This is a genomic window from Segatella copri, assembly GCF_051861805.1.
GTDB lineage: Bacteria > Bacteroidota > Bacteroidia > Bacteroidales > Bacteroidaceae > Prevotella > Prevotella copri_M.
In genome coordinates this window covers 2,950,515-3,065,857 of sequence record NZ_CP146520.1, presented here as the reverse complement: position 1 = coordinate 3,065,857, position 115,343 = coordinate 2,950,515, and the positions used below count along the sequence as shown (strand labels likewise).

Annotated in this window: 87 protein-coding genes, 1 tRNA gene and 1 other RNA gene (2 of these 89 cut by a window edge); 51 read left to right on the top strand and 38 right to left on the bottom strand. The window is 48.0% G+C overall.

Annotated features, from left to right (window positions below; genetic code table 11):
• The 3 genes from V8Z93_RS12140 to V8Z93_RS12130 form a co-directional block, all read right to left on the bottom strand.
• Positions 1 to 528: the 5' portion of an NAD(P)H-dependent glycerol-3-phosphate dehydrogenase gene (locus tag V8Z93_RS12140; protein WP_203039386.1), read on the bottom strand. It extends 471 nt beyond the left edge of the window; the window shows 528 of its 999 coding nt (coding positions 1-528); it begins with the start codon at positions 526 to 528; its stop codon lies off the left edge, out of view.
• A gap of 124 nt (positions 529 to 652) precedes the next feature.
• Entirely contained in the window at positions 653 to 2,383 is a 1,731-nt protein-coding gene (gene lysS / locus V8Z93_RS12135; protein ID WP_439431645.1) for a lysine--tRNA ligase, read from the bottom strand.
• Between the two features lie 107 nt (positions 2,384 to 2,490).
• Positions 2,491 to 4,773, bottom strand: coding sequence for an alpha-N-acetylglucosaminidase (locus V8Z93_RS12130; protein WP_439431644.1), 2,283 nt, complete (start codon positions 4,771 to 4,773; stop codon positions 2,491 to 2,493).
• A 214-nt stretch (positions 4,774 to 4,987) separates the two neighbouring features.
• On the opposite strand from V8Z93_RS12130, the gene V8Z93_RS12125 reads away from it, so the two are divergent.
• From V8Z93_RS12125 to menB, 4 genes are read left to right on the top strand one after another with little or no spacing between them, the layout of a single operon-like run.
• Positions 4,988 to 5,452 carry a PaaI family thioesterase gene (locus V8Z93_RS12125; RefSeq protein WP_203039294.1) on the top strand — a complete coding sequence of 155 codons (465 nt, stop codon included), beginning with the start codon at positions 4,988 to 4,990 and terminating at the stop codon, positions 5,450 to 5,452.
• A 3-nt stretch (positions 5,453 to 5,455) separates the two neighbouring features.
• The gene (locus V8Z93_RS12120; RefSeq protein ID WP_439431643.1) at positions 5,456 to 6,502 is read left to right on the top strand and encodes an isochorismate synthase; all 1,047 of its coding nucleotides are present in this window, start codon (positions 5,456 to 5,458) and stop codon (positions 6,500 to 6,502) included.
• Between the two features lie 31 nt (positions 6,503 to 6,533).
• Positions 6,534 to 8,294 carry a 2-succinyl-5-enolpyruvyl-6-hydroxy-3-cyclohexene-1-carboxylic-acid synthase gene (menD, locus tag V8Z93_RS12115; RefSeq protein WP_439431642.1) on the top strand — a complete coding sequence of 587 codons (1,761 nt, stop codon included), beginning with the start codon at positions 6,534 to 6,536 and terminating at the stop codon, positions 8,292 to 8,294.
• On the top strand, positions 8,291 to 9,112 hold the full coding sequence (menB, locus tag V8Z93_RS12110) for a 1,4-dihydroxy-2-naphthoyl-CoA synthase (protein WP_089545278.1): 822 nt from the start codon (positions 8,291 to 8,293) through the stop codon (positions 9,110 to 9,112). The genes menD and menB overlap by 4 nt, the downstream gene beginning before the upstream one ends.
• A 205-nt stretch (positions 9,113 to 9,317) precedes the next feature.
• On the opposite strand, the gene queF is transcribed toward menB, so the two are convergent.
• The 3 genes from queF to V8Z93_RS12095 form a co-directional block, all read right to left on the bottom strand.
• Positions 9,318 to 9,773 (bottom strand): preQ(1) synthase, encoded by a 456-nt coding sequence (gene queF / locus V8Z93_RS12105; RefSeq protein ID WP_117661520.1) that lies wholly within the window; start codon positions 9,771 to 9,773, stop codon positions 9,318 to 9,320.
• 67 nt (positions 9,774 to 9,840) lie between these two features.
• A complete protein-coding gene (locus tag V8Z93_RS12100; RefSeq protein WP_439431641.1) occupies positions 9,841 to 10,530 on the bottom strand; it encodes a queuosine precursor transporter in 690 nt (229 codons plus the stop codon).
• 476 nt (positions 10,531 to 11,006) lie between these two features.
• A complete protein-coding gene (locus V8Z93_RS12095) occupies positions 11,007 to 13,253 on the bottom strand; it encodes an inorganic phosphate transporter (RefSeq protein ID WP_439431640.1) in 2,247 nt (748 codons plus the stop codon).
• 289 nt (positions 13,254 to 13,542) lie between these two features.
• Between V8Z93_RS12095 and V8Z93_RS12090 the strand changes: the two genes are divergently transcribed.
• Positions 13,543 to 14,268 (top strand): HAD family hydrolase, encoded by a 726-nt coding sequence (locus tag V8Z93_RS12090; RefSeq protein ID WP_439432854.1) that lies wholly within the window; start codon positions 13,543 to 13,545, stop codon positions 14,266 to 14,268.
• 82 nt (positions 14,269 to 14,350) lie between these two features.
• On the opposite strand, the gene V8Z93_RS12085 is transcribed toward V8Z93_RS12090, so the two are convergent.
• Positions 14,351 to 15,637, bottom strand: coding sequence for a hypothetical protein (locus tag V8Z93_RS12085; protein ID WP_439431639.1), 1,287 nt, complete (start codon positions 15,635 to 15,637; stop codon positions 14,351 to 14,353).
• A 221-nt stretch (positions 15,638 to 15,858) separates the two neighbouring features.
• On the opposite strand from V8Z93_RS12085, the gene V8Z93_RS12080 reads away from it, so the two are divergent.
• The 5 genes from V8Z93_RS12080 (at position 15,859) to V8Z93_RS12060 (ending at position 24,738) form a co-directional block, all read left to right on the top strand.
• Positions 15,859 to 16,707: a hypothetical protein gene (locus V8Z93_RS12080; protein ID WP_439431638.1), complete on the top strand. Its 849-nt coding sequence runs from the start codon at positions 15,859 to 15,861 to the stop codon at positions 16,705 to 16,707.
• A 226-nt stretch (positions 16,708 to 16,933) separates the two neighbouring features.
• Positions 16,934 to 18,709: an oxaloacetate decarboxylase gene (locus V8Z93_RS12075; protein WP_217762769.1), complete on the top strand. Its 1,776-nt coding sequence runs from the start codon at positions 16,934 to 16,936 to the stop codon at positions 18,707 to 18,709.
• An 11-nt stretch (positions 18,710 to 18,720) separates the two neighbouring features.
• A complete protein-coding gene (locus V8Z93_RS12070; protein ID WP_439431637.1) occupies positions 18,721 to 19,260 on the top strand; it encodes an HDIG domain-containing metalloprotein in 540 nt (179 codons plus the stop codon).
• A gap of 53 nt (positions 19,261 to 19,313) precedes the next feature.
• A complete protein-coding gene (locus tag V8Z93_RS12065; RefSeq protein ID WP_439431636.1) occupies positions 19,314 to 22,097 on the top strand; it encodes a putative LPS assembly protein LptD in 2,784 nt (927 codons plus the stop codon).
• 184 nt (positions 22,098 to 22,281) lie between these two features.
• Positions 22,282 to 24,738, top strand: a complete 2,457-nt coding sequence (locus tag V8Z93_RS12060) for a glycoside hydrolase family 95 protein (protein WP_439431635.1) — start codon at positions 22,282 to 22,284, stop codon at positions 24,736 to 24,738.
• Here V8Z93_RS12060 and V8Z93_RS12055 read toward each other — a convergent pair.
• The gene (locus tag V8Z93_RS12055; RefSeq protein ID WP_439431634.1) at positions 24,735 to 25,745 is read right to left on the bottom strand and encodes a tyrosine-type recombinase/integrase; all 1,011 of its coding nucleotides are present in this window, start codon (positions 25,743 to 25,745) and stop codon (positions 24,735 to 24,737) included. The two genes, V8Z93_RS12060 and V8Z93_RS12055, sit on opposite strands and share 4 nt — an antisense overlap.
• A 687-nt stretch (positions 25,746 to 26,432) precedes the next feature.
• Here V8Z93_RS12055 and V8Z93_RS12050 point away from each other — a divergent pair.
• From V8Z93_RS12050 to V8Z93_RS12035, 4 genes are all read left to right on the top strand, one after another.
• Complete coding sequence (locus V8Z93_RS12050; RefSeq protein ID WP_439431633.1) at positions 26,433 to 27,707, top strand: DUF3575 domain-containing protein; 1,275 nt, start codon at positions 26,433 to 26,435, stop codon at positions 27,705 to 27,707.
• Positions 27,704 to 28,702, top strand: a complete 999-nt coding sequence (locus tag V8Z93_RS12045) for a DUF5119 domain-containing protein (RefSeq protein ID WP_439431632.1) — start codon at positions 27,704 to 27,706, stop codon at positions 28,700 to 28,702. Before V8Z93_RS12050 ends, V8Z93_RS12045 begins: the two co-directional genes overlap by 4 nt.
• Positions 28,703 to 28,804: 102 nt before the next feature.
• The gene (locus V8Z93_RS12040) at positions 28,805 to 29,980 is read left to right on the top strand and encodes a fimbrillin family protein (protein WP_439431631.1); all 1,176 of its coding nucleotides are present in this window, start codon (positions 28,805 to 28,807) and stop codon (positions 29,978 to 29,980) included.
• 252 nt (positions 29,981 to 30,232) lie between these two features.
• A complete protein-coding gene (locus V8Z93_RS12035; protein ID WP_439431630.1) occupies positions 30,233 to 32,233 on the top strand; it encodes a fimbrillin family protein in 2,001 nt (666 codons plus the stop codon).
• A gap of 109 nt (positions 32,234 to 32,342) precedes the next feature.
• Here V8Z93_RS12035 and V8Z93_RS12030 read toward each other — a convergent pair whose 3' ends face one another.
• The 3 genes from V8Z93_RS12030 to V8Z93_RS12020 all read right to left on the bottom strand — a co-directional run bounded on the left by V8Z93_RS12030 (position 32,343) and on the right by V8Z93_RS12020 (position 38,817).
• Positions 32,343 to 33,608 (bottom strand): IS4 family transposase, encoded by a 1,266-nt coding sequence (locus V8Z93_RS12030; RefSeq protein ID WP_439431386.1) that lies wholly within the window; start codon positions 33,606 to 33,608, stop codon positions 32,343 to 32,345.
• Positions 33,609 to 34,518: 910 nt separating this feature from the next.
• A complete protein-coding gene (locus V8Z93_RS12025) occupies positions 34,519 to 36,255 on the bottom strand; it encodes an AAA family ATPase (RefSeq protein WP_439431629.1) in 1,737 nt (578 codons plus the stop codon).
• A gap of 9 nt (positions 36,256 to 36,264) precedes the next feature.
• Positions 36,265 to 38,817, bottom strand: coding sequence for a transglycosylase domain-containing protein (locus V8Z93_RS12020; RefSeq protein ID WP_439431628.1), 2,553 nt, complete (start codon positions 38,815 to 38,817; stop codon positions 36,265 to 36,267).
• Between the two features lie 285 nt (positions 38,818 to 39,102).
• On the opposite strand from V8Z93_RS12020, the gene V8Z93_RS12015 reads away from it, so the two are divergent.
• The 6 genes from V8Z93_RS12015 (at position 39,103) to V8Z93_RS11990 (ending at position 46,842) form a co-directional block, all read left to right on the top strand.
• Positions 39,103 to 40,581 (top strand): L-fucose/L-arabinose isomerase family protein, encoded by a 1,479-nt coding sequence (locus V8Z93_RS12015; protein WP_203051173.1) that lies wholly within the window; start codon positions 39,103 to 39,105, stop codon positions 40,579 to 40,581.
• Positions 40,582 to 40,877: 296 nt separating this feature from the next.
• Positions 40,878 to 41,297, top strand: a complete 420-nt coding sequence (locus V8Z93_RS12010) for a GNAT family N-acetyltransferase (RefSeq protein ID WP_439431627.1) — start codon at positions 40,878 to 40,880, stop codon at positions 41,295 to 41,297.
• Positions 41,298 to 41,708: 411 nt separating this feature from the next.
• A complete protein-coding gene (locus V8Z93_RS12005; protein ID WP_439431626.1) occupies positions 41,709 to 43,034 on the top strand; it encodes a TolC family protein in 1,326 nt (441 codons plus the stop codon).
• A 117-nt stretch (positions 43,035 to 43,151) separates the two neighbouring features.
• The gene (locus V8Z93_RS12000) at positions 43,152 to 44,207 is read left to right on the top strand and encodes an HlyD family secretion protein (protein ID WP_439432853.1); all 1,056 of its coding nucleotides are present in this window, start codon (positions 43,152 to 43,154) and stop codon (positions 44,205 to 44,207) included.
• Positions 44,208 to 44,229: 22 nt separating this feature from the next.
• Entirely contained in the window at positions 44,230 to 45,924 is a 1,695-nt protein-coding gene (locus V8Z93_RS11995; RefSeq protein WP_439431625.1) for an MFS transporter, read from the top strand.
• Positions 45,925 to 46,014: 90 nt separating this feature from the next.
• On the top strand, positions 46,015 to 46,842 hold the full coding sequence (locus tag V8Z93_RS11990; RefSeq protein WP_439431624.1) for a helix-turn-helix domain-containing protein: 828 nt from the start codon (positions 46,015 to 46,017) through the stop codon (positions 46,840 to 46,842).
• 216 nt (positions 46,843 to 47,058) lie between these two features.
• Here V8Z93_RS11990 and V8Z93_RS11985 read toward each other — a convergent pair whose 3' ends face one another.
• Positions 47,059 to 48,315 (bottom strand): MFS transporter, encoded by a 1,257-nt coding sequence (locus V8Z93_RS11985; protein WP_203039262.1) that lies wholly within the window; start codon positions 48,313 to 48,315, stop codon positions 47,059 to 47,061.
• 321 nt (positions 48,316 to 48,636) lie between these two features.
• Between V8Z93_RS11985 and V8Z93_RS11980 the strand changes: the two genes are divergently transcribed.
• The 7 genes from V8Z93_RS11980 (at position 48,637) to V8Z93_RS11950 (ending at position 59,402) form a co-directional block, all read left to right on the top strand.
• Positions 48,637 to 49,389 (top strand): YaaA family protein, encoded by a 753-nt coding sequence (locus V8Z93_RS11980; protein WP_439431623.1) that lies wholly within the window; start codon positions 48,637 to 48,639, stop codon positions 49,387 to 49,389.
• 57 nt (positions 49,390 to 49,446) lie between these two features.
• Positions 49,447 to 49,578 (top strand): helix-turn-helix domain-containing protein, encoded by a 132-nt coding sequence (locus V8Z93_RS11975; protein ID WP_203051165.1) that lies wholly within the window; start codon positions 49,447 to 49,449, stop codon positions 49,576 to 49,578.
• Between the two features lie 183 nt (positions 49,579 to 49,761).
• On the top strand, positions 49,762 to 50,670 hold the full coding sequence (locus V8Z93_RS11970; RefSeq protein ID WP_439431622.1) for an Abi family protein: 909 nt from the start codon (positions 49,762 to 49,764) through the stop codon (positions 50,668 to 50,670).
• Positions 50,671 to 52,076: 1,406 nt separating this feature from the next.
• On the top strand, positions 52,077 to 53,951 hold the full coding sequence (locus V8Z93_RS11965) for a site-specific DNA-methyltransferase (RefSeq protein WP_439431621.1): 1,875 nt from the start codon (positions 52,077 to 52,079) through the stop codon (positions 53,949 to 53,951).
• 65 nt (positions 53,952 to 54,016) lie between these two features.
• On the top strand, positions 54,017 to 57,151 hold the full coding sequence (locus V8Z93_RS11960) for a type III restriction-modification system endonuclease (RefSeq protein ID WP_439431620.1): 3,135 nt from the start codon (positions 54,017 to 54,019) through the stop codon (positions 57,149 to 57,151).
• Between the two features lie 583 nt (positions 57,152 to 57,734).
• A complete protein-coding gene (locus V8Z93_RS11955) occupies positions 57,735 to 57,905 on the top strand; it encodes a hypothetical protein (RefSeq protein ID WP_439431619.1) in 171 nt (56 codons plus the stop codon).
• A gap of 12 nt (positions 57,906 to 57,917) precedes the next feature.
• Positions 57,918 to 59,402 (top strand): pectinesterase family protein, encoded by a 1,485-nt coding sequence (locus V8Z93_RS11950; RefSeq protein ID WP_439431618.1) that lies wholly within the window; start codon positions 57,918 to 57,920, stop codon positions 59,400 to 59,402.
• A gap of 125 nt (positions 59,403 to 59,527) precedes the next feature.
• Here the strand turns inward: V8Z93_RS11950 and ssrA are convergent.
• Positions 59,528 to 59,925: a transfer-messenger RNA gene (gene ssrA / locus V8Z93_RS11945) on the bottom strand.
• Positions 59,926 to 60,144: 219 nt separating this feature from the next.
• On the opposite strand from ssrA, the gene V8Z93_RS11940 reads away from it, so the two are divergent.
• The 6 genes from V8Z93_RS11940 to V8Z93_RS11915 all read left to right on the top strand — a co-directional run bounded on the left by V8Z93_RS11940 (position 60,145) and on the right by V8Z93_RS11915 (position 69,041).
• A complete protein-coding gene (locus V8Z93_RS11940) occupies positions 60,145 to 61,479 on the top strand; it encodes a sigma-54-dependent transcriptional regulator (RefSeq protein ID WP_439431617.1) in 1,335 nt (444 codons plus the stop codon).
• A 140-nt stretch (positions 61,480 to 61,619) separates the two neighbouring features.
• On the top strand, positions 61,620 to 62,897 hold the full coding sequence (locus V8Z93_RS11935) for a sensor histidine kinase (RefSeq protein WP_439431616.1): 1,278 nt from the start codon (positions 61,620 to 61,622) through the stop codon (positions 62,895 to 62,897).
• A 168-nt stretch (positions 62,898 to 63,065) separates the two neighbouring features.
• Complete coding sequence (locus V8Z93_RS11930; protein WP_439431615.1) at positions 63,066 to 64,526, top strand: TolC family protein; 1,461 nt, start codon at positions 63,066 to 63,068, stop codon at positions 64,524 to 64,526.
• Positions 64,527 to 64,576: 50 nt separating this feature from the next.
• A complete protein-coding gene (locus V8Z93_RS11925; protein ID WP_439431614.1) occupies positions 64,577 to 65,827 on the top strand; it encodes an efflux RND transporter periplasmic adaptor subunit in 1,251 nt (416 codons plus the stop codon).
• Between the two features lie 91 nt (positions 65,828 to 65,918).
• Entirely contained in the window at positions 65,919 to 68,309 is a 2,391-nt protein-coding gene (locus tag V8Z93_RS11920; RefSeq protein ID WP_439431613.1) for an ABC transporter permease, read from the top strand.
• A 57-nt stretch (positions 68,310 to 68,366) separates the two neighbouring features.
• Entirely contained in the window at positions 68,367 to 69,041 is a 675-nt protein-coding gene (locus V8Z93_RS11915) for an ABC transporter ATP-binding protein (RefSeq protein WP_119249304.1), read from the top strand.
• A gap of 61 nt (positions 69,042 to 69,102) precedes the next feature.
• Here V8Z93_RS11915 and miaA read toward each other — a convergent pair whose 3' ends face one another.
• From miaA to V8Z93_RS11860, 11 genes are all read right to left on the bottom strand, one after another.
• A complete protein-coding gene (gene miaA / locus V8Z93_RS11910; RefSeq protein ID WP_439431612.1) occupies positions 69,103 to 70,002 on the bottom strand; it encodes a tRNA (adenosine(37)-N6)-dimethylallyltransferase MiaA in 900 nt (299 codons plus the stop codon).
• Complete coding sequence (gene lpxA / locus V8Z93_RS11905; RefSeq protein WP_089543518.1) at positions 70,002 to 70,772, bottom strand: acyl-ACP--UDP-N-acetylglucosamine O-acyltransferase; 771 nt, start codon at positions 70,770 to 70,772, stop codon at positions 70,002 to 70,004. The genes miaA and lpxA overlap by 1 nt, the downstream gene beginning before the upstream one ends.
• Positions 70,773 to 70,787: 15 nt before the next feature.
• Complete coding sequence (locus V8Z93_RS11900; protein WP_153097943.1) at positions 70,788 to 72,170, bottom strand: bifunctional UDP-3-O-[3-hydroxymyristoyl] N-acetylglucosamine deacetylase/3-hydroxyacyl-ACP dehydratase; 1,383 nt, start codon at positions 72,168 to 72,170, stop codon at positions 70,788 to 70,790.
• Positions 72,171 to 72,184: 14 nt separating this feature from the next.
• The gene (lpxD, locus tag V8Z93_RS11895) at positions 72,185 to 73,219 is read right to left on the bottom strand and encodes a UDP-3-O-(3-hydroxymyristoyl)glucosamine N-acyltransferase (RefSeq protein ID WP_439431611.1); all 1,035 of its coding nucleotides are present in this window, start codon (positions 73,217 to 73,219) and stop codon (positions 72,185 to 72,187) included.
• Between the two features lie 217 nt (positions 73,220 to 73,436).
• Positions 73,437 to 74,279, bottom strand: a complete 843-nt coding sequence (gene pyrF, locus V8Z93_RS11890) for an orotidine-5'-phosphate decarboxylase (RefSeq protein ID WP_203039938.1) — start codon at positions 74,277 to 74,279, stop codon at positions 73,437 to 73,439.
• 218 nt (positions 74,280 to 74,497) lie between these two features.
• Positions 74,498 to 75,607: a peptide chain release factor 1 gene (gene prfA / locus V8Z93_RS11885; RefSeq protein ID WP_117662908.1), complete on the bottom strand. Its 1,110-nt coding sequence runs from the start codon at positions 75,605 to 75,607 to the stop codon at positions 74,498 to 74,500.
• Positions 75,608 to 75,625: 18 nt separating this feature from the next.
• Complete coding sequence (locus V8Z93_RS11880; protein WP_153097950.1) at positions 75,626 to 76,774, bottom strand: AIR synthase-related protein; 1,149 nt, start codon at positions 76,772 to 76,774, stop codon at positions 75,626 to 75,628.
• A gap of 134 nt (positions 76,775 to 76,908) precedes the next feature.
• Positions 76,909 to 77,655 carry a shikimate dehydrogenase family protein gene (locus V8Z93_RS11875; protein ID WP_439431610.1) on the bottom strand — a complete coding sequence of 249 codons (747 nt, stop codon included), beginning with the start codon at positions 77,653 to 77,655 and terminating at the stop codon, positions 76,909 to 76,911.
• A 12-nt stretch (positions 77,656 to 77,667) separates the two neighbouring features.
• A complete protein-coding gene (gene ubiE / locus V8Z93_RS11870; RefSeq protein ID WP_439431609.1) occupies positions 77,668 to 78,402 on the bottom strand; it encodes a bifunctional demethylmenaquinone methyltransferase/2-methoxy-6-polyprenyl-1,4-benzoquinol methylase UbiE in 735 nt (244 codons plus the stop codon).
• A 10-nt stretch (positions 78,403 to 78,412) separates the two neighbouring features.
• The gene (locus tag V8Z93_RS11865; protein ID WP_119249312.1) at positions 78,413 to 79,363 is read right to left on the bottom strand and encodes a phosphoribosylaminoimidazolesuccinocarboxamide synthase; all 951 of its coding nucleotides are present in this window, start codon (positions 79,361 to 79,363) and stop codon (positions 78,413 to 78,415) included.
• Positions 79,364 to 79,442: 79 nt separating this feature from the next.
• Positions 79,443 to 80,429 (bottom strand): PhoH family protein, encoded by a 987-nt coding sequence (locus tag V8Z93_RS11860; protein ID WP_439431608.1) that lies wholly within the window; start codon positions 80,427 to 80,429, stop codon positions 79,443 to 79,445.
• A 136-nt stretch (positions 80,430 to 80,565) separates the two neighbouring features.
• Here V8Z93_RS11860 and V8Z93_RS11855 point away from each other — a divergent pair, with 136 nt between their 5' ends.
• Positions 80,566 to 81,372, top strand: a complete 807-nt coding sequence (locus V8Z93_RS11855; protein WP_439431607.1) for a DUF5715 family protein — start codon at positions 80,566 to 80,568, stop codon at positions 81,370 to 81,372.
• A gap of 253 nt (positions 81,373 to 81,625) precedes the next feature.
• Here V8Z93_RS11855 and V8Z93_RS11850 read toward each other — a convergent pair whose 3' ends face one another.
• The 3 genes from V8Z93_RS11850 to V8Z93_RS11840 all read right to left on the bottom strand — a co-directional run bounded on the left by V8Z93_RS11850 (position 81,626) and on the right by V8Z93_RS11840 (position 85,382).
• Positions 81,626 to 83,887, bottom strand: coding sequence for a cation:proton antiporter domain-containing protein (locus V8Z93_RS11850; RefSeq protein ID WP_439431606.1), 2,262 nt, complete (start codon positions 83,885 to 83,887; stop codon positions 81,626 to 81,628).
• 169 nt (positions 83,888 to 84,056) lie between these two features.
• Positions 84,057 to 85,280, bottom strand: coding sequence for a peptidase T (gene pepT, locus V8Z93_RS11845; RefSeq protein WP_203051144.1), 1,224 nt, complete (start codon positions 85,278 to 85,280; stop codon positions 84,057 to 84,059).
• A gap of 28 nt (positions 85,281 to 85,308) precedes the next feature.
• Positions 85,309 to 85,382, bottom strand: a tRNA-Arg gene (locus V8Z93_RS11840).
• 638 nt (positions 85,383 to 86,020) lie between these two features.
• On the opposite strand from V8Z93_RS11840, the gene asnA reads away from it, so the two are divergent.
• A complete protein-coding gene (asnA, locus tag V8Z93_RS11835; RefSeq protein WP_203039926.1) occupies positions 86,021 to 87,058 on the top strand; it encodes an aspartate--ammonia ligase in 1,038 nt (345 codons plus the stop codon).
• A 377-nt stretch (positions 87,059 to 87,435) separates the two neighbouring features.
• Here asnA and V8Z93_RS11830 read toward each other — a convergent pair whose 3' ends face one another.
• The 4 genes from V8Z93_RS11830 to V8Z93_RS11815 form a co-directional block, all read right to left on the bottom strand.
• Positions 87,436 to 89,211: a hypothetical protein gene (locus V8Z93_RS11830; protein ID WP_439431605.1), complete on the bottom strand. Its 1,776-nt coding sequence runs from the start codon at positions 89,209 to 89,211 to the stop codon at positions 87,436 to 87,438.
• Between the two features lie 42 nt (positions 89,212 to 89,253).
• Entirely contained in the window at positions 89,254 to 90,162 is a 909-nt protein-coding gene (locus V8Z93_RS11825; RefSeq protein ID WP_203051142.1) for an AEC family transporter, read from the bottom strand.
• A 32-nt stretch (positions 90,163 to 90,194) separates the two neighbouring features.
• Positions 90,195 to 91,070, bottom strand: a complete 876-nt coding sequence (locus tag V8Z93_RS11820) for a carbon-nitrogen hydrolase (RefSeq protein ID WP_203039921.1) — start codon at positions 91,068 to 91,070, stop codon at positions 90,195 to 90,197.
• 278 nt (positions 91,071 to 91,348) lie between these two features.
• Entirely contained in the window at positions 91,349 to 92,455 is a 1,107-nt protein-coding gene (locus V8Z93_RS11815) for an agmatine deiminase family protein (protein ID WP_439431604.1), read from the bottom strand.
• 230 nt (positions 92,456 to 92,685) lie between these two features.
• On the opposite strand from V8Z93_RS11815, the gene V8Z93_RS11810 reads away from it, so the two are divergent.
• Together V8Z93_RS11810 and V8Z93_RS11805 are read left to right on the top strand one after the other, a co-directional pair.
• A complete protein-coding gene (locus V8Z93_RS11810; protein WP_439431603.1) occupies positions 92,686 to 93,543 on the top strand; it encodes a Nif3-like dinuclear metal center hexameric protein in 858 nt (285 codons plus the stop codon).
• A gap of 234 nt (positions 93,544 to 93,777) precedes the next feature.
• Positions 93,778 to 94,605: a zinc ribbon domain-containing protein gene (locus V8Z93_RS11805; protein WP_217765269.1), complete on the top strand. Its 828-nt coding sequence runs from the start codon at positions 93,778 to 93,780 to the stop codon at positions 94,603 to 94,605.
• Between the two features lie 312 nt (positions 94,606 to 94,917).
• Here V8Z93_RS11805 and V8Z93_RS11800 read toward each other — a convergent pair whose 3' ends face one another.
• Both V8Z93_RS11800 and V8Z93_RS11795 read right to left on the bottom strand, forming a co-directional pair.
• A complete protein-coding gene (locus V8Z93_RS11800) occupies positions 94,918 to 95,013 on the bottom strand; it encodes a smalltalk protein (protein ID WP_203041174.1) in 96 nt (31 codons plus the stop codon).
• 113 nt (positions 95,014 to 95,126) lie between these two features.
• Positions 95,127 to 95,744 carry a DNA-binding protein gene (locus V8Z93_RS11795; RefSeq protein WP_217765439.1) on the bottom strand — a complete coding sequence of 206 codons (618 nt, stop codon included), beginning with the start codon at positions 95,742 to 95,744 and terminating at the stop codon, positions 95,127 to 95,129.
• Between the two features lie 798 nt (positions 95,745 to 96,542).
• Here V8Z93_RS11795 and V8Z93_RS11790 point away from each other — a divergent pair.
• Together V8Z93_RS11790 and V8Z93_RS11785 are read left to right on the top strand one after the other, a co-directional pair.
• Entirely contained in the window at positions 96,543 to 97,466 is a 924-nt protein-coding gene (locus V8Z93_RS11790; RefSeq protein WP_439431602.1) for an Rpn family recombination-promoting nuclease/putative transposase, read from the top strand.
• 248 nt (positions 97,467 to 97,714) lie between these two features.
• A complete protein-coding gene (locus V8Z93_RS11785; RefSeq protein ID WP_439431601.1) occupies positions 97,715 to 98,455 on the top strand; it encodes an HNH endonuclease in 741 nt (246 codons plus the stop codon).
• A 12-nt stretch (positions 98,456 to 98,467) separates the two neighbouring features.
• On the opposite strand, the gene V8Z93_RS11780 is transcribed toward V8Z93_RS11785, so the two are convergent.
• Positions 98,468 to 98,662 (bottom strand): hypothetical protein, encoded by a 195-nt coding sequence (locus V8Z93_RS11780; RefSeq protein ID WP_439431600.1) that lies wholly within the window; start codon positions 98,660 to 98,662, stop codon positions 98,468 to 98,470.
• A 455-nt stretch (positions 98,663 to 99,117) separates the two neighbouring features.
• On the opposite strand from V8Z93_RS11780, the gene V8Z93_RS11775 reads away from it, so the two are divergent.
• The 5 genes from V8Z93_RS11775 (at position 99,118) to V8Z93_RS11755 (ending at position 104,108) form a co-directional block, all read left to right on the top strand.
• Positions 99,118 to 99,579: a hypothetical protein gene (locus V8Z93_RS11775; protein WP_439431599.1), complete on the top strand. Its 462-nt coding sequence runs from the start codon at positions 99,118 to 99,120 to the stop codon at positions 99,577 to 99,579.
• A gap of 197 nt (positions 99,580 to 99,776) precedes the next feature.
• Positions 99,777 to 100,295, top strand: a complete 519-nt coding sequence (locus V8Z93_RS11770; protein WP_439431598.1) for a spore coat protein — start codon at positions 99,777 to 99,779, stop codon at positions 100,293 to 100,295.
• Positions 100,296 to 100,330: 35 nt separating this feature from the next.
• Complete coding sequence (locus V8Z93_RS11765) at positions 100,331 to 100,792, top strand: hypothetical protein (RefSeq protein ID WP_439431597.1); 462 nt, start codon at positions 100,331 to 100,333, stop codon at positions 100,790 to 100,792.
• Positions 100,774 to 103,485 carry a hypothetical protein gene (locus tag V8Z93_RS11760; RefSeq protein WP_439431596.1) on the top strand — a complete coding sequence of 904 codons (2,712 nt, stop codon included), beginning with the start codon at positions 100,774 to 100,776 and terminating at the stop codon, positions 103,483 to 103,485. Before V8Z93_RS11765 ends, V8Z93_RS11760 begins: the two co-directional genes overlap by 19 nt.
• Before the next feature lie 62 nt (positions 103,486 to 103,547).
• Positions 103,548 to 104,108, top strand: a complete 561-nt coding sequence (locus tag V8Z93_RS11755; protein ID WP_439431595.1) for a DUF5675 family protein — start codon at positions 103,548 to 103,550, stop codon at positions 104,106 to 104,108.
• Positions 104,109 to 104,226: 118 nt separating this feature from the next.
• On the opposite strand, the gene V8Z93_RS11750 is transcribed toward V8Z93_RS11755, so the two are convergent.
• From V8Z93_RS11750 to V8Z93_RS11735, 4 genes are all read right to left on the bottom strand, one after another.
• Positions 104,227 to 105,102 carry a DnaJ domain-containing protein gene (locus tag V8Z93_RS11750; RefSeq protein WP_439431594.1) on the bottom strand — a complete coding sequence of 292 codons (876 nt, stop codon included), beginning with the start codon at positions 105,100 to 105,102 and terminating at the stop codon, positions 104,227 to 104,229.
• A gap of 6 nt (positions 105,103 to 105,108) precedes the next feature.
• Entirely contained in the window at positions 105,109 to 105,576 is a 468-nt protein-coding gene (locus V8Z93_RS11745) for a MaoC family dehydratase (RefSeq protein WP_203051207.1), read from the bottom strand.
• Between the two features lie 74 nt (positions 105,577 to 105,650).
• On the bottom strand, positions 105,651 to 106,904 hold the full coding sequence (locus V8Z93_RS11740; protein ID WP_439431593.1) for a nucleotide sugar dehydrogenase: 1,254 nt from the start codon (positions 106,902 to 106,904) through the stop codon (positions 105,651 to 105,653).
• A gap of 249 nt (positions 106,905 to 107,153) precedes the next feature.
• The gene (locus V8Z93_RS11735) at positions 107,154 to 107,612 is read right to left on the bottom strand and encodes a type I restriction enzyme HsdR N-terminal domain-containing protein (RefSeq protein WP_203051206.1); all 459 of its coding nucleotides are present in this window, start codon (positions 107,610 to 107,612) and stop codon (positions 107,154 to 107,156) included.
• A gap of 164 nt (positions 107,613 to 107,776) precedes the next feature.
• Between V8Z93_RS11735 and holA the strand changes: the two genes are divergently transcribed.
• The 7 genes from holA to V8Z93_RS11700 form a co-directional block, all read left to right on the top strand.
• Complete coding sequence (holA, locus tag V8Z93_RS11730; protein ID WP_203039901.1) at positions 107,777 to 108,805, top strand: DNA polymerase III subunit delta; 1,029 nt, start codon at positions 107,777 to 107,779, stop codon at positions 108,803 to 108,805.
• Positions 108,806 to 109,828: 1,023 nt separating this feature from the next.
• Positions 109,829 to 110,416, top strand: coding sequence for a helix-turn-helix domain-containing protein (locus V8Z93_RS11725; protein ID WP_439431592.1), 588 nt, complete (start codon positions 109,829 to 109,831; stop codon positions 110,414 to 110,416).
• Positions 110,417 to 110,798: 382 nt separating this feature from the next.
• Positions 110,799 to 111,575 carry a dihydroorotate dehydrogenase electron transfer subunit gene (locus tag V8Z93_RS11720; protein WP_203039900.1) on the top strand — a complete coding sequence of 259 codons (777 nt, stop codon included), beginning with the start codon at positions 110,799 to 110,801 and terminating at the stop codon, positions 111,573 to 111,575.
• A gap of 54 nt (positions 111,576 to 111,629) precedes the next feature.
• Positions 111,630 to 112,538, top strand: a complete 909-nt coding sequence (locus V8Z93_RS11715; RefSeq protein ID WP_203051205.1) for a dihydroorotate dehydrogenase — start codon at positions 111,630 to 111,632, stop codon at positions 112,536 to 112,538.
• 60 nt (positions 112,539 to 112,598) lie between these two features.
• On the top strand, positions 112,599 to 112,871 hold the full coding sequence (locus V8Z93_RS11710) for a hypothetical protein (protein ID WP_439431591.1): 273 nt from the start codon (positions 112,599 to 112,601) through the stop codon (positions 112,869 to 112,871).
• A 478-nt stretch (positions 112,872 to 113,349) separates the two neighbouring features.
• Positions 113,350 to 114,183 (top strand): prephenate dehydratase, encoded by an 834-nt coding sequence (locus tag V8Z93_RS11705; protein ID WP_203039897.1) that lies wholly within the window; start codon positions 113,350 to 113,352, stop codon positions 114,181 to 114,183.
• Positions 114,184 to 114,240: 57 nt separating this feature from the next.
• Positions 114,241 to 115,343: the 5' portion of a pyridoxal phosphate-dependent aminotransferase gene (locus tag V8Z93_RS11700; RefSeq protein ID WP_439431590.1), read on the top strand. The gene runs 67 nt beyond the window's last position; only the first 1,103 of its 1,170 coding nucleotides appear in the window; it begins with the start codon at positions 114,241 to 114,243; its stop codon lies off the right edge, out of view.

Genomic DNA, 115,343 nt, shown 5'->3' with positions numbered 1-115,343 from the left:
AAACTCGCTTGCCAGACAATCGTTGGCAAAGGCGCGGGCTTTCTCCGTATCGCAGCAGCCCACCGTGAGATAGCTCAGTCGTTCCAGGGCAACCTCCTCGGCATGAGAAGGACCACCGATGCACGCCAGGTTCTCGTAAGGCACGTCATATACCTGATGGAAATATTCCGAGCAGACGAGGTTCTCGTCAGGCACGATACCTTTGATGGCTGTGATGATAAACTTGTCGCTGAGTCGGGTCTTGAGCTTCTTGAGATGATTCTTCAAATAAGGCGATGGGGTGACGAATACAAGTGTATCGTAGTTCTGCACTATCTTGTTGATATCGGAAGAGAAGAAGATCTCATCCACATTGAATCGTGCCGACATCAGATAGGCAGGGTTGTGACCCATGCGCTTGAAGTCCTCGATGCGGTCGTCGCGACGCATATACCAACCTATGTGATGAGTATGCCCCACCACAATCTTGGCAATGGCTGTAGCCCAGCTACCGCCGCCAATTATCGCTATTTTACCGCAGTTATACACTTCGAATGATTTTATAATTAATAATTAATAATGTATAATGAGGCTTTCGCCTTTGTTTGTAGGTATAATGTATAACTAATAAAAAGCCGGAGCTCTTTATTAATTATACATTATTAATTATACATTAAGCATTTGCTGCATCAATCCATCCCTGGATGTCATCAACAGAAGGCTTCTCGTAGCCGAGCTTGTACTTCTTGTTGATTTCTCCAATCTTCTGCTGCAAGCCTTGTGCTTTTTCTTCACGGATATCAGAGATGAGGTTGAAGCCTGCCTTGCGGAGCACGTATGCCCAATCCTCTGGCACGCCAATCTCTGCCCATTCCTTGATGGTGCTCTGTGGCATCTTCTTCTCTGGCTTCATCTGTGGGAAGAACAATACTTCCTGGATGAAGGTCTTGCCTGTCATCAGCATTACCAAACGGTCGATACCAATACCGATACCTGATGTTGGAGGCATACCGTACTGGAGGGCACGGAGGAAGTCCTGATCGATGATCATAGCCTCGTCGTCACCCTTGTCGGCAAGCTTCATCTGGTCGATGAAACGCTCTTCCTGGTCGATTGGGTCGTTGAGCTCAGAGTATGCATTGGCAAGCTCCTTGCCGTTAACCATCAACTCGAAACGCTCGGTCAAGCCTGGCTTAGAGCGGTGCATCTTGGTCAGTGGAGACATCTCTACTGGATAGTCGGTGATGAAGGTTGGCTGGAGGAAGGTGCCCTCGCAGAACTCGCCGAAGAGCTCGTCAATCAACTTACCCTTACCCATGGTCTCATCTACGTCCATGCCCTTCTCCTTGCAGAATGCGCGGATTTCTTCCTCTGTCTTGCCGTTGCAGTCGAAACCGGTCTTCTCCTTGATGGCATCGAGGATAGGCAGACGGCGATATGGAGCCTTGAAACTGATGATGTTGCCATCAATCTCGCGCTCTGGCTTGCCGTTTACGGCGATACAGATAGTTTCGAGCAACTTCTCTGTGAAAGCCATCATCCAGTTGTAGTCCTTGTACTGAACATAAAGCTCCATACAGGTGAACTCTGGGTTGTGGTTGCGGTCCATACCCTCGTTGCGGAAGTTCTTGCCAATCTCATAAACACCCTCGAAACCACCTACGATGAGGCGCTTTAGATAGAGCTCGGTAGCGATACGCATGTACATATCCTGGTCGAGCGCATTGAAGTGGGTAATGAATGGACGGGCAGAAGCACCGCCTGCGATGCTCTGGAGGGTTGGAGTCTCTACCTCTGTATAACCAGCGTTGTCGAGTACGTTGCGCAGGGTGCGGAGTACGGTAGCACGCTGCAGGAAGGTATCCTTCACGCCATCGTTTACGATGAGGTCAACGTAGCGCTGACGGTAACGCAACTCAGGATCATCGAACTTGTCGTATGCTACGCCATCCTTGTACTTCACGATAGGGAGTGGCTTCAAGCTCTTGGAGAGCAGGCACAATTCCTTGGCGTGTACTGAAATCTCGCCAGTCTGTGTGCGGAATACGAAACCCTTTATGCCGATGAAGTCACCGATGTCAAGAAGCTTCTTGAATACTGTATTGTAAAGGTCTTTGTTCTCGTCTGGACAAATCTCGTCACGGGCGATATAGACCTGGATTCTTCCCTTTGAGTCCTGCAACTCAGCGAAGCTTGCTTTACCCATCACGCGGCGACCCATCATACGGCCAGCGATAACTACCTGGCGTGGCTCGTCCTCGTCCTTGAATTCAGCCTTGATGTCTGTGCTGAATGCATTGGTTGGAAACTCTGCTGCTGGATATGGATCGATGCCCATCTCGCGCAATGTCTGAAGACTCTGTCTGCGAACGATTTCCTGTTCGCTTAACTCTAAAATGTTCATATTATATTCAGATATATCTTTTTATTTTCTTATTTTTGGTGCAAAAATACAAATAATTTTCCAAACTCTTGTGCTATTTTTATCCTTTTTAATATAAATAAGGTGATTTATATGCAATCAATCACTTCCTTTGCCACATCTATAGGGCTTCCTTCTGCTTTCGATGAATATGGGTTCTTCTGCAGAGTCCATGATTCCTCCAGTCCGTACCAGTCGATTCGTGGAGTATCTTGCAGCGATAATTGACTGGCTAGCGATTTCATGAAGGTGCTCCAGCGCAGGTAGTAGAAATCCTTCAGCAATCCTTGCCATTCCTTGTGACCATAGTCGTGGAGTCCGCCATTATCGGCACAGTTCCTGTTGCCCCAGGTGGTTATCTGTACGCGGGCGTTCCATTCGTAAAGGTCCTTTTCTTCGGCTGTCTTGCCGAGGCTTCGGGCTTCCTCTATCCAGCGGCCCACACGGAACTCAGGACGGGTGCCGAGCAACTTATCCTGTAGCAGAATCATCTTCAGGAAGCGATCGGAATCCTTCTTGAATTCCTGTCGTGAGAATGACTTGTAATCAGCCATGGTCTTCAGATACTGCTTGCGCCCCTGGTCGGCGAGAGCCTGGCGACAGATGTCTACCAGGTCGTACTCGAAATTGTTGTTGCCCCGATATTTCTCTGCTACGCTGGTAAGGAGGATGGCAGCCTGGCGGGTATCCTCCGGGTCGTAGTAGTTGCTCATCAGCGACCAGGTTGAAACCTGATAACTGTTCAGCGATGGACGGGCGCAGAAGATGCTCTCGTGGGTGCCCTGCTGAATGTTGCCCTTCGGACAGTTGTAGATGCTTTGCGCAAGAAGTGTCCATGCCTTCTCGATAGTGGCATCATGAACGCCATATCTGGCATAGCAATATTCCCTGATCCAGTCTTCCTTGGTTATCTTTTCGGCACGCCATGGCAACTCGCTCATCAGTTCGAACATCACGGGGTTGTTCTCTGAACCTTCCATGGTGAAGCCCCAACCCTTAAGTGAAGAGTGAAGAGTGAGGAGTGAAGAATTCTCTTGTTTTGGGGTGTCCTTTTTCCCCGTTGCCAGATAGAAGTTATTGAGAAGTTGGTCCATTCGGCCATGAAGTCCCACATTGCCTCCGAAGTTTTCGAGCAGACAGAAGAGCCACTGGTGCTTGCCATAGATGCCTTCTTTCTTACTCGTGCTGAAATTTTTCTTCCCAGTGCCGGATGTATTATCCTCTGTGCAGAAATCTTCGAAGTTCTGACGGCTTTCAGAAAAGAGGTCGAGAACAAGCAGGTCGCCTACCTTCAGGTTGGCTATCATTTGGGGTCTTGGATTCTCGTTCCATCCCTGTACTACCCAGATGGCATGAGGATTGGCTCGCTTCATCGCACTCATCAGGGCTTCTCCTGCCTTGCCGTAATCCATCGAAGCATCGTTTCCGCTTTCATGGAATGGGTCCATGGAGTAGTAATCGGATTTGCCGTAGAGTCGGGTCAGTTCCTTATAATATAGGTCGGCGATTTCTGCAAACCGGCTATCGGTAGGGGATAGGTTGGCTGGGCGCTGGTAACTGTTCCATCTGCCGGCATCGGTTACGTTCAGTCCCAGCTTCTGTTTGACATCGTGAGGTACCATGCCGCAATATCCTGGTAAAACGGGTTTCATGCCCATCTCCTTCATTCTGGCAAGAATCTTCTTCTGCAGGGCTTCCTGCTGCTTGTACCAGCCCAGGGGCAGTGGACCGCCCCAACCTTCCAGATTGTTCATCTCCCACCAGGCAAGGAAGGCAGGACCGGCGATGAATTTGCCTACTTCCTCCTCTGAGTATCCCAGTTTCAGAAGCATGTTGCGCCATACGCTTTCTGTGCCCACGGCGGCAAGCGGCATATTGATGCCATGCAGCGCCATCCAGTCTATTTCTTTCTGCCATCGGTTCCAGTCCCAGAATGCCATCGTATAGGAAAAGGTGCAATAGTTGAAGTTGTAGCGCAGCTTCAGGTCTGTTTCGTGGCGTTCCTTCTGTTTCACGGCAGGAAGAACGGCTGGCAGCTTCACGTTCATGTTGTTCCAGGAGATGTGGATGCCGGCATGGTGCTTCAGATACCAGTTGATGCCCACGGCGATGTTCACCCAGGAGTTTCCCCGGATGATAATTGGGTTGTTCTTGCCGGCGCCCGATTTTGATGCAGCTGATTTCGATGCGGCTGATGTGCCGTTTCCTTTTTGGGCTTGGTCTATCTCGAAGAAATCCTTGTCCGATTTCACAAGCACGGTTTTAAACTTGGCGGCGGCTCCCTTGTCTATTCGATTCAGAAGGTCGTCTGCCGGATTGGCGAATGCTCCAAGAGCAACGGTGCATAATAGTTCTACAAGTACTTTTCTCATAAAGTTGTTATTAGTATTTTAATTGCCGAATGCAGCTATATTTCGGGACAAAGATAACGGAAAAAGCTGATAATACCAAGTAAAAAGTGCTTAAAAGATTAAAAAAGACTTATTTATTTTGTTTTGTCTTGGATTTGCATTACTTTTGCAAGAAAATGGGGAATGGGGTGAAGCCCTGAAATCCCAGAAACAACCAACTTAAATTTTGATAAGGATGAACATAGACGAATTAGTAAAAAGAATAAGTAAAACCGATGGACTCTCTAAAACCCTCGGAATGCATTTTATCTCAACCCCTGAGCCTGATACGCTTCAGGCTTCAATGAAGGTGGATGAGCGCAATCGCCAACCTTTCGGCTTCTTGAGTGGTGGTGCTTCTTTGGCGCTTGCCGAGAATGTAGCAGGCATCGGTTCTCTGGCTCTTTGTCCAGGACAGATTGCTGTGGGCATCAATGTGAGCGGAACTCATGTGCAGGCTGTAAGTGAGGGTGATACGGTTACGGCATACGCCAAACTCGTACACAAGGGCAGAACCTTGCATACTTGGGAGGTTGCTATCAAGAATACTGCGGGTGAATTGATTTGCACCGTGCAGGTAACCAACTATGTGTTTACTCCTAAAAAGAATGAGTCGAAGAAGGAATCAGATAAAGAGAATTCTAAAAAGACAGAAGAATAAGGTATGACAGCATTTGCATACTATCGTTTGCCTTATCTGCATCACGCAAATTTTGTGGCGCAGCATCTGGGGGAGCCAGAGGTGCTTTCCTCTGTGGCAGAACTGAATGGCAAGGAGGGCTTTGTAATAGCTCCTTTCTCGCCGTCCAGCGACTGTCCTGTGCTGCTCATTCATCCCGATGAAAACAGGCTTCTGGCTATCTCTGATGAAAGAGCTGTCTCTAGCTCGGAATCGGAATTAGAAGAAAGTATTCCTGCCCGTGATATCTATGCCGAAGATTTTGAATGTTTCCATCGGGAGTTGGAAAAAGGAACTTTCAGAAAGATAGTGCTGGCAAGAAAGGCAACCTTGCGAACGGCTGATAAGGATTTCGAAAAGCTCTTTATGAAGGCTTGCCGCATGTATCCCCGTCTCTTTGTCGCCCTGGTCTATACCCCGCAGTCGGGGATGTGGCTGATGGCCACTCCTGAAATCTTGCTCAAGGGGGAACAGGGAAAGATGCAGACGATGTCGCTTGCCGGAACCCAAAAGGCAGAGCCTTCACGTACTATCGCCGATTATCCGATAGAGGGTGTGGAGTGGTCGCTGAAGAACAGGGAGGAACAGCAGTATGTAACGGATTATATCGAAGATTGTATCAGGGCTTTCTCTGATGATTATCAGTTGAAAGGTCCTTATACCACGATGGCGGCAAATCTCTATCATCTCCGCACCGACATCACTTTCCTTCTTCGTGATGAAGGAAAATTAGGCGACGTGATTCATACGCTTTATCCTACGCCTGCCGTCTGCGGTATCCCGAAGGATGAGGCTCGCCAGTTTATCCTTCAACATGAACATCAGTCTCGCAAATACTATAGTGGTTTTGTGGGGCCTATCTCTCCGCAGGGAAAGACCCATCTTTTCGTCTCTCTCCGCTGCATGAATATCCTGCCAGAAGGTATCTGTGAACTCTATGCCGGTGGCGGATTGCTCAAGGAGAGTGAGATGGAAAAGGAGTGGAAGGAAACAGAAGCTAAGATGCAGACCATCAGGCGGGTTCTGATTTAGTTAACAGTTTATAGTTTATAGTTGATAGTTCATGTATAGTAATATAGATAATGTCAATATCCTGACGGGTGTTCTCCAATCGCATGGGGTGAGAAGAGTGGTGGTTTGCCCAGGAAGTCGCAATGCGCCTATCGTACATAATCTCAATGAAACGGAAGGTATCACCTGCTATCCTGTTACCGATGAGCGCAGTGCCGGTTTTGTGGCTATGGGCATTGCCTTGGGCAATCCGGCTCCTTGTCCGGCTCCTGTGGCAGTATGCGTCACATCCGGTTCGGCATTGCTCAATCTCTATCCGGCAGTCTGCGAGGCATATTATCAGAAGGTGCCTATCATCGTGATTTCTGCTGACAGACCCGAAACCTGGATAGGACAGCAGGATGGACAGACCCTTCCGCAAGCCAACGTCTTCGGAACGATGGTGAACCGGAGCGTGAATCTTCCTATCATATCCAATGAAGAGCAGGCTTGGTATTGTGAACGGTTGGTTCATGAGGCTATTATCGATTGCGTGCATCGAAAGATTGGTCCGGTACATATTAATATACAGCTTTCCGAACCGCTTTATCAGTTTACGCTCGATAGACTCCCGAAGATACATTGGGTGGATTATGTGAAGAGTAATCTCTTTGGTGGAAGTTTCCATTATGGTGACATGCTCGATTTTCTGAATGCCAGAAAACCGATGATAGTGGTGGGACAGGATTATCCATGCAGTCAGCTTGTTGGTATCAAACAGATAAATTGGCGAACCGTTACGCTAATTGAGCCAACTGCTTTGGGAACATCGAGCGAAGATCCGGCATGCCGGGATTTCTCTCGCAATCTCCTGGTTACCAATTTCGATGAAGTGTTGAATAAGGTGGGGGATGACGAGAGTTATATGCCCGATTTTATCCTCTATGTAGGAGGTACTCTGGTGAGCAAGCGTCTGAAGCAGTTCCTTCGCCTTGCCGTGAAGAAGGGAGCCAAGGTATGGCGTGCTAGTACCGATGGTGATTACATCGATACCTTTATGCGTATCGATCGCATTTTCCAATGCGATACCACCCTGCTGGCAGATGCCATGACTTCTTACAATCTGGTTTATCAGGATGATGTGAATGCATACAGAGAGCGTTGGGAGAAAGCGCTTCTGGCGGCAAAGCGTCATGCCTTTGATTACGAACCGCCATTCAGCAGTATGGCAGCCGTAAAGGCATTCCAAACGGAATATCTGGCTCATTCGCTGGATGATACCCGTGAATGCCGTCTGTTTTACGGCAACAGTATGGCGATTCGACTGGCCTGCATCTATGCTCGCCAATATGTGCATTGCAATAGGGGCGTGAATGGCATTGAGGGATCTCTGTCTACTGCAGCAGGTTTGTCAATCTATCTTTCGGAATATCATCATCCTGATGCCAGGAGCCAGCAGAAGGTTTTCTGCGTGCTGGGCGATTTGAGCTTCTTTTACGATCAGAATGCCCTCTGGAACCAGAATCTCGATGGTAGTCTTCGCATCCTGCTCTTGAATAATGGCGGTGGAGCCATCTTTGCCAAGTTCAAGGGATTGAAGGAGAGTGCGGCACGTGAGAAGCTGGTGATGGCTGAGCACTGCACCTCGGCCTATCACATCTGCCAGGCACAGAATGTTGCCTATCAGAATGCCGATGATATGAAGTCGCTACATGAGGGCATCGACTGGCTCATCCATACCGAGTCTGACAGACCGATGCTCTTGGAAGTGCTAACGGATATAGAAACAGATAATCAAGTAATAGAAGAATATTATAATAGTTTTCAAATATGAGAGAATGGAAAAAGATAGAAGGTTTTGATTTCAAGGAAATCATCTTCGAGGAGTATAATCATATCGCTAAGATTACCATCAATCGTGAGCGTTATCGCAATGCCTTCACCCCATTGACTACCTGGGAGATGGCGCAGGCTTTCAACTATTGCCGTGACTGCTTGGATATCCGAGTGGTTATCCTTACGGGTGCTGGCGACAAGGCGTTCTGTGCCGGTGGCGATATGCATGTGAAGGGTAGGGGCGGATACGTAGGCAACGATGGCGTGCCTCGTCTCAATGTGCTCGATGTACAGATGCAGATTCGCCGTTTGCCTAAGCCGGTTATCGCTATGGTGAACGGTTATGCCATCGGTGGCGGCCATGTGCTCCATGTGATGTGCGACCTGACCATTGCTTCAGAGAATGCCATCTTCGGACAGACCGGTCCTAAGGTGGGAAGCTTCGATGCAGGTTTCGGTTCTTCTTATCTGGCACGAATGGTAGGTCAGAAGAAGGCACGCGAAATCTGGTTCCTCTGCAAGCAGTATTCTGCAAAGGAGGCAGAAGAGATGGGAATGGTTAACAAGGTGGTTCCTCTCGACCAGTTGGAAGATACCTGCGTGGAGTGGGCTGAAATCATGATGGAGCGTTCTCCGCTGGCTCTCCGCATGATTAAGGCTGGCTTGAATGCCGAGTTGGATGGTCAGGCTGGTATCCAAGAGTTGGCTGGCGATGCCACCATGCTCTATTATACCATGGATGAGGCGCAGGAAGGCGGCAAGGCATTCCTGGAGAAGCGCAAGCCACGTTTCGAGGATTATCCTCAGTTCCCATAAACAATCTCACGGATGATAAATTCTGTGTTTGATAAATAAAAGTCCCACAGATTTCACAGATTTACACAGATATTTTTTTCTTTCCGAAAAAGCAGGGCGTTAGCCTATCTGTGTAAATCTGTGAAATCTGTGGGAGATTTTTGCTTATATTTTGAAAATAGATATATCGCTCAGTGGGGTAAAACTCCATAGAGCGAAATCGAGCTTACTCGTGTGTGGCGAAACGCTGCTCAGCGAGCTTTTCGTATTTCGTGCCTGGCTTGCCATAGTTGGCGTAAGGCCAGATGCTGATGCCGCCGCGAGGAGTAAAGATACCTGTTACTTCAATATACTTTGGATCCATCAGCTTGATGAGGTCCTTCATGATGATGTTCACGCAGTCCTCGTGGAAATCGCCGTGGTTGCGGAAACTGAAGAGATAGAGCTTCAGGCTCTTGCTCTCTACCATCTTCACGTCAGGAATATAGCTGATGCGAATCTCAGCAAAGTCAGGCTGACCCGTGATAGGGCAGAGGGAGGTAAACTCTGGGCAGTTGAAACGTACCCAGTAATCATTGCCAGGGTGCTTGTTCACGAAGGTCTCCAATACCTCTGGCGCATAATCCATTCTATATTGGGTCTTGGCACCCAGTGCCTTCAACCCATCTTCTTTTCTATCCATAGTTCTATTCTATTGTTTAATTCTAATGTTTCGTGTTTGTTTTTGGGGCAATCTCTTTCTGAAAGCATTAAATCGATCCTAACTTGAAGATGTTGTAGGAGATGTTGTTGTCATACACATCCTCGCCTTCATGCTTCTTGATGACATTGACCACACGGATGGTGATAGGCAGCACGATGATTTCATACACAGTCTTCAGTACCACCTGCCAGAGCATCAGCCAAGGAAGTTCTGATGTAGGCACCACTCCACCCAAGGCAAGAGGGAAGAAGATAAGACTATCGCAGCTTTCGCCTGCCACGGTGCTCCAGATGGCACGGGCGGAGAAATGCTTGCCGCCATCACGAATCTTCATCACGCTCATCACATAGGCATTGGCAAAGGAACCTACGATGAATGCTACGAATGAGGCGGCGGCAATGCGGGGAGCAAGACCGAAGATGGCATGGAAACCAGCATCGTTCGTCCAATAGGGAGCAGCTGGAATCCAGTCGCAGATGGCGCCCAGAGCTACAAAGAAGAAGTTCATGGCGAAGCCTGTCCAGATGAGAAGGCGGGCTTTCTGATAGCCCCATACTTCGCACACTACATCGTTGATGATGTAACTTACCGGAAACACGATGAGACCGCCAGTCAAAGAAATCGGGCCTACTGCAATTTGCTTTGTTTCGAGCACGTTTGCCGCAATGAGACAAACGCAGAAGAGGATGCTGAAAAGCATAAACAGCACACTCACTTGAGTTGTTTTCTTTTCCATTTTCTTGTTTTTTACGAGGTTTACCAAGCACTCGGATTATACTTACTTTTTAATTCGGGTTGCAAAATTACAACTTTTCTCTCTAACTGCCAAATATTTACTCAAGTTTTTCAAATAAAAAAGCCCCAAGTACTATCTCTAGCACTTGGGGCTTCTATCTAACTAAACCTAAACTAATCTAACAATCTAACCTAACTTCTAAACAATTTAACCTAACCAAACAATCTAACCTAATCAAACAAACTTTTTATGAAAACTTATCAACTTATTGACACTTCCTCTTATTGCAATCTCCATACCAAAGTCTCTATTTCTGCCAAATAGGCAGAAAAGAACGAGAAAGACAGAAAAAAGCCCGCCATTCTGTCGTGAATGCCGGGCTTATCATATTAATTACCTCTGTTCTTTTTTACATAAGAGAACCGCTGTTCCTCTCGGTTCCACCGAGAGTCCTCAGCTCCCAGTCCCCCCAGTCTTTATTTCTCCATAAATTTCTTGGCAGCTCTGAGCTGGTGTCTCATCACGCTCAGGAACTCCTGGCTCTCCTGCAATACATTCAGATAAACCAGAGAAATCTGCATCAGCGAGTTGTCTGAAAGATGCTGGATGCGGTCGATATGCTTCTTGCGAAGTGCGCTCAGTTCATCCTTGCAGGCATCAGCCTCGGCGAGAATCTCGCGATAGTTCTCATAGCGGCTGGTCTCTATCTGCTCACAGCTCATGCGCATCAGGTCGTTAATCTTTTGTCGAACAGGAGCAAACTCCTTGGTGTACTCTTCTGGCAGTGGGTTGAAGTTGTTGTCCACGTGCTCCTTGATAGGGTCGAGCATACGACGCAGAGAGTAGATAAACTGCTGGTTGCTGTTGGCTCCCAGATGGAACCAGGTGTTGCGCTCGATGGCAATCTCCATTGGCGATTTCTTCAAGCCGAGCATCTCCTGACGACGGAGCTTCTTCAGCATATCTTGCTCCTTCTTCAATTCCTTGTTGGCATGGCGAAGCTCTTTAGGCTTCTCGTTGGCAAGACCATCCATAATCTGGTTGAACTCGTTCAGGGCGAAGTGGCAAACGTAAGCCTGGGTGCGTGATACCTGGCGACGAAGCAAATCCCATACAATCTCTGGATCGTGTGAGCGCATCATCAGCTGGAAGGTGCTGCCCTTGCTCTCTTCCTTTGCCTTTTTGTTATACTGGATGTTGCTGCGGATGAGCAGGAAGATAACCAATGCCATGAAGCAGGTCTGGATACCTACACCGCCGAAGTGCATAATAATACAAACAATGCCGCAGGCTGCGAAAGCCACACCGGCAGTGATGAACCATCCACCAATCACACTCAATACACCGGTTACTCGGAACACGGCACTCTCACGGCTCCAAGCTCTATCGGCAAGCGAAGAACCCATAGCCACCATAAAGGTAACGTAGGTAGTAGAGAGAGGCAATTTCAGGTTGGTACCGATGGTGATAAGCATACTTGCCAATACCAGGTTAACGGCTGCACGAACCACGTCGAAGGCAGCACTTTCTTCCAACTCTACATCGTTCTTGTCGAATCGGCTGTTGATCCAGTTCATCAAAGGCTTTGGCAAGAACTGCTTCAGCCATGAATCTGTGGCCTGGCAGTTGCGTACAATCACGCGGGCTGCAGAAGAGCTTCCGAACATCTCGTCGCCCTCGTCCTGACGGCTCAAGTCCACAGAAGTCTTGATCACGTTCTGAGCCTTCTTGGAAGTAGCCATGGCGATAATCATCACGGCACCGGCTGCGAGAAGATATACTGGGGTAGTCTTGGCGCTATCCATCAGGGAAGTCATCATAAACTGGTCTGGTGTAGCTCCGTTGGCATTCGCCATATAATCCTGATAAGAAGAAAGACCAGCCAGAGGCACACCGATGAAGTTAACCAGGTCGTTGCCGGCGAAAGCCATCGCCAGGGCGAAAGTACCCATCAGCACAGTAAACTTGAAGATGTTGATACGGCAGAGATGCAGGAACTCCATCACGATGGCAGAACCCACGAAGGTGATGCAGAGCAGCAAGCCAAGGTTCTGGTCGATATAATTGCGCCACTCAGCTGGCAGGTAAGGACTCTTACCCAATCCCTTCATGAAGATGAAGTAAGAGAGGGCTGTGAAAGCGATACCACCGAAGATAGCGATGCTGTAGCGTGAATGCTTGCGATAATTGAAAGTGAAGACAATACGTGAAAGCCACATTACGAAGGCACCGAATACGAAGGCGATGATGACAGATGAGAAGATACCCATTATAACCTCCAAAGCTTTGTTACTGTTGAGCAATACGCCATAGTTGAGGCTATCGTCTCCGTACATCTTCAAGGTGGCGAGGATAAAGGCACCTCCCAATAGTTCGAACACCAGCGAAACTGTGGTGGAGGTTGGCATACCCAGCGTGTTGAACACATCTAGGATAATCACATCCGTCACCATCACGGCTAGGAAGAGCGTCATCACTTCCTCGAAGGTAAAGTGATCAGGACTCATGATACCGTGTCGGGCGATATCCATCATTCCCGATGACATAATGGCACCCAGTACCACACCGCAGGATGCGATGATCAGCACAGTGCGAAACTTAGCCACCTTAGCTCCGATGGCAGATTGCAGGAAGTTTACAGCATCGTTGCTGACTCCCACGAAGAGATCAAACACTGCCAGACAGAGCAGGAAGATCACGATACAAAGATAAATCGTACTCATTATATTAATATTTATTGTTTAATGTTTAATGAATGGGGGCTTTTCCCTTTTGGAATAGTTCTCTTTTTGAAGTTATCCTTCTTCCCCCTCGTTTTCGGGTGCAAAGATACGTAAGGGATATTACAGGTAATTTAAACAGATGTTACAATCTGGTTAAAATAGAGAAATGGCTCATTTTTAACAATAAAATAGATGAATGTAGTTTGTCGGGAAAAGAAAGAAAACAGAGGATAAAGATAATAAAAAGCATGATTTTCCGATAATATTAGAAAAGAAAAAAAAGAATATGATGAAACAATTTGAACATATCAAAGCGATAGCTTTTGATGCCGATGATACGTTGTGGGCTTTGCAAAACTACTTCGAGGAAGTGGAACATGAGTATTGCGATCTGCTTTCGGAGTATGGAAACGAGAAGGAAATTTCTGCTGCCCTCCTGGAAACGGAGAGTAAGAATATGCCCGACTTGGGTTACGGCTGCAAAGCGTTCACCATCTCGCTGGTGGAGAATGCCGTGAAGGTGAGCCATGGAAAGGTAGAGGCAAACGTCATTGCCCAGATAGTGGATTTGGGCAAGAGTCTGCTGCATCTTGATGCCAAACCATTGGAGGGCGTAGAGAAGACGATAGCCTGTCTGAAGGATAGATTCATACAAAATGCAGGAAATGCGTCCTTGAAATACAAGCTTGCTGTTTTTACTAAAGGTGAGTTGATGGACCAGGAAAACAAGTTGTGGCGTTCGGGGTTGCAGCGTTATTTCGATGTGGTGAGCATCGTGAGCGATAAGACTCCCGAGGCTTATCGCCGCCTTTGCAGGGAGTTGGAAGTGAGTCCTGCTGAACTCGTGATGGTGGGCAACAGCTTCAAAAGCGATATTGCTCCGGCATTAAAAATCGGAGCTTCGGCTGTCCATATCCCTTTTCATACCACATGGGCGCATGAAAAGACAGAGGAATTTGAACATCCCAAGCTCCGTCGTATTTCAAGATTCGAGGAACTTCTCGATATCTTATAACTCGATATCTAATTTGATATCTTATAACTCGATATTTTATAAGGGTCTTATAAAACCCTTATAAAATACTCATATAATACTTTTATTCTTCTCCTTCTTCATCTTTCAGTGATTCCAAAGTCTCAACGAATGGACTGTGGAAGGTGCTGAAGAGATGCAGAATCTCCTTGCGCTGCTCCTCTTCCTCATCCCAGAGGCTGATTTCACCCTTCTGATGAGCCTTGATGAGCTTGGCGCAACGCTTAATCTTGCGCTTGTTGTTGCGAGCCTGCAACTGGTCGCCCTGTATTGGCTTCTGAGTAACGAACGAGAAGGCTACAAGCTGGTTCATGAACATGTCGAACATAGGGTCGTCGTGACTCCAGTCGCTGTCTTTCAGCCAGAACCACTGGAACAGATACTTCTGCTCCATGGCAATGAGCTGCTGTCCCAGGGTATCCATGTCAATGCCCTTAGCCATCTGCTCCTTGATGAAGCTTACCAGACTTTCCGGATTGATCTCCATTTCTGCCTCGCGGGCAATAGAACTGCCTGCAATATTGATGCGCCAACGGTAGTTCTTGTTCTTGATAAGTGCAGAGTGAGCATTCATCATCAGCTCGCTCAACTTTCCCTCTGATGGAATCTGGTCAACCACGGCAAGGCGCTGGCGCTGGTCGCGTACCACCAGCTGGGCATCCTCGTGGCGCAATACGCAGAGATATACCAACTTGTTCTCGTCAAGTTGCAAGGTGAAGCGGTCGTTGTTGTCATCGCCCACGAACTCATAACGGTAATTATCCACCTGGTCGTGAGGAATCTCAATCTCCTCGTGCACCTTGTTGTTGTCTGCATCATAGAGAGAGAAACCGATATAAGGAATCTGGATGTTCATGGTGAAAGGATTACCTTCTTCAGGAATCAGCGTCAGGCGTAGACCCTCGTCGCCGAAGTCTTCCTTCTTGCATACAAATCCGTCGTCGGTCTTCTCTGCCTTTTCCACCTTCACGTCGCCATGACGCCAATAGATGTCGAAGGTGATGGTGCTGTCATCCTCGGCTGTCACCTGGATGAAGTCGTCGATGTCCTGACCCAGATAGACCACGGTGGCTGGTTCGTAAACCTCCGTATCGTCGTCCTCAAGTGGTTTCACCTGAATCAGACCCGGCATTGGGTCATCTTCCCATTCGTCCTCTTCGGCAGCGGAAACCGATTTGAAGACGAGGAAAATCATTCGCTGTTCCTCCTTACTGCCGTCTTCACGGCAGAGAAAAACCTTCGACTCCTTAGGGATAAAGAAAGGAGAGGATAAGTAAGGGTTCTTACATAATGCTGTGTATTCCACCTCAGTCCAGACAGGCAAGGTGTGCTTGTTCGTATTATTTGTCATATCTGTTTTTTATGTATTATCCTATTTTACTGAATTGCGGAATTGAATTTCCGAAAACGGCTGCAAAGTTACGGAGAATTACAGACAATACAAAATTTCGAGCCGTTTTTTTTAGCATAATTGCCGTGTTTTCTTCATTTTTGGGCTTGATGATTTGGCTCTTTCAAATATTTATAGTAGTTTTGCAGAAAAAATTAGCTAGATTAATGAGTGATATGACAATGAAAATCAAGACATGGGGGGCGATGGCGCTGGCTGTGCTGGCGCTGGCTGCGTGCCATAGGGGTGATAAGCGCCCTCCACGCATGGATAATTCCAAGCTTGCCATCAGCCTTTCCAAGCCTGCCAAGGGCGACAGGGCTATCTATGGACTTGCCTGCATGGGCTGCTCGGATACTGCCGTGGTGCTGCTGCCCAATGGCGGCGGCGACCCCGTGAGATACAATATCCTGGATGCCAGCAGAAACCATCAGGTGTTTGGCGACATTGAAATAGGCGATTGGATCTGCGTGATGCCTTGCACCGGCAAGAACGACCGCAATGGGGCGGATATGGTGATAGACCTCGACAAGCTGAAGGCCACCTGGACTTATCCCGTGATGCCTCGACTGCGTGATGTTTCGCATCTGTCGAAGCGCCAGCAGGCGCGCATTCTTGCCAATATGCCCGATAGCATCGTAGAGAATTATATGGTGCCACGCCAGTATGGCTTCACTCTGAAGCGCATGAGTGAGGCGCTCTCCGTGGGTCATGTGATGGCAAATGCCGGTGTGGAGGATGATAGCCCAGTGGAATATCCGGAAGTACCTTTCTATACGGAATGGCATCCTTATAACGGCAAGCTGATTCTGGTGAAAGGCAGAAGGGAGTTGGGAGAGATGGTGGTTAACGAGAAGACCACCTACGATACCCTCTCCTTTGTCTATATGAAGGGCGATTCCCTGGCTCTGCGCAACAGTGCCGGTGTGGTGACTGGCTACAAGCGTAGCAAGGATGCCCGCACCGTGAATGCCAAGGCGGATGCGGCGGCTGCCAAACTCAGCGAAAAGTTGAAGCGAGAGTTGAGATAAAGTAAGAAGATTACATAATAAAATTAAAAAAAAAGGAGATTAGACCGATTTCTCGATTTTTTTGTCTAATTTTGCACCTTGGTATGGAATGTCTGGGCTTTCTGATGGCTTTCAATAAGCTTTCTGATAGTTTTCAGAAGAGAATATGATGGCTTTGGCTTCAGAGGCAAGACAAGTCCTATACCTTATTATATATAATAGGAATATAAGAAATTTAAGAATAAGAATGAAGAAGAAAATTCAGTTCAGTCTCGTTTATCGAGACATGTGGCAGAGTTCTGGTAAGTTCCAGCCACGCAAAGATCAGTTGGCTAAGATTGCCCCAGTTATCATCGAAATGGGTTGCTTCAGCCGTGTTGAGACCAATGGTGGTGCTTTCGAGCAGGTAAACCTTTTGGCAGGTGAGAACCCTAACGATGCAGTACGTGCTTTCTGCAAGCCTTTCAATGAGGTGGGCATTAAGACTCACATGCTCGACCGTGGATTGAACGCTCTTCGTATGTACCCTGTGCCAGACGATGTACGTGCCCTCATGTACAAGGTAAAGGCTAAGCAGGGTACCAACATCACCCGTATCTTCGATGGCTTGAACGATGTGCGCAACATCATTCCTTCTATCAAGTGGGCTAAGGAGGGTGGCATGACTCCACAGTGTGCGCTCTGTATCACCAATTCTCCTGTTCATACTCTCGAATATTATATGAACATCGCCGACCAGCTCATCGCTGCCGGTGCAGAGGAAATCTGCTTGAAGGATATGGCTGGTATCGGTCAGCCTGCATTCCTCGGTAAGCTCACCAAGATGATCAAGGACAAGTATCCTGAGATTATCATCCAGTACCACGGTCACTCAGGTCCTGGTCTCTCTATGGCTTCTATCCTCGAGGTCTGCAACAATGGTGCCGACATCATCGATACAGCCATCGAGCCATTGTCATGGGGTAAGGTTCACCCAGATGTCATCTCTGTTATCAGCATGCTGAAGAACGAGGGCTTCGAGGTACCTGAAATCAACATGAGCGCTTACATGAAGGCTCGTGCCATGACTCAGGAGTTCATCGACGAGTGGTTGGGCTACTTCATCAACCCAGGCAATAAGATTATGTCTTCATTGTTGCTCGGTTGCGGTCTCCCTGGTGGTATGATGGGTTCTATGATGGCAGATCTCGGCGGTATGCGCCAGACCATCAACAACATCCGCAAGAAGAAGGGTGAGGAAGAGTTGTCTATGGACGACCTCCTGATCAAGCTCTTCGACGAGGTAGAGTATGTATGGCCACGCGTAGGTTACCCTCCATTGGTAACACCATTCAGCCAGTATGTAAAGAACATCTCATTGATGAACCTCCTCACCATGGAGCAGGGCAAGGGCCGCTTCGTAATGATGGACGATTCTATGTGGGGTATGATTCTCGGTAAGAGTGGTAAGATTCCTGGAGAGATTGATCCGGAACTCGTAGAGCTTGCCAAGAAGCAGGGCCGTGAGTTCACAGATGTAGATGCTCACACATTGCTTACTAATGCACTCGACGACTTCAAGAAGGAGATGGACGAGAATGGTTGGGAGTATGGTCAGGACGACGAGGAACTCTTCGAGCTCGCTATGCACCCAGAGCAGTATCGCAACTTCAAGAGCGGTCAGGCTAAGAAGAACTTCCTGGCTGACCTCCAGAAGGCAAAGGATGCTAAGCTCGGCAGCACCTTGACTCCTGCTCAGCTCGCTGAGTTCAAGCACGCCAAGGCTGATGCCATCGTATCACCAGTAGCCGGTCAGATTTTCTGGGAGTTCCAGGGCGAGGGCGAGTGCCAGCCAGCTGTAGAGCCATTCATTGGCAAGGAGTACAACGAAGGTGATGCCTTCTGCTACATCCTCACTCCATGGGGTGAGTTTGAGACTGTTCCTGCCGCTTTGGGTGGTAAGCTCGTAGAAATCAATGCCAAGCAGGGCAGCAAGATCCGCAAGGGTGACGTCATCGCTTACATTGAGCGAAACGCTGAGTAAACATTAAATTTATGAATTATCAAGCAATTATTGATAAGTATTATCCTGAGGATAATGAGCTTCGTCATATCCTCATCACACATAGTCAATCTGTAGCGCGAAAAGCGCTACAGATTGTTTCGTATCATCCCGAATTGCAGCTCGACGCACAGTTTATCGAGGAAGCAGCCATGCTTCACGACTTGGGAATCTTCCTCACAGATGCACCTGGCATCCAGTGTTTTGGCTCGCAGCCATACATCTGCCACGGAAGACTGGGAGCGGAAATCCTGCGTAAGGAAGGGTATGAGCGTCATGCTCGGGTATGCGAGCGCCACACAGGTGCAGGCATCACCAAAGAGCAGATAGAGAAGCAGCAACTGCCTCTGCCTCACCAGGATTTTCTGCCTGAAACCATGGAGGAGAAGGTAATCTGCTATGCTGATAAATTCTTCAGCAAGACTCATCTCGACAAGGAAAAGAGTATAGAAAAGGTAGAGAAAAGTCTCGCTAAGTTTGGCGAGGAAGGAGTAAAGCGCTTCCAACAGTGGGAGCGGATGTTTGAAAAGTAGAATATAATTTTCTGAAGTTTTATTGGGTTTATGAAACTCTAATATTTTTCTGAATGAGAAAACAATCAACCATAGCTGTTCTGTTGCTTGCCTCCATCGCTACCATGATGGTGGCAAACCCGGGTATGCCTGCCGTCGTCGATTCCCTGGAGGATGATGCCGCCAGCGATACCACGAAGATGGATTCCCTGCAGAAGGCTATATGGAAACACAATAAGGTGGTGGATGACAGCATCCGGCTCGATAGTATCAATCGAAAGAAGTCGGGCGGCATCGACGCACCTGTCAATTATCAGGCCGACGACTCGCTGGTGTATGATGCCCACAGCAAGGTGGCGCATCTCTATGGCAACTCGAACGTGAAGTACGAGAACATGGATCTCACCTCCGACCGCATCTCAATGGATTTGGACAAGAGCAACGTCAGGGCGAGCGGTACCGCCGACTCTACGGAGGAGGGTGGCGTGAAGGGTAAACCTGTCTTCAAGATGGGCAGTGATACTTACGACACCGATACCATCAAGTTCAACTTCAAGAGCAAGAAGGCCCTTATTAATAATGTATATACTGAGCAGCAGGATGGATTCCTCACGGGTATGAAGTCGAAGCGAGATTCCTCGGGTGTCATCTATCTGCAGCATGGCAGATATACCACCTGCGATGATCCGCACCCTGATTTCTATATCTCGCTCTCCAGGGCTAAGATGCGACCGGGCAAGGACGTGGTCTTCGGACCAGCCTATCTCGTGGTTTGCGATGTGCCTATGCCGCTTGCCATCCCATACGGATTTTTCCCGTTCACCAAGAGCTACAGCAGCGGTTTCATCATGCCTACCTATGGCGACGAAACGGCACGAGGCTTCTATCTGCGTGATGGCGGATATTACTTCGCCATGAATGATAAATGGGATTTGAAACTGTTAGGTGAAATCTACACTAAGGGTTCCTGGGGTATCTCGGCAGCCAGCAACTATCGCAAGCGATACAAGTATTCCGGCTCGTTCTACTTCAGCTATCAGGATACCAAGAATGGTGATAAGGGCATGCCTGACTTCACTGAGCAGGAGAGTTTCAAGATTCAGTGGAGCCATCGCCAGGACTCGAAGGCAAATCCGTTCAGTTCGCTTTCGGCAAGCGTCAACTTCGCCACATCGAGCTACGAGCGCAACAACCTCAACTCGCTCTACAATCCGCAGACGATGACGCAGAGTACGAGAACCTCTTCCGTAAGCTGGAGCACCAACTTCTCGAGCATCGGAATGTCGCTCAGCTCTACTGCCAACCTCTCGCAGAATATGCGCGACTCGTCGATAGCCATGACGCTGCCCGACCTGAACATCAGCATCTCGCGCTTCTATCCGTTCCGCAGAAAGAAGATGGTGGGCGACGAGAAATGGTACGAGAAGATAGCCATGAGCTATACGGGTCACATTTCCAACAGCATCAATACCAAGGAGGATAAGCTGATGCATAGTTCCCTCATCAAGGATTGGCGCAACGGATGGCAGCATCAGATTCCGGTGAGCGCTTCGTTTACCCTCTTCAAGTATCTGAATGTAACGCCGTCGTTCAACTTCACCGACCGTATGTACACCAACAAGGTGGAGAAATCGTGGGATGCTACCACCCAAAAGGAGGTGTGCGATACCACCTACGGCTTCCACAACGTATATAACTGGAACATGAGCGTGGGAATGAGTACGAAGATTTATGGCTTCTGGATTCCTAACCGCAAGCTGTTCGGCAATAGGATAGACAGGATCCGCCACGTCATCACCCCAACGGTGAATTTCAGTTATGCGCCAGATTTCGGAGCATCCCGCTATGGCTACTGGGATACTTATCAGAAGACCGATGCCGACGGCAATGTGTCGCTGGTAAGTTATTCGCCTTATCAGAACGCCCTCTATGGTGTGCCGGGCAAGGGAAAGAGCGGAAATATTTCGTTTACCCTGGGCAACAACCTGGAAATGAAATGGAGGGATAAGAACGACAGCTTGAAGAAGGTGAGTCTCATTGATGCGTTCGACATCAACATGAGCTATAACACCGCAGCCAAGGTGCGCCCTTGGAGTGATATGAACATCAACCTGCGCCTGAAGTGGTGGAAGAACTATACATTCAATATGAATGCCGTGTTCGCTACATACGCATACGAGATGGACGATAAAGGCAACGTGTATGTGGGTAACCACACAGAGTGGGGCAAAGGTCGATTCGGACGATTCCAGGGTATGTCGCAGAACTTCTCGTTCACGCTGAATCCGGAAAAACTGAAGAAACTCTTCGGTGGCGGCAGCGATGAGGACGACCGCGATAAGAACAAGCGTAAGGATGACGACGATGAAGGCTTGGATACCGACATCGAGAGCAACGTGGATGATAATATCGAAAAGGGTAAGACGGCTGCCAAAAAGAGCGGAGGCGGAAAGGCTAAGACCGACTCGGATGGCTACATGGCATTCAAGATGCCGTGGTCGCTCACCTTCGGATATGGTGTCACCATGCGTGAGGATACCCGCCGTGAGAAGTTCAACGAGAAGACGATGCGCTATCCGTATAAGTTCACCCAGACGCTGAACATGAGTGGTAACATCCGCATCAGCGACGGCTGGAACATCAGCTTCTCTTCTGGTTACGATTTCGATAACTCGAAAATCAGTATGACCACAGCCAGTCTGGCGCGCGACCTCCACTGCTTCAACATGAGCTGTTCGGTGGTACTTGCACCATACACCAGCTACAACTTCACCTTCCGATGCAATGCAGCCACATTGACGGATGCCCTGAAGTATGACAAGCGAAGCGGCTATTCTAATGCCGTGCAGTGGTATTAAGCAGAGTATAATCGAATGATATGCTGAGAAATTATCAGAGTAATAACTAAACGAGGACAGCTAGTATTTAAAAAATGCTAGTTTTCCTCGTTTTTTTTATGATATATTTTGTAATCTCGGATAATAATCGTATTTTTGTACCGAAGATTTTGAAAATAAACATTATACGTAAATTTATAAAACCATGAGTAAGAAAATTACAACTATCCTAACTTTCGCTATGATGGGGGCGCTTCAGGCTTCAGCACAGCAGCAGACACAGTTATCTTATTGGTTCGACACGCCTGTCACCCTGAAGGGACAGCAGATCTGGTATGGCGGCCATCCTGAAAAATGGACGAACAAGAAGCCTATCTCGGCTGGTGATACCGCCCGCAATCCCGATCCGGATTGGGAGTCTAAGTCGTTGCCTATTGGTAATGGCAGCATCGGTGCCAACATCCTGGGTTCCGTGGAAGCTGAGCGCATCACGTTGAATGAGAAGACACTCTGGCGTGGCGGTCCGAACACCAGGAAGGGAGCTGCCTATTATTGGAATGTGAACAAGAATTCTGCCCATGTGATGCAGGAAATCAGAGATGCCTTCGCTGCCAACGATTGGGAAAAGGCATCCCAGCTCACCCGCAAGAACTTCAACAGTCCTGTGCCTTACGAATCTTATGCCGAGGACCCATTCCGCTTCGGTAGCTTTACCACAATGGGCGAGGCGTATATCGAGACGGGACTGAGCACTGTGGGCATGTCGAAATATCGCCGTGCCTTGTCGCTTGATTCAGCCTTGGCTTCGGTTTCCTTCGTCAAGGATGGCGTAAGATACCAGCGTGAGTATTTCATCTCTTATCCTGCCAATGTGATGGCTATCCGCTATAGGGCTTCCCGTCCGGGCAAGCAGAATCTCGTGTTCTCTTATGCGCCTAACCCTGTTTCTACGGGCAGGATGGTGGCTGATGGCAGAAACGGCTTGCTTTGGGATGCCCGTCTCGATAACAACGATATGCAGTATGCCATCCGCATCCGTGCCATCAACAAGGGCGGTAGCCTCTCTAACGAAGGCGGAAAGCTGACCGTGAAGGGTGCCGACGAGGTGGTATTCCTCATTTCTGCCGATACCGATTATAAGGCAAACAATAATCCGGATTACAATGATCCTAAGACCTATGTGGGCGTGGATCCGCTTGCCACCACCCAGGACTGGGTGAGCAAGGCCGAGGGCAAGGGCTATGCGCTGTTGCTCGACGAGCATTACAAGGATTACAGTCGCCTGTTCAATCGGGTAAGTCTGAACCTGAATGATGCGTCTCATGCCAACGATATGCCTATCGATCAGCGCCTGGCTAACTATCGTAAGGGCGCCAAGGATTTCTATCTGGAGCAGCTCTACTATCAGTTTGGCCGCTATCTGCTCATCGCCTCTTCACGTCCTGGCAATATGCCAGCCAACCTGCAGGGCGTATGGCATAACAATGTGGATGGTCCTTGGCGTGTTGACTACCATAACAACATCAATCTCCAGATGAACTACTGGCCAGCCTGCACCACCAACCTGAGTGAGTGCGAGCTTCCGCTCTTCGACTTCATCCAGACACAGGTGAAGCCGGGTGAGAAGACAGCCAAGTCATATTATGGTACTCGTGGCTGGACCACATCTGTATCCAGCAATATCTTCGGTTTTACCTCTCCGCTGGCAAGCGAAGATATGTCGTGGAACTTTTCACCATTCGCCGGTCCATGGCTGGCTACCCATCTCTGGGATTATTACGACTATACCCGCGATAAGAAGTTCCTGAGCGATACGGCATACGATATCATCAAGGGAAGTGCCAACTTTGCTGCGGATTATCTGTGGCATCGCAAGGATGGCGTCTATACAGCGGCTCCTTCCACCTCTCCTGAGCACGGACCGATAGACGAGGGTGCCACCTTCGCTCATGCCGTGATTCGTGAGATTCTGCTCGATGCGGTAGAGGCTAGCAAGATATTGGGCAGGGATGCCAAGGATCGCAAGCAGTGGGAAGATGCCCTGAAGCACATTGCCCCTTATCAGATAGGCCGTTATGGTCAGTTGATGGAGTGGTCTAAGGATATCGATGATCCTAAGGATGAGCATCGCCATGTGAACCATCTTTTCGGTTTGCATCCGGGCCGCACCATTTCGCCTATCACCACTCCTGAACTGGCGAAGGCTTCCAAGGTGGTGTTGGAGCATCGTGGCGATGGTGCCACGGGATGGTCGATGGGTTGGAAGTTGAACCAATGGGCTCGTCTGCACGATGGCAATCATGCCTACAAGCTTTATGGCAACCTGTTGAAGAACGGTACGCTGGATAATCTCTGGGATACGCACGCCCCATTTCAGATTGACGGTAACTTTGGCGGCACTGCGGGTGTCACCGAGATGCTGATGCAGAGTCACATGGGCTTTATCCATCTCCTCCCAGCCCTGCCTGATGCATGGCAAAAGGGTTCCATCAAGGGCCTCCGTGCCAAGGGTAACTTCACGGTAGATATCTATTGGGATAACGGTCGCCTTACCAAGGCTGTCATCCTCTCAGGTTCCGGCGAACCTTGCCAGGTAAGATATGGAGATAAGGTGAAGAAGATGAAGACTCAGAAGGGCAAGACCTACGAGGTTAAGTTCTAACAGGCTGCCTGCAAGGACAGTCCCAGACTGATTTTATTGTTGGCTTCTGCCAGGCACTTGTTGCCGATATGCAGATATTTTTGTGTGGTCTGTATGCTGCTATGACCCAGAAGTTGGGAGATGGTGTAGATATCCACGCCCTGCTTCAGAAGGCGAGAGGCATAGGTATGGCGCGCACAATGGAAAGTGATTGGCTTGCTGGTAATTTGGTTATCAGCAAGCCATTTTTTTAGATGTTCATTCAGATGATGCTGCGAAAGACGGGAGAAATAGCAGAAGGATTCTCCCTCATTTCCTTCTTTTGTATCATTTCCCTCTTTTGTATCTGAATTTATCATTTGGTTTTTTCTGATGCTTCGCAGTATTTCCACCGATTCCTTCGATAGCGGGATGTGGATTATGCGCTGCGTCTTCTTCATCTTTTTATGAATATAATAAACCCCATCTTCCTCCATGATGTCGTCGGAAGACAGGGTGAAGATGTCGCTTTCTCTAAGTCCTGTAAAGCAGCTCAGGCAATAGGCTTCCTTCACCAGAGGTTTCTGGCAAGGTGCCGCCACCAGTTTCTTCATTTCCTCATCAGAAAGCGTAGCCTTTTCCTTCTGAACTGGTTTTATATGATAAGAGGAGGGGAGAAGCTGGAATGGATTCTCCTTCAGATAGCCCAGTTTTACAGCTTCCTGCAGCACGGATTTCAGGTTCAGAACCTTCTGCTTGATGGTGCTTTCCGATAGTTTCTTGTTTTTCTTCATATCATGATGCAAGTCGTTGGCATGGTAGAGATAGTCGATAAACTGCTTGCAGAATTCCACATCCACGTCTTTCAGCAGCATCTGGTCTGCCCCGTATTTCTCCTTCTTGTATTTCTCCTGAAAATTCTCCAGGTGCTTCACCATGGTAAGCACGTTTCCGCATCTTCCCTGATACGTTTTCTGTCCCGGTTTCAATCTATCCAAGGCGTATTTTCTGGCAAAATCAATGAGTTTGATTCCCTTCTTGTCATTCATTATAAAACCTGCAATACATGCGAAACGATTCTTTAGTCCGAAAAAACTCATAGCCATATCTCTTGAATAATTGATAGTTTAACTTTTTGCTTTTATTGTTTATTTAGAAGGCAAAGGTATAGAGATAATTCCAAACTGCCAAATAAAAAAGAGAAAAAGTACTGGAAAACGTGAATTTAGTGATACCGTTATTCGTTAACTTTATCGGGTGCAAAGGTAGGAAGATTTCTGAAACAACAATCATTTCAAAACGTGTTTAACACTTTATTAACTAAAATGTGTCAATTTTTCTTCAAATATGTTCAAAAAAGCGCTTTTTAGTTAAAGTTAGGGTATTGATACAATAAATATCGGTCAGTTATCTGTCTCTTTTGTGGCAAAAGATAAAGTTAACGAATAACTGTATCGCAGTAAAAGTTGGCTTTTGGTACAGTTAACGAATAACTGTTTCTGCAGTATCGTTCTGTGACGTGAATAAATAGAAGAGCATAAATAGTAAATAGTAGAAATTCAGAAATCAAGTCTATCTTTTATAAAGAAGACAAGTATAAACTCAAGTATTAATTTATAAATCATTCAACTATATGGTATAATGCAAAAAACGAAAGAAATGCGGAGATGGCAACAGGTTCTAAGAACAGCCTGCCACTGACCTTGAATGAGTGATAGTATAAAAAATGGTATTATATGGTAAAGAAAATAGTTATGGTTGTGTTGATGCCGACAACCCTGTTGGCAAACGCATACGCCGCTTCCATACAGGACAGCCTGCGGACCACGATATATTTCCGCCCAGGCTACTCCCTGCTGGAACTCTCCTATAGAGACAATGCCGCCAACATGAAGGCACTGACTCAGGGAATCCAGACCATCAAAGGCAATCCGTGCGTACAACTGCAACACATCAGAATCCTTTCTGCGGCATCGCCCGAAGGTAATTCGGCACTCAATAAGAGAGTGGCGAAGCGCCGAGGTGAACGCCTGCGCGACTACCTGAAGGAAACATTGGTGCTGCCCGACAGTATCTTTACCGTTTCCTCAGCCGGAGAAGACTGGCAAGGCCTGGCTGCCCTGATAGCCAAGGAAAAGACCCCATGGCGAAACAAGGCACTCCAAATCATCCGCCACACCCCCGAATGGGTAACCCGCAACGGAAAGGTGGTGGATGGAAGAAAGCGCCAGCTGCAAAACCTGGATGGCGGCAAGGCATGGAAATACATGCTCGACAACCACTTCTACACCCTCCGAACAGGAGCCGTAGTAGTATGCGAGGTTAAAACCCTGGCAGCCGAAAGCACCCCTTCAGCAGCCGAAGCCCGCCTGGAGCAAGCCCGCCCCGACTCCGCCTCCCAGTCTCCTTCCTCGCCCCCGTTCCCTGCGATTCCATCGCAGGTCCACCCCGAATCCCAGTCGCCCCCAGCCGCCTCCTATTTCGCCCTGAAATCCAACCTCCTCTATGATGCCCTCCTGGTTCCGAATCTATCCCTGGAAGCAAGCATCGGCAGCGGCTGGACCCTAGGCGCAGGCGGAATGTTCGCCTGGTGGAGCAAAGACGCCAAGCATCGCTACTGGCGCATCTACGGCGGCGGCCTGGAAATCCGAAAGTATTTCGGAACCCTCTCCAAGTCCAAGCCCCTGCAGGGCCACCACCTCGGCATCTACGGCGATTTCCTCACCTACGATTTCGAGTTCGGAGCCAAGGGCTACCAGAGCAAGGCCACCTATGCCGCAGGCATCAAATACGGCTACTCCCACCCGATAGCCAACCGCCTCAACCTCGACTTCGCCCTGGGAATAGGCTACCTCCATTCCAATTACAAAACCTACGTGCCGAGGGATGGATGCTACGTCTACCAGGAAACCAAGAAGCGAAAGTGGCTAGGCCCAACCCAGGCAGAAATCTCCCTGGTATGGCTGCTCGGCAAAGGAAACATCAATAAAAAGAAAGGAGGTAAGAAATGACAAAAGGCTATTATCATAAACAGATGTGGTATCTCTTCCTCAAGCTACTGGCATGCATGGCATTCCTCATCCTCCTGATAGAATTCCTCACCTCGTGCGAGCACAAGGATCTCTGCTACGACCATCCGCATCGCCAGAACGTAGAGGTAACCTTCGACTGGAGCGAAGCCCCCGACGCCAACCCTTCCACCATGAGTCTCTATCTCTATCCGGAAAACGGCGGAGCACCGCAGCGATATGAGTTCACCGACCGCAACGGAGGATGCATCTCCGTAGCTGCCGGCACCTACGATGCCATCTGCGTAAACAGCGACAAGGAAACCCACCGCATCAACGGCAAGGAAACCCGCAAGACCTTCGAGGTAACCTCGGCAGAAACGCGAGTACTCCAGGGCCTCCTGGCAAGCATGGCGCAGTCGGCACCGAGAGCCACCGATGGCAGCAAGGAGAGGGTAATGTCAGAGCCCGAAATGCTCTGGAGTGCCCATGCCGAGCGCCTGGTGATAAAGACCAACGGAGAGAAATCGTTCATCACGCTGAAGCCGAAGGCGAGAGTGAAGCACTGTTCGGTAGAAATCAAGAACGTGCAGAATCTGAGAGGAGTGAAGGCGATGAGCGCCAGCATCTCAGGTCTTTCCGGCGGCTGGTTTGCCGGCATCGACGAGTTATCCTCAGAAAAGGTAACCATCCCATTCCCGGTAACTGTGGATGTTGCCAATTCCAAGGTAACAGGCAGCGTGAATGTCTTCGGTCATTGTCCCATCCAGCCCAACAAGCACATCCTGATGGTCTACGCCCAGCTCAACGACGGCAGCAACTGGTATTACGAGGACGACGTCACCGACCAGATTCACGACCCGGAGCAGAAGGACGAGACGCACATCAAGATTGAGCTTGACAAGCTCCCGTTGCCGAAGCCGAATCCCGGAACGGAAGGCGGTCTTCAGCCGAGCGTAAGCAAATGGAACGAGATTTACATAGATATAAAGATGTAGAAAATTTGGAATTTCCCTTGTCATAGGAATCTATCATAACAAGGATATTCTCTATCATTAATGAAATAAAAACAAAGTATTAATTTTTAAAAAGTATTAATTATGAAAAAAGCGTTTTACATGATGGCCGCAGCTGCCATCGCCCTGTCTTCTTGCTCTTCTGAGGAGACCACAGATGTTGCGAAGAGTGCTAGCATTACCTTCCGTACTAGTGTAGGCTTGAACAGCCGTGGTGCAGAGTTGACACAGGATAACCTCACACAGATGTGGGTTAGTGCTTTCTATAAGACTCAAGGCGCATCTTTTGAGGACGTACTCTTTGGCAATGGAGGAAGTGGACAGTACTTCTATGATAAAAGCGGTGATGAACATCTTTGGGAGACTGGTAGAACATACAAATTTATTGCTATTTCTCCAGTTAAAACAGATTGGTCTGCAACTTCATCATTCAATAAAGATGAGGTTACCTTTACTAGTGTAACACCATCAACAAATATTGTAGAACAGAAGGACTTGATTATTGGCGCTGCTGATGGTGCAGAAGAAAACCATTCTACAGATGGAGTAGAGATGAATTTGCAGCATGCACTCTCTCAGATTAAGATTGAAGCTTTCAACAATAATTCAAATCTTATATATACCATTCGCGGTATTCGTATTGCTAAAGTTGCTGGATCTGGAGATTATAAGTTTACAACTGCAAATAAGGGTAGCCATGCTTGGACTAATCATGGTGCAGTTGTTACCTATGACTATATTTTCAAAAACGCAGTCACACTTCAAAAAACTCAGACACCTACAGACTTGACTGCAGAATGTGGTGGTGCAATGTTGATTCCTCAGTCTTTGCGCCCATGGAATGGTCAAAAGGTTGTTGAAGGAGAAAATGCAGTTCCATTCGATGGAGGTGTTTACATTTCCCTTTTGCTCAGCGTAAGGAATACTAAGGATGTTTACACATATCCTGCCGGTGCTACTGATCCTAATCAGTGTGGTTGGGCTGCAGTTGCTATTCCTGTTGATGCAGGTTCTACAACTGCTACCTGGGCTCCAGGTAATAAGTATATTTACAAACTTAACTTGTCTGCAGGTTGCGGTAAGGTAGATCCTGTTGATCCTAATGAGCCTGGTAAGGATTATGTAAAGCCAGGTGAGGGAAAGGATCCAATCAAGGGTGATAATATCTTTGGTGAGGTTATTAAGTTCAAGGTGAACGTAAAACCATGGGATGAAAAAGTAGTAGAAGCTGATGGTAGCACTGGTGCAGTTAAGCCATAATCTCCCATTACATTCACAATAAAATCAAATTCAAGGAATTGGAGAATTTCCCCCTCTTATGGAGCCTCGGAATTCTCCAATTCCTTTAACCCCCATTGGCGTAAAACAATAGAAAGAAACCATTATGATGAAGAAAACTTATAAAAGCAGTTTATTGGCACTCAGTGTACTCGCATCCTTTACGTCATGTTCAGAAAGCGAATCACTGCAGCAAGCCAATCTATCAAAAGATAATTAAAAGAAACATACGATATGAGCAATAAAAATAAACTGATAGGCTTGTCGCTCATAGCTTTGGCGACACTCTGCGCTTGCAACGACGACAATTATGCCGACGGCAAGGGCAACCGACTCGTGACTTTCAGCGTCAATGCGAAAGCAAACGGTGGATGGAGTGACATCAATGGATCAAGAAGCGCATGGATGTCACCTCAGGCACAACAGATGGGTGAACCCGTGGAAATGGAGGGAAAACTCAACGGAAAAACAGTTTATCTCACAAGCGAGGTAACAGAAGGTTTCCCTACCGATAACCCAACCTTCACCCGTGGCACGCAGATAACAAATGCCGATGGCATGAGTTCATTCGGAGTCACAGCATTCATGGGCAGCCAGAAATATATGGATCATGTAGAAATCAAGAAGTCTGCTGATTCATGGAAGCCGCAAACAGATTATTTTTGGCTCAACGGAAAATCGCTCGACTTCTATGCCTGGTATCCATACAACTCAGCAGAAGGCAAAAACGGCATCCCTGCCGGCATGACATTAAACAAGGAAGATTTTTCTTCCATTTCATATATTGTACCCTCAGATGTATCTAAGCAGGAAGACCTGATGTTTGCTGTCAATAAGAATGCGTCAGAACCGGCAGATGGCAAAGCAACATCCTTAGATTTCAAGCATTCGCTCGCTGCCGTGAAGTTCGTGGTGGGCGATTTGCCTACCGGTACCAAGGTAACCTCTGTTGCTTTGAAGGGCGTGAAATATAAAGGTGATTTAGCCGTAACCACCGATGATAAAGGGGAGGTTCAATTTACCTGGTCGAATTTAGCAAACGAGACTGGAGATTTCACTCAGGCAACCACAAAAGAAGTGAAGGAAAATGATACAGATAAAGCCATTACAAAAGAAGACCAGACCTTCTTCATGATGCCGCAGACTTTGCCTGATAATGCAATGGCAGAGGTGGTTGTGGAAGATGAAAAGGGTGCGAAGGTTACGCTGACAGGCGCCCTGCAAGATGCTACGGCAGCTGAACAAGCAAAAAACAAATGGGAGGCTGGTAATACATATACTTATAGCATCAGTTTGTCTGGTATAATATCAGCGGAGATTACTTTTTTCAAGGGGATAAATGGTCCTAATGGGCATCCGTATACTTCGCATAATATCAGTGCTAACGGTGATCCGTTCACAGTGGATTTCAGCTGTCCTGCAACTGTAAGTACTATTAAACTCCGCTTTGCGTATAAAAACGCAGATGGTTCTTTTGATGAGATAGGGCGAACACAGAATACCCCTTATTACGATTTATCCGTAACGAAAACTTCCGAAGGTTTCAGATCTCCTGTCTTGAATAATTATGGAAATCCTGCTAAAGCCAAGCAAAACTCTACAGAGTTTGTGGTGCAGATGCAGGTAAAGGGCAGTACCCCAATGAGGATGCCATCTGATCCTTATCGTCAAGGGGAGGTAATAAAATATTATCCCGGAACCGATGATAATACATGGTATACTATTTGGAAAGGCACTATGTTTCCACCGAACTATATATACGATAGGGATGTCTATGGTAATTATAATAGTAGTATTTATGTATTAATGTCTCGAAAAGATATTGGCAGTTATAATCAGTATGTAGCAAGGCAATTGGCAGCTGAATATAATGAAGTAGATGAAAACCATCCTTACTTGGGAAAAGGAAGATGGGGACTTCCTTACTGTTTTTGGGATGCAAATATGTTGCAAAGAGCGCTTGGTTTATTGACTCTGATGGAATCTAGGTATAGTCCTGGTTATAATCCAATCTACGGTGAACCAACACAAAGAGCGGATTGGTATTGGACAAGCGGAGATGGTGGCTCTGGTGAGTTTTGGGTGATTCAAGGCCAAGCAGCAGGACGCACAGGCTTCTCTACTGATGGGATGTATATTCAGTATAATAGATATACTAGTTCGTTACAAATGCGCGCTATTAGTGCTACAACCATAGCTGGTGTACGTGCAGAGATGTATAATCGGTACTACTAGTAGCGCCGGATATGTCCTGTCCTCCGTTAGGCGTCCCGGCGGATTTGCAATCATAAGTGGTTGAAAGATTATTTTAGGCATGTTGCTCTATAAAGTAGGATTTCCTTTTTTAAGGAATCCTACTTCTTATAGTAACATGCCTGAATGGAGTCTTACTCAAATCCCCACCATTAATAACCACTAACAACGCCCCAACCCATTCTTGCATTTCAAGGTAAAAGTTAAATTTCGCAATAGAAAAACCGAGCTCATTTTCCTTTTTGTATATCATAACCAGCATAGAGGTAATAATAGTCATGTAGAGAATGACTTTTATGCCATTCTCATTAGTAGACAGAAAATGAGAAAAATTCAAATTCTGCTTTAAAAACTTAAAGTAAACCTCTATGTCCCAGCGCTTTTTGTAACAGAACGCAATTTCTTGTGGAGTCATATCAAAGTCGTTAGTTATAAAAAACACTTCATTTTCTACACGCTTTACCTTACCCTTATTATTTGGACGAGTAGTATCACGAGGCGTTTTGAATTTAGCCTTTATCACTCTATACTTTGTATTTGAAAAATCTTTTTTTTCTCTGTCATATAGGAACACAACAAGGTCATCCACCAACTCCAATTTTCCTAAATCAGTGTTGGTGTTTTCTGTCATAAGGCTTTCTATAACCTGCATTTTGCGGTTAGTTTTAATTCGTCCTACAAACTTAGCCTTTGCATCTTCTACCAATTCATAATTCTTAAGAGCACAGAATCCCCTGTCAAGAACGTATAGATTGTTATGTTCTGGGTCATACTTAATCAGTTCTTGCACAACAGCCGGCATAGCTATGTCTTCGCTAAGATATTCTGGTTTAGAAAATACTTCAGCAAGTTTAGCAGAAAAGCCATCATAAGCTACTGTATACTTTATTTGTTTGCGTTCTGTTTTATTTGATGCTTTTTTACCAACAGTAAATCCTTTCTTCAGCTTGTTACAGGTTTCTGCCACCATGGAACTATCTATGCGAACTATGTTTTTGGCCTGCAATTCTTTTTCTGTATATAGCTGAGACAGACGGTTATATAATAAATCAAAAGCCTTCTCAAAGAAGTCGAGATTTACATTAGCCAAACGGGTAGATATGGATCCGTGTGTTACGGTAGCATCCAATGCTACATTGAACAAAGTTTTATACGTAGGATTATTGAAGATTGACTCAAGTCTTCTTTGACTAACATGGTCGGCAGATAAGAAGGCAAAGACAAGAAGGTAGAAAAGGCGCTCACCGGTTAATACCTTGGCGCAATAATCCACCTTCGTGTCTTTTGCTATTTTTGCGATTTCTTCATCTGGAATCATTCTAAGAATATCCCATGCATGTACCTTTATTTTGCTCATATTTGCTATTTTCTATTGTTTTTATCTACCTACAAAGGTACAAAAAATAATTGAAATACGCAAATAAATAACTGATTATTAAGTGGTTATAGATGTTAAAAAATCTATTAACCACTTATGATTTGCAATCCGCCGTTAAAAAATGACCTAACCTCTTTATGCTCTGGGGATTTGCAATCCCCAGCAACCAGGCTGTTGCCAGCATATCGATGGGATAGGGGATTGCAAATCCCCCGGCTTAATAGGTCGAACCTTTTTTACGACGGATAGCATATCCGTCGGGACGCCTAGCGGAAGACAGCCCTATGCATCATCCGTCGAAAAGGAAATATAACTTAGCAACGTAATAAATGCACATCCCGAGGGCACCAGATTCGCCCTCGGGGTAAGATCGGAAGAAGATTACATGTGTTTGCGCACGCGTATGCTGCGCCTCGGCGGAATTTATGTCGCCCGCCGGGGCGCCTTTGCCGCAACAATATAATATCGTATAAAAAATATATAGTTTAAATTGTTTCAGCGGGCGTGAGCCCCCTAGAACTTTTACTTTTATTTATGAATCGTCAGCCCGACGCTGTGAAGCGGAGTGCTGTTTTTTATAGCATTATAAATACAATCATGGAATCCGCCGCACGGCAAAATCCCATGAACGTATAAGTCCCCAGCCCGCTTGAGAAAGTAGGCTGGGGGCTGTTTTTAATCATTTACTGCTATTTTAGTTATTTTCAAGGTGTATTTACTATAAAAACTACGTAGAAGGACATTATAATGATAAATGAAGTATTATTATTTAGTCTTAAGGAAAAAAATATTTTCCCTTAAGGCTAAATATTTCTAGCCTTAAGGGAAAATATTTCTAGCCTTAATGGAAAATAAAAAAGACTCTATGATAAAAGCTGCGAAGGGCTAACTAGTCCTTCAGATGCTTCAGCCTTCTCTTTGCCTCCGGATGGCTCGGATAAAGCGTCAGCGCCTTCTTGTAATTGGTGATAGCCGCTTCTTTCATACCCTCCTTTTCGCACTCTTTACCCATAATCACATACTCCGTGGCTAAGCGCTTCAGGAATTTCTCCTGCTTCTTCTTTTCTTCATCCTTCTGCTTGATTACTTCTCTCAACCGTTCGTTCTCTGCCTGCAACTCATTCACCTTGTTCAGCTTCTTGCGGATGAATCGCTTGGCTAGCGGATGCTCTATGTCGTAACGGCTGTGGATGGCTAGGAAGAAATTATCCAGGGCGGCTTGCATGTCACCCTTGTCATACGCTTTTACGGCATCGTGATACTGCCTGTCTGCCTTGCTCTGCGTCAATGCCGTGTTGATGGTATTCTGGTTGTTATACTGGCGGGCAAACTGCTTCACCTCGTTGCGGACGAATATCTCGCTCTGACGGATAGGCTCCTGCAAACTGATTCCCTCCAGACTGGTGCATCTCGACAAAGCCACGTAAGTCTGACCACCTGCAAAGACACCACCCGTAAAATCAATCTTCACCTGGTTGAAAGTCAAGCCCTGACTCTTGTGAACGGTAATCGCCCAGGCAAGTCGGATAGGGTATTGCTCGTATCTGCCAATCTCCTCCTCCTCAATCTTCTTCTCTACTTCGTTGAAATGATAGCGCATGTTGCTCCAGGCTGCAGGCTCCACCATCACGTCTAGTCCATTTTCCGTGCGTACATATATCTTGGCATCATCCTCATCATCAAAACCGATGATGGTGCCCAGCGTGCCGTTTACCCACTGGTGTTCGATATCGTTCTTGATGAAGATAATCTGTGCTCCCGTCTTCAGATATAGTTCGATAGGGGTAGGCAGACTGCTTTCCGGAAACTCGCCCTGGATGTTGCCACGGAAGAGGGTTGGCTCGCCCGGCAGGAGCTTGAGCTGGTTCTCGTTGATGTAATCCACGGTGTCGCGGCGGGTAGAGAGGGTGATGGCAAGCTTGGAATCACTCTCGTCGAGTTGGGCACCCACCCGCTGGTTAAGCAGCTGCAGGTCTTTCGTCTGCGCCTGACTGGTTCGGATATGGTCGAGAATACTGATGAATACGGGGTCGCTCTGTCGATACACCTTGGTGAGTTCGATGCTCACGAGCTGGAACTGCTGGAATATCTTGGCATCGAAGAAGAAACTGCTGCGGTAGAAAGGATTCAGCAGTCTGCGGTCGTCCTCCCTTACCACAGGTTCTAGCTGGTAGATGTCACCCACAAGCAGAAGCTGCTTTCCTCCGAACGGCTCCCTCATGTTGCGGCAATACACACGCAGCACCTTGTCGATGAAATCGATGATGTCGGCACGCACCATACTGATCTCATCGATGATGATGAGTTCCACTTCGCGGATAATCTTGATTTTCTCAGAATTATACTTCAGCGTATTCCGGATATTGCGCACGGAATACATGCTGTCGTTGGGCAGCAGCGGATGGAAGGGTAACTTGAAGAAACTATGCAGGGTACTGCCACCGGCATTGATGGCAGCGATGCCCGTAGGCGCCAAGACGATGTGTTTCTTCTTGGTATTGGCTGCGATGTATCGCAGAAAAGTGGATTTACCCGTCCCCGCCTTTCCGGTGAGGAAAAGCGAACGACGGGTAAACTGTATGATTTGGAGTGCGTTCTGCAACTCCGCATTGTCGAGATCAATCATGTTAAAATATTAGAGATCATCGAAGTTGATAGGCTGCTCTGTTGGCTTAGCCTTCTTCTTCTCTTTCTTTTCTTCTGTTGTTCCGGAACTTGGGGTAGGGGTTGCTCCCTCGGTCTTGTTCACTGGAACTTCCTTGATAACAGGGTTGCCATTCTCATCGAGGATGATTTCCTCGTTGAAGGCGGTGCTGTCTACACGAGTGGTATCTACCTTAGGTTTTGGTGCATAGCTTGCGCAGATATACATATCTTGCGTGATGTCGGCATCCTGCGGCTTGTCAAACTTGGCGTGGTACTCCTTGAAGGCTGGGTCGCCAAATACGGATTGCAGGAAGTAACCGCATATAGGCAATGCTGTTCTGGCACCCTGTCCCAAGGCTCCGGTGCGGAAGTGCAGACAGCGGTATTCGCCACCTACCCAGGCACCAACCACCAGTTTAGGACTTACACACATGAACCAGGCATCTGAGTGGTTGTTGGTTGTACCCGTCTTTCCACCGAATTCAGTGTCACGGTAGTTGCCCACATAGCCCCAAAGGCTCTGCGATGTACCGCCCGGCTCCTTCATACCGCCCTGCAGCAACTGCTGCATCAGGAAGGCACTCTTGTAAGGAATCACCTGCTCTTCTGTAGAAGGACCTTCATATACCACCTTTCCGTCGTGGTCCACAATCTTGGTTACCAATACTGGGTCGTGGTGCTTACCATTGTTTGCAATGGTACTGTAGGCACAGGCCATCTCCAGCAGGTTCACATCGCTGGAACCCAAGGCAAGGGCTGGTGTGTCATCCAGCGGACTGTCGATACCCATCTTCTTGGCGGTCTCGATGATGCGCTTGATGCCCATTTCCTGACCCAGGCGCACAGCCACGGAGTTGATACTCTTGGCAAAGGCACTCTTCAGCGGGATGCTGTCGCCCGAGAACGAACCGCTGGCATTGGATGGTCTCCAGGTGGTCATCTCGTGCTTCTTCTTGTCATAAACCTCCATCGAGATATATTCATCGCGGCGCTTGTCGCAAGGAGTGAGTCCCTGGTTCATCGCCTCGGTATAGACAAAGAGCTTGAAGGTAGAACCCGGCTGGCGCTCGGCTGTTACCTTGTCATACTTCCAGTGGTCGAAATCAATGTCGCCCACCCATGCCTTTACGGCTCCTGTCTGTGGCTCCATAGCCACGAAAGCACTGTGCATGAAGGTGGTCATATACTTGATACTATCCTCTGAAGTCATGTTGATGGTAATGCTTCCCTTGTCGTAATCGAACACCTTCACAGGGTGAACCCACTCCTTATAATAGTAGTTCACGGAGTCTGGATCGTTAGGGAAGCGTGCCAGCAATGCCTTGTAGAATGGCTGGCGCTCGGCGATGCCCTGAATAAAGTTAGGAATCACCTGGTGGTTCTCGTCCTGCCAAGGTTCCTGACCCAGCCAATTGCCCTTTCCTGCCTGCGTGCGGCGGATGCTCCAGTGATTATTGAAGTTCTGCTGCACCTGCTTCATCTGCTTGCGGGCAGCATCCTCGGCATACTTCTGCATGCGGGTATCGATGGTGGTGTATATCTTCAAGCCGCTGGTGTAGAGGTCGTAACCCTCGTCCTTGCACCAGTCTTTCAGGTAGTTGGCCACAGCCTCACGGAAGTACTTCGCCTGTCCGTCGTAGTTTTCCTCTACCTTGAAGTCGAGCTTGATAGGCTCCGTCTTCAGCTGGTCGTATTCTGCATGTGACAGATCGCCGTGTGTCACCATATTATATAATACGGTGTTGCGGCGTGCCAGACTGTTCTCCGGATTGGTACGTGGATTGTAATAGGTGGTAGCCTTCAGCATACCCACGAGTACGGCAGCCTGGTCGGTGGTCAACTCCTTAGGAGTGGTATTGAAGTAAGTCTTGGCGGCAGTCTTGATACCGTAAGAGTTACTACCGAAATCCACGGTGTTGGCATACATGGTGATGATTTCCTTCTTGGAGAAAACCGTCTCCAGTTTTACGGCGATGATCCACTCCTTGCTCTTGATGATGAGCAGGCGGAGCACTGGCACCTTGCCGAGCAAACCAGTGGAGTATTGCGAACGGACACGGAACATGTTCTTTGCCAACTGCTGGGTGATGGTAGAGGCACCACGCCCGCTATGATGCAGCAGTGCATCCTTGGCAGCAGCGAACACGCCGATAGGGTCGATACCGATGTGCTTGTAGAAGCGCTCATCCTCGGTGTCTACCAGTGCCTTGAAGAAGGCAGGGTTCACGTCTTCGTATTCCACAGGAGTACGGTTCTCGTTGAAATACTTACCGATGAGCTTGCCATCGGCACTGTAAATCAGGGAAGCCTCCGAAGTCTGCGGGTTCAGAATACCCGAAAAATAACCAGGTGACTTACCGAAGAGCCACAGAAAGTTGATATCTACTGCACCCAAGTATAGGATAAAGGCTACGATACAGCTAGCCAAGGCGACAACCGTCTTGGTGTACCAAGCCCTTCCCTGGTACAAACTCTTGTACCAAGTCCAACTGGTGCGAAACTTATGCCATATCCAGGCAAAGATAGTCTTGACTTTATTCATAATCGTTTATCTGTTTTTGTCGGTGCAAAGGTACAATAATAATTTGAAAAACCATCAATCTTTATGTTTTTATTTGTTATAAGGTATCATATCTGGTGCATGAAATGTTTCAGGAACTTTATCAGATGTTACATTTAGACGTTTTTCCTTCTTTTTTAACTTTTTTCACCACAAAAAAACGCAAAAAACGTTTGCTGGGATAAAAATAATTAGTAACTTTGCGCTCAGTAAAAACAAGCAGTTCATAAGCAATTATACAAAAACTTAATATAAAACATAATAATTATGGTAAGCAACAACATTCCACAAGTAAAGCTCGGCATCATTGCCGTTAGCCGTGACTGTTTTCCAATCGCGCTTTCTACACAGCGCCGTGAGAACATCGTAAAAGAGTACAAAGGTGAGATTTTCAACTGCCAGACTACAGTTGAGAACGAAAAAGATATGCTCAAGGCTGTGAGCGAGGTAAAGGAGCAGGGCTGCAACGCCTTGGTTGTTTTCCTCGGTAACTTCGGTCCAGAGACTCCTGAGACTTTGATTGCAAAGAATTTCGATGGTCCTGTTATGTTCGTAGCTGCCGCTGAGGGCGACGGCGACATGATCAATGGTCGTGGTGATGCATACTGCGGTATGCTCAACTGCTCTTACAACCTCGGCATGCGCCACCTGAAGGGTTACATCCCTGAGTATCCTGTAGGCACAGCTGCAGAAGTAGCCAAGATGATTCAGGACTTCGTACCAGTAGCTCGCGTCATCCTCGGTTTGAAGGGCTTGAAGATTATCACTTTCGGTCCACGTCCACAGGACTTCTTCGCTTGCAACGCTCCAATCAAGGGCTTGTACGAACTGGGTGTAGAGATTGAGGAGAACTCAGAGCTCGACCTCCTCGTAGCTTATAAGGAGCACGCGAACGATCCACGTATCGACGAGGTTTGCGCTGATATGGCCAAGGAGATGGGCGAGGGATGCTACTATCCTGACCTCAGCCGCAGAATGGCACAGTTTGAGTTGACATTGCTCGACTGGGCAGAGGCTCACAAGGGTTCTCGCCAGTATGTAGCATTCGCCGACAAGTGCTGGCCAGCCTTCCCAAGCCAGTTTGGTTTCGAGCCTTGCTATGTTAACAGCCGTCTCGTTAGCCGCGGTATTCCTGTAGCTTGCGAGGTAGATATCTATGGTGCATTGTCTGAGTACATCGGCATGTGTGCTTCTGATGATACAGTAACATTGCTCGACATCAACAACTCTGTTCCTCAGTATATCTATGATGAGGACATCAAGGGTAAGTACGATTACAAGTTGACTGATACCTTCATGGGCTTCCACTGCGGTAACACTCCACAGTGCAAGATGTGCTCTAGCCGTAAGATCAAGTATCAGTTGATCCAGAACCGCTTGTTGGAGAATGGTGGTACACCAGACTTCACCCGTGGTACATTGGAGGGCGATATCGCTGCATCAGATATCACATTCTATCGTCTGCAGTGCGATTCAGAGGGTAACCTCCGTTCTTATATCGCAGAGGGTGAGGTTCTCGATGTTCCTACCCGTTCATTCGGTGGTATCGGTATCTTCGCCATCAACGAGATGGGCCGCTTCTATCGCCACGTTTTGGTTCAGAAGGGCTATCCACACCACGGTGCAGTAGCTTTCTCTCACGTAGGCAAGACCCTGTTCGAGGTATTCAAGTATCTTGGCATCAAGGATATCGCTTACAACCAGCCAGCTAGCCTGCCTTATCCAACCGAGAATCCTTGGAAGTAAATAGTGGTAATTATCATTCACATGCCCTGAAAGAAGAGTGTGGTAATTATCATCCACACGTCCTGAAAGAAGAGTGTGGTCTTTTTTCATCCATACGCCCTGAAAGGGCAGAAGCTCCTAGCCCAGGGTAACACCCTGGGTTAACATATAAGCGACAATGTCGCCCTGAAAGGGCAAAAGCTTTCTAAATTCAAAGCTTTTGCCCTTTCTTCTTTTATTAAAAAAATAAAATATTCCCCGCTATTCTTGGCAATCTCCGAAATATATGCTAAGTTTGCACCATGAAAGAACCTAGATTGATAGAATTAACAGCATTGAAGCCAGGTTATTTGGCAAGTATCAATAACCTGTTGTCGCAGTTGAGTGATAGCGTACATACTATCACCGAGGAAGAATTGAACACCTTGCTCTCTTCATCCCAAAGTCATCTCTATGTCTTGGAATCCGATGGACAATTCATCGGTATGACTACCTTCTGTCTTTATCAATGCCCTACCGGATGGAAGGCATGGATAGAAGATGTGGTGGTGGATAGAAACTTCCGTGGCAAGGGATATGGCAAGCTGATGATTCAGCAGGTGATGGAACAGTGCAGGAAGAGGGGAGAAGTAACGCTGATGCTCACCTCGCGCCCATCCCGTGTCGTTGCCAACCAGCTCTATCAGAGCCTGGGCTTCGAAAAGAGAGAAACCAACGTCTATAAAATGAAATTCTAAATATCATATAGTGGAGGGTGGGTCATAAGTCTAAATAACGGCAGCCGAGGACGGGCTGAAAGCCCAAAAGCTCTTAGCCCAGGGCAGCGCCCTGGGTAATGTTGGCAAAAAACAAGGTCGCCCTGAAAGGGCAAAAGCTTTCAATTTCAAAGCTTTTGCCCTTTCAGGGCGACTTTGTTGTATCTATTCTAAAACCCAGGGCGCTGCCCTGGGCTAAGAGCTTCTGCCCTTTCAGGGCGTATGGGATGTGGTTTATGACACACCCTCTTTTGTTTCCAGTAACCCCGCCACTAAAAGAAACGGCAATTTTGAACATTTTGTGATATTTTGTGAATAGTGATTATTTGCAGAAAATCAGTACCTTTGCACCAGAATTAAATTGTATTTTATATCATAAGAAACATATTAAAAATGAACAAGAAAAAGATATTGTGTTTTTGTCTGGCTCTCGGGGCTTTTTCTGCTATGATGGCGCAGGAAACTCTGTCGCTGAGCCAGTGCCTGCAGATGGCAGTGGATAACAACCTGTCGCTGCAGAAAAGCAGGAACGAGATTGCAAAGGGAAAGTATTCCATCAGCGAGAACCAGGCTAAGCTGCTGCCGCAGATCAACGCCGTGGCACAGTTGAACGATAACTTCACGCCTCCTGTTTCCGTGACGGATGGTTCTGCCTACGGCAAACCTTACAATGTTACCAAGACCCTGCAGTATAATGCTTCTGCAGGCTTGCAACTCCAGATGCCGCTTTACAACCAGATGGTGAATACTGTCATCGACATTGCCAAGATAGCAGACCATCTCAACCAGCTCTCTTACGAGAAGGCGCGCGAAGACCTCATCGTGCAGACTGCCAAGATGTATTACATGGCGCAGAATACTGCCGAACAGATTCGTCTGGTGAACGACAACATCAAGCGCCTGGAAGAACTCTATGGCATCACCCAGGCTTTCTACGACAACCAAATGACTCTGGAGGTGGATGTGAAGCGTGTGAAACTCAACATCGAGAATCTCACCGTGCAGCGCGACAACGCCATCGCCATGCTCGACCAGCAATATACCATGCTCAAGTATGTGATAGATTATCCTGCGGATAAGCAAATCAAGGTAAGTGAAGTGAATCCCGGAGAAATAGAAACGGTGAATGCCAACGGATTGAACACCAATCTCTATGAACTCCAGCTCCTGGAGAAGAGAAAGGAACTTGCCCAGAAGCAGACCAAACTAGCCAAGGATGGCTATTTGCCTTCGGTGAGTCTTACCGGAAGTCTGATGTATTCAGCCTTTACTGATAAGATAGAGCATTGGATTCATTCGGGCGAATCAAACCACTGGTATGGTTCCAATGGCATCGGCATCCAGCTGAGAGTGCCAGTCTTCGATGGCTTCGAGAAGCGTTCCAAGATAAGACGTGCCAAGATGGAGGAGGAGAATGCCCGCATCGGATACGAGGATGCCTTGAAAGGCATGCAGGCAAACTATATGAACGCCGTGAGCGAGGTGAACAACAGTCAGCGCAACTACAAGAAGCAGTTTGACAACTATACTCTGGCGCAGGATGTATATAGCGTAACAGCCGACCAGTATAAAGAAGGTGTAGGAACGATGACCGCCGTTCTTCAGGATGAGATGCGCATGAGCGAAGCCATGAACAATTATCTCACCGCCTATTATAAATATAAGGTGGCGAATCTCTCGCTCCTGAAACTCACCGGACAGTTGGATCAGGTTAAATAACAAAGGAATCATTAAGTAATAATCAATCAAAATATAACAATGGAACAGAACGAAAACAACAAGATAGAAACCGCTCGTGAGGAAAATGCTGCCGCAACTCAGGCTTCTCACGAGGAAATGCAGAAGAAATTGAAGAAGCAGCGCATCCGTCAGATCATTGCCAGCCTCATCGGCGTAGCCATTCTCGCCTTCGGACTCTGGAAGATCGTCTGCCTTTTCCTGGATTATAATGCCAACGAAACCAGCAACGATGCCCAGGTAGAGCAGTATATCTCTCCTGTCAACCTCCGTGCATCGGGCTATATCGCCAAGGTTTGCTTCAAGGAACACGAGGAGGTTCATAAGGGTGATACCCTTCTTATCCTCGACGACCGTGAGTATCGCATCCGTCTGATGGAGGCTGAGGCGGCACTGAAGGATGCCAAGGCTGGAGCCAACGTGATTGATGCTACCCAGCAGACCACCCAGACATCGGCTACCGTCTATTCGGCATCCATCGACGAGATAGAGGTGCGCCTTGCCAAACTCGCCAAAGATTGCGAGCGCTATCGCAACCTGGTAGAGAAGAAGGCGGCTACACCTATTCAGCTGGAGCAGCTCGAAGTGGAATATGCGGCTACCAAGAAGAAACTGGAGTCGGTAAAGCGACAGCAGGCTGCTGCCTATAAGGGCGTGAACGAGGTGGTTACCCGCAAGCAGAATGTGGCTGCTGCCATCGAGCGTGCTGAGGCTGCGGTGGAGATGGCGAAGCTGAACCTCTCTTATTGTGTGGTTGTAGCGCCATGCGATGGTAAGTTGGGTCGCCGCTCTATCGAAGAGGGACAGATGGTAAACGCTGGAACTACCATCACCTATATCCTTCCTAATGCCCAGAAGTGGGTCATCGCCAACTATAAGGAAACCCAGGTAGAGAATCTCTATGTGGGTCAGAAGGTCCGCATGACGGTGGATGCCATCAGCAACAAGGAGTTTGAGGGCACCGTTACCGCTATCTCCGGTGCCACCGGTTCCAAGTATTCTCTTGTTCCTACCGATAATTCGGCAGGCAACTTCGTGAAGATTCAGCAGCGTGTGCCTGTAAGAATCGACTTTACTAACCTCAGCAAGGAAGACAATGCCCGCCTGGCAGCAGGTATGATGGTGATAGTAAAGGCTGAGAGAAATAAAAAGTAGCTAGAAGGAAATGAAGTAATATATGGAAGAAGAATATAAGAATTATCCGTTCTATGACTGGGTGCCGAAACCGCTTGGCATCATCTTCATGATCATCCTCTTCGTGCCGATGATTACGATGAGTGGTGTCTATTCCGCCAACAGCGGAGAGATGATGAGCGGACTGGGCATCCAGTCGGAATACATCGCCTTTGCGGGCTTCTGCACGTCGATAGGAATGGCGGCTTTCTCGCCGTTCTTCTACGAACTGGTGTGCATCCGAAGAGAGAAGATGATGTGTATCGTGGGATTCTCCATTCTCTTTTTGCTCAGTTTCGTCTGCGCCCAAACCGATTCGCTGTTCATCCTCGGCTTGTGCAGTCTGCTGATGGGCTTTGTTCGCCAGACGCTTCTGATGGCGCATCTCTTTGTATTGATTCGATATGGCTTCGGCATTGAGGCAACGAAGAATATCACGCCGGGTTGCGAGCCTACTACCGAGGAGGCTTGGGATGCGGTGGATTCAGAAAAAATGGTGTCCCAGCCGGTCATCTATCTTTTCTTCATGATTATCGGACAGTTGGGCACCTGGCTCACGGCTTGGCTTGCCTATGCTTACGAGTGGCAGTATGTGTATCATTTCATGATGGCATTCATGCTGGCGGGCATCATCATCGTGTTCTTCACCATGCCTTACCATAAGTATCCGATGCCGAAGTTCCCGATTACGATGTCGAAGTTTGGTAATGTCACGGTGTTCAGCATCATGCTCTGCTCGTTTGCCTATGTGATGGTGTTCGGCAAGACGCTGGATTGGTTTGATGATCCTACCATCCGTTATTCTACGGTGGTTTGTCTCATCTTCACCGCCCTGTTCATCTATCTGGAGAAGACCCGTCGTTCACCTTATTTTATCATGGAGGTGTTCCAGCTCAGGGTTATCAATTATGGCATCATGCTGTTCTTCCTCCTGATGGTCTGCAACTCCAGTGCCATGTTCGTGAATGTGTTCACCAATGTGGGAATGAAGATAGACAACTGGCAGAATGCCACCCTGGGCAACTGGGTGATGGTGGGATATACCATGGGCTTGATTTTTGCGGTCATCGCCAGAGCCAAGAATGTTCATCTGAAGTGGATGTACTGTCTGGGTTTCCTCTTTATCGGAGGCTACGCCCTCTTTATGTACTTCGAGGTACAGAACGACGGCATGTATGAGCGCATGAAATGGCCTATCATCATCCGTTCCACGGGAATGATGCTGCTCTATTCGCTCATCTCCACGATAGCCAATCAGCGCATGCCTTACCGCTTCATGTCCACCTGGGTCTGCATCATGCTCACCGTGCGTATGGTCATCGCCCCTTGCATAGGTTCGGCGCTCTACACCAATGTGCTTCAGCATCGCCAGCAGTATTACGTAACCCGCTTTGCGCAGGATTACGACCGTACCAGCTTGGAGACGGCAAAAACTTACGACCAGACGGTGATGGGCATGCAGTATCAGGGTAAGAGTGTAACCGAGGCGCAGAACATGGCTGCCATGAGTGTGAAGGGTAAGGTGCAGGTACAAGCCACCCTGGTATCTATCAAGGAGATGGCAGGCTGGACCTTCTATGGCTGTCTGGTATGTGCTGGCTTGATGCTCGTGATACCTTGGCGCAAGCGCAACATCAAGGAGCTTACCCGTGAGTATCTGCTGAAGAATGTGAATGAGAAAAACTTGGGAAGGAGGTAGGATTCTGCTAAAATATCATAAATAATCGGGATTGTTGTCAGATGGAATAGATATTTTTGTTATCTTCGCAATTCAAGCAAATTTGAAATAATGGAGATAACAGATAATATTATAATATGTGAGGCAAGAGAATTTCCTCATTTTCTGATGCAGCCTTTCTATTCTGATTATGTCGGAATAGTAGTTTGTCATCAAGGGATGTTCCGTTTCCAGGTAAACGGGGCATCCTTTGCTGCGTCTATGGGAGAGACTATTTTCCTTTCTCCTGAAATTCTTTTTCATATTCAGGAAACCTCTTCCGATTTCCGCTTTACCTTGCTTTTCTATCGTGTGGAGCAGATTCGTCACATGTTGGGCAATACGGTGATGAGCATGCGTCTTTATTCCACGCTTTATCCCAAGGCGTGCACCGTGGCGCAGACGGGTTACGAGGAGATGCTGACGTCTTATGCCCGGATGCTTTTTGTCTTAGATCAGAAGGAGAAGAAGGATACTTATAGTGATCATGAGCAGAAGTTGCTTCTCATGGCGGTGACCTATCGTCTTTGCAGCATATTCTCTGCCTCGCTTACCACGCCGAGAAAGGAGATGGATCGCAAGATAGAGACGTTTGAGGAGTTGGTGAAGCTGATAGATGCGAATTTCATGCGAGAGCGTGGTGTGGCGTTTTATGCCGACCAGCTTTGTCTCACCCCGAAGTATCTTTCGGTGATAGTGAAGTCGGTGTGTGGCAAGACGGTTCAGCAGTTGATTTTCAAGGCGATCATCCGTCGCAGCATTTATCTGATGAAGAATACGAACATGACGATTCAGCAGATAGCCTGCGAGTTAAGTTTTCCTAATGCCTCATCCTTCGGCACCTTCTTCAAGAAGCATACCGGTTTATCGCCAAAGAATTACCGCATGGGGGCGGAGTAGGTTCGAATAATCTTCGTATTCTCTGTTTCAATGAACTGATGGTCAAAGTCCTCAACCACATCCCGAAGAAGCGGTCGTATATGATATAGCTGCCATTGTACTTGTAGATGAATTCCCTATTGATCAGGGTCTTGAGAGCAAGACTCACGCTGCTGGCAGCAGGCAAGTTGTGGCGGCTTTTTATATAACTATCGCCACTTCTTTCCTTAATATTTTTTAAAACTTAAACTTTGCGTTTTCATCAGTTTCTTCAACGCTTCTCTTCTGGGTATTCGGCAAGAATCCTGCTATGATGCCGAGCAATGGCAGGAAGGCACTCACCTGGAAGATAAACTCAATACTGGTCTTGTCGGCTAACCAGCCGAAGAACGCTGAGCCAAGTCCTCCCAGTCCGAACATCAGGCCGAAGAAAATGCCTGCTATCAATCCCACTTTATCTGGCATCAGGTCGGTGGCATATACCACGATGGAAGAGAATGCCGAGGCGATGATCAAGCCAGAAAGGAAGGTACAGATGATGGTCCATGTGAAGTTCACAAAAGGCATGGCGATGGCAAAGGGTGCTGCTCCCAGAATGGAGAACCAGATGACATACTTTCTGCCAAATTTGTCACCCAGCATTCCTCCTGCCACCGTACCTATGGCAAAGGCGGCAAGGAATACGAAGAGGCACAGCTGCGAGGTCTGTACCGATACGCCGAACTTATCCATCAGGAAGAAGGTGAAGTAACTCGTAATGCATGCCGTATAGAAATACTTGGAGAACACGAGCATGATGAGGATGAACAGAGCCCAATACTTCACCCTTTTAGAGATATGGGTATTAAGAAGGGGCTGTTTCTGGGGATGGTTCACCACGTAAGCCAGTCGTGCCTTATACCAGACTCCCAATCTTACCATGATGATAGCGGCAAGCAGGGCTGCAAGGGCAAACCAGGAGATGGCATGCTGACCGAAAGGCAGGATGATGATGGCAGCCAGCAAAGGTCCTATTGCAGATCCTCCATTGCCACCTACCTGGAAGATGGACTGTGCCAGACTCTTCTTGCCTCCCGATGCCATCTGGGCCACTCTCGATGCTGTGGGATGAAACACTGAAGAACCCAGGCCGACAACGCTCACTGCCAGGAGAATCAGGAAATAATTCTCGGCGAAAGCCAGCAGGAGCAGGCCCACCAATGTGAAGCACATGCCGATGGAGAGGGCATAGGGACGGGGATGCTTATCGGCATAAAGTCCTGTGAAAGGTTGCAGGATGGAAGATGTCATCTGGAAGACCAGTGTGATGATACCAATCTGTGCAAACGAGAAGTCGAACTTATCCTTCACAATCGGATAGATGGAAGGGATAATCGACTGAATCATATCGTTCAGGAAATGGGAAATGCTACAGATGATGAGCATGGAATACACCGTACCCTCTACCATCGTAGGATTTCCCTTGATTTTACAGCCTATTGACTTGATGTTCATTTCTTTAATTTTTTTGTCTTTTTTTATTTTCTTATTTGAAGATCAATATTTTATGTTGTACTAAACGGTCTGACGAATCTCATATTTAACCTCCATGCCAAGTAGTGTATTATGTTGTACTTTTCCTGCAAAGGTAACAAAAAATTCTAGATTATGCAAGAAAAGGTATTATATAATGTTCTTTTTTTAAAAAATTATAAGTTCATGGGATTTTTCTTGGATATTTGCCATTGAATATTGTTTTTTTTTCTTAACTTTGCATGCACAATTAAACCTACAACTACTGGTTATTGATGTTCAAAAAATAAAAGATAGATTATTATGCAGATATTATTGGCAAATGCAAAAATCATGTTTGATAAGGCAGACAGGAAGCCTGTCTCCGTGCCACTCTTCCAATCAGTTGCCAATGTCTTGGCCGAAGAAATGGCAAGGATGAATGTAGAGGAATTGGCTAGGCAACTGGATTGCAGCAGCAAGATTGCAACTGAAAACTGGAAACGCTATTATACTTTTATGGCAGCAGAAAAGATGCCTGCCATCCTGGCTTACAATGGTCAGGCCTATAAACATTTGCGTGCCAGCTCTTTAAGTGACGACTCATTAGAGTATGCCCAGAAGCATCTCTGGATTACCTGTTTTCTCTATGGTTTACTTCGACCAATGGATGGTATCGTACCTTATCGTATGGAGCATTGCGTATCGCTTGAAGCCACAAACGACAAGCCTGTCAATCAGTTCTGGAAAGACAAACTGACGGATGTTCTCATCGATAGTGTGAAAGCTGATGATGGCATTCTCATCCATCTCTCAACAGAGGAATATGAACATCTGTTTGATTGGAAGAGAGTATGTAAGGAGATAAAGGTCATTCAGCCACTCTTTTATGTCCGCCAGAAAGACGGCAGATTGAAGATGCAGGCTGTATGGGCTAAATCTTGCCGTGGAGCCATGGTGAGATATATCCTGAATAATCAGCTTCTTACTCCAGAGGAACTGGCAGGCTTCAGTTACGAAGGTTTTGAATATGCGCCAGAATTAGGAGAAGCTGCTTTTCCTCATTTCGTTCGTTGAATAGAACAAAATAGTACAAATAATTTCGATATTTTTAAGTTATAGCGGTATAATCTGATGAAGAATACGAACATGACGATTCAGCAGATAGTCTGCGAGTTAAGTTTTCCTAATGCCTCATCCTTCGGCACCTTCTTCAAGAAGCATACCGGATTATCGCCTAAGAATTACCGCATGGGGGCGGAGTAGCTTAATTTGTAAATGCTTTATACTTTTTAGCATGCGAAATTAAAATTTCTCCCCAAAAGTTTGCTGGTTTCGAATAATCTTCGTACCTTTGCAGCACCAGTACCCGCCAAGCCTCTCAACGATGCTCAAATGTGCGGGTCGTTTTATTTTTATACATTTTGAACCTTCTAAACTCATTCCTTTATGAATAGTCTTATCCCATTTCAAAAGGAATACCAACATGCAGATGCTCTTGTTCAATTACTCTTGTCAAGAGGACTTGCTATTGATAATCCCGGTAAAGCAGAACAGTACCTAAAGACGATAAATTATTATCGCCTTTCAGCATATATGTATCCATTGCTTTTAGTTCCCAAGTCAGAGCATCGGTTCAAGACAGATGCAAGTTTCCGACAGGTCATGATGTTGTATCGTTTTGACAAGAAGCTTCGTCTGTTTATGTTTAATGAAATCGAGAAAATCGAGATAGCCGTTCGTACAGCTATCGTTGATGAGTGTACATCAGCGTTTGGAGATAGCTTCTGGATGACGAATGCTTCTTACTTTATAGATTCAAATAAGTTTCAGAAGACTTTGGTTTTACTAAAACATGAAGTAGAAAAGTCTCGTGAAGAATTTATTGCGCATTTTAAGCAAACGTATTCTGATCCATATCCGCCAGCTTGGATACTGGCAGAACTCATTCCTTTGGGTGTAATGGTAAACATCTTTAATAATCTCAAGAATGCGCAAGTAAAAAAGCGGATAGCTTTACGTTTTGGATTGCAATTAAAGGTGTTTAATTCATGGATGACAATTATAACTTTAACAAGAAATTCTTGCTGTCATCATGCAAGAGTATGGAATAAGCAGAATACAATGTTGCCTATGGTTCCACGTCGAACCACCCATGCTTGGATAACATTACCTTCCAATCCTTTGCGAGTTTATTATGATCTTTGTATCATTAAGTATTTCTTGGATACAATTTCGCCCAATAATGATATGGGGCAGAAGTTACGCAATTTGTTGTCGGCTTTTCCTCTTGTCGATCCTGCACCAATGGGATTTCCAGAGGGTTGGGAGAACGAGGAATTGTGGAAAATCGGGTAAAGTTAAGCAAAAGATTAAAACTTATCTCTAAAAATTTGCTGGTTTCGAAAAATCTTCGTACCTTTGCAGCACTAGTACCCGCCAAGCCTCTCAACGATGCTCAAATGTGCGGGTCGTTTTATTTTTATACATTTCCCTTGCTGAGATTCTCGTATTTTCAAATGATTCTTATTTCTTTGTGAATATTGAAAATATGGAAGAAAATGGTAATATATTAATAATCAGGGAATTATGGATTTATTGGTTAATAGCGCTAAAATAGGAATTCTATAGTTGTACGACTATAACCCCTATAGTTGTACAACTATAACTCTACAATTGTACGACTATAGCCTATATAGTCGTACGACTACAACTTTATAGTCGTACAACTATAGGGTATTCGATTAGTTAGAAGCAGAAAATAGGGAATTCGAGATGCTTAAAACTCCCTATTTTGTTGCTAGATTCCAAGTTTGCCAGTATACAAAATTTGGTTATAAGTATTGACAGAAATAACCTAGATTACTGAGTTGGCTTCCTTCAGTTCCAAATGAAATAGGCTTCGATGGCGAATGGAGCCTGTTTCGATGGAAAATGAAGCTTACTTACTGTGTATCCACTGCGTTTTGTAAAAGAAACTTTAATAATCGCAATTATCAGTGTTAAAAACCAAAGATTCACTCCGATTTTCATTATTTTTTATTATCTTTGTGCCAAAATAACAATTTAAAACAAAGGATATGAGCACATCAACTCATGTGATTACTCCCGATTTGCAAGCGAAGCTTGACAAGGTGAGAGAAGAAATTCATAGTGGACAATGTATCACATTGAAGTCGCATGATGATATTGACGGTTACTTTGCAAGTTTATGATTTGCATAATCATCACTTCCAAAGATGCCGAAAATGTTATCTGGAACAGGAATATAATAAAAATCATGATGGCGCTATAACTATCCTTGTATTGGGATGCCAAAAGGCATTGCAATGAATGTATAACAATTTAAAAAGAAAGATATATAAGAAACAGAAAAGAAAGATATAACATAGTAAGATTATAAACTTGCGTTTACTAATTTGTTCGGAAACACTTAAATTTGGCGATTTAAAGTATGTAATCACGAATGAATAAGTTCTGTGAACGCCTGCGCTATAGCGTGGGCGGAACTTATCGTGGTTACGGGCACGCCAAAGCCTAAGTGTTGATAAGGGAAGCTCACGCTTCTTCTTTGTCTTCACTTCATCAAGGCTTTTCGACGGATGGCTTTCTGCTAATCCTTCTGTCCGCTGCCCGTTTTACTCCGATAATGATTTAGTTCCAAACGCACCCATCAGCTATAGCAAAAGACGTTGGAGTTCGCTTCAATGTTTGTTGCTATACCTTATTATATATATAGTAACCAACAATGAAAAGAGCTACGAATGGACAAATTAAGAATGCAGAGTAGTAATGGTGTCGAGGACAACATTACGAAAATTGCGCAGCTGTTTCCCGACTGCGTTACGGAGACCGTGGACGAAAGAAGCGGTCAGCCAAAGCACCTCATAGATTTCGAGAAACTCAAGCAGAATCTTTCTGATAATGTGATGTCAGAAAGAGCGGAACGCTACCAGTTTACCTGGCCCGACAAGAGCAAGGCGATTCTCCTTGCCAATTCTCCTATCAATGCCACACTTCGCCCTTGCCGTGAAGACAGCGTTGATTTCGACAACACCCAGAACCTTTATATCGAGGGAGACAACCTCGATGTTCTCAAATGTCTGAAGGAGACTTACCTCCATAAGGTGAAAATGATCTATATTGACCCACCTTACAACACCGGAAACGATTTTGTTTATGAAGATGATTTCGCTCAGTCTTCAGAAGAATATCTCGCCAACTCAGGACAGTTTGACGAGCAGGGCAACCGTATGTTTACCAATGCCGAAAGCAATGGCAGATTCCATACTGATTGGCTCAATATGATTTATCCGAGATTGAAAGTTGCAAGAGACTTGCTGACCGATGATGGTGTGATATTTATTTCTATTGATGATAATGAGGTTGAGAATCTTCGAAAGGTTTGCGATGAAGTGTTTGGAGAACAAAACTTTATTGCAACCTTAATTTGGGAAAGAGCCTTTGCACCAAAGAATGATGCCAAATTTATTTCTTCTAGCCACGACTATATTGTAATGTGCGCTAAACGAATAGAAAACTTCAAAATAGGCAGGCTTGAAAGAACACAAGAAGCAAATGCTCGTTACTCAAATCCGGACAATGACCCTAGAGGAGTTTGGACGTCTGGAGACATGCTTGTTAAAACCTACAATAAATCATGTGATTATCCGATTACAACACCTTCAGGAAAGATAGTAAACCCAGTCCCAGGCAGATGTTGGAGATTTTCAGAAGAATCATTTTTAGAAAAAGTGAAAGACAATAGAATTTGGTTTGGTCCTGAAGGTAATGGAGTTCCTAGAGTCAAACGATTTTTATCTGAATTGAAATTCGAAGGTATGGCTCCAACCTCTATTTTATTTCACAAAGAAGTAGGTCATAGTCAAGAAGGTTCTAAAGAAGTTACAGCATTATTTGGTGATAAAGGTGTATTTGATGGTCCTAAACCTATTCGATTATTGCAACGTTTGCTTACATTAGCTAATCTCGATGATAATTCTATCATATTAGATTTCTTTTCTGGTAGTGCATCTACAGCTCATGCTGTAATGAAAATGAATGTAGAAAAAGACAAACATTGTTCATTTGTCATGGTTCAATTACCAGAACATATCAGCGAGAAAAAGAAAGAACAAGGATATGAAACTGTCTGTGAAATAGGCAAGGAGCGAATCCGCCGTGCCGGCAAGAAAATCAAGGAGGACTCTCCTTTAACCACCCAAGACCTCGATACTGGCTTCCGTGTGTTGAAACTCGATTCCACCAATATGCAGAACATCTACTATTCTCCAAAGGATATTTCGCAAGCTGACCTCTTCTCGCAGGTGGATAATGTAAAGCCGGATAGAACTGGCGAAGACCTGCTCTTCCAAGTGATGCTCGAACTTGGCGCAACCCTGGATTCGAAGATAGAAACGACAACTGTAGCTGGCAAGACCATCTATAACGTTGCCGAAGGATACCTCGTGGCTTGCTTCGACCCGGATGTAACCGACGATGTGGTAAAGTCCATCGCCCAGATGCAACCAGCCTATGCCGTGCTCCGTGACACCAGCATGAAGGATGATTCCACCGCCACCAACTTCGAGCAGATCTTTAAAACATATTCTCCTGACACGGTCACCAAAATCCTTTAAAAAGGGATTTTGAAAGGAAAAAGTAGAAAGGTAAAAAAGTAAAAAGAACTTTACTGATTACGATTATGAAACTGAAGTTTAAGATACAACAATATCAGACCGATGCCGTGGAGAGCGTCATCAACGTCTTCAAGGGGCAGCCCAACCAAGCCAACCTGGAATACAGGATGGATAAGGGAAAACTGTATGTGGTGGACAGCAAGAAGCATGACATCAAAATCGTTCAAACAGATGTCTTTGCCGATAGCGATGATGCCAGCAATAGTCTGGGTTATAAGAACAATCGCCTTGCTATGGATAAGGTGGCTCTCTTCGACAACATCCGACAGATTCAGACCGATAACAATATCCATCAGGATGAAGAACTCTGTCAGAAACTAGGAGCCTGCCAGCTCGACGTAGAGATGGAAACCGGAACGGGAAAGACTTACGTCTATATCAAGACGATGTTCGAACTGAACAAGCAGTATGGCTGGACCAAGTTTATCGTGGTGGTTCCAAGCATCGCTATCCGAGAGGGTGTGAAGAAGAGCTTCGACATCACGGTAGATCACTTCATGGAGCAATACGGCAAAAAGGCTCGCTACTTCATATACGACAGCAGCAGCCTCAACGACATCGACACCTTCTCGCAGAGCAACGACATCAGCGTGATGATCATCAACACCCAAGCCTTCAACACCATGAAGGAAGGAGCCAAGAACAAGGCGGCACGCATCATCAACTCCGAACGAGATGAGTTCGGTTCCCGAAAGCCTATCGCTGTTCTTGCTGCCAACAACCCTATCATCATCCTGGATGAACCGCAGAAGATGGGAGGTGCCGCTACACAGACGGCACTCAAAGCCTTCAATCCGCTCTTCACCCTGAACTACTCCGCTACCCACAAGGAACACCACAATACGGTGTTTGTGCTCGATGCACTTGATGCCTATAACCACAAGCTGGTGAAGAAGATAGAGGTAGTAGGTTTCGAACTGAAGAACCTGAAAGGTACCGACAGCTATATCTATTTTGCAGAGCTGCTGCTTTCGAAAGACAAGGCTCCACAGGTAAAACTGGAGATAGAACAGCAGAGCACTACGGGAGCCATCAAGCGAATCTACAAGAAGTTGGGAGAAGGCGATGACCTCTATCGTGCCTCTGGAAATATGCTGCAATACAAGGGATTCATGATTACCGATATCGTGGTGGATGCCCGTCAGCCAAGTCGCAGTCATGTGAAGTTCAGCAACGGCGAAAGTCTGATGCTGAAGGAGGTAATCGGCAACGTAACTGCCGACCACAAGGCTCGCATCCAGATAAGGGAAACCATCAAGGCGCACTTCCGCAAAGAGAGCGCCCTCTTCCATCGTGGCATCAAGTGCCTCTCGCTTTTCTTCATCGACGAGGTTGCCAAGTATCGCCAGTATGATGAAGACGGCAATGCGCTGCTGGGACGCTATGGAGAAATCTTCGAACAGGAATACCAGGCAGAACTACTGGAGAATCAGAATATGTACGACCCGGAATATATGCAGTATCTTAGCTGCATCCCTGTCAACAAGACCCATGAGGGTTATTTCTCCATCGACCCCAAGACCAAGCGCATCAAGGACAGCGATGAGAAGAAGGGAGCAGGAAGCGACGACGTATCGGCTTACGACCTGATTATGAAAGATAAAGAACGACTACTGAGTCTCGACCCAACTTACTCGCCAGTTCGCTTCATCTTCTCTCACTCTGCCTTGAGAGAAGGTTGGGACAATCCGAACATCTTCCAGATCTGTTCGCTCAGACAAGCGAACAGCATCTCGCAGAAGCGTCAAGAAGTGGGACGAGGTCTGCGACTCTGCGTTGACAACAAGGGAGTACGACAGGATGCCGATACCCTGCAGGGACAGGTGCAACAGATTAACCGTCTTACCGTGATTGCCTCAGAGGGCTATGCTGATTTCGTAAACGACCTGCAGAAGAATATTTCGGAAGATCTCTACGACCGTCCGAAAGTTGCCGACATCGACTACTTCGATGGAAAAACTTTCACGATTGAGGATGGCAGCAAGCATAGTATCACGACGTCAGAAGCCAAGAAGATTTATTTCTATCTGGTGAAGAATGGTTATGTGGATGACGAAAGTCATGTAACCGATGCTTACCGCTCTGCCGCAACATCGGGAACACTCGCACCATTGCCAGAAGAAGTAAAGCCATACGGCAAATGGATTCATAAACTGATAGAAGGCGTATGGAATCCTTCTGCCCTTGATGGTATGATAGAAAACGGAAGTACGCCGCAGACTCCGGAGAACAGACTGAACGAGAACTTCACGAAGAAGGAGTTCCAGGAACTTTGGAATCGTATCAACCACAAATACGCCTATACGGTGAACTTCGAAAGCAGGGAACTGATAGAGAAAGCTATTGCCGCCATCAACAAGGAACTGGTAGTTTCGAGACTGAGCTACGTGGTAACCCGAGGAGTGCAGAAGACGGAACTGAAGTACGACGACATGAAGGCGGGCAGCATGATGGTGCGGGAAGAAATGCAGCATGATGACCTGAGAACGGAAGTCGTAAGCACCGTGAGGTACGACCTGCTGGGCAAGATTGCCGCCAATACCCGATTGACCCGCAAGACCATCGCCGGGATTTTGAGTCAGATTAAGCCAGAAAAGTTTGATATGTACAAGATGAATCCAGAAGAGTTTATCCGTAGGGTAAGCCGCCTGATTCTGGAGCAGAAAGCCACCATCATCGTAGATCATATCAGTTACAACGAGATAGAGGGAAGCTACGATTCCGCCATCTTTACGGAGGAGAAACATACCTCGCTCGACAAGGCTTACCAGGGCAGAAAGAGCATCGTGGATTATGTGTTTACCGATGGAACGGCAAAGCAGAGTGTGGAGCGCAAGTTCGTGGAAGACCTCGATACGAGTACCGATGTTGCCGTATATGCCAAGTTGCCAAAAGGTTTCCACATTCCTACCCCTGTGGGCAATTATTCTCCCGACTGGGCGATAGCCTTCAAGGATGGTGCCGTGAAGCATGTTTATTTCGTAGCCGAAACCAAGGGCAGCATGTCAACCCTTGACTTGCGAGGCATAGAAAATGGTAAGATAGCCTGTGCTGACAGGCTTTTCGAGCAACTCTCAGGTTCGGGCATCTACTATCATAAGGTAACCAATTATGACGATTTGATGAAATGGGTGAAATAGAATATGATGTTCAATATTTCAAAATGCTTTCACACTCATATTAACTCTTTGTATCATAGTGGATTAAGTGTGAAAGGAGAATAATGAAGAGAGAATATGATTGATAGTTGAAGGAGGGTGGAAGATAATGATGAGTGTGAGTAGCTGGTAGGTAAAGAAGGACGGGGAATATTCTTCTCGTATCGATTGATACCAGTAATCTATATAGCTGACTAGAGTCATCCATATAGCTGACTCGTGTCATCTATATGGATGACCCGGGTCAGCCGATGCTAGATAGTATCTGTTTCTCCTGATAGGGATATCAATACTTCTTGTTGGAAATGTCAGCTACTCCTATTAGTACTATCATATTTTCTGCTTATAAACTGCCTTCATCCTAAACGTATTGGTAATCAATGGTTTTGAAGAATTGTGAAAGCAAAAATAAATCGTAAACAAATCATTCCTGGCACTTCATGTAGAGATGGCAGTTGTAGGTGTTTGTGAAGATGCTTGCTGCTGCCTTTTCTTTTTTAGCTCTTCACGATGCAAAAAATCAAAATAAAAGTTGTACCTTTGCACCCAAGTTGAGATTACAGAAATGAAAAAGGAACGTGAAACGACGAACAAGTATCGTCAGCAAGCTCTTGAAGGAGATTTGATGGCGATGAACAACATGGGTGTCTGCTATGCGCAAGGCATCGGTGTTTTTTGGTATGAAATGGCAGGTCAGCAAGGTGATGTATTAGACTGGTACAAAAAACAATATTAAAGACTTTTAAATATGAAACGAATCTTTTTTTTAACGGTAGGTTTCTTTGTTGGTATGAACCTGATGGCACAATCTCCAATCAGTTTTTATCCACATGAGAATGCCCAGGACATCAACGTTGATACACATCTGGTCATTGAGTTTGACAAGACGGTGAAAGCCGGCAGCAAGGGTGTTATCACAGTTACTGATAAGACTACCCGCAAGGTGGTTGACAGAATCGACATGAGTATTCCGGCAGGTCCTGTGGAAGGACAGCCCAAGAATCCCCATGCCATCTATACTCCAGTACCCTATATATATAAGGTAGGGCACATCACCAATCGCAATACCCGTCCGGGCACTCCGTCGGGTGCGGCCAAGGAAGATAAGCGCAAATACCAGAAGACCATCATAGGCGGCTTCTCTGATGCTTTCCACTTCTATCCTGTTATCTGTCATGGCTGCAAGGCCACCATTTATCAGCATAACAACATGTTGGATTACGGCCATGAGTATGAAGTAAAGATAAGCAACGGTGTGATTGAAGGTTGGAAGGGCAAGACATCTTGGAAGTTCACCACCAAGAAGAACGCACCTTCTGCGGATTTGAGTCAGGTGGTAGTGGCTGCAGATGGAAGCGGAGATTTCTCAACCCTGCAAGGTGCCATGGATTGGATACCAGACTCATTGCCAACAGAAGCTTGCAGGAAAACGGTTTTCGTCAAGAATGGAGATTATGAGGAACTGGTGTATTTCCGCAACAAACGATTTGTTACCATCCAGGGAGAGTCCATGGATGGAGTGGTAGTACATTACCCTAATAACGAGGTTTTCAATCCTCATCCTGTTGATATCAAAACCAATGAGTTGAAAGGAACCTTCCCTTCACGCCGTGCAGCAGTTGCAGCAGACAACTGTGCCGACATGATTTTCAAAGATATCACATTCAAGACTGATTGCAAGGGACAGGCAGAGGGCTTTCTTCTAAATGGAGAGCGAAACCTGGCAGAAGATGTACATATCATCGGTGATGGCGATGCACTTCAGGTGAATGGATCAGCTTACTGGCTCAACTGCATCATAGATGGAGGAGGGGATACGGTTTTGGGAAGAGGTCCATCCTACTTCAATCACTGCACCCTTTCCAGCTATGGTGCTTTCATGTGGATTAGAAATACCAGGGATAACCATGGTAACATCTTCAATGATTGCACTTTCAGAGGATTGAGCAAGGATGCCGTAATAGCCCGTCTGCCTGATAATAAAGGAAGGAATTATCCTGATGCGGAGTGTGTGTTGCTGAACTGTACACTCGACGATGTACCTTCTGAAGGTTTTGGGCCGATTGACAAATCTGCATCTTCAGCAGTCCTGTTGGAATTCAATAGCCATGACAAGGAAGGTAAAGCTATAGATACCAGCAAGAGAAACAAGTATGTCCGCCAGCTTCATGTCATCAAGGATGCAGAGATTATAGGAAAATACTCCAATGCAAGTTGGGTGTTGAATTGGTAAGAAAGGAGATTATTTATGTCACAAAATGGGTCAGCATATAGAAGCCATGACCAGTTCTTTTGCAATCCGTTATGCAATAAAAACAAAAAAGCAGCTGATAAAAATCAGCTGCTTTTTTGCTTATAGGGTGGAGCTGGAGGGAATCGAACCCTCGTCCGCACAAGGAAACCATACGCTTTCTACATGCTTATTCCAGCCTTCAATTTTCGAGGTATGACAAGACCTGGACCACCAATCATACCCTTATCCTCTAAAATTTCATCCATGCAACGAGGCGTACATGAACTATTTCCGATTTACCTGCACCGCTTGATCAACAAGATTCGGAACTACATCCGTTGAGCGATGTCCCGTTCCAGCACCTTGTGCCGGAATAAAGCTAATCTACTGTACTTCGATTAAGCAGCGAGAGCGTAGTTATTTTCGCCAATTAATTTTTTGTTCACTAGGATTTAGGAGGTAGCCAACGAGCCTCCGCATGCTTACGTACCATTTCATCTCGCCGTCAAATCCAGTCAACCCCGAGATTTCTTGATAACTAGGATGCAAAGATAAAGCGAAATTTTGAAATCACCAAATATTTTCGGAATTTTCTTAGTTTTTTCTTTAAAATATCGGGATAATGCGGTTGAAAGTTGCTTCGTATTAAGAATTTTTGAAGAAATGATGCAGTTTTTGGAGTTATCTCATTTTTTTGCAGTAACTTTGTGGGCAAAATAATTAAAAATCAGAAATGATGGCAATGGAGAAAAAAGGAAAGATACTGATAGTGGATGACAATGAGGATGTTCTCTTGTCGCTCAATATGCTTTTGAAACCATACGTGGAGGGTATCAGGGTGATCAATACGCCTGAGCGAATTATCGGAATGATGGATTCGTTCATGCCTGATGTCATCATGCTCGATATGAACTTCCATCGGGATGCCATCAGTGGCGAAGAGGGGTATGAATGGCTGGAGAAGATTCTGGCGCATAACCCCAAGAGCGTGGTGCTGTTTATCACGGCCTACGTGGATACGGAGAAGGCGGTGAGGGCCATCAAGGCGGGAGCTATCGACTTTATTCCGAAACCATGGGATAGGAACAAACTGCTCGATACGGTGAAGAGTGCCGTGGAATTGAGCAGGGAAAGGAATCTGGATTCTTCGGATTTGATTGGCGAATGCCCTGCCATGAAGGAACTGAAAGCGCAGATGATGCGTGTGGCGGCTACAGATGCCAACGTGTTGATTACTGGAGAGAATGGTACGGGAAAGGATGTGGTGGCGCATGCCTTGCATCAGCTTTCAGACAGGGCTAGGAAGCCGTTTGTGAATATCGACCTGGGTTGTATCCCTGAGAATCTTTTCGAGAGCGAACTTTTCGGATACGAGAAAGGGGCGTTTACGGATGCCAAGAATGCTAAGGAAGGACGAATTGAGACGGCGGATGGCGGAACTCTCTTTCTGGATGAGATTGGAAATCTGAACCTGCCGATGCAGCAGAAACTCCTGACGGTGATTGAAAAGCGGGAGACCCAGCGCATTGGTTCCAATAAGGTGAGCCATGTGGATGTGAGAATTCTGGCGGCTACGAATGCCCATCTGCGTGAGAAGGTGGGAGAAGGAACATTCCGGCAGGACCTCTTTTATCGCTTGAATACCATCGAGCTTCATCTTCCACCGCTGCGTGATCGTGGAGAGGATATCGTTCTGCTGGCAGAATATTTCCTGAAGATTTATTCGGGGAAATATAGTGTGGGCGATGTGAGGCTGGGGGCATCTGCCAAGCAGAAGCTGTTGAAACATACCTGGCCGGGTAATGTAAGAGAGTTGCAGCATTGCATCGAGAGGGCGATTGTGTTGGGGGATAAGACGGAACTGGCTGCCGAGGATATCAGATTGGAGGATTCTGTGGTGGCATCGGGGACTTCTTCAGGTTCCATAAAGGTTGATTCGCTCAATCTTCAGACCTTGGAGCGTGAAGCCATCAAGCGCGCCATCTCCTTGAGCAATGGAAATCTTACACAGGCCGCAGAGTTGCTGGGTATCACCCGTTTCGCCCTTTATAGAAAAATCGATAAGCTCGGGGTTTAAAGCTTTTGCCCTTTCAGGGCGTAGGGATATATCTTGTTAAAACCCAGGGTGTTGCCCTGGGCTAGGAGCTTCTGCCCTTACAGGGCGTGTGAGGATTTTAGCAGTTTCTTTTGATAGAAAAAACGGAAATTTTTGAAACTATGTCAATCGTCAATAACTTATTCAATCATAAGAGCAATGAGCGGATGCGCCAACTGATTGAGGCTATCCGCACCCGTGACTTCTCGCTTCAATATTCGTTGGATCATCTGAGGGGAGAAGAGCGGAATCTTGCTGAGCAGATTAACGAAGTGGTGAATGAATTTCGGGAAACCACTTTGCTGCAGGAAGCGAAATACCAGTATTTCGGAACGATGCTCGATACCATCAACGCCTTTCTCATTGTGGCGGATGAACAGGGAAAGGTGCATTGGATGAATCGGGCTGCTGTGGATGGACTCTGCGGTTTTTCGATTCATCACTTGCACGACTTGCAGGTGCTGGATGAGACGCTGCCGGAAATGATGATGCAGCTGAAGCCGGGATTGCAGAAACTGGTACAATTGGAGACCAAGACCAGCGAGGGGGCTGCTGGCAAGAAGGCTTTGGATGCCGGAAATCAGAATGCGGGGAAGGCTGACTTTGTATTGAGCGTGGTCAACTTCTTTAATAAAGGCTTTGCCTATCGCCTTTATACCTTGCAGAATGTGCAACCGGTGATTCAGAAGAATGAGACGGATGCGCAGCAGCAGCTGGTGAGGGTATTGACCCATGAAATCATGAACTCGCTGACTCCTATCATCTCTTTGGCTGATACGCTTTGCGAAGGTGTGGAGCAGAATACGCTGGAGCATGATGATCTGCTGATGGCATTGCAGGCTATCAACCGGAGAAGCAATGGTCTGTTGCAGTTTGTGGAGAACTATCGCAAGTTGCAACGCATATCGAAACCTCAGTTTGAGGATGTGAGGATTGGTGATCTGGTGGCAGATTTGCAGCATCTTTATCCGGATTCGATATTCCATTATGAGATAGAAAATGAAGACCAGAGGTTGCAGATGGATCGTTCGCAGATAGAACAGGTACTGATTAATCTGCTGAAGAATGCGCAGGAAGCTGTGGAGATTCGGATGAAGGAGGAGGCGGCAGATCTTTCCGATGAGGCTGAATCTGCTCAAAATCAGATTCCTTATGTCCGTCTTACCACTCATCTTTCGAGCAACAAGCGCGATTTCATCATTTCCATTACTGATAATGGTAAGGGAATCCTGCCGGAGGTGATGGAGCGCATTTTCGTGCCGTTCTTTACTACCAAGACGAGTGGTTCGGGCATCGGGTTGAGTATCTGCAAGCAGATAGTAACCCTGCATGGTGGAACCATCACCGCTTCTTCGAAGCCAGGCGATAAAACCACCTTTAGCGTGGTGCTTCCTGCCTGATAGAGACGGATGTTTATCATATTGAGGATGTGCGCACCGTGCGAAATCGCACACGTTTCGTGCGGTTTCGCACGGCTTTTTTATATCCGGAATTTCTTATCTTCCTGATAATCATATCTTTATCTTTGTGGCATAGCTTTTGTGTTAGTTTTTGCAAAAGTAATCATCATGAAGATAAAGAATTACCTATTCATAGTATGGGCATTTGCAGCCCTGAATGTTCAAGCCGACACGCTGCAGCTCGACCTGAAGGCTACCATTGCGATGGCGCAGCGGCAGTCGCCATCGGTGCAGAGTGCCCGCAATACCTTTCTGTCTGCTTATTGGGCTTATCGGTATCATCAGGCCAACTATCTGCCTTCGCTTTCCCTTTCATCTTCACCTTATATTAATAAGGAGGTGAATAAGATAACCCAGTCGGATGGTACGGCTCTCTTTCTGAAGCAAGATCAGTTGAGTGCCGACCTTACTCTGAAAATCAACCAGAATATCTCCCTGACGGGTGGTAGCCTTTTTGTGAAGAGTTCGCTCAACCGGTTGGATGAATTGTATAACAAGATAACCGCCTATAGCAGTCAACCCTTTATCGTGGGTTATGAGCAGAGTCTTTTTGGCTATAACTCGCTGAAATGGAATCGACGGATAGAACCCATCCGATTCCGGGAATCCAAGAAACGATATGCCGAAACGCTGGAGATTGTTTCGGCAAAAGCCTGTGAACATTTCTTCGGTCTGGCTTCGGCGCAGGCTGAATGGGAGATGGCAAAGCAGAACTTTGCTTCTGCCGATACGCTTTATCAGATGGCGAAGGGGCGATATGAGAACGGAACGATTTCGGAAAACGAGATGCTGCAGCTGGAAATCAACCGACTGAATGAGGAGACCAACGTGATGGATGCCCAGGTGGCTTTGAGAGAGAAGATGCAGACCATCCGCTCGTTTCTGGGGTTGGAAAAATCGCAGGACATCAGTCTGGTGATGCCGGAAGAGGTGCCTGCTTTTGAGGTTCCTTTGCAGCGGGCGATAGATTGGGCTTTGCTGAACAGTCCGGATCCCGATTATTACCGTCGCATCCAGAAGGAGAGCGAAAGCCGGTTGGCGCAGGCTCGTGCCAATGCCGGATTGAAGGCGGATCTCTATATGCAGTTCGGACTCTCGCAGACGGGAGCAGATATCGGTGCCGCCTATCGTAGTCCGATGAGTCAGCAATCGGCAAGAATCACCATCGCCCTTCCGATATTGGATTGGGGACGGGGAAAGGGTAGGGTGAGAGAAGCCAAATCGCAGTTGGCGCTTACCCAGACGCAGGTGGAGCAAGGCATGCGGGATTTCTACCAGAACGTAGAAAAACTGGTGTTGCAGTTTAATATGCAAGCCCGAAAGGTGCATGTGGCATCGCTTACCGACCAGCGTGCCGAGAAGCGACATGTGGTGGCGCGCCGACTCTACATCATGGGCCGCAACTCGATACTCGATCTGAATGCTGCCATCAGCGAGAAAGATGCTGCCCGGCGCAATTACATCTCGACCATGCAAACGTATTGGAGTCTTTACTATACGCTCCGAAGCATGACGGGATTCGATTTCGAGCACAACAAAGAATTGAAGGAAGAACTTCCTATAGAATAACTTTCCATAGAATCATCTTCCTATAGAATAATGAATAACAACAGAACAATATGGATATAAAGAAACAACCGAAACCCTGGTATATCCGCTACCGATATCCTATCCTGTCGGGCGTAGCAGGCATCGCCATCCTGGTCTATGCCCTTTTCCTGATCGTTACTTCGGGCACCCGAAGGGTGGATATGGATAGCGTGGTGATAGCCGAAGTAAAGAAGGCTCCTTTCTGGGAGTATGTAGATGTAGAAGGACTGGTGCAACCCTTCAAGACCATCCAGGTGAATGCGATGGAGAACGGATTCGTGGAACGGGTGGTGGCAGAAGAAGGAGCCATGCTGCAGCAGGGCGATACCATCCTGGTGCTTCAGAATCCGGAACTCTATCATTCTATTGATGATGAGCAGGATGCATGGAGCAGCAAGCTTCGCAACTGTCAGGAACAGGAGATAGAGATGACGCAGAAGACCATCAACCTTCGCCAGCAAGCCTTGGATGCCCAGCATCAGATGGCGAGCCTGAAGAAATCGCTCAAGCAGAGCCGGGAGGAATATCGTATGGGCATTAAGAGTAAGGCGGAACTGGAAGTGGCTGAGGAAGATTACGAATATCAGCGGCAGAAGGTGCTCTTGCAGATGCAAAACCTGAAGCATGATTCCGTATCTACCCGATTGAAGCGCGAGATGATTGCTGCCAACCGGATGGAAGCCAACAAGAAATTGTCGAGAATGAAGGGTCGCACCCAGCAGTTGGTGGTTCGGGCTCCCGTAAGCGGACAACTGAGTTATGTGGGGGTAACCCAAGGTCAGCAGGTTTCGTCCGGGGCGAGCATCGGACAAATCAAGGTGATGAGCCAGTTTAAACTGCAGGTTTCGCTGGCTGAGTATTACATCGACCGCGTTATTGCCGGACTTCCTGCCCATATCGAGTACGATGGTTATCAGTTCCCGCTTCGTGTATCGCGGGTGATTCCCGAGGTGAAAGACCATCAGTTTGTCTGCGAATTAACTTTCACTGGCAAGACTCCTGCCAATATTCGATTGGGCAAGAGTTATCGGGTGCTGTTGGAATTGGGCAAGCCGGAACAAGCCTTGGTGATTCCGAATGGTGATTTCTTCCAGACCACCAACGGATATTGGATATTCCGGGTATCTGATGACGGCAAGAAGGCGCAGCGGGTGAATATCAATGTAGGCAGACAGAATCCGCAGCAATTCGAAATTACTTCCGGCTTGAAGCCGGGCGACAAGGTTATCGTAAGCGGATATACCCAAATCGCCAGCGAAAAAGAGATAGATTTGAGATAGACTTTTATCTTGGATTATCAAAATTCATCATCCATCATAGATAATAAAATTCAATATTTCACGTAAATAAATTATATAAAGACTAGTAAATATGAACATGTTATTACACAACCTGAAGGTTGCCCTGCGCAACATTCTCAAGTACAAGGTGCAGACGCTGGGCAGCATCCTGTCGCTTGCCATCGGTATGGTGACGCTTGCCACGGTGCATTCGTTTCTGCAGAATTTCCGCATGGCTTCCATTAACCATGAACCTTATTATGACAGGGTTTATAACCTCCGATTCGATTCCATCCAAAAACGTCAATCGGATAATTCAATTCGTATTAATGGTGATATCGTAAGGGCGGTGAAGGCGAATGGAGGACCTCGTTGCATAGAGCAGGGACCTTATGCTCCTAATGGTATGCTTACAGGCGGCTGGGCTGAGTTTACCCTAAGCGGCAAGACAAGACGCAAGATGCAGTTGGATGCAGTTCCTCTTGATCGAAATTATCCCAACTTTGTAGGTATCCGTTCTGCCATTACTGGCGAAAAAATTAAGGTGCTTGGTCCTCATGATGCCATTATCAACGAAAAGCAGGCAAAGCAAATCTTTGGCGACAAGAATCCTGTGGGTGCAAGCATTCGTTTGAGTAAGGACTATGGAAATTATCAGTTGAGATTGGTGGATGTCTATCAAGACTTATCATTGACAGAGCAAAACAGTTCTGCTCTCTTTTACTCACCATGGGAGTTGGAAGATATGGATTTAAATCAATTTTATGCTGTGGCTTTGTATGTGGTGTTGAAAGAGGGATGCACGCCACAACAGTTGAAAGCAGAGGTGAACAGCAGATTGAAACCATTGGGTCTGAAGGTAAAAACAGAAAAGCTGAAAGATCGGTTGAGCGAAGAGTATTCAACCGTAGCGATAGCTTGTTCCATCACTTATCTGATTGGTTCGTTGATTCTGCTGGCTGCCATCATCGGTTTTCTGAGGATGCAGACGCAACTGTTCTGGATGCGCAGACGTGAAATCTCGCTCCGAATTACCAATGGTGCCACACGCCTCCAACTCTTCTCCATGTTTGCTACCGAGGTGGTGGTGATTGTGCTGGGGGCTTATTTTGTAGCAGTATTGATGGGATCCTGGATTTGTGATTATCTGGCAAGGCCTCAGTTTGCTGAAATCACCTCCGAGTTAGGAACCATCAGTCATCTGTATCTCTATAGTCTGGTGATTGGTCTGGTAGTGATGATGTTGTGTCTCGCCATCATCTGGATTGTGCTGAGTCGCATTTGTAAGCATACGCAAGCACTCGAATCAGGAATGAGAAGAAGCCATAACCATTGGTTCCGCAATACGATGCTGGGTGTGCAGGTGATGATCAGTATGTTCTTCCTGGGTGTTACTTTCTGCCTCCTGTGCTGGGTGGGCAAGATGGCTGAATTCAATCATATACCTGATGACGAGCGTGCATACGAGCAGAGTCTGTTTCTGCAGACAAATGCGGCAGAAAATGGTCAGCGCCTCAGAGACAAGCTCATCCATTTACCGCAGGTAGAACGATGGATGCCTTATAGCTGGGGATTTTGGAAAGTTAACGAGCTGGCAGAGAACGAGGAGTTCAGCAAGGCGGCTTGGCAAGGCGATCCTTATGCTAGCTATAATAATGTGACGAATTATTGCTTTAGGATTACATCAGATACCTCCTATCTCGATTTCTTCAAGATCAAGGTGAATTGGAAGCCGAAGGCAAACCGGAAGAAATGTATCCTGGTAAATGAGGAGTTGTATAAGTATATGCGCCAATATCATGTTGCTCCTAATGATATATTGACCGTAGATGAGATGGATTCGTATCAGATAGCCGGAACGTTCCAGTCGATTCCTTATCAGGGGAGTATGAAAACTGATATATACTCATTCATAGTCATTGACCCCAAAGAGGCTTATGATGCCAAGCATTATATTCTTGTGGCAAAGCCGGGTGAATATAAGGAGATGCAGGTTGCAGTAGATAGAATGATACAGAAATTGGAGCCTGCTGTGGTAAAACCGATGTCATCCAATCTGCGTGACTATATGGCAAGGAGCATGTTTGCGTTGGAAATACTGCAAAATATTGCGTGGATCCTGGCTATCGTGAGTCTGGCTATCTGCCTGATAAGCATCTTCAGTACGGTGATGCTGGATACGCAGACCCGCAAGAAGGAGGTGGCTATCCGCAAGGTGAATGGTGCCCTGACAAAGGATATTACCCAACTCTTCGGAAGAACCTATCTGGTGATTACGCTCATCGCCATGGTATTTGCGGTGGTAGCCGTGTTGCTGTTCCATATCGTTCTGAGTCAGCCATTCGATATGGTAGAAATCAATCCTGTCTTCCCTATCATCCTGAGTATAGTGATAGTGATAGGCTTCATTGCTGCTATCATCGCCTGCCAGGTACGCAAAATCATGAAGGTGGATCCTTCGGAGATTCTGGCTAAGGAATAAAATGTATAATTTGAAAGTATAAAAGTATAATACGAATTTAAAGAAACGATAAAGATTATGATTCAATTAAATAATATCAAGAAAGTATTTCAGACAGAGGAAGTGGAGACCTGGGCTTTGCGTAATATCAGTCTGGAGGTGAAGGAAGGCGAATTTGTTGCCATCATGGGACCTTCGGGATGTGGCAAATCCACATTACTTAATATAATAGGTTTGCTGAATAATCCTACAAGCGGCAGCTATCTGCTCGACGGCAAGGATGTGAGCACGCTGAAGGAGAGTGAGCGCACCTTGATAAGAAGAGGCATGATAGGTTTTGTGTTCCAGAGTTTCAATCTGATAGATGAGTTGAATGTGGTGGAGAATATCGAGTTGCCGCTTCTGTATATGGGAGTTTCGGGCAAGGAGCGCCGTAAGCGTGCAGAGGATGTGATGGAGCGAGTGGCAATATCCCACCGTGCCAAGCATTTCCCGTCGCAGCTTTCGGGCGGTCAGCAGCAGCGCACCGCCATCGCCCGTGCCATTCTGCCGCATCCTAAGCTGATACTTGCCGATGAGCCTACGGGAAACCTGGATTCCAAGAATGGCAAGGAGGTGATGGAACTGCTTTCTGAGCTGCACAAGGAGGGCACCACCATCGTAATGGTAACCCACTCGTTGCATGATGCCAATTATGCCGATAGAATCATCAATATGTTTGATGGTGAGATTGTGAATCAGGTGGAGATGTAGGATTTTATGATATGAAAATCGCCCGATAGCATCAAAGAATATGCTATCGGGCGATTTACGCTTATATCTCTTCATCGATAAATCGGATGATTTCTTCCTGCTGGTCGGGATGATACCAGTGGATTTCGGCATCTCGCTTAAACCAGGTGAGCTGCTTGCGCATGTATTCACGGCTATGCGACTGTATCTGTCGGATGGCTTCTTCCTTATCTATCTCGCCATCGAAATAGGCAAACATTTCCTTGTAGCCCACGGTTCTCAAGGCGGTGAGACCCTTGTGTGGATATACGCTGCGGGCTTCTGCCTCCAGGCCTTCCTCCATCATCATCAGCACACGCTGGTTGATTCGGTCGTACAGTTCGGCACGGTCGCGGTTCAGGCCTATCTTGATGATGCGGAAAGGACGCTGCTTCTTCTCGGCTACACGGAAAGAAGTGTAGGTCTTGCCGGTCTGGTGACAGATTTCCAGGGCATGCACCACGCGGCGTGGATTCTTCTTATCTACTATCGCCCAATGCTCCGGGTCCATTTTGTGGAGTTCTTCTACCAGCGCCTCCAAGCCTTCGTCTTCCAGGCGCTGTTTCATCCAGGTACGGATGTCATCCCGCACGGTAGGAATATCGTCGATACCCTTGCATACGGCATCGATATACATCATGCTGCCGCCTGTAAGCAGTGCCACATCGTGATTCTTGAAGATTTCTTCTTCCAGAAGATTCATCACATCGGCCTCGTATTGGGCTGCGCTGTAATAATCTTCGATGTGGTGGTTGCCTACGAAATAATGCTTCACCCGCTGCTGCTGTTCGGCAGTAGGCGCTGCGGTTCCGATAGGAAGTTCTGCGAAGATCTGGCGGGAGTCGGCATTGATAATAGGTATAGAGAGATGCTCTGCCAGAGAAAGACAGAGCTCGGTCTTACCTACACCGGTAGGACCGAGCACTACAATTAAAGTTTTCATTATCGGATGATGCCTCGCTGAGAACTCTCTACGAAGTCGATGATGTACTGGATTTCCTTAGTCACCTCAAGATTCTTCTTGATTTCCTCGATACCTTCCTTCAAGATACCCTTGCTGTAGAGCAGGCGATAAGCCTCGTGGATGTTCTGGATGGTCTCGTTGCTGAAACCACGGCGACGCAAACCGATGAGGTTGATGCTGCAATAGCGGGTTGGCTCCTTGCCGGCAATGATATAAGGAGGAATATCCTGAGAGAAACGGCAACCGCCCTGGATCATCACGTAGCCTGCGATGTGGCAGAACTGATGAACGAGAACGTTGGCACTGACGATGGCGTTGTCATCTACAACCACCTCGCCGGCAAACTTGGTAGAGTTACCGATAATCAAGCCACTGCCCAACTCGCAGTCGTGAGCCACGTGAACAGTCTCCATCAGGAGGTTGTTGCTGCCTACCACGGTCTTGCCCTTAGAGGCTGTACCACGAGAGATAGTAACGTTCTCACGGATGCTGTTGTTGTCGCCCACCTCGCAGGTTGTCACCTCGCCCTTGAACTTCAAGTCCTGAGGCTTGGTAGAGATGCTGGCGCCTGGGAAGAATTCATTATTGTTGCCGATACGAGCGCCCACGTGGATGGTTACGCTGTTCTGCAATACGTTGTTATCGCCCAAAACGGTGTCCTTGTCGATATAGCAGAAAGGACCGATAATATTGTTGTCACCGAGTTTTGCCTCTGGATGAACAAACGCTAATGGACTAATCTGATTCATATTTCTATCTTATTATTACTTGTTCTTAACAATCTGTGCAGTGAAAGTAGCCTCTGCCACCACCTGGTCGCCTACGAACATATAGCCCTTCATAGAGCTGATGCCATGACGTACTGGTGCGAGCAACTCCACACGGAAGAGGAGGGTATCGCCCGGAACCACCTTCTTGCGGAACTTCACGTCGTCGAGCTTCATGAAGTAAGTGCTCCAGCGCTCAGGCTCTTCCAGCTGGTTCAATACGAGCAGACCGCCACACTGTGCCATCGCCTCTACCTGGAGAACGCCTGGCATAACTGGCTCCTCTGGGAAGTGACCGGTAAAGAATGGCTCGTTGCTGGTTACGTTCTTAACGCCCACGATGCTGGTAGGACCCATAGCGATGACCTTATCAACCAACTGCATTGGGTAGCGATGAGGCAGAAGCTGACGGATGCGGATGTTATCCATGATTGGCTCCTCGTTTGGATCGTAGATAGGAGCCTGGATTTCGTGCTTGCGGATCTCCTTGCGCATGAGGCGGGCGAACTTGTTGTTCACGGTGTGGCCCGGACGGGTTGCAATGATGCGACCCTTGATAGGCTTGCCGATGAGCGCCATATCGCCGATGATGTCGAGCAGTTTATGGCGTGTACATTCGTTCTCCCACTGCAAAGGACGGTGCTGGATGTAACCCAACTTGCTGGCATCCATGTGAGGTACCTTGAGATGGTCGGCGAGCTGATCGAGCTGAGCCTGCTCTACCTGACGCTCGTAGATAACGATGGCATTGTCCAAGTCGCCACCCTTGATAAGGTTAGCCTGGAGCAATGGCATGATATCGCGAACGAAAACGAAGGTACGTGCAGAAGCAATCTCGTCAACATAGGTCTCCATCTTGTCGAGGGTAGCAAACTGGCTATTGATGAACTTGCTCTCGAAGGAACACATAGCCGTGATGCTGAATTCCTCGTCAGGAAGGATGGTGATGACAGAACCGTTGTCGTCCTTCACCTCAATCTTATGACGGATGATATAGTAGTCCTTCTCTGCATTCTGCTCCTGGATGCCTACGCTCTGAATCTTCTCTACATACATGGATGCAGATCCGTCGAGGATAGGGAACTCAGGACCGTTTACCTGGATGAAACAGTTGTCGATGCCGAGGGCATAGAGTGCTGACATACCGTGCTCGATGGTAGAGATGCGGATATCGCCCTTGCCGAGTACGGTGCCACGCTGGGTTTCAACGACGTTCTCAGCCACAGCCTGGATGATAGGCTCGCCTTCGAGGTCGATGCGCTGTATCTTATAACCGGTGTTCTCTGGTGCAGGATTGAAAGTCACGGTGAGGCTCAAGCCTGTGTGCAATCCCTTGCCGCAAAGAGAGAAGCTACCTTTCAGTGTCTTCTGTTTTGACATAATTATATATAGTTTTATTTATTTTTCTTTAATTCTTCAATCTGCTTCTTCAGGTCGTTGAGTTCCTTGTACATCTCAGGCAGGCGACGGAAGATGGCCTGTGACTTGAAGTAAGCACGCTGCTCCATAGGAGGAGTACCGATGAGCTGCTGGCCGCTCTTGAGGCTGCCTGGCACACCGCTCTGTGCTCCGAGGAACACCTTGTCGCCGATGGTGATGTGACCGGCGATACCTACCTGTCCGCCAAACATACACCATTCGCCTACCTTGGTACTGCCGGCTACACCCACCTGTGCAGACATCACGGTGTTGGCACCGATGTCGGTATTATGGGCAATTTGAACCATATTGTCGAGCTTCACGCCCTTGCGAACGTAGGTAGAGCCCATAGTAGAGCGGTCAACGCAAGTGTTGGCACCAATCTCCACATCATCCTCGATGGTTACAATACCAATCTGAGGAATCTTGTCGTATCCATCAGGTCCTGGAGCGAAGCCGAAGCCATCAGCACCGATGACGCAACCAGCATGAAGAGTCACGTTATCGCCAAGCTTACAGCCGTGATAAATGGTTACGTGAGGGTAGATGAGGGCATTCTTGCCCACCTTCACACCCTCGCCGATGTAGGCGTGAGGATAAATCTGGCTACCTTCGCCTACCTCTGCGCCATCGCTGATATAGGCGAAAGCACCGATATAGACGTTTTCTGCCACCTTAGCCTTTGGAGAAACAAAGGCCAATGGGTCGATGCCAGTCTTCTTAGGTTTCATAGACTCGTACATCTGAAGCAACTTAGCCACACATTCGTAGGCATTCTTCACACGGATGAGGGTAGTGCTGACTGGGTGTTCCAGCTCCACGGTTTCATCGATGAGCACGATGCTAGACTTCGTGTCGTACACGAAGTGAGTATATTTAGGGTTTGAAAGGAACGAGATAGCGCCTTCCTTACCTTCTTCAATTTTGGCGAAGGTGTTGACTTTTGCATTCTCATCACCTTCCACACGGCCCTGAACGAACTGGGCTATTTGCGATGCGGTAAATTCCATATTTATCTATCTTCTAGTTTGTTCTACTTGAGTCTCCTGGTAAGATTTTCTTTAGGAAACACATTTTGTTTGCAAAAATAGCAAAAAAGATTTAAATACTTGTCATTCTTTCGTAATATTTTGCTTTTTTCGCCTATAAATAGGTATTTTTAAGGCGCAAAGCGTCTTTTTCAAGATACTTTGCGCCTAAAATGATGCTTTATGAAGGGGGATGGGATTAGAGCTTAGCAAGCTCTGCTGCCATTTGCTCCTGCAGCTCCTTTGCCTTCTGACCTGCTACCTCAGCGAAGTCATCGCCATTGCTGGCGTAGATGATGCCGCGGGATGAATTGACGAGCAGACCGCAATCCTTGATGATGCCATACTTGCAAACCTCCTGGAGGCTGCCACCCTGGGCACCTACGCCTGGAACAAGGAGGAAGTGGTTAGGAGCCACCTTGCGGATGTCCTCGAACATCTGACCCTGAGTAGCACCTACTACGTACATCATGTTCTCATCGTTGCCCCATTCCTGGCTCTTCTTCAGAACCTTCTCGAAGAGGCGCTCGCCTTCCTTATCCTCTGTGAGCTGGAAGTCGTGGCTACCCTTGTTGCTGGTCAAAGCCAGGAGGATGACCCACTTGCCCTCATACTCGAGGAAAGGCTTGACAGAATCCTCGCCCATGTAAGGAGCTACGGTTACTGAATCGAGGTTGTACTCCTCGAAGAAAGTCTGGGCATACATCTTGGAGGTGTTGCCGATGTCGCCACGCTTGGCATCAGCGATGATGAAGTGGTTTGGATAGTGGCTCTTAAGATACTTGATGGTGTTCTCGAAGGCAATCATGCCGTCGATGCCACGGCTCTCGTAGAAAGCCAGGTTTGGCTTGTAAGCCACGCAGTAAGGAGCGGTAGCGTCGATAATAGCCTGGTTGAACTTAAACATCATCTCGGCTTCAGCGCCCTGGATGTCTTCACTCTCTGTGATGCACTTTGGCAACTTATTGATATCTGTATCAAGACCTACGCACAAGAAGCTCTTCTTGGCGAAAATCTGCTCTACAAGTTCTTTTCTGTTCATTTCTTTTTAAGTTATTTGAATTTCATATGTTTGCTCCACACTTGATTTCAGATGTTTGCTTCACACTTGAATTTCAGATGTTTGCTCCACACGCCCTGAAAGGGCAGAAGCCCCTAGCCCAGGGCAACACCCTGGGTAGTCATGGCATCAAGCCTGTCGCCCTGTAAGGGCAAAAGCTTTAAAACTGCGGAGCCACATACGAAACCTCGGTAAGGGTTTTACAATTCTGTTTCTTTCAGCTTCTCAGCATTCTCTGCCACGGTCAAGGCATCAATCATATCCTGGATGTTACCAGCAAGGAAACCATTGAGGTCGTGGGTGGTGTAACCGATACGGTGGTCGGTAACACGGCCCTGTGGGAAGTTGTAGGTACGAATCTTCGCACTGCGGTCGCCGGTAGATACGAGGCTCTTGCGGCGGCTGGCGATATCATCTACATACTTCTGATGCTCACGGTCGTGGATGAAGGTATAGAGGCGGCTCAAGGCACGCTCCTTGTTCTTTGGCTGGTCACGGGTCTCGGTACACTCGATAAGGATTTCCTCTACCTCGCCTGTGTTAGGGTTCTTCCAAGGATAGCGGAGGCGAACTCCAGACTCCACCTTGTTCACGTTCTGACCACCGGCACCTGAGCTTCGGAAGGTATCCCACTTGATATCGCCTTCGTTGATGTTCACCTCGAACTTATCTGCCTCTGGCAATACAGCCACGGTAGCGGCAGAGGTGTGCATACGGCCCTGAGTCTCTGTGGCAGGCACACGCTGAACACGGTGAACACCAGACTCATACTTCAATGTACCGTAAACATCTGTTCCGCTTACGGCGAAGTCGATTTCCTTGTATCCACCTACTGCACCTTCAGAGACAGATGTCACGCTGATGGTCCATCCCTTAGACTCGCAATATTTCTTATACATGGCAAAGAGGTCGCCAGCGAAGAGGGCAGCCTCGTCGCCACCGGCACCGCCACGAATCTCCATCTGAACATTCTTGGCATCTTCTGGGTCCTTAGGAACCAGGGCAATCTTGATTTCCTCTTCGAGCTTAGGCTGCAGCGCCTCGTTCTCGTTGAGTTCCTCGCGCGCCATCTCCTTCATTTCTGGGTCGCTTTCGTTGGCGAGGATATCCTTAGCCTCCTTGATGCTGTTCAGACAGTTGATGTATCGCTTGCGTGCGTCCATGATGTCGCCAAGGTCTTTCCACTCCTTGGTGAGCTTCACGTAGCGTGGCTGGTCGGCGATGACATCAGGGTCGGTAATGAGGGTGCTTACTTCCTCGTATCGGCTCTCTAAGCCTTCTAGCTTCTGTAATATGTTGTTATTATCCATTAATTTTTAATTCTATTTTTAGTATTCGAATGTTCCGAATTCGCTCTTGATGGTCAGGCTGCGCTTGCCTTCCTCGATGTGACCTACAATCTGGGCATCGATGTTGAAGCTCTTGCTGATGGCGATTACCTTCTCGGCTACCTCTGGGCGAACGTAGATCTCCATGCGATGACCCATGTTGAATACCTGGTACATCTCCTTCCAGTCGGTCTCAGAGCAGTCGTGGATGGCCTTGAAGAGTGGAGGCACTGGGAACATGTTGTCCTTCACTACCTTGCAGTTCTCGCCTACGAAGTGCAGAACCTTGGTCTGGGCACCACCTGTGCAGTGAACCATACCGTGAACCTCTGGGCGAAGCTCATCCAGAATCTTCTTGATTACTGGGGCATAGGTGCGGGTAGGAGAGAGTACCAGCTCACCGGCGTTGATAGGAGAACCCTCAACCTCGTCGGTCAATTTATACTTGCCGCTGTAAACCAACTCTTCTGGCACGGCGTGGTCGTAGCTCTCAGGATAGTTCTCTGCGAGATACTTGGCGAATACATCGTGGCGGGCAGAAGTCAAACCGTTGCTACCCATACCGCCGTTATACTTCTTCTCGTATGTAGCCTGACCTGTAGAAGAAAGACCTACGATAACATCGCCTGGACGGATGTTGGCATTGTCGATAACATCGCTGCGCTTCATGCGGCAGGTAACGGTAGAGTCAACGATGATGGTACGAACCAGGTCGCCTACATCGGCAGTCTCACCACCTGTAGGATAGATGCCGATACCCATCTCGCGCATCTCGTGGAGCAGGTCGTCGGTACCGTTGATGATAGCCGAGATAACCTCGCCAGGGATGAGCATCTTGTTGCGGCCGATGGTAGAGCTAACGAGGATGTTGTCTACGGCACCCACGCAGAGCAGGTCGTCGGTATTCATCACGATAGCATCCTGAGCGATACCCTTCCATACAGAGAGGTCGCCTGTCTCCTTCCAGTACATGTAGGCCAAGCTTGACTTGGTACCTGCACCGTCGGCGTGCATAATGTTGCAATACTCTGGGTCACCGCCCAAGATATCAGGTATAATCTTGCAGAAAGCCTGTGGGAAGATACCCTTGTCGATGTTCTTGATGGCGTTGTGAACGTCTTCCTTTGCTGCGCTTACACCGCGCATCATATATCTATTGTTACTCATATCTAAATTGATCTCCAATTATGATTCTTATTATTTCCTTATCGTTCTTATAAATGTAGATGTTCAAGTTTTCTATGCTGAATCTGTTCTTGTAAATATCTACGTTTATAAAGTATTTATTTCTCTTCATGCCAGAAATCCCAGCTGGCAAATGCCTGGAGGAGCAGCATCTCCAAACCATTCTTTACTGTGGCTCCATGCTCTTTTCCCTTCTTCATGAAGAGGGTTTCGTCGGGATTATAGATGAGGTCGTAGAGCAGGGTGTGGGTATCCATCGCCTCGTATGGCAGCGGAGGGCACTCGTCTACATGAGGATACATGCCCACAGGAGTACAGTTCACGATGACATTGTATTCCTTGATGACCTCAGGGGTGATTTTATCGTACTGGATAGTACCTGGACGCTCGTATCGACTCACGAACACCGTCTCCAGTCCGAGTGATTTCAGACCGTAGTTGATGGCTTTCGATGCACCGCCCGTACCCAGGATGAGCGCCTTCTTGTGATAAGATTCGATGAAAGGCTCTATGCTCTGGGTGAATCCGATGACATCACTGTTGTATCCCTTGAGGATGGTTTCATCGCCTTTGTGCTCTACCTTCACCACGTTCACCGCTCCGATGGCATTAGCCTCCGGGCTTACGGAATCAAGATAGCTGATCACCTTCTCCTTGTAGGGGATGGTTACGTTGAGACCTTTCAACTCGGGATTGGAGTCGAGTATCTCTGTAAGATCCCCGATGCTTGGTATCTCGAAGTTGATATATTCGGCATTGATGCCCTCGTTCTCAAACTTCTCGTTGAAGTAACTCTTTGAGAACGAATGTCCTAGGGGGTACCCTATGAGTCCATACTTATCCATAATATCTTTGTTTTATTTGGTTGCAAAATAAAGGGTGCAGATGCCGAAGGTGAGTCTTGTGAACTCTGCCTTTTCAAAACCTGCCTTCCTGAACACCTCCATCATCGTCTCTCCCTGCGGGAATGCCTCGATGGTCTTCGTGAGATAGCTGTAGGCGCTCTGGTCTTTCGATATCAGCTTGCCGTAGAGGGGCAACACTGTATGTGAGTAGATGTGGAACAGCTGCTTCATCGGGAAACTGACGGGGGTGGTGAGCTCCACGATGCAGAGATGTCCGCCCTTTTTGAGTACTCGGCACATTTCCCGGAGTCCCTGGTCCAGGTTCTGGAAGTTGCGGATGCCGAAGGCGGCGGTCACGGCGTCGAAGGTGTTGTCTTCGTACGAGAGGTGGAGACAGTCTTCCTTGTCGAAGCGGATCACGTGGTCCAGTCCCAGCTGCTTCACCTTCTGTCTTCCTATCTCCATCATGCCCTGCGAGATGTCGGCACCGATGAGTTTTTCGGGATGCAGCATTTGTGCGGATAGGATGGCGAAGTCACCGGTTCCGGTGGCGATGTCGAGCATTGTCTTTGGAGAGAAGGGCGCAAGACGCCTGATTGCCTTCTTGCGCCATCCCTTATCGATATCCCACGAGAGTCGGTGGTTCAGGGTGTCGTAGGTAGGGGCGATGTTATCAAACATCTCCTCTACCAACTTTCCCTTTTCTCCTGTGCCCTCGTAGGGCTTAATCTGTTCTTGTCTATACATTATATATAGTTTACTTGTGTGCTGCAAGCCACTCGCTTACGTTCTTCTCGATGCGGGCAGCGATGTCGCCTTCCTCTGCAGCCTTGTCGAACTTCTCGCCTGTGATGTGCTCGTACAACTCGATGTAGCGGTCAGATACGCTCTCTGCATACTCGTCGGTAATCTCAGGCATAGTCTGACCTGGCTCGTTCATGAAGTTGTGCTCGATGAGCCACTGGCGAACGAACTCCTTAGAAAGCTGGCGCTGAGGCTCACCCTTCTCAAACTTCTCCTCGTAACCGTCGGCATAGAAGTAGCGGCTAGAGTCTGGAGTGTGGATCTCGTCGATGAGATAAACCTTGCCGTCGCGCTTGCCGAACTCGTACTTGGTATCTACGAGAATCAAGCCCTGCTTGGCAGCGATTTCCTGACCACGGGCGAAGATGCGGCGTGTGTAGTCTTCCATCACGGCATAATCCTCTGCACTAACAATACCCTGGGCGATGATCTCTTCCTTAGAGATGTTCATGTCGTGACCCTCATCAGCCTTTGTAGTAGGGGTGATGATTGGCTCAGGGAAACGTTCGTTCTCGCGCATACCGTCTGGCAACTTCACACCGCAGATCTCGCGGCAGCCCTTCTGATAGTCGCGCCATGCACTACCGGTGAGGATAGAACGGATGATCATCTCCACACGGAAACCTTCGCACTTCAAACCTACGGTAACCATTGGGTCTGGAGTAGCCAACTTCCAGTTTGGACAGATGTCTGTAGTTGTGTCCAGGAACTTAGCTGCAATCTGGTTGAGCACCTGACCCTTGAATGGGATACCCTTAGGCAGAACAACGTCGAACGCTGAGATTCTGTCGGTAGCGACCATCACGAGGATGTCGTCGTTAATGTCATACACATCACGTACTTTACCGTGGTAAACACTCTTCTGTCCATCGAAATGGAAATCTGTCTTTGTTAATGCTTTCATTTTACTTTGAACTTTGAATTTTGAACTTTGAACTTGATGATATGCCTTGAGTAATCATTCTGTTCATTCTTAATTCTGATTATTTTGAATTATCTTTTTCTGCTTTCTGAGCTTCCCGTGCTTCCGCTCTCTCCTTGTCATACTTATCGTATGCATTGACGATGCGGGTTACGAGCTTGTGGCGCACGATGTCCTTCTGTCCCAGTTTCACCACTCCGATGCCTTCTACGCCTTCCAGGATCTTGAGCGCCTCTTTCAGTCCGCTTCGCTGCTCTCTTGGCAGGTCTATCTGGGTCAAGTCGCCGGTGATGATCATCTTGGTGTTCATGCCCATTCGGGTGAGGAACATGCGAATCTGCTGTGAGGTGGTGTTCTGCGCCTCGTCGAGGATGACGACGGCGTCGCTGAGTGTGCGTCCGCGCATGAAGGCGAGGGGCGCTATCTGGATGATGTGCTTTTCCATCATGTCCTGCAGTTTCACGGCAGGAATCATGTCTTCCAACGCATCATAGAGCGGTTGCAAGTAAGGGTCAATTTTATCTTTCATGTCGCCTGGCAGGAATCCGAGTTTCTCTCCGGCTTCCACGGCAGGGCGTGAGAGGATGATTTTCTTGATGGTCTTCTCCTTCAGGGCTTTCACGGCAAGGGCGATGCTGAGGTAGGTCTTTCCGGTTCCGGCAGGCCCCACGGCAAATACCATGTCGTTCTTTTCGTAAGCCTCGATGAGTTGCTGCTGGTTTTCGCTGCGGCTCTTGATTGGACGGCCGCTGATGCTGTAAACCAATACTCCCTTCACGGAGTCAGCCTTGGTCTGTTTTCCTTTTACTATATCAAGAATATCTTCTTCGTTAAGCATGTTATATTTGGCTAAGTGCTTGCGCATCAGTTCGATGTCTTCTTCTGCCTTAGCCATTTCTTCCTCGTCGCCAAGCACACGAAGCACGTTGTCGCGTGCCACGATACGCAACTTAGGATACAGTGACTTAATCATCTGCAGGTGGGCATTGCCTACACCGTAGAACATCACTGGATCTACATCTTCGAGTATAATATGTTTCTCTATCAAAATCTTTATCTTTCTAAATGGTTTGCAACCTTAAATGTTCTAAATAATGTTATATAACGCTGCAAAATTACTACTTTTCCTTGAAATGAGCAAATATTTCGATAGATTTTGTTACCTTTGCAAGAAATTTTTAGATATGAAGATAAGTAAGAATAGATATTTGCAAGGTTTTGTAGTGGTTGTGCTGCTGCTGGCGCTGGTTCGCCTGGTGTTTCCAAGCGTGGCTGAGCCGAGATTGGCGAAGAATGAAAAGGGACAGGATTCTACGGAAGTAGATTCCCTGAAAGGGATGAAGAAGGATGAACTCTCTGCTGCGCCTGATACGGCGATGGCGGGCATGGCTTCCATTTTCTTCGATAAGGATGGCAAGGAGGTGAAGCACCGCATTTTCTCGGTGCCTCATTTCGGCAATACTTTCCCTGACCAGCAGGATGTTCAGATTCTGGCTGCCAACCAGCATGGTGTGGCTCCGGTTCAGAATCGTGAGGAGGCGGAGCATAGCAAGGGCAAACTGGTGTATGTGGGCAGCAATCCGTTTTTTTATGTGGATAAGCTGAACAACAGTATTCCTTATCTGGTGCCTAAGGCATCGGTGTTGCTGCAGGATATAGGCAGGGCGTATTTCGATTCCCTGCAGATTAAGGGTATTCCGCTGCATAAGATCATCGTGACGAGCATCCTGCGCACCAAGGATGATGTGGCGAAACTCAGAACCCGTAATGGTAATGCCACCGAGAATTCGTGCCATCTCTATGGTACCACATTCGATATCTGCTACAACAGATACAAGCAGATTCAGACCAAGGACCAGCCTCGCCGCCAGGTTCAGAATGATACCTTGAAGTGGGTGTTCAGCGAGGTGTTGAGGGATTTCCGCAATAAGAACCGCTGCTACATCAAATACGAGGTGCATCAGGGTTGCTTCCATATCACCGTAAGATAATTTTCTGATTTTTCTCAAGTAAGCCCCACACGCCCTGAAAGGGCAGAAGCTCCTAGCCCAGGGCAACGCCCTGGGTTAAGCCCATCTCTACGAAGTCGCCCTGTAAGGGCAAAAGCTTTGAATATGAGAAGCTTTTGCCCTTACAGGGCGTTGTTGTGTCTGCGTATTTACCCAGGGCGTTGCCCTGGGCTAGGAGCTTCTGCCCTTTCAGGGCGTGCTGCTTCTTTCCTTTCAGAACATGTGGGACAAAAATTTAACTCTTTTCCTGAATCTTCTGAAGGTCAGCCTCTTCGCCTACCAGCCAGATGATATCGCCTTTTTTGAATACTCGGGTAGGTAGAACACGGGTCAGGTTCTCCCGGCCCTCTTCCAGTCCTACCACCATACAATTATATTTATCCCTTATTCCGCTTTCTATCAGCGTCTTTCCCAGAAATTCGCTGCCGCCGCTGATGATGAGCTGGCGCAGCTTCATCTCCCTCTTTTCGATATCCGCATCCTCCGGAGCAAGCTCCGAGGTGAGTGCTTGGGCAAACTTGTGATTCTGGTCGTCGTTGCCGATAATCTGAAGCTTGTCGCCAGGGAAAATCACCGTGTCACCGTTCGGAATGTTCAGGCGCTGCGAACCGCGGCGGATGCTGCTCATGTCGATGCCGAAACGTTCACGAAGATGAAGCTCCTTCAGCGATTTACCACACCAGGTGCTATCCTCCGGCACCTCAATCTCACTGATGTGAATATCTCTATCCAGCAGATGACCCGCATAGAGCGGACGCTTCTCGCCGTTCACCTGGGCGGCAATATCGCGCGAACGCAGGTTGTGGATAAAGAGGCGCTCCATCACGATGCTGCGCTTCTTGATGCGGCGCGATGCCACCATCAGCAGTACCACCACGGCTCCGATGCAGACGATGAGCGCATTGGTGAAGCGCGAGAGATAGTTGATGATGTAGAAGATGAACGCCAGGGCGATGATGTATCTCACCACGATGGTGAAGAGCAGCGGGATGCGGTTGATGCTGCTTTCCACCCACAGGCGCTTCCATTCCGGACTGTGATTCTTCTTCATCACGATGGCGCGCAGGAAAGGCGAAATCAGTACCACCGTGAGCAGACCCGTAAGGGCGTTGGCATACCAGTGCAACTGCCAGCCTGGCAGCAGATTGCGCATCAGCGGCAGCACGAAGGTGAACATCATGGCGATGGTTGCCGCCGAAAGGATGGAGTAGGCGATGGTGTTGATGGCCATCTGGCGGATGAGCGATTTCCACTTGCTCTGCTGCTGCGTAGAAGGATGGCTCATCGCAAAATGGTTCAGAATATTGATGAACTTGCAGGGCAGATGCTTCTCCATCAGCTGATAGGAAGGCAGAGCCAGGCGAATCATGTAGGGCGTAAGGAAGGTGGTAATCACGGATACAGCTACCACCACCGGATAGAGGAAGTTGCTGATAACCCCCAGCGACAGGCCCAGCGAAGCGATGATAAACGAGAACTCACCTATCTGAGCCATCGAAAAACCGCAGCGCATCGCCGACTTCAGCGATTCGCCGCCCAGCATGAATCCGAAGGTGCCGAATATAGCCTGTCCCACCAGGATGGTGCCCACCAGGGCGAGGATAGGAACGGCATATTCCACCAATATCTTGGGGTCTACCAGCATACCCACCGACACGAAGAAGATGGCGCCGAAGAGATTCTTCACCGGTTCTACCAGTTTGATAATCTTCTCTGCCTCAATGGTTTCGGCAAGAATGCTGCCCATGACGAAGGCTCCGAAGGCGCTGGAGAACCCCACCTTGGTGGATAATACCGCCATGCCGCAGCAGAGGCCCAGCGAAACGACGAGCAGGGTTTCGCCATTGATGAGCTTCCTCACCGACCGTAGGAAGAGCGGGATGGCGAAGATGCCCACGATGAACCAGAGCACCAGGAAGAAACCAATCCTCAATACCGAGGAAATCATCTGCTCGCCATCCGGATTACTGCCTCCGGCGATGGCGGAAAGCATCACCATCATTACGATGGCAAGGATATCTTCCAGGATGAGCACGCTCATCACCATGGAGGCAAACTTCTGCTGCCTGAGTCCCATATCATCGAACGCCTTATATATAATGGTGGTGGAGCTCATGGCGAGCATACCGCCCAGGAAGATGCAGTCCATCCGGTCCCATCCGAATCCGTGGCCCACGCTGATGCCCAGCATCATCATGCAGAAAACGATGACGATGCAGGCGATGACGGGCGAGGCACCCATCTTCACGATTTTCTTAAAGGAGAAATCCAAGCCCAGCGAGAAGAGGGTGAAGATGACACCGATGTCTGCCCAAGTCTGGATATCCGTCTCGTCCATCACCGATACGGTGTAGGGCATGTGGGGCGACACCAGGAAGCCCGCCACGATGTAACCCAGCACCAGGGGCTGCTTGAGCCGCTTGAAGATGAGGGTAACAACGCCAGCCACCATCAGGATGAGGGCGAGATCTTTTACTAAAAAGGGAATTTCTGCCATTAGTTATAATTTATAGTTTATAATTTTAATTTATAGTTTATAGCGGCTTCGCCGTATAGACAAACTAGCTTAAAGTAGGGGGAAGCTGATAAAAATAATAGTTTATAGTAGATAAGTATCCTGCCTGGCAGCACGGATGCCCTATAAACTATAAACTATTAACTATAAATTAATCATTAAATTCTTCTGTAATTTCCGCAATCTTCACGATGGTATCCACCACCTTCTGCATCACCTGGATGCTCACGAACTCGTGAGGACCATGGAAGTTGACGCCGCCGGCGAAGATGTTTGGACAAGGCAGACCCTTGAAGCTGAGCTGTGCTCCGTCGGTACCGCCACGGATAGGCTCCACGCGAGGTGGGACACCGCTCTCCTGCATTGCACGCAGCACGATATCAATCACGTGCATGTTAGGATCTATCTTCTCCTTCATGTTGTAATACTGGTCCTGGATGGCTACGCTCACTGTGCCCTCGCCGTATTTCTCGTTCATCTTCTTCGCGCAGTCTTCGATGAAGTCCTTGCGGTCTTCAAACTTCTCTCTGTCGTGGTCGCGGATGATATAGCTCAGCTTTGCCTCCTCGCAGCGGCTCTCGATGCCGAGCAGGTGGTAGAAGCCCTGGTAACCTTCGGTATGCTCAGGAGTCTCGGCCTCCGGAATCATGTTCTGGAACTCCACGGCAAGTCGGCTGGCATTCACCATCTTACCCTTGGCATAGCCCGTGTGTACGCTCACGCCCTTGATGAACACCTTGGCGCCCGCAGCGTTGAAGTTCTCGTATTCCAGGTCGCCCAGGTCGCCGCCGTCTACGGTGTACGCCCAGTCGCAGCCAAACTTCTCCACGTCGAAATGATGAGCACCCATACCGATTTCCTCGTCAGGGTTGAAGCCCACGCGGATATCGCCGTGCTTGATTTCCTTGTGGTCGCGCAGGTAGCACATCGCCTGAACGATTTCTGCGATGCCCGCCTTGTCGTCAGCTCCGAGCAGGGTGGTTCCGTCGGTAACGATGATGTCCTCGCCCTTGTGTGCCTTGAGTTCTGGGAATTTCTCAACGCTCGATATGATGCCCGGGCTCAGTTCGATGTCCTCGCCGTCGTAGTTCTTGATGACGCGCGCCTTCACATCCTTTCCGCTGGCATCGGGACTGGTGTCCATGTGAGAGATAAAGCCGATGGTTGGAGTCTTTTTCTTGGTATTTCCTTTCAGGGTGGCGTAGATATAGCCCATGTCGTCCATCTCTACGTCGCTGAGGCCTTCATCCTCAAGCTCCTGCTTCAGGTACTTGGCAAACTCAAGCTGTTTTGCCGTGCTAGGCACACTCTCGGAGTCTTCGCTCGATTGTGTGTCGAATTTTGTATAGTTTATAAAACGTTCTACTAAGTCCATGTTCTTAATTATTATAATAATGTAGTAGTGATCTCGGTGGGACTCAAACCCACGACCTCCAGAACCGGAATCTGCTGCTCTATTCAACTAAGCTACGAGACCATTCTTATACGCTTTTTATTCGCCGGAATAGCCATCCCAGCACATAAATGAAACATATACGAGTGCAAAGTTAGTGATTTAATTTGAAACCGCCAAATATTCTTGCCACTTTTTCTGAAGAAGATGAAGAAAAACTCAAGTTTCGCAAGTGAACTCCACACGCCCTGAAAGGGCAGAAGCTCCTAGCCCAGGGCAGCGCCCTGGGTAATCATGGACGCAAGTTTGTCGCCCTGTTGATTGCTATTATACCCAGGGCGATGCCCTGGGCTAGGAGCTTTTGGGCCTTCAGCCCGTACTTGAACCACTTGCGAAACTTCAATGAAAAAGAGATGAAAAAGAGATGAAAACAGACGGTGAAGGGAGAAAGATGGCGAATAAAGATTGAAAACAGAAGATGAATGGAGAAAATTTGCGAAAAACGATACAAAAATAGCTCAAAAAGATAGAAAAGAAAGAAAAATGCTATCATTTTGAGAAAAAATTCAAGAAAAAGCTTGCAGTTTAATTTTTATTTTGTACCTTTGCACCGTCTTTAAGAAAACAAGTCTCGGAAACGTGACGATAAACTTTAAAAAGACAAGTCTCGGAAACGTGACGGTATAAAACAGTAAAACGAAAACAATAAAAGAATACTAAAAATGAGTAAACTGATAAAACCCGAAGGTTACAAGGCGCTGCTGGATATGCGCCAGACCGAAATGGGTATCAAGATGATAAAGGAGTTCTTCCAGCAGAACCTTGCCACAGAGTTGCGCCTGCGCCGAGTAACAGCCCCTCTTTTCGTGATGAAGGGCTTGGGAATCAATGACGACCTGAATGGTGTGGAGCGCCCTGTAACTTTCCCTATCAAGGATTTGGGTGATGCCAAGGCCGAGGTGGTTCACTCCCTCGCCAAGTGGAAGCGACTCACCCTCGCCGAGTACGAGGTGGAGCCTGGATATGGCGTATATACCGATATGAACGCCATCCGTGCCGACGAGGAGCTGGATAACCTGCACTCGCTCTATGTAGATCAGTGGGACTGGGAGGCTGTGATTACCAAGGAAGACCGCACCATCGCATTCCTTGAGGACATCGTTCGCCGCATCTATGCCGCCATCCTCCGCACCGAGTTCCTCACTTGCGAGCACTATCCTCAGCTCAAGCCATTCTTGCCTAAGGAGATTCATTTCATCCATGCACAGGATTTGCTCGACATGTATCCTGACAAGACTCCGAAGGAGCGTGAGGATGCCATCTGCGAGAAATATGGCGCCGTGTTCGTTGAGGGTATCGGCGGAAAGCTGAGCGACGGAAAGAAGCACGACGGCCGTGCCCCTGACTATGACGACTGGAGCACCGTGGCAGAGAACGGCAAGGTGGGTTTGAATGGTGATATTCTTATCTGGTATCCTGTGCTGGGCAGAAGCTTCGAGCTGAGCTCCATGGGTATCCGTGTGGATAAGGAGAGCCTGCTGCGCCAGCTGAAGCTGGAGGGCAAGGAAGATAGAGAGAAACTCTATTTCCACCAGCAGCTCCTGAATGATAAATTGCCATTGAGCATTGGCGGCGGTATCGGTCAGAGCCGCTTGTGCATGGTGATGCTCCACAAGGCACACATCGGCGAGATTCAGGCTAGTATCTGGCCTGAGGAGATGCGCCAGGAGTGCGAAGAGGCAGGAATGCCTTTAATTTAATTTGAGTCATATCAGCATAATGAGGTTGTATCAGTATAACAGCTTCAATTTATATTGAAGAATCCCGGTTCTCCCAGCGATAGGGAGAACCGGGATTATTGTTTTATTTATTGAAGTTTCGCATGTGGTTCAAGTACGGGCTGAAGGCCCAAAAGCTCCTAGCCCAGGGCATCGCCCTGGGTATAATGGCAATCAGCAAGGCGCCCTGTAAGGGCAAAAGCTTTCAAATACCTAGCAATATACAAAGCTTTTGCCCTTACAGGGCGACAGTGTTGCGTCCATAAACACCCAGGGCGATGCCCTGGGCTAGGAGCTTCTGCCCTTTCAGGGCGTGTGGAGCTTACTTGCGAAACTTGAGTTATTTAGAAATAATTTGTTTAGAAATAATAAGTGCCTCCAAGCATAGCAGCTCTGTTGCCGAAATGCTGCCCTGCTATATCATGATATCTGGCCTCCAGCGTCCAGTGTCTGTTAATCGTCTTGTATACCCCCATTTCAGCATATAGGTTGGCAGGAGTATAGTTTGGCGTGATGGTATGTCTGCGGGTACACCATATCATGTTCGATGCAAGGCGCCAGCCCGAAGGCAGCGAAAGCTGGGGAGCAAGCTTGAAAACTGCAAAGTGGCTGTATTCCTGAGCCTTTCCCTGTGGCTTGATATCCGTTTCAAACACCTCAGCCTTTTCCCAGAAATAGTTGAAGCCAGCCGTCAGTCGCAGAATACCCTTGTGCCAGAAGGCAGTGGTACCAATGCCCAGCGTGTTGTCCCTATCCACGCCCGGCAAATCCTGATGGATGTTCTTCACCGAGGTGCTCACCACCAGATTCGGCTTGCTGTAGGTATATTTCAGCTCCGCCACATAAGCCAGGCGTTCGCTGATATCCGCCGTATATACAGGCTTCCAGGCCCCCTCCATGTCGCCCGCCGTAATGAAATCGCCGAAGTCGGGGTTGAAGATGCGGCGGCAGAAGGTGCCCTGCAGCGTGTTGCCTGGGGTAAACTGGTGGTAGATGCTCAGCGTGTAGCTGTGGTTGTGCGTGGTGTTCTTCCACTTCTCTTCCGTCTTTAGCTGCTTGGGATGGAAGTGGATGGTGCGATAGCGGTCGCCCACCATGAATCCCCATTTGCCGATGTGATAGTCTATCTGAGCGTAGAGATCCTGATAGTTGGAATGGTTGGTATAACCCTTCACGCAATTCTTCTCTATGGAAAGTCCGCCCTCGAAACCGGCTGTAATCCAGAGATTCTGCGAGAATACAGGCGTGGCATATTCCACCACCATGAAGGGATAGGTGGAATGATTGCGGTAGGGAGATGCACTGCTTCCCCCCTGGTCGCTGATATTCTCGGCACCCAGAGTAAAGAGGATGCTCGACCCGTTTTCGCCCAGGGTTCGGGTATAATCCGCCTGGAGATGGTAGGCACGCACGAAATCGGCTGCATCGCCCGAGAAATGATTGCGGGTATAGGTCTGCATCGCATCCACCTCCAGCACATCCTTCTCCGTAGGAGTCCAGAGGATATTCAGCTTGGCACCCTCGTGCGAATAATGGTTGATGGAAGTGCTGCCGTTATCGCCCGGATAAGCCCCCTGGGGATGAAAAGAAGACCGCTGCATGCTGCCCTCCACGTGGCTCAGGATGCGCAGCTTCTGCTGCTGGCTCAGCACGCTCACGATGCCCTTGCCTCCGCCGTAGGTATCGCCGAAGAATCCCACTCTTCCGCTCACGCCATTCTCGCTCTTTCTCAGCGTGATATCAATCACTTTTTTCAGACTGCTGCAGCCCTTCATCACTTCAGCGTTCTGGCAAACCTTGATGGTTTCTATTTCTCTTGCCTTGAAATGATGGAGCAGGGTAGCGTAATCCAGTCCGTATTCCTGATTGTCGATACGGATTACGAATTTTCCATATAGATTGGCAAAGGGGTCGCCGCCGATGATATTATTGCCATCCAGGGTCATCACCTCGGGGCACATCATCAGCACGTCGAGCAGCGATTCCTCGCCCGTGAGTTCCAGTTCCGGAACATGAATCATATATCGGTCGCCGATATGTTCTATCGGTGCTGCCGCCAGTTGCTGGTTGGCACCTCCGAGTGCCAAGGCTAGTAGTAACAGGCGGCTGGTTTTCATTATGTTTTTTCTCTTCATTTTATTCTTTTCTTCTTGATTGTTTATTCCTATCTTCTTTTCCTAGCTGAAAAGCTGCGTTATCAGGGGGATGGTGATGATGCTTCCCAGGGTAGTGATAAAAGTCATTTCCGTAATCAGCGACGGGTTCCTGCCGTATTTCAGGCAGAACATCGTGCCGAAGCTTGCCACAGGCATCGCTATCACCACCGTGTTGATATTGTTCACCACGTCGCTCACGCCGCACACCTTGAAGAAGAAGTAAAGGCTCAGCGGAACCACCACGAGGCGGAGTACAGAAGCCACGTAAACCTTCGGACTTCCGATAATCTCCCTCACGGGCAGCTTCGCCATACTACTTCCGATAATCATCAGCGCAGCAGGCACCGTCACGTTGCCCACCATCGTAATAGGACGGGCGATGACATCGGGCGTATGAACCCCCAGCGCCACCAGCAGAGCCGCCACGGCTGCCGCTATCAGCGCCGGACTCAGCAACACCTTGGGGTTAAACTGCTTCACGCTATACTCGCCCTTGATGAGCATCACGCCAGCCGTGAAGATGAAAAACGTGTTAGGCATGTTGAGCAGGGCAGCATAGAATATCGCCTTCGGACCGAAGATGCTCGAAACTATCGGGTATCCGATGAACCCCACGTTGGCAAACATCAGGGCGAAACCTATCATTCCCTGGTCATCATGGTTCTTGCTGATGAGGCGGGGCACCCCGAAACCGAACACCAGCAGCAGGATATAGGTTAGGAAACCTATGCCCAGAAGCGGGAGGATGAGCGTGCGGTCGGGCAGTTCTTCTCCCATCACCGACGAGAGCACCAGCAGGGGGCAGGTGATATCTACCACGATGCTGGAAAGCTTCTTGTCAAACTTGTCGCCCATATAGCCCAGCTTGCAGGCGACGTAACCCAAAATCACGATGATGAATAACACCACCATCACCTCTAAATTTTCCATCTATCCTGAAATCCTTACAATCTCCATCTATCTTAATCAATGAATCTCCTGGTGATATCGCCGTAGTTTTCGATGCGGCGGTCGCGCAGGAATGGCCACCAGCGGCGCACATCCTCGCTGTGTTTCAGGTCGATATCCACCACCAGGCTCTCTTCCTCCTTGTCGCTCGCACGATAGTGGAGCTCGCCCTGAGGACCTGCCACGAAACTGCTGCCCCAGAACTGGATGCCCTCGGTCTGACCGCTAGGGTCCGGCTCGAAACCAACCCTGTTCACCGCCACCACAGGCAAACCGTTAGCCACGGCATGACCACGCATCACCGTGGTCCACGCCTCACGCTGGCGCTGCTGCTCCTCCTCGGTGTCGTATGTGGCATAGCCGATGGCAGTAGGGTAGATGAGGATATCCGCACCCTGCAGCGCCATCAGGCGGGCAGCCTCGGGATACCACTGGTCCCAGCAAACCAGCACGCCCAGCTTGCCCACCGAAGTCTGGATAGGGTTGAAGCCCAGGTCGCCAGGGGTGAAGTAGAATTTCTCGTAGTAGGCAGGATCGTCCGGAATATGCATCTTGCGGTATTTTCCGGCGATGGTTCCATCCTTCTCTATCACCACCGCCGTGTTGTGATAGAGGCCCGGAGCACGGCGCTCGAAGAGCGATGTAACGATTACCACGCCCAGATCCTTCGCCAGTTTGCCGTAGAATTCGGTAGATGGACCCGGGATGGGTTCGGCTAGATTGAAGTTCTCCACATCCTCTACCTGGCAGAAGTAGAGCGAGTTGTGGAGTTCCTGCAATACGATGAGTTCAGCGCCACGCTTAGCCAGGTCGATGATGCCCTCGGCGAGGCGCGTCTTGTTATCGGCGATGTCCGCCGTGATGTGTAGTTGTAATAATCCTAATTTCATGAAATTTTGTTTTTTTAAATCTTATCTGACTCAAGTTTCGCAAGTGAGCTCCACACGCCCTGAAAGGGCAGAAGCTCCTAGCCCAGGGCAGCGCCCTGGGTAATCATGGACGCAAGTTTGTCGCCCTGTAAGGGCAAAAGCTTCAAAAGAATCAGGCAATTTACAAAGCTTTTGCCCTTACAGGGCGCCTTGTTGATTGCTATTATACCCAGGGCGCTGCCCTGGGCTAGGAGCTTTTGGGCCTTCAGCCCGTACTTGAACCACTTGCGAAACTTCAATTATTTGATAGCCCCCGCAGGCAGCTGCATGGTGAGACAGTGGATGCTGCCGTGCTGGCGGATGATGGTGAGCGAATCCACGCCTATCACCTCTCTGTCCGGGAAGGCAAGCTGAATCTGGCGCTTCGCCTCCTCGTCCTTCTCCGGCTGGTTATACGTAGGGTAAATCACCGCACCGTTCAGAATCAGGAAGTTGGCGTAGGTGGCAGGCAGCCGGTCGCCCTTGCTGCCCTTCTCCGTAGTCAGCCGGTCGCCCTCGTCGTAGATGGCATCCGGCATCGGCAGCTTCAGCAGGCGGTAAGGATATCCCTCGTAGTTGAACAGCTTCTTCAGCTGCTTCTCCAGTGCCTGGAAATCCTCATACTGCTCATCCTCAGGGTCGTCGCAGCCCACATATAATAAGGTGTCGTGCGGAGCCACCCTCACGATGGTGTCGATATGCCCGTCGGTATCATCGCCCACCAGGTTGCCATGGTCCAGCCATACCACCTGCTTGGCGAAGAAGAACGTCTTGAGCAGACTGTCGATGTTCGCCCTGGTGAAAGGCTGGTTTCTGTGGGGTGCCAGCAGGCATTGCGAGGTGGTGAAGATGGTACCCTTTCCGTCGCTCTCGATGCTTCCGCCCTCGAGTACGAATCCCTGGTGGTTCTCCATCGCCGCATCAAAGGCACCCTGATAGTAGAGCTGCAGGTTGATGGCGTTGTCCTTCTGCCAGGCGAATTTCTCGCCCCATCCGTTAAACTTGAAGTCGAGCAGATGGATAGGGATGATATGCGAGTTGCGCCTGCCTCTCGATACCATGCTGATAGGACCGTGGTCGCGCGCCCATGTATCATTGGTGTCCATCTCGTAGAGGTGTATGCGGTTCATCTGGCCCTCCGAGAGGCGTTCGGCGAGCATTCTGCGGGTACTCTCCACAATGGGTGTAACCACAAGCAGCTGCTCGTAGCGGGTGATGATGTCGGCAAGTTCCAGATAAGTGTTAGTTATCTGCCTGAGATAGGGTTTCCAGTCTGTACCACCATGTGGCCAGGTCAGCATAATGGCGCTCTGAGGCTCCCATTCTGCCGGAAGTGCGAAATCGCAAGGTAATGCTGATTGATACATAAGCTTTCAATTTTTATTATTTATTATATAGCCAGCCCTTGTGTGGGTTGCATAGTTTAGTCCGTTCTTTCTCCCTTCTGGAAGAAGAGTTAGCGAATTATAGGTGCAAAAATAATAAAAAAAACGGCAACTTCCATAATTTTTTGAAATTTTTTAGTGAAACTCTTGCTAATTTCATGAGAAATGCTTAACTTTGCAGCCTAAATTTAAGAATAAGACATATTAGGAGCGTGAAAATAAAACAAGTAGTTGATGCCCTTGAACATTACGCGCCTCTGCCCTTGCAGGAAGGATATGATAATGCCGGCCTGCAAGTTGGATTGACAGAGGCGGTAGAAATGTCAGGGGCATTGTTGTGTCTTGACGTCACCGAGGCGGTGGTGGATGAGGCCCTCCGGAAGGGCTGCAATCTCATCGTGAGCCACCATCCGCTGATATTCCGCAAGCTGCAGAGAATCTCGGACGAGAACTACGTGCAGCGCACGGTGGTGAAGGCCATCAAGAATGATATAACGATAGTTTCCATGCACACCAACATGGATGCTGCCCAGGGCGGCGTGAACTTCAAGATAGCCGAGAAGTTGGGATTGAAGAACCTCCAATTTTTCGGCGGCGAGAAGGAAGTGGATGGTGTGAAGGGTGGAAACGGTGTGATGGGAGAAATCTCAGACCGGGATATCCTGGAGGCTGCCCGGGCAGGCAGGCTTTCGGAAGAGGTGAAGGAGCATTTTGCCGAGGGCATTGCTGCCGACGACCTGGTGCTGCTCTTGCGCCAGCGTTTCGGTGTGGAGTGCGTGCAGTGCAACCAGCTCTTGCGCCGTCCTATCCGCAAGGTGGCGCTCTGTGGCGGTTCGGGTTCGTTCCTGTTGGGCGATGCGATAGCAGCCGGGGCGGATGCCTTCATCACGGGCGAGATGAGCTATCATGAGTATTTCGGGCACGATCAGGAGATTCAGATCTGCGTCATCGGCCACTATCAGAGTGAGCAGTTTACCAGCGAAATCTTCCGTAGCATCATCCTCGAGAATTTCCCCGATGCCAAATGCTGCATCTCGGAAATCAACACCAATCCTATCATCTATTTATAGGATGGGATGTTAGTCTATTTATAGTCTGGGATGTTAGTCTATTTATAGTCTGGATTTGGCTGCCCCTATTTAGGCTAGATTTGTCTGCCCCAGCACGCCCTGAAAGGGCAGAAGCTCCTAGCCCAGGGCATCGCCCTGGGTGTAAACGCAATCAGCAATACGCCCTGTAAGGGCAAAAGCTTTCAAAGCATTAAAGAAGAATAAATAAAGGTTTAAAGATAAAATCAAGAAATTATGGCAAAGAAAGATCCTACAGATTTGACGGTAGAAGAGAAGTTGAAGACTCTCTACCAGCTTCAGGTAACCTTGTCAGGCATTGACGAGAATCGTGAGTTGAGAGGTGAGCTTCCTCTCGAGGTTCAGGACCTGGAAGACGACATTGCAGGTCTCACCACCCGCATCGAGAACATCCAGCGCGAGATTGAGCAGTTCGACCACGCAGTGGCTCAGAAGCAGGCAGAGATTGCTGATGCCCAGGCTAGCCTGGAGCGCTATCACAGCCAGCTGGAGACCGTGAGCAACAACCGTGAGTACGACACTCTGAGCAAGGAGATCGAGTTCCAGGAGCTGGAAATCGAGCTTTGCAACAAGAAGATTCGCGAGGGCTTGGCAAAGATGCGTGAGCGTGAGTACGACCTTCACAAGGCTGAGGAGCAGAAGGCCGACCGTGAGCACGGATTGGTTGAGAAGCGTTCTGAGCTTGAGGACATCATGGCAGAGACCCGCGAAGAGGAGGAGCGTCTTACAGAGAAGGCTCTTGAGCTTGAGAAGAAGATTGAGCCACGTCTGCTCGCCAGCTTCAAGCGCATCCGCAAGGGTGCCCGCAACGGACTGGGCATCGTATACGTGCAGCGTGATGCCTGTGGTGGTTGCTTCAACAAGATTCCACCTCAGCGCCAGTTGGATATCAAGATGCACAAGAAGATTATCCCTTGTGAGTATTGTGGCCGTATCCTCATCGACCCAGAGTTGGCAGGTGTAAAGATTGAGACTCCAGCCGCAGATGAGAAGCCAAAGCGCAAGCGCGTATCTCGCCGCAAGAAGGCAGAGGATGGAGAATAATATTCTGGATAAGAAGATAAATATATAAAAAAGAGGGTGTGTCATAAGCCACATCCCATACGCCCTGAAAGGGCAAAAGCTCCTAGCCCAGGGCAGCGCCCTGGGTTTTAGAATAAATACAACAAAGCCGCCCTGAAAGGGCAAAAGCTTTCTATTTCAAAGCTTTTGCCCTTTCAGGGCGACTTTGTTTTTTGCCAACATTACCCAGGGCGCTGCCCTGGGCTAGGAGCTTTTGGGCTTTCAGCCCGTCCTCGGCTGCCATTATTTAGACTTATGACACACCCTCTCTTTTTTCGTTTTTCTACAACTTTTTTAACTCATGCAGCTCGTGACTCCGAGCGAAGTGGCTACGGCAGTCAGAATAGAGATTAAAATCTGAATAACAGTCTTCCATGTTTCCTTCTTCATAGGCAGTTTTTTTTAGTGATTAGTGATTAGTGATTAGTGATGAATGATTAGTGGTAAATGATTATTTTTAGCGATGTGATAGGATAGAAGAGTAGCCCCCGAAGGGGCTAACTCTACAGAGTGATGTGCTCGTTATCGCCATTGCTTCCGGTTCCGTCACCGGTTCCGCCACCCTGACTGGTGTTGCCACCAGAGCCTTCACTGCCCGTTCCGCCTGAGGTTCCGCCGCCTTCCTGGGTGTTGCCGCTTCCGCCTCCGTTGGTTCCGCCTCCGTCGGTTCCGCCGCCAGGAGTATTCTCGGCCCCGCCGTCCTCTTCGCCGCCACGGGCGTCGTAGGCAGTAATCTTGCAGAGCTTCTTCAATTCCGAATTACTCCAGTTCTTGGTATTTTTCACCAGAAGATGGATATCCTGCACACTTGCCGAAGTAACCTTGTCTCTGCTCACCTCACCACGCGAACTCATGCCGATGGAGAAGAGGCCCAGGTCGCCCAGACGCACGCTCTTGCCGTCGAGGATAAGCTCCTTCAGGCAGTCGAGCATATCCATCATCACGCCGTGCACAGTGCCGCGGCTGTAAGGCGAGTTGTGGGATGAAATGTGATCCACGAACTCCTCGAAGTTCATCTCTCTGTCGGTAACCACGGTAGCATACCAGAGCTCCTTACCAGCGTTCTCACCCGTCTGAGGGGTACGCTTTACTTTACGATACTTAATGTTTCCTTGTCCCATACTTTTTAGTGATTAATGATTATTGTTCTCTTTGTCATCAGCAGCCTTTCTTCTGAATGACGGTGCAAAGATACGGCTTTTTTCTGATACCACCAAATTTCGGGTGGCGATAAGGACCGATTTTCAGCAGTCCCTGATTCCGAAATCCGTTAATAAAGCTAACTCATATTTTAGCAGCGGGAGAACCATAGTTTTTTTTGACGCAAAATATAGTTTGTCCCAGAAGAAGATATCTCTCTCATACTATTTCCCCCGATTCCTGTAACCCCCGCAATTTCTTTCGAAATCTTACGGTTCTTACAGTTCTTACAGTTCTGACAGTTCAAAACGGACCCCCTATGAAAAGTGCAGTTGAAAACTAATATATATAAATATATATATATTAAAATATATTAATTACTATTTCCTTTCTTCCCGTTATCCATATACCCCCTAGTTTTGAACTGTCAGAACTGTAAGAACTGTCAGAACCGTAAGAACCGTAAGGGGCATGGATTTCTGCAAAATCATGGGCAACAGTCCATTCTCACAAAGAAGGAGTTTTGTTATTTTCTTTACAAAAAACAAAGACGGATTATCGGCTTATGCCTGGAGTCCAAGTTCTCCGCATCACCGTATATGCCCCTGCCCAGGCGTTCCGCCGGAATTAGTTTTGCAGTCCTGCCGTCCGGGGGGAAACTATTGCACCCACCATTTTTTGAAACTTTTCTCCCGATTTTCTTGCAGGTTTCAAAATAAAAGCGTAATTTTGCGGTAGTATTTAAAAATAGAACCGTATCATTTTAAAACAGAAAGGTTATGAAGTACTTAGACCCTAAGGCATACCTTACGTTCAAGAAAATATTCGGCAATCATCCTAAAAGACTGATCAGCCTCCTGAACGCCCTTCTGCCACTCAGCGAAGAAGAGCAGATACACGAGATAGAGTATCTGCCAACGGAACTTGTGCCCGAACTGGAAGGCCACAAGAATACGATAGTAGATGTGCTCTGCACTGATGCCAGAGAAAGGAAATTTTGCGTAGAGATGCAGATGGAGTGGTCTAACGTTTTCAAACAGCGTGTACTGTTCAATGCCTCCAAGCTCTACGTGAGTCAGGCGATGAAGCGCGAGAAATACAGCGATCTGCAACCGGTATATTCCCTGAATCTTGTGAATGACATCTTCGAGCGTGATACTCCTGAATTCATCCACAACTATCGCATCGTGCACGACAAGGATAGCAACAAGGTAATCGAAGGTCTGCATTTCACCTTCATAGAGCTTCCTAAGTTCACTCCTCATTCCATCTCCGACAAGCGCATGATGGTATTGTGGCTCCGTTTCCTGACGGAAATCAATGCCAATACGCAGGAGATTCCTTCCGATCTGCTTCGTGACCCGGAGATAGGAAAAGCCGTAGAGGAGTTGAAAATCTCCGGCTTTACAGATGCCGAACTCAGAGCCTACGACAAATTCTGGGATTCTGTAAGGGTAGAGAAGACCCTTCAGTACGATAGCTATCAGCAAGGCATGGAAAAAGGCATGGAAAAAGGCATGGAAAAGGGCATGGAAAAAGGCATAAAGCAAGGCATGGAAAAGGGCATGGCAAAAGGCGAAGAAGTAGGCAAAAGCCAAAGAAGTATTGAGATTGCTAAGAATATGCTGTCAAAAGGCATGGATGCAGCAACGGTAATGGAGATAACGGGGTTGACGGAGAGCCAGATGCAGCAGTTGATGTAATTTCTATTGCCCCACACGCCCTGAAGGGGCAGAAGCTCGTAGCCCAGGGCATCGCCCTGGGTATCATCGCATTTCGCCCTGCGCCCTGAAGGGGCAAAAGCTTTATAAAGCACCTTGTTTTGCTCATTTCCTTGATAAAATTTCTGATGCCATGAAGCCCCACCATATTTTTTCGAATCTTTTCTAAGAAAACTCTTGCCAGTCTCAAATAAAAAACGTACCTTTGCTCTCAATATAAAATAGTTGATATGATGGCAAATTTAGAAAAATATATGGATCTGCAGGCTGATTTTTACCACTATATGGTGGAGTTTGGCGGAATAGCAAAGAAAACCAGTTGCGATTATGTAACAAGAATGAAGTTCTTGGCACATGACTATGCTTTAGACGAAACATTGACACAAGAAAAGATTGACGAAATTTTGCGTCAGGAAGATCTGAAGCGTCAGGAAAGAACTGTCTATACCAGTAAGAAAAGTTTATCTGATTTTAGGGCAGGTTTGAATAAATTTCTAGCATTTGTCAATTCTGATTATCATAAACGGATGGAAGATTCTATCTTGACAGAAATAAAAGCTGTAGAAAACGACAATAATATCAAGGCTACTGAAAAAGATTCCATCGTAAAGTCAAGGATAGGACAAGGAATATTCAGAAATGAATTGATAGCATATTGGCATGGTTGTGCTATCAGTCAGTGTCCTTTTACTTGGATGCTCATCGCTTCCCACATAAAGCCTTGGAGAGATGCTGACAACCAGGAACGGCTGGATACTTACAACGGCTTGCTCCTGCTGCCGAATTATGACAAGTTGTTTGACCTTGGGTATATTTCTTTCACCCAGACGGGAAAAATTATGTATTCCCGTTTGTTGGACAAGTTTGACAGAGAAGCCATAGGACTTACCAGCGATTTACATTTAGTAAAGTTGGAAAATCAGCATTTGAAATATCTCAAATATCACAATGAGAATTGCTTCTTATTATAAGGTTCCCATAGCTCAACCTGGAGCTATGGGAGAAAGCAATTGCAGCAAGGTGAGGTCAACCATGTCAACATCCCCTCTAATCCTATCTATGATACGCTTGTCATGTTCTGAAAACTCCTCAGATCTTTCTAACGCATTATTCAGAATCTGCTCTGCCTGTCGCAACTGGTTGCAAAACCATTTGATGTCATTTGATACTTTATTCATATTTCTATTCGTTTGGTTTGATGGCGCGAAGGTATGAAAGAAAAAGCTAACACGGAAACTTTTTGATTTTTCTTATGTTTTTCGCGCATTTATAAACATTCGGAGAATCTGTCATCCTGAATAATTACACTAAAAAAATGAAAGATTCTTCAACCTGTCAAACTTGGGTTAATTGGAATTGGCAGGAGTGTTACGTAAAGAATTCGCAACGCTCCTTTGCCTTTGAGATAGGCTTCCTTTGCGTTGCTACCCCGATGTCACCCAAGATGTCACCCTGAAACTCTTGACAAGAAGCGATTTTTTTTATATCTTTGCAACCGTACTTCAAAGTGGAGTATCCTTGTCTTGCAGTGTGTGAACGCTAGCCGGTCAAGGTAAGCGCTTACTCATTGAGCAGATAACGGGAGAAACATTGCTTATTCAAGGTAATCGTGGGATTAAACTTGATAAGAAGTATGTTGGAAGATAGACTTATTCAGGTGGAAAATGGCATCAGACAGTGTAGGATGATGCTGGATGACCTTGAAAAAGAGGTCGTGGTTTTGAAAATGGCATGCCGGCAGCAGCAGTGTGGCGACAGTGAAGCTAACTTGCTGAGTCTCGTTGGGGACCCGGATAAGGTGCGCATTATCCAGAAGGCGATGGAAAAAGGCCTGCTGGCGATGACTCCGTCGGGACATCTGCACGGATTGATGAGAAGCAAGACTTTGCTGGCTTATTTCATCGGCAGATTATGGTCGGGGGATGAAGTGAAGAATGATGCCGTAACCCATGAGCCGATATGGGTGCTGCGTTCTTCTTTCCCCACGAAGCTGGTGGAGGACCTTTTCGAGGAGAAAGGCTTGCGCGACCTGCGAAAGCAGCGCCGCAACATGCCTCTTCCGCAAGGTCATGAGTTGATTGACTCCCTGTTCTGAAAGAATATTCCTGCGGTGGGATAATGTTTGGGATAAAGTGGGATATATGCCCTGGAAAATTCGCCGTATCTTTGCCCCGCAATCAGTTGATAAAGCTGGTTGCGGGGCTTTTCTGTATCCGGAAACCTGGTACCACTTCTGGCGTATGGAATTTGGCGAATGGTCGCAGCCTCAATCATATAAAATAAGTATCAGATATGAAAGAACTGATTCCTTATATTTTTGAGCATCCGCAGTACGGAAAGCTCAGAGTGGTGGTGGAAGAGGACAGAATTTACTACGACCTCTTCGATGTGAAGAAAATCTTCGTGAAGACGGCGCAGCAACTCTTCGAGGTTATTGCCGACTCAGAAGGAGAACTGAAAAACTTCAATGTGGTGATGAAGCCTGCGAAGAAGAACCAGCACAACCTTTTCTACAGCGATGAGGTCATGGGTGTGGAAGCCGCCGGCAGAAAGAAGAACGTGGCTGCTGACTTCAACTTCTGCGACGAGACGGTGGTTGTCGACCTGATGGATGCCGAATACGCCAAAGAGAAGCTGGCTGCCAAGTGGGTGCTGGGATTCGTGAAGAAGAACCTGAAGGACCCTACGATGTCGTTTATCCATGAGGCACAGGGCGTGGCGATGATATCAGACAACACCATCCTGGAGCCTATCAACATCTATATGGATGTGACGGGGATGCTCATCATCAACGACCAGATTTTTGATTAATACATATTTTCTAAAACTTTTATATATTTGTTTATATGAGTAAGACTAGTTTTGACGCTGCAGCTCAGGCTGCAATGGCTAAGAATGCAGCTCAGGCTGCAAAGCAGGCGCTTTTGAACGCCCAGAAGGTGGATGCCAGTATCATTACTGACGAGTGTGGTAACATCGCTATCCGCAAGTCGCCATGGAACGATGCGGAGATTATCTCGGATAATCCGAAGGTGATTCCGGGCAGACTGGTGTGCAGCGGTGGTGATTTCGGCGACCAGCTCGACTTCAAGCCTTATGCGCAGACGGGCGAGAAGAAGTATACGGAGATTATCCATACCTCGCATGGTGCCCTTAGAACTTCACCGCAGCGTGTGTTCGCTTCATTCTCCTTCCCAAAGGAGATGAACAAGGCAGACATCATGAAGTACCTTTACAAAGAGGTGCTGGAGATGAGAGGTAAGGTTAAGAAGTTTAAGGAGGACATTGCATGGGAAGAGTACAAGTAATGGCGCTGAACCCTGCACGCAAGGGCAACATGGGAAGAATCAACTCTTCCCAGCCCCTGGCGGTGTACGACCAGCTGATAGCCCAGCCGTGGTTGAAGGGGGTGATAGAGCAGATTCGTGGCGAGAAACCGATAGCTGGCGTGAATGCTCAGGATGTTTCGAATGCTTCGGATGAGAAGAATGCTCAGGATGAGAAAGCGCTGGCGAAGGCTAGGGAGGAACTGAAGAAACAGTTGCCTTTCAGAGCCATCCACTACTCCTGCTTCAGAAACAACCACCGTTCGCAGGGCGATGCTGATCCGGAAAGTTTCCTGTTTCAGACCACCGTGGATGTGGATGATGCGGAGTATGTGGAGAAGGCATTGGAGAAGGCTCGTGAGCTGAACTGCAGCGACACCATCTGGAAAGGCAAGCTGCTGCATCTGGAGTATTCGGCCAGAAAGAAGCTGCACATTGATATCCGAATGCCGGTGGGGATGACCATCGAGGAGACGCAGCGTGCGTATTGCGAGGCATCGGGGATTCCCTATGACAAGAGCTGCATCACGCCCGAGAGAATCATCTTTATCACGGATAAGGATTCCGAGATTTACCGCTCTAAGGAGTGGTATGCTGTGCTGCCCGCAGAGGAGATTTCGTTGAGAAGAGAGGCCTTCGTGAAGAGGGGGCTGACGATTGACGGCAGGGGCAAACAAAATTTCCCACAGATTTCACAGATTCCACAGATTCATTCTGCGGGAAGTGAAAATGTTAATAGTAATCATAAAGTTCAAAGTAATGACAATGTTCAAAGTGAAGACAATCGATTTCAGGGCACTAACGGCGATAACGCTGTTTATGCTGGCACTGCTGTTCAGCCTGCCCAACCTGGTGATAGCCATCGTGTTAATGATTCTCATCTCGGCCCTGCTGGAGATAATCAGAATGCTGGCGGAGTGGCAATCCAAGAAGCTAGTGAGAAGAATCTCATAGCTTTCGAACTCTTCAAGGAGGCGGCGGGATTGCAGGGAATGGATATCGATACCATCGGTTCCCGTCATTCTTCCCTGCTCGCTATTATGAGCGCAGGAGCTTCTAGAGTAATGGGAGAGGACGAGCTGATGAAGGTGGTGGCGAAGAAAATGCCGAGCTATTACGGGGAGCGTGACTGCCATCAGCTGATTCATGATTTCTATGCAAAATATGGAGACAGTTCGAAGCCTTTTTCCCGTGATGTAATCCGTATCAATGCTACGGCAGAGAAGGCGGCCATTCAGCAAGTTGACAGTTTACAGTTTAAAGTTAAAAGCTCAAACCTCAATGCTCAAGGTAATGATGGCGATGATGAATATCCTGCTCCGCCACCCATGCCCCAGAAGCTTCCCAAGCTTGTGGAACTCCTTGTCTCGAAAACGCCGGAGATTTATCAGCCTGCCGTGGCGCATGCCATCTTCCCTCCTCTGGCTACTCATCTTTGGAAAACAAGATTCAGATACATTGATAATGTGGAGCATGAAGCCACGTTAATGTGCTGTCTGTTAGCGGGTACGGGTGCAGGCAAAAGCTGCGTGCAGATGCCGATTTCGCTGATTATGGAGGATATCCGCAAGCGCGACATGGAAAACCTGAAACGTGAAAAGGAGTGGAAGGATGAGATGATGCGCAAGGGTGCCAACAAGGATAAGCGTAAGCGTCCTGAAAATCTGATTATCCAGATGATTGATGCCGATATGACCAATCCGGCTTTCGTGATGCGTACCGCCGAGGCTCAGGGGCATTTTCTCTATACTTCGCTCAACGAGATAGACCAGTTTGATGCCCTGAAGGGTATCGGCAACCAGCAATTCCGCATCATGTGTCTCGCCTTTGACCCGGGTAATGAATATGGACAGACGAGAGTAGGCCTGCAGAGTATTACCGAGCGTGTTACCATCCGTTTTAACTGGAATGCTTCCACCACCATAGAGAAGGGCAAACGTTATTTCTCGAAGGTGTTGACGGATGGTCCTGTCAGCCGTATCAACTTCTGCACCATCCCCGAGCGTCTCATAGGCGAGGATATTCCCATCTATGGCACTTACGACGATGAGTTCAAGGAGCAGTTGAAGCCTTACATCGAGAATCTTTGCAAGGCTTCGGGACTGGTGGAGTGCCAGGAGGCTTTTGATCTTGCTATGAAGCTGAAGGATGAGAATGCCGAGTTTTCGCGTCTGTCGCAGAACCGCATTTATGAGAATTTCACCTTCCGTGGCAATGTGATAGGTTATCTGAAGGCCTGTGTGCTTTACGTGGCTAACGGGTTCAGATGGGAGCCTGAGATAGAGGAGTTTATCCGTTGGAGCGAGCAGTATGACCTGTATTGCAAGATGCGATTCTTTGAGGATGGCATCAAGACGGCTTCGATGAGTGCCGAGAAGAGTACGAGTCATGGTCCCAGCAATCTGCTGCAGCAGTTGCCCGATGAGTTTATGTATCAGCAGGCTGTGGAGGTTCGTCAGAAGAACGGCTTGAGTGCCGACGGCACGAAGAACATGCTGTATGCCTGGGTGCATCGAGGCTATATTGAACGCAGAAAAGCTGGAAATAAAGGCGGTGCAGCAGGCGGAACATCTGGCGGAACATCTGACGGTTCTTACAGTTCTTACGGTTCTTACAGTTCAGATTGCTTCATCAAGCTGAAATTCAGAAAGGATGGGGTGGTTATTGAGAGTTAAGAGTTTATAGTTAAGAGTTTATAGTTAAGAGTTTATAGTTGTACATTATACCTTAATATAGTATGGAAATAGTTTTAGAGCGTATAGCGAAGAAGAATTCTTATACCATCGGCCGCCTCTATATCTTGCCCGATGCCGACGTGAAGCGCAAGGCGCTTTCGGGCAAGAAGGCGGGCGACAAGAGAAGTTTTCTTCATCAGTTTGACTTGCAGAAGTTGTCGAAGGACGCTTACTTCTGCGACACCCTGGAGCCTACGTGGCGCAACCTGAAGGGGGTGGAATTGAAGCCCGAGGAGGAGAACGGCAAGTATAGCAGGGAGAGTGGCAAGGTGGCAAGAAAGATTCCGGGCCACACCGCCATCCCCGAAGGCAGTTATCGGGTGCTTGTCACGATGTCGCCGAGGTTCAAGCAGTGGCTGCCTTATCTGCAGGGCGTGCCGAATTTCGAGGGCATCCGCATCCATGCCGGCAACTATCCCGACGATACCCAGGGCTGCATCCTGGTGGGCGAGAACAAGCTGAAGGGTATGGTGGTGAACTCCCGCATCTGGCTTCACCGGCTGATGAAACTGATAGAGGAGGCGCAGCAGAAGGAGGAATCCATCTGGATTACCATCATCTAGATTTCTTCTTCATCTGATATAAAAAAGAGGAGGGTGTGTCATGTACTTTTGACACACCCTCTATTTTTTATGCTTTTTGCCCTTAACAGGCTACAGACTTGCTGACATAAATTCCAGGTTAAATCCCCCTTGCCTTGTAGATTTTATCCTTGGCATCATTGATTTCCTGGAACTTCTTCTCTGCGGCACGGCGCACGTCCTCGCCCAGAGCTGCCACCTTGTCGGGATGATGCTTCAGCGCCATCTTGCGATAGGCTGCCTTCACCTCGTCGTTAGAGGCATCGGGCGTAACGCCCAGGATGCGGTAGGCATCATCAAGCGATGTGTCGGATGATGCCGATGAACTGCTGCCGCCATGCATGCCCAGCATCTGGTCAACATCCGATGGCTCCAGACCCATGTGGATGGCTATCTCCTTCAGGGCCTGTACCTCTTCTGGAGAAACCACGTTGTCGGCCTGGGCTATCATCACCAGGAAATTAAGCAGCTGCAGGCGCTGCTCGTACATCATGTTGGCACGTATCTGATGGCAGCTGTCGTGTATCACGCTGCGATATTGCTGCATGCCCATACGCTTCTGCTGCTCAAAGAGCTTGAGAAGTATCTCCTCGCCCTGCTTCTTGGCAGATTCGCCGAAGTTCTGGAGCAGGAACCGGCGCACCAGCTCCATCTCGGAATGCATAATCTTGCCATCCACGGCAATGATATACGAAGACAATACCAGAAGCGAGAACATGAAACTGTTGCGTTCGCCCTCGTAGGCGCGCTGCTGGCCGTAGCCCTGCTGCTGGTATCCCTGCTGGCTTCTTCCGTAGCCGCTGTAGGCTTCGTAGGCGTTGGAGTATTCATTGCGGTCGCCCCCGCCATTGCCCGGCTTGTTCACCTCGTCCATGCCATGGTCGAAGAGTGAGCCCAGGGCAAAGCCGGCAAGGGCGCCAAGAGGTCCGCCGGTGATGAAACCGAGGAAACCTCCTATCCATTTTCCTGCAGCCATGCTAGCTTAGTTCTCGAAATAATAGAGGAACTGGGCGATGCCTGAAAGGGCTGGCTTGCGCTGGCCTTCAATCTCGATGGTAAACTTGATGCTGGTCTTGCAGATGCCGCGCAGGTTCTGAATCTCGTGGAGTGTTGCCACGAGGCGAACGCGTGAACCGGTGATTACCGGCTGGCCGAAGCGCATCTCGTCCATGCCGTAGTTAACGAGCATCTTGATGTTGTTCACCTCGATGATCTGCTGCCAGAGGTAAGGCAACACCGAGAGGGTGAGGTAGCCGTGGGCGATGGTGCTGTGGTAAGGGCTTTCTACCTTGGCACGCTCTACGTCTACGTGGATCCACTGTGGGTCGAGGGTGGCGTCTGCAAACTTGTTGATACGATCCTGGTCGATCTGCAACCATTCTGACTCTCCTAATTTCTCACCCAGGTGAGAAGCAAATTCCTCATAGGAATTGATAACTAACTTTGCCATTTTTTATCTATTTTAATAATTTGTTATTTTCAGTCTTCCGCTTTTAACTATAAACTATAAACTATTAACTCAAATCAGTCTCTTCTGAAGATATCGCGGGTGTATACCTTCTCCTTCACATCGTCCAGACACTTGTCGTAGCGGTTGGCGATGATGGCATGGCTCTGGCGCTTGAACTCCTCCAGGTCGTTCACTACGAGGCTTCCGAAGAAGGTGCTTCCGCTCTTCAGCGTCGGCTCGTAGATAATCACCTGGGCACCTTTTGCCTTGATGCGCTTCATCACGCCCTGGATGCTGCTCTGGCGGAAGTTGTCGCTGTTGCTCTTCATCGTGAGGCGGTAAACGCCGATGGTGCAAGGCTTCTCTTCTGCCTCATTGTAGTTGTTCTGGTTGGCATAGTCGTAGTAGCCAGCCATGTTGAGCACGCGGTCGGCGATGAAATCCTTGCGGGTGCGGTTGCTCTCTACGATGGCCTGGATCAGGTTTTCAGGCACGTCGGCATAGTTGGCGAGCAGCTGCTTGGTATCCTTTGGCAGACAGTAGCCGCCATAGCCGAAGGATGGGTTGTTATAGAAGGTGCCGATTCTCGGGTCCAGTCCCACACCGTCGATAATCGCCTTGGTGTCGAGTCCCTTCATTTCGGCGTATGTATCCAGCTCGTTGAAGTAGCTTACTCTCAGGGCGAGGTAGGTGTTGGCGAAGAGCTTCACTGCCTCAGCCTCGGTGAGTCCCATGAAGAGGGTGTCGATGTTCTGCTTGATGGCTCCCTCCTGTAGCAGGGCTGCGAAGATGTGGGCTGCCTTGTCGAGGCGTTCGTCGCCCTCGGGTCTGCCCACGATGATGCGGCTAGGGTAGAGGTTGTCGTAGAGGGCCTTGCTTTCGCGAAGGAATTCTGGGGCGAAGATGATGTTGTCGCAGTTCATCTTCTTGCGGATGTTTTCGGAGTAGCCCACTGGGATGGTGCTCTTGATAACCATGATGGCATCGGGATTCACCTCTTTTACGAGTTCTATCACCTCTTCTACGTGTGATGTGTCGAAGTAGTTTCTCACGGGGTCGTAGTTAGTAGGTGTGGCGATTACCACGAAGTCGGCGTCCTTATAGGCTTCTGCTCCATCGGTGGTAGCCTTGAGGTTGAGTTCCTTTTCTGCCAGGTACTTCTCGATATAGTCGTCCTGGATAGGTGACTTTCTGTTGTTGATGAGTTCCACTTTTTCCGGAACCACATCCACGGCCACTACCTGGTGGTGCTGGCTTAGCAACGTAGCGATGCTGAGTCCTACATAGCCTGTACCGGCTACGGCTATTTTCATATTGTCTGTTGCCATTACTTTTTTGAATTTAAAATTTCTGCAAAGATAATAATAAATAGGTAGAAAACAAAATGTAGCGCTGATTTTTATTAAAAAATAACTGTATTTGCAGCAAAAAAGCCCCTCCAAAATTTGCGTATTTCTGAGCAGCCGTACAGTTGCCCGGAAATATGCGAATTTTGAAGGGGGATAAATGGGGTGTTTTGTGGGTAATGATGGAAAAATGGGATGGAAACGGAGGGGATGCCTCGTTGCCCCTTTTTCTTATATTGTCAATAAATCGGAGTATTCGGGGATGTCTTCAAGGAATACATATTTTTTACCCTCGTAGTCCATCTTGCAGATGTAATGCTCCAGCCCGTTGCTCACCACCAGGAAGTCTACGTGGAGCAGAAGGTTATATACGGATATCTGGTCGAACACCTTCTGGGTGATGGGGATGTGGGGCGCCTTGTACTCGATAATCATCCTGGGGCGCAGGTCGCGGCTATAGAGCACGCTGTCGGCACGCAGCACCTTGTCGCCGCTTTTGAGCTGAATCTCGTTGGCAAGCAGTCCGGCAGGATAGCCCTTGTGCTCTATGAGGAAGTGGACGAAATGCTGGCGCACCCACTCCTCGGGAGTGAGCGCCACGTATTTTCTGCGCAGCACATCCAGGATTCTGGGCTGCTGTCGGGTGCCCGAAACCTTGATGTCGAAAGTTGGCAAGTTTAAGCGAATCATATCTCTTTTTTAAATTTCTCTACCTTATTATATATATAGTTCGATTTATTTTTGTACCTTTGCAGGTGGAAATGCAGGCCTCCTGGGGCATGCCATGGGCAAACTCATGGGCTGACTCCGGGGCTGCATCTGAATAACATTGCAAAGATACAAAAAATAAATCAATGGCAGAAAAGAAAAGTGCAATAAGTTACGAGTCGGTGATGAAATCATTGAAGGCTCGTGAGTTTGCGCCCGTCTATGTGCTGATGGGCGACGAACCTTTCTATATCGACAAGATCTGCGACTATATTGCGGAGTCGGTGCTGCAGCCCGAGGAGCGTGATTTCAACCAGACGGTGCTCTTCGGCGCGGATACCACGGCGGTTCAGATAGTGGACCAGTGTAAGGGCTATCCGATGATGGCCGAGTATAGAGTGGTGATAGTGAAGGAGGCGCAGAACCTGAAGAGCCTGGAGGCGCTGGAGCGGTATCTGGAAAAGCCGGTGAAGTCTACCGTGCTCGTGATTTGTCATAAAAACGGCACGATAGACCGAAGAAAGAAGCTCCTGCCCCGAGCAGAAAAGGTGGGCGTGGTCTTTGAAAGCAAGAAACTCTACGACCGGCAGCTGCCTGGCTTCATCGAGACCTATCTGAAGGCAAGGAAGGCTACGATAGAGCCGAAGGCGGTGCAGATGATAGCCGACCATATCGGAGCCGATCTCCACCGTCTCACCTCGGAGCTCGACAAGCTGCTCATCTCGCTGGGCGAGTCCGACCGCAGGGTTACCCCTGATGTGGTGGAGAGGGAAATCGGTGTGAGCAAAGACTTCAATGCCTTCGAGCTTCGCAATGCCATCATCCAACGCGACGTTTTCAAGGCAAATCAGATAATAAAGTATTTTGACAGCAACCCGAAGACGGGTTCGCTCTTTGCGATTCTCCCGTTGCTCTTTTCTTACTTTCAGAATCTGATGATAGCCTATTATGCACCCAACAAGCAGAACGAAAATGAGTTTGCAAAATTCCTGGATTTGAAAGGAACCTGGGGCGTGCGCGATTATCTGACGGGAATGAGAAACTATTCCGGCGTGAAGGTGATGCAGATTATCGAGAAGATGAAGGAGGTGGATGCGAAGAGTAAGGGCATCGACAATCCGTTTACTTCGGCTGGCGAACTGATGAAGGAACTCATCTTTTTCATCCTTCATTAGTGAAAAAACAACTTCGTTCCCGACTCGGTTTGCGGCTATTGACGAGTCGGCGAAGAAGGGTGGGAGGGGGAGCGATTTTTGCTCCTTCTCCCTTTTGTTTGGAAAATGAAATGATCTGGAATCGGGGAGGGTGTTTAGCCTCCAAAAAGAGATGGAAATAGCGTTCGTTGACGAGAAAACGGGCGCTATTTTTTTTGTTTTTCTCTCGTGCAGAGTCTCGTTTTCGTGGTTTTCTCATCTAGATGGTGATTTTCCGGATTTCGGTGAAATCATACCTAACTATGGTGTATATCAACTGGTTATCGAAAATAACCCCCTTCAATACTCGCAAATTTGCCCAAAACTCGGCCTGCGGGCTTGAAAACGCTCAAAATGGAAAAATTTGCCATCGTTTGACCCCCAAAATTTAGCGTTTGCATTCTTTAAGGTTTATATATCTATAATTTATAATTATAAATAGAATAAATATAAATCGGTGATTTAGTTTATAAAAGTAAATTAGAGAAAACTTTATGTAGGTAAATGATGTTCAGATTTATAAATATAAACGTGAATATCATGATTTGATGGTATAAATGTATAAATATACATTGATGATTTTAAACTTGGAAGTATGTGAAACCCAGTGAGTTATATATTTTAGTTATTTCAAGCTTCAATCTGTTTTCTCAAAAATAGACATATCAAAGTGCATACGCCCATAAAATGCCTACTTTTTGGCTAAAATAGGCTTTGGAAATCAGCGATTTACTTCTTTTGCATCAAGAAAAGCTTTGTAACTAATTTAGAAAGGTAAAATCAGATATATAAATCTGAATCAGAAAACTTACATCTATAAATGGTGGTTTATAAATTTGAAAACATAAACGTAAAGTTTAAAAAACTAAATTTTTGCAGAAAAGTTTGGTATAACCAAATTTTTGCTTTACCTTTGTAAAATCTTAGAAAAATGGGGCAAAAAACGCCCTGTTCGGAAATTAAACATCGATTGAAACATCGTATAAACTGAAAATTTTGAGTGGCATGAAAGATAGAATCAGACAGATTATGGAGGACCAGAAACTCAACCAGCAGAGTTTCGCTCAGCTCATCGGAAAGTCGACAGCAACCCTGAGCAACATCTTCAACGACCGTACCAAACCTACGCTCGACATCGTGGATGCGATCAAGAAAAAGTTCCCTCAGGTGAACACCGAGTGGTTGCTTTTCGGTACTCCTCCTATGTATATTAATAAGGTGGAAGGTGGTGCCGCGGCATCATCATCCGGGGCTTCTGCGGGGGCTGGCGGCATGGGCGCCGAGGATTCGCTGGATATGTATGGAGGTGCTTCTGCATCAGCGGGTATGGGTGCTCAGGGCGGCATGCCGGGGGCAGGCGGCGTGGCAGGCGGCGCCATGGAGCCATCGCTGGATTTCGGGGCAGACGGACAGGATTCCTCTCCTGCTTCTCCATCGCTCTTCGACCAGCCTCAGATGCACGGTGTAAAAAGGACACCTAAAAATATCGCCAATGCGGCGGTTAAAATAGTGGACAAACCGCAGCGCAGGATAACGGAAATCCGCATCTTCTACGATGACCAGACCTGGGAGACCTTTGTGCCGAAGAAGTAAGGCGGGGCAAAAAACTTCCTCTCGGATTTGTGAAATTCGATTTTTTGCAGTACCTTTGCACCTAATATATAATAAGGTTGCAATAACATGAGTAAATAATTGAAGTTTCGCAAGTGGTTCAAGTACGGGCTGAAGGCCCAAAAGCTCCTAGCCCAGGGCATCGCCCTGGGGATAATAGCAATCAACAAGGCGCCCTGTAAGGGCAAAAGCTTTGTAAATTGCCTGATTCTTTTGAAGCTTTTGCCCTTACAGGGCGACAAACTTGCGTCCATGATTACCCAGGGCGCTGCCCTGGGCTAGGAGCTTCTGCCCTTTCAGGGCGTGTGGAGCTCACTTGCGAAACTTGAGTAAATAACATTATAATAATAATAATATCGAAAAGATGAAAAAGTATGTTCTCGACCTCAAGGTGGTTTCTGTGGAAAGCCTTAGCGACAAGCATGTGTTGATTAAGCTTACCGACGAGAAACCTTTGCCAGAAATGAAGCCTGGCCAGTTTGTGGAAGTAAGAGTGGATCATTCGGCTACGACAATGCTTCGCCGACCTATCTCTATCAACTTCGTAGACCGCGAGAAGAACCAGCTCTGGCTGCTCGTTGCCATGGTGGGCGACGGCACAAAGCAGCTCGGAAAACTGCAGGCGGGCGATACGCTCAACTGTATGCTGCCATTGGGCAACGGCTTCACGATGCCTACCCGCAAAGAGCAGAAATACCTGCTTGTGGGTGGTGGCGTAGGCGTGGCTCCGCTCCTCTATTTTGGTAAGATGATTAAGGATTTCGGAGCAGAAGTCACCTTCCTGCTGGGTGCCCGAAAGGATACCGACCTGCTGGAGCTCGACGAGTTTGCCAAGATAGGCAAGGTATGCATCACCACCGAGGATGGCTCTGCCGGCGAGGTGGGTTTCGTAACCAACCACTCTGTGCTGGAGAACGAGCAGTTTGATATGATTTCCACCTGCGGTCCTAAGCCTATGATGGTGAGCGTGGCGCGCTTTGCCAAGAAGGCTGGCGTGGAGTGCGAGGTATCGCTGGAGAACAAGATGGCGTGTGGCGTGGGTGCCTGCCTCTGCTGCGTGGAGAAGACCACCGAGGGACACAAGTGCGTTTGCACCGATGGCCCTGTCATCAACATCAAACAGCTCACCTGGGATATCTAATCCGAGCATTTATGCTCTAAAATTGTAATAGATTATTATTTGATTTAGAAGATTATGGCTGATTTAAGTGTAAATATAAAGGATTTAAAGCTGAAGAACCCTGTGATGACAGCATCGGGTACTTTCGGCTACGGATTGGAGTTTGCAGATTTCGTTCCTCTGGAGGAAATAGGAGGCATCATCGTGAAGGGTACAACCCTGGAGCCACGTGAGGGAAATGACTATCCTAGAATGGCTGAAACGCCTCAGGGTATGCTCAACTGCGTGGGTCTTCAGAACAAGGGCGTGGAGTACTTCTGCGAGCACATCTATCCTCAGATTAAGGACATTGATACCAACATGATTGTGAACGTGAGCGGACATTCGCCTGAAAGCTATGCCGAGTGTGCGGCGCGCGTAAACGAGCTGGAGAAGATTCCTGCCATCGAGCTGAACATCTCTTGTCCTAACGTGAAGGATGGCGGTATGGCTTTCGGCGTTACCTGCGAGGGTGCGGCTAGCGTGGTGAAGGCGGTGCGCAAGGTGTACGACAAGACGCTTATCGTGAAGCTTTCGCCTAATGTTACCAGCATTGCCGACATCGCCCGTGCCGTAGAGGCAGAGGGTGCCGATTCCGTTTCGCTCATCAATACGCTGATGGGTATGGCGGTGGATATAGAGAAGCGCCAGCCGCTGCTGAGCATCCGTACGGGTGGCTTGAGCGGTCCTTGCGTAAAGCCTGTGGCCCTGCGCATGGTGTATGATGTGGCTCATGCCGTCAACATCCCAGTGGTAGGCTTGGGCGGTATCTCGAACGCCAAGGATGCCATCGAGTTCCTGATGTGTGGTGCCACAGCCATCGAAATCGGTACTGCCAACTTCCTGGATCCTGCCGTAACCAAGAAGGTGAAGGACGGCATGAACGAGTGGCTGGATGCCCACGGCTGCAAATCGGTGACGGAAATCATCGGAGCCATCAAGTAAATCCACATTATTATATATAAGTAATAAGACATATATATCAATATAAATAGGATAGAAGTTATGGATTTGAATGAAATGAATCCTGTTCTTCTGGTGGCTACCCTCACGCAGCAGGTGGTGGAGCTGGAGAAGAAACTGGAGGCTGACGGCGAGGATGCCGAGATCAAGGCTGCCCTGAGCGAACATCTGCTGAAGCGGGGAAACCTGCTGATGCAGATGGGCGACAAGGATGGAGCCAGAAAAGATATGCAGCGATACCTGCAGCTGAACCCCGAGAAAATAGGGGAACTCAGCGGCGAGTTTAAGGCTGAAGGAAGAGAACACTGCCGATAATTGCAGAAAGAATGCTGATAAAATTCTGTCGATTTTTGGGATTTTCTATTAAAAATCTGCTGAAAAACTGCTGAAAAGCATAAAATATAAGGAAATTCAAGAAAAAAGTGACAAATTGTTTGGCAGTATCAAAGAAAAGTATTACTTTTGCAAACGAGTAGAGACTTCTAGGGGTCGAAACTCAAACTATGGGTTGAGATTCTCAGGAGTTGAAACCCGAAAGCAACGAGTGAATAACAAATTAAACAAATAAGAATTATGAAGAAGTTGAACGCTTACTTTTTTAGCTATTACTTTTACTTTGCAAGCAATTGTAAAGCGGGAAGTTGCGTGTAAATTTCAACTTAGGATATTAGATTCTTTGAAATCATCGAAACGGTCCCGCTCTATCAAGAGTTGGACCGTTTTTCGTAAACCGGCAATTTTCATAAACCGGAAGATTTCATAAACTGGTAATATAGAATAGAGAGATACGGCAATGAAGAGAATAGCAATACAAGGAGAGTTGGGATCGTTCCACGACATCACTGCCCATCAGTATTTTGAGGGCGAACAGATTGAGCTGATTTGCTGCGCCACCTTCGAGGAGGTGTTCGAGAACATCAAGCGAGACCCTACGGTGGTCGGCATCTGCGCCATCGAGAATACCATAGCAGGAAGCCTGCTCCACAACTACGAGCTGCTCCGACAGAGCGGTACCACCGTGGTGGGCGAGCACAAGCTCCACATCGAGCACAGCATCTGCTGCCTGCCTGATGACGACTGGAACACCCTGCAGGAGGTTCACTCCCATCCGGTGGCTCTGATGCAGTGTGGCAAGTTCCTGGCCAACCATCCCGACTTCAAGGCGGTGGAGGCAGAGGATACTGCCGGTTCGGCGGCTTACATCGCTCAGCACAAGGTGCATGGATGGGCTGCCATCTGCTCTTCGTATGCCGCCCGAATGTACGGCATGAAGATATTGCAGGAGGGCATCCACGACAATCCGCACAACTACACCCGATTCCTCGTGGTCTGCAATCCACAGAAGGCCGCTCTGCTGCGCCCCATCGAGAAGGCCAATAAGGCGAGCATCGTCTTCAGTCTGCCTCACGACAAGGGTTCGCTCTCCAAGGTGCTCACCATCCTGAGTTTCTACGACATCAATCTTACCAAGATTCAGTCGCTGCCGAACATCGGACATGAGTGGGAATATCTCTTCTACGTGGATCTCACCTTCGACAACCTGACCCGCTACCGCCAGAGCATCGACGCCATCACGCCGCTGGTGAAGAAGATCAAGGTGTTGGGAGAATATGAGGAGAAAGAATAATTGATAGTTGATAGTTAACAGTTGATAGTTAATAGATAAGAATTAAAAATAAGAATTATGATACAACCAGCCAATAGAGTAACGGAAATACAGGAATACTACTTCAGCCGCAAGCTGAAGGAAGTGGCTAAGCTTAATGCCGAGGGCATGGACATCATCAGCCTTGCCATCGGAAGTCCAGACATGCCGCCTTCTAAGCAGACCATCGACAAGCTCTGCGAGGTAGCCAACAATCCAAACGCACACGGATATCAGCCTACGGTGGGTATCCCGGAACTGCGCAAGGCTATGGCTGGTTTCTACAAGAGATGGTATGATGTAGACCTTGACTGGGCTACGGAGATACAGCCGCTCATAGGCAGCAAGGAAGGTATTCTGCATGTAACGCTCGCCTTCTGCAACCCTGGCGACGAGGTGCTCATCCCGAACCCGGGCTATCCCACCTACACCGCCATCAACAAGATTCTGGGTACCAAGATTACCTACTACGACCTGCGTGAGGACAACGGATGGCAGCCCGACTTCGACGCCCTGGAGAAGATGGACCTGAGCCACGTGAAGCTGATGTGGACCAACTATCCGAACATGCCTACAGGCGGAGTGGCGAAGCGAGAAACCTACGAGAAGCTGGTGGCATTCGCCCAGAAGCACAACATCGTGGTGGTGAACGACAACCCATATTCGCTCATCCTCAACGAACACCCGATGAGCATCATGCAGGTGCCGGGAGCCAAGGACTGCTGCATCGAATTCAATTCGCTGAGCAAGAGCCACAACATGCCGGGCTGGCGTGTGGCGATGATTTCGAGCAACAAGACCTTCATCTCGTGGATTCTGAAGGTGAAGAGCAACATCGACAACGGAAGCTTCAGAGGCATTCAGCTGGCTGCTGCCGAGGCGATGCTCAACAACACCGACGAGTGGCACCGCGAGAACAACATCCAGAACTATCGCCGCCGCCGCGACATAGCCGAGGAAATCATGAAGGTGTTAGACTGCCAGTTTGACCCTAACCAGGTGGGCATGTTCCTCTGGGGCAAGATTCCTGAAAAATATGCCGATGTGGAGGACCTCACAGAGAAGGTGCTGCACGAGGCACGCGTCTTCATCACCCCAGGCTTCATCTTCGGAAGCAACGGCAAGCGATACATCCGCATCAG

Bases quoted from the DNA above. Each gene is read 5' to 3' on its own strand.
- V8Z93_RS11805 (WP_217765269.1), top strand. From the start codon at position 93,778: ATGGCAAAGAAAGATCCTACAGATTTGACGGTAGAAGAGAAGTTGAAG.
- V8Z93_RS11780 (WP_439431600.1), bottom strand. From the start codon at position 98,662: ATGAATAAAGTATCAAATGACATCAAATGGTTTTGCAACCAGTTGCGA.
- V8Z93_RS12070 (WP_439431637.1), top strand. From the start codon at position 18,721: ATGAATTATCAAGCAATTATTGATAAGTATTATCCTGAGGATAATGAG.
- V8Z93_RS12065 (WP_439431636.1), top strand. From the start codon at position 19,314: ATGAGAAAACAATCAACCATAGCTGTTCTGTTGCTTGCCTCCATCGCT.
- menD (WP_439431642.1), top strand. From the start codon at position 6,534: ATGTATAGTAATATAGATAATGTCAATATCCTGACGGGTGTTCTCCAA.
- V8Z93_RS12125 (WP_203039294.1), top strand. From the start codon at position 4,988: ATGAACATAGACGAATTAGTAAAAAGAATAAGTAAAACCGATGGACTC.
- V8Z93_RS11915 (WP_119249304.1), top strand. From the start codon at position 68,367: ATGATTCAATTAAATAATATCAAGAAAGTATTTCAGACAGAGGAAGTG.
- V8Z93_RS12055 (WP_439431634.1), bottom strand. From the start codon at position 25,745: ATGAATGACAAGAAGGGAATCAAACTCATTGATTTTGCCAGAAAATAC.
- V8Z93_RS11820 (WP_203039921.1), bottom strand. From the start codon at position 91,070: ATGAAATTAGGATTATTACAACTACACATCACGGCGGACATCGCCGAT.
- V8Z93_RS11750 (WP_439431594.1), bottom strand. From the start codon at position 105,102: ATGGCTGCAGGAAAATGGATAGGAGGTTTCCTCGGTTTCATCACCGGC.
- V8Z93_RS11970 (WP_439431622.1), top strand. From the start codon at position 49,762: ATGAATAGTCTTATCCCATTTCAAAAGGAATACCAACATGCAGATGCT.
- V8Z93_RS11815 (WP_439431604.1), bottom strand. From the start codon at position 92,455: ATGTATCAATCAGCATTACCTTGCGATTTCGCACTTCCGGCAGAATGG.
- V8Z93_RS12120 (WP_439431643.1), top strand. From the start codon at position 5,456: ATGACAGCATTTGCATACTATCGTTTGCCTTATCTGCATCACGCAAAT.
- V8Z93_RS11995 (WP_439431625.1), top strand. From the start codon at position 44,230: ATGGAAGAAGAATATAAGAATTATCCGTTCTATGACTGGGTGCCGAAA.
- V8Z93_RS11775 (WP_439431599.1), top strand. From the start codon at position 99,118: ATGTTGGAAGATAGACTTATTCAGGTGGAAAATGGCATCAGACAGTGT.
- V8Z93_RS11735 (WP_203051206.1), bottom strand. From the start codon at position 107,612: ATGATTCGCTTAAACTTGCCAACTTTCGACATCAAGGTTTCGGGCACC.
- V8Z93_RS11785 (WP_439431601.1), top strand. From the start codon at position 97,715: ATGATGGCAAATTTAGAAAAATATATGGATCTGCAGGCTGATTTTTAC.
- V8Z93_RS11825 (WP_203051142.1), bottom strand. From the start codon at position 90,162: ATGGAAAATTTAGAGGTGATGGTGGTGTTATTCATCATCGTGATTTTG.
- V8Z93_RS11800 (WP_203041174.1), bottom strand. From the start codon at position 95,013: ATGAAGAAGGAAACATGGAAGACTGTTATTCAGATTTTAATCTCTATT.
- lpxA (WP_089543518.1), bottom strand. From the start codon at position 70,772: ATGAATCAGATTAGTCCATTAGCGTTTGTTCATCCAGAGGCAAAACTC.
- pyrF (WP_203039938.1), bottom strand. From the start codon at position 74,279: ATGAACAGAAAAGAACTTGTAGAGCAGATTTTCGCCAAGAAGAGCTTC.
- V8Z93_RS11875 (WP_439431610.1), bottom strand. From the start codon at position 77,655: ATGGATAAGTATGGACTCATAGGGTACCCCCTAGGACATTCGTTCTCA.
- V8Z93_RS11950 (WP_439431618.1), top strand. From the start codon at position 57,918: ATGAAACGAATCTTTTTTTTAACGGTAGGTTTCTTTGTTGGTATGAAC.
- V8Z93_RS11900 (WP_153097943.1), bottom strand. From the start codon at position 72,170: ATGTCAAAACAGAAGACACTGAAAGGTAGCTTCTCTCTTTGCGGCAAG.
- V8Z93_RS12035 (WP_439431630.1), top strand. From the start codon at position 30,233: ATGAGCAATAAAAATAAACTGATAGGCTTGTCGCTCATAGCTTTGGCG.
- queF (WP_117661520.1), bottom strand. From the start codon at position 9,773: ATGGATAGAAAAGAAGATGGGTTGAAGGCACTGGGTGCCAAGACCCAA.
- V8Z93_RS11865 (WP_119249312.1), bottom strand. From the start codon at position 79,363: ATGAAAGCATTAACAAAGACAGATTTCCATTTCGATGGACAGAAGAGT.
- V8Z93_RS11990 (WP_439431624.1), top strand. From the start codon at position 46,015: ATGGAGATAACAGATAATATTATAATATGTGAGGCAAGAGAATTTCCT.
- lpxD (WP_439431611.1), bottom strand. From the start codon at position 73,219: ATGGAATTTACCGCATCGCAAATAGCCCAGTTCGTTCAGGGCCGTGTG.
- V8Z93_RS11710 (WP_439431591.1), top strand. From the start codon at position 112,599: ATGGATTTGAATGAAATGAATCCTGTTCTTCTGGTGGCTACCCTCACG.
- V8Z93_RS12025 (WP_439431629.1), bottom strand. From the start codon at position 36,255: ATGATTGATCTCGACAATGCGGAGTTGCAGAACGCACTCCAAATCATA.
- V8Z93_RS11930 (WP_439431615.1), top strand. From the start codon at position 63,066: ATGAAGATAAAGAATTACCTATTCATAGTATGGGCATTTGCAGCCCTG.
- V8Z93_RS11715 (WP_203051205.1), top strand. From the start codon at position 111,630: ATGGCTGATTTAAGTGTAAATATAAAGGATTTAAAGCTGAAGAACCCT.
- V8Z93_RS11920 (WP_439431613.1), top strand. From the start codon at position 65,919: ATGAACATGTTATTACACAACCTGAAGGTTGCCCTGCGCAACATTCTC.
- V8Z93_RS11755 (WP_439431595.1), top strand. From the start codon at position 103,548: ATGGAAATAGTTTTAGAGCGTATAGCGAAGAAGAATTCTTATACCATC.
- V8Z93_RS11855 (WP_439431607.1), top strand. From the start codon at position 80,566: ATGAAGATAAGTAAGAATAGATATTTGCAAGGTTTTGTAGTGGTTGTG.
- V8Z93_RS11925 (WP_439431614.1), top strand. From the start codon at position 64,577: ATGGATATAAAGAAACAACCGAAACCCTGGTATATCCGCTACCGATAT.
- V8Z93_RS12075 (WP_217762769.1), top strand. From the start codon at position 16,934: ATGAAGAAGAAAATTCAGTTCAGTCTCGTTTATCGAGACATGTGGCAG.
- V8Z93_RS12020 (WP_439431628.1), bottom strand. From the start codon at position 38,817: ATGAATAAAGTCAAGACTATCTTTGCCTGGATATGGCATAAGTTTCGC.
- V8Z93_RS11705 (WP_203039897.1), top strand. From the start codon at position 113,350: ATGAAGAGAATAGCAATACAAGGAGAGTTGGGATCGTTCCACGACATC.
- V8Z93_RS12040 (WP_439431631.1), top strand. From the start codon at position 28,805: ATGAAAAAAGCGTTTTACATGATGGCCGCAGCTGCCATCGCCCTGTCT.
- V8Z93_RS11850 (WP_439431606.1), bottom strand. From the start codon at position 83,887: ATGGCAGAAATTCCCTTTTTAGTAAAAGATCTCGCCCTCATCCTGATG.
- V8Z93_RS12000 (WP_439432853.1), top strand. From the start codon at position 43,152: ATGCAGAAGAAATTGAAGAAGCAGCGCATCCGTCAGATCATTGCCAGC.
- V8Z93_RS11760 (WP_439431596.1), top strand. From the start codon at position 100,774: ATGGGAAGAGTACAAGTAATGGCGCTGAACCCTGCACGCAAGGGCAAC.
- holA (WP_203039901.1), top strand. From the start codon at position 107,777: ATGGCAGAAAAGAAAAGTGCAATAAGTTACGAGTCGGTGATGAAATCA.
- V8Z93_RS12030 (WP_439431386.1), bottom strand. From the start codon at position 33,608: ATGAGCAAAATAAAGGTACATGCATGGGATATTCTTAGAATGATTCCA.
- V8Z93_RS12100 (WP_439431641.1), bottom strand. From the start codon at position 10,530: ATGGAAAAGAAAACAACTCAAGTGAGTGTGCTGTTTATGCTTTTCAGC.
- asnA (WP_203039926.1), top strand. From the start codon at position 86,021: ATGAGTAAACTGATAAAACCCGAAGGTTACAAGGCGCTGCTGGATATG.
- V8Z93_RS11745 (WP_203051207.1), bottom strand. From the start codon at position 105,576: ATGGCAAAGTTAGTTATCAATTCCTATGAGGAATTTGCTTCTCACCTG.
- V8Z93_RS12090 (WP_439432854.1), top strand. From the start codon at position 13,543: ATGAAACAATTTGAACATATCAAAGCGATAGCTTTTGATGCCGATGAT.
- ubiE (WP_439431609.1), bottom strand. From the start codon at position 78,402: ATGTATAGACAAGAACAGATTAAGCCCTACGAGGGCACAGGAGAAAAG.
- V8Z93_RS12080 (WP_439431638.1), top strand. From the start codon at position 15,859: ATGAAAATCAAGACATGGGGGGCGATGGCGCTGGCTGTGCTGGCGCTG.
- V8Z93_RS11975 (WP_203051165.1), top strand. From the start codon at position 49,447: ATGAAGAATACGAACATGACGATTCAGCAGATAGTCTGCGAGTTAAGT.
- V8Z93_RS12015 (WP_203051173.1), top strand. From the start codon at position 39,103: ATGGTAAGCAACAACATTCCACAAGTAAAGCTCGGCATCATTGCCGTT.
- V8Z93_RS11985 (WP_203039262.1), bottom strand. From the start codon at position 48,315: ATGAACATCAAGTCAATAGGCTGTAAAATCAAGGGAAATCCTACGATG.
- V8Z93_RS11790 (WP_439431602.1), top strand. From the start codon at position 96,543: ATGAAGTACTTAGACCCTAAGGCATACCTTACGTTCAAGAAAATATTC.
- V8Z93_RS11795 (WP_217765439.1), bottom strand. From the start codon at position 95,744: ATGGGACAAGGAAACATTAAGTATCGTAAAGTAAAGCGTACCCCTCAG.
- lysS (WP_439431645.1), bottom strand. From the start codon at position 2,383: ATGAACATTTTAGAGTTAAGCGAACAGGAAATCGTTCGCAGACAGAGT.
- V8Z93_RS12045 (WP_439431632.1), top strand. From the start codon at position 27,704: ATGACAAAAGGCTATTATCATAAACAGATGTGGTATCTCTTCCTCAAG.
- V8Z93_RS11740 (WP_439431593.1), bottom strand. From the start codon at position 106,904: ATGGCAACAGACAATATGAAAATAGCCGTAGCCGGTACAGGCTATGTA.
- V8Z93_RS11940 (WP_439431617.1), top strand. From the start codon at position 60,145: ATGGAGAAAAAAGGAAAGATACTGATAGTGGATGACAATGAGGATGTT.
- pepT (WP_203051144.1), bottom strand. From the start codon at position 85,280: ATGGACTTAGTAGAACGTTTTATAAACTATACAAAATTCGACACACAA.
- V8Z93_RS12085 (WP_439431639.1), bottom strand. From the start codon at position 15,637: ATGACAAATAATACGAACAAGCACACCTTGCCTGTCTGGACTGAGGTG.
- V8Z93_RS12050 (WP_439431633.1), top strand. From the start codon at position 26,433: ATGGTAAAGAAAATAGTTATGGTTGTGTTGATGCCGACAACCCTGTTG.
- V8Z93_RS11880 (WP_153097950.1), bottom strand. From the start codon at position 76,774: ATGATGCGCGGTGTAAGCGCAGCAAAGGAAGACGTTCACAACGCCATC.
- V8Z93_RS12095 (WP_439431640.1), bottom strand. From the start codon at position 13,253: ATGAGTACGATTTATCTTTGTATCGTGATCTTCCTGCTCTGTCTGGCA.
- V8Z93_RS11720 (WP_203039900.1), top strand. From the start codon at position 110,799: ATGAAAAAGTATGTTCTCGACCTCAAGGTGGTTTCTGTGGAAAGCCTT.
- V8Z93_RS11830 (WP_439431605.1), bottom strand. From the start codon at position 89,211: ATGAAGAGAAAAAACATAATGAAAACCAGCCGCCTGTTACTACTAGCC.
- V8Z93_RS11765 (WP_439431597.1), top strand. From the start codon at position 100,331: ATGAGTAAGACTAGTTTTGACGCTGCAGCTCAGGCTGCAATGGCTAAG.
- prfA (WP_117662908.1), bottom strand. From the start codon at position 75,607: ATGGATAATAACAACATATTACAGAAGCTAGAAGGCTTAGAGAGCCGA.
- V8Z93_RS11980 (WP_439431623.1), top strand. From the start codon at position 48,637: ATGCAGATATTATTGGCAAATGCAAAAATCATGTTTGATAAGGCAGAC.
- V8Z93_RS11935 (WP_439431616.1), top strand. From the start codon at position 61,620: ATGTCAATCGTCAATAACTTATTCAATCATAAGAGCAATGAGCGGATG.
- V8Z93_RS12130 (WP_439431644.1), bottom strand. From the start codon at position 4,773: ATGAGAAAAGTACTTGTAGAACTATTATGCACCGTTGCTCTTGGAGCA.
- menB (WP_089545278.1), top strand. From the start codon at position 8,291: ATGAGAGAATGGAAAAAGATAGAAGGTTTTGATTTCAAGGAAATCATC.
- V8Z93_RS11725 (WP_439431592.1), top strand. From the start codon at position 109,829: ATGAAAGATAGAATCAGACAGATTATGGAGGACCAGAAACTCAACCAG.
- V8Z93_RS12060 (WP_439431635.1), top strand. From the start codon at position 22,282: ATGAGTAAGAAAATTACAACTATCCTAACTTTCGCTATGATGGGGGCG.
- V8Z93_RS12005 (WP_439431626.1), top strand. From the start codon at position 41,709: ATGAACAAGAAAAAGATATTGTGTTTTTGTCTGGCTCTCGGGGCTTTT.
- V8Z93_RS11955 (WP_439431619.1), top strand. From the start codon at position 57,735: ATGAAAAAGGAACGTGAAACGACGAACAAGTATCGTCAGCAAGCTCTT.
- V8Z93_RS11965 (WP_439431621.1), top strand. From the start codon at position 52,077: ATGGACAAATTAAGAATGCAGAGTAGTAATGGTGTCGAGGACAACATT.
- miaA (WP_439431612.1), bottom strand. From the start codon at position 70,002: ATGAAAACTTTAATTGTAGTGCTCGGTCCTACCGGTGTAGGTAAGACC.
- V8Z93_RS11960 (WP_439431620.1), top strand. From the start codon at position 54,017: ATGAAACTGAAGTTTAAGATACAACAATATCAGACCGATGCCGTGGAG.
- V8Z93_RS11770 (WP_439431598.1), top strand. From the start codon at position 99,777: ATGAAAGAACTGATTCCTTATATTTTTGAGCATCCGCAGTACGGAAAG.